107 protein-coding genes and 7 tRNA genes (2 of these 114 cut by a window edge) are annotated in these 115,343 nt (G+C 21.8%); 84 read left to right on the top strand and 30 right to left on the bottom strand.

Annotated elements, in window-relative coordinates; genetic code table 11:
* The 17 genes from rplN to rplQ all read left to right on the top strand — a co-directional run.
* Positions 1 to 93, top strand: the 3' end of a protein-coding gene (gene rplN / locus GJT88_RS01385; protein WP_168895156.1) for a 50S ribosomal protein L14. The gene continues 279 nt to the left of window position 1, outside the view; the window shows 93 of its 372 coding nt (coding positions 280–372); the start codon falls outside the window, past its left edge; the stop codon is at positions 91 to 93.
* Between the two features lie 20 nt (positions 94 to 113).
* Entirely contained in the window at positions 114 to 428 is a 315-nt protein-coding gene (gene rplX / locus GJT88_RS01380) for a 50S ribosomal protein L24 (RefSeq protein WP_168895155.1), read from the top strand.
* A gap of 16 nt (positions 429 to 444) precedes the next feature.
* Entirely contained in the window at positions 445 to 984 is a 540-nt protein-coding gene (rplE, locus tag GJT88_RS01375) for a 50S ribosomal protein L5 (RefSeq protein ID WP_168895154.1), read from the top strand.
* Positions 985 to 998: 14 nt separating this feature from the next.
* Complete coding sequence (gene rpsN / locus GJT88_RS01370; RefSeq protein ID WP_168895153.1) at positions 999 to 1,304, top strand: 30S ribosomal protein S14; 306 nt, start codon at positions 999 to 1,001, stop codon at positions 1,302 to 1,304.
* Positions 1,305 to 1,336: 32 nt separating this feature from the next.
* Positions 1,337 to 1,729 carry a 30S ribosomal protein S8 gene (gene rpsH / locus GJT88_RS01365; RefSeq protein ID WP_168895152.1) on the top strand — a complete coding sequence of 131 codons (393 nt, stop codon included), beginning with the start codon at positions 1,337 to 1,339 and terminating at the stop codon, positions 1,727 to 1,729.
* Between the two features lie 15 nt (positions 1,730 to 1,744).
* Entirely contained in the window at positions 1,745 to 2,278 is a 534-nt protein-coding gene (gene rplF, locus GJT88_RS01360) for a 50S ribosomal protein L6 (RefSeq protein WP_168895151.1), read from the top strand.
* Between the two features lie 22 nt (positions 2,279 to 2,300).
* The gene (rplR, locus tag GJT88_RS01355; protein ID WP_168895150.1) at positions 2,301 to 2,654 is read left to right on the top strand and encodes a 50S ribosomal protein L18; all 354 of its coding nucleotides are present in this window, start codon (positions 2,301 to 2,303) and stop codon (positions 2,652 to 2,654) included.
* Between the two features lie 25 nt (positions 2,655 to 2,679).
* Entirely contained in the window at positions 2,680 to 3,210 is a 531-nt protein-coding gene (rpsE, locus tag GJT88_RS01350) for a 30S ribosomal protein S5 (RefSeq protein ID WP_168895149.1), read from the top strand.
* On the top strand, positions 3,194 to 3,373 hold the full coding sequence (gene rpmD / locus GJT88_RS01345; protein ID WP_168895148.1) for a 50S ribosomal protein L30: 180 nt from the start codon (positions 3,194 to 3,196) through the stop codon (positions 3,371 to 3,373). The genes rpsE and rpmD overlap by 17 nt, the downstream gene beginning before the upstream one ends.
* A 1-nt stretch (position 3,374) precedes the next feature.
* A complete protein-coding gene (rplO, locus tag GJT88_RS01340; protein ID WP_168895147.1) occupies positions 3,375 to 3,803 on the top strand; it encodes a 50S ribosomal protein L15 in 429 nt (142 codons plus the stop codon).
* Positions 3,804 to 3,810: 7 nt separating this feature from the next.
* The gene (gene secY / locus GJT88_RS01335; protein WP_168895146.1) at positions 3,811 to 5,139 is read left to right on the top strand and encodes a preprotein translocase subunit SecY; all 1,329 of its coding nucleotides are present in this window, start codon (positions 3,811 to 3,813) and stop codon (positions 5,137 to 5,139) included.
* A gap of 36 nt (positions 5,140 to 5,175) precedes the next feature.
* On the top strand, positions 5,176 to 5,292 hold the full coding sequence (rpmJ, locus tag GJT88_RS01330; protein ID WP_168895145.1) for a 50S ribosomal protein L36: 117 nt from the start codon (positions 5,176 to 5,178) through the stop codon (positions 5,290 to 5,292).
* 60 nt (positions 5,293 to 5,352) lie between these two features.
* Complete coding sequence (gene rpsM / locus GJT88_RS01325; RefSeq protein ID WP_168895144.1) at positions 5,353 to 5,709, top strand: 30S ribosomal protein S13; 357 nt, start codon at positions 5,353 to 5,355, stop codon at positions 5,707 to 5,709.
* A 23-nt stretch (positions 5,710 to 5,732) separates the two neighbouring features.
* Positions 5,733 to 6,122, top strand: a complete 390-nt coding sequence (rpsK, locus tag GJT88_RS01320; RefSeq protein WP_168895143.1) for a 30S ribosomal protein S11 — start codon at positions 5,733 to 5,735, stop codon at positions 6,120 to 6,122.
* A 65-nt stretch (positions 6,123 to 6,187) separates the two neighbouring features.
* Positions 6,188 to 6,808, top strand: coding sequence for a 30S ribosomal protein S4 (gene rpsD, locus GJT88_RS01315; protein WP_168895142.1), 621 nt, complete (start codon positions 6,188 to 6,190; stop codon positions 6,806 to 6,808).
* 22 nt (positions 6,809 to 6,830) lie between these two features.
* Complete coding sequence (locus GJT88_RS01310) at positions 6,831 to 7,841, top strand: DNA-directed RNA polymerase subunit alpha (RefSeq protein WP_168895141.1); 1,011 nt, start codon at positions 6,831 to 6,833, stop codon at positions 7,839 to 7,841.
* Positions 7,842 to 7,893: 52 nt separating this feature from the next.
* Entirely contained in the window at positions 7,894 to 8,277 is a 384-nt protein-coding gene (gene rplQ, locus GJT88_RS01305; RefSeq protein WP_168895140.1) for a 50S ribosomal protein L17, read from the top strand.
* On the opposite strand, the gene fmt is transcribed toward rplQ, so the two are convergent.
* Positions 8,270 to 9,247: a methionyl-tRNA formyltransferase gene (gene fmt, locus GJT88_RS01300; protein WP_168895139.1), complete on the bottom strand. Its 978-nt coding sequence runs from the start codon at positions 9,245 to 9,247 to the stop codon at positions 8,270 to 8,272. The two genes, rplQ and fmt, sit on opposite strands and share 8 nt — an antisense overlap.
* A 1-nt stretch (position 9,248) precedes the next feature.
* Positions 9,249 to 9,779 carry a peptide deformylase gene (gene def, locus GJT88_RS01295; protein WP_168895138.1) on the bottom strand — a complete coding sequence of 177 codons (531 nt, stop codon included), beginning with the start codon at positions 9,777 to 9,779 and terminating at the stop codon, positions 9,249 to 9,251.
* Positions 9,780 to 9,903: 124 nt separating this feature from the next.
* Here def and tsaC point away from each other — a divergent pair, with 124 nt between their 5' ends.
* The 5 genes from tsaC (at position 9,904) to GJT88_RS01270 (ending at position 13,803) form a co-directional block, all read left to right on the top strand.
* Positions 9,904 to 10,464, top strand: coding sequence for an L-threonylcarbamoyladenylate synthase type 1 TsaC (tsaC, locus tag GJT88_RS01290; protein WP_168895137.1), 561 nt, complete (start codon positions 9,904 to 9,906; stop codon positions 10,462 to 10,464).
* A gap of 3 nt (positions 10,465 to 10,467) precedes the next feature.
* On the top strand, positions 10,468 to 11,322 hold the full coding sequence (gene aroE, locus GJT88_RS01285; RefSeq protein ID WP_168895136.1) for a shikimate dehydrogenase: 855 nt from the start codon (positions 10,468 to 10,470) through the stop codon (positions 11,320 to 11,322).
* A gap of 2 nt (positions 11,323 to 11,324) precedes the next feature.
* Complete coding sequence (locus GJT88_RS01280; RefSeq protein WP_168895135.1) at positions 11,325 to 11,939, top strand: Fe-Mn family superoxide dismutase; 615 nt, start codon at positions 11,325 to 11,327, stop codon at positions 11,937 to 11,939.
* A 147-nt stretch (positions 11,940 to 12,086) separates the two neighbouring features.
* Complete coding sequence (locus GJT88_RS01275) at positions 12,087 to 13,010, top strand: ABC transporter ATP-binding protein (protein ID WP_168895134.1); 924 nt, start codon at positions 12,087 to 12,089, stop codon at positions 13,008 to 13,010.
* 22 nt (positions 13,011 to 13,032) lie between these two features.
* Positions 13,033 to 13,803 carry an ABC transporter permease gene (locus GJT88_RS01270; RefSeq protein WP_168895342.1) on the top strand — a complete coding sequence of 257 codons (771 nt, stop codon included), beginning with the start codon at positions 13,033 to 13,035 and terminating at the stop codon, positions 13,801 to 13,803.
* Positions 13,804 to 13,905: 102 nt separating this feature from the next.
* Here the strand turns inward: GJT88_RS01270 and dksA are convergent, their stop codons facing one another.
* Positions 13,906 to 14,358: an RNA polymerase-binding protein DksA gene (gene dksA / locus GJT88_RS01265; RefSeq protein WP_168895133.1), complete on the bottom strand. Its 453-nt coding sequence runs from the start codon at positions 14,356 to 14,358 to the stop codon at positions 13,906 to 13,908.
* Positions 14,359 to 14,411: 53 nt separating this feature from the next.
* The gene (locus GJT88_RS02330) at positions 14,412 to 14,834 is read right to left on the bottom strand and encodes a rhodanese-like domain-containing protein (protein WP_281350639.1); all 423 of its coding nucleotides are present in this window, start codon (positions 14,832 to 14,834) and stop codon (positions 14,412 to 14,414) included.
* Between the two features lie 414 nt (positions 14,835 to 15,248).
* On the opposite strand from GJT88_RS02330, the gene trxA reads away from it, so the two are divergent.
* The 5 genes from trxA (at position 15,249) to GJT88_RS01235 (ending at position 17,492) form a co-directional block, all read left to right on the top strand.
* Complete coding sequence (gene trxA / locus GJT88_RS01255) at positions 15,249 to 15,575, top strand: thioredoxin (protein ID WP_168895131.1); 327 nt, start codon at positions 15,249 to 15,251, stop codon at positions 15,573 to 15,575.
* A gap of 246 nt (positions 15,576 to 15,821) precedes the next feature.
* Positions 15,822 to 17,081, top strand: coding sequence for a transcription termination factor Rho (rho, locus tag GJT88_RS01250; RefSeq protein WP_168895130.1), 1,260 nt, complete (start codon positions 15,822 to 15,824; stop codon positions 17,079 to 17,081).
* 144 nt (positions 17,082 to 17,225) lie between these two features.
* A tRNA-Arg gene (locus GJT88_RS01245) sits at positions 17,226 to 17,299 on the top strand.
* Between the two features lie 33 nt (positions 17,300 to 17,332).
* Positions 17,333 to 17,408: transfer RNA gene (locus GJT88_RS01240), tRNA-His, on the top strand.
* 10 nt (positions 17,409 to 17,418) lie between these two features.
* Positions 17,419 to 17,492: transfer RNA gene (locus GJT88_RS01235), tRNA-Pro, on the top strand.
* Between the two features lie 27 nt (positions 17,493 to 17,519).
* Here GJT88_RS01235 and ribB read toward each other — a convergent pair.
* Entirely contained in the window at positions 17,520 to 18,173 is a 654-nt protein-coding gene (gene ribB / locus GJT88_RS01230; protein ID WP_168895129.1) for a 3,4-dihydroxy-2-butanone-4-phosphate synthase, read from the bottom strand.
* Between the two features lie 261 nt (positions 18,174 to 18,434).
* On the opposite strand from ribB, the gene GJT88_RS01225 reads away from it, so the two are divergent.
* On the top strand, positions 18,435 to 19,658 hold the full coding sequence (locus GJT88_RS01225; protein ID WP_168895128.1) for a multifunctional CCA addition/repair protein: 1,224 nt from the start codon (positions 18,435 to 18,437) through the stop codon (positions 19,656 to 19,658).
* 12 nt (positions 19,659 to 19,670) lie between these two features.
* Here GJT88_RS01225 and GJT88_RS01220 read toward each other — a convergent pair whose 3' ends face one another.
* On the bottom strand, positions 19,671 to 20,504 hold the full coding sequence (locus GJT88_RS01220) for an undecaprenyl-diphosphate phosphatase (RefSeq protein WP_246213256.1): 834 nt from the start codon (positions 20,502 to 20,504) through the stop codon (positions 19,671 to 19,673).
* A gap of 99 nt (positions 20,505 to 20,603) precedes the next feature.
* Positions 20,604 to 21,611 (bottom strand): tRNA (adenosine(37)-N6)-threonylcarbamoyltransferase complex transferase subunit TsaD, encoded by a 1,008-nt coding sequence (gene tsaD, locus GJT88_RS01215; RefSeq protein WP_168895127.1) that lies wholly within the window; start codon positions 21,609 to 21,611, stop codon positions 20,604 to 20,606.
* Positions 21,612 to 21,733: 122 nt separating this feature from the next.
* Here tsaD and rpsU point away from each other — a divergent pair, with 122 nt between their 5' ends.
* The 3 genes from rpsU (at position 21,734) to rpoD (ending at position 25,689) form a co-directional block, all read left to right on the top strand.
* Positions 21,734 to 21,949, top strand: a complete 216-nt coding sequence (gene rpsU, locus GJT88_RS01210) for a 30S ribosomal protein S21 (RefSeq protein ID WP_168895340.1) — start codon at positions 21,734 to 21,736, stop codon at positions 21,947 to 21,949.
* Between the two features lie 64 nt (positions 21,950 to 22,013).
* Positions 22,014 to 23,783, top strand: coding sequence for a DNA primase (gene dnaG, locus GJT88_RS01205; RefSeq protein WP_168895126.1), 1,770 nt, complete (start codon positions 22,014 to 22,016; stop codon positions 23,781 to 23,783).
* A gap of 103 nt (positions 23,784 to 23,886) precedes the next feature.
* The gene (gene rpoD, locus GJT88_RS01200) at positions 23,887 to 25,689 is read left to right on the top strand and encodes an RNA polymerase sigma factor RpoD (protein ID WP_168895125.1); all 1,803 of its coding nucleotides are present in this window, start codon (positions 23,887 to 23,889) and stop codon (positions 25,687 to 25,689) included.
* A gap of 55 nt (positions 25,690 to 25,744) precedes the next feature.
* On the opposite strand, the gene map is transcribed toward rpoD, so the two are convergent.
* Positions 25,745 to 26,533 (bottom strand): type I methionyl aminopeptidase, encoded by a 789-nt coding sequence (map, locus tag GJT88_RS01195; RefSeq protein ID WP_168895124.1) that lies wholly within the window; start codon positions 26,531 to 26,533, stop codon positions 25,745 to 25,747.
* A gap of 180 nt (positions 26,534 to 26,713) precedes the next feature.
* On the opposite strand from map, the gene rpsB reads away from it, so the two are divergent.
* The 11 genes from rpsB to tilS all read left to right on the top strand — a co-directional run bounded on the left by rpsB (position 26,714) and on the right by tilS (position 40,673).
* Positions 26,714 to 27,430 carry a 30S ribosomal protein S2 gene (gene rpsB / locus GJT88_RS01190; protein ID WP_168895123.1) on the top strand — a complete coding sequence of 239 codons (717 nt, stop codon included), beginning with the start codon at positions 26,714 to 26,716 and terminating at the stop codon, positions 27,428 to 27,430.
* Positions 27,431 to 27,432: 2 nt separating this feature from the next.
* Complete coding sequence (tsf, locus tag GJT88_RS01185) at positions 27,433 to 28,233, top strand: translation elongation factor Ts (RefSeq protein ID WP_168895122.1); 801 nt, start codon at positions 27,433 to 27,435, stop codon at positions 28,231 to 28,233.
* Between the two features lie 59 nt (positions 28,234 to 28,292).
* The gene (gene pyrH / locus GJT88_RS01180; RefSeq protein WP_168895121.1) at positions 28,293 to 29,021 is read left to right on the top strand and encodes a UMP kinase; all 729 of its coding nucleotides are present in this window, start codon (positions 28,293 to 28,295) and stop codon (positions 29,019 to 29,021) included.
* Positions 29,022 to 29,088: 67 nt separating this feature from the next.
* Positions 29,089 to 29,604 carry a ribosome recycling factor gene (locus tag GJT88_RS01175; RefSeq protein ID WP_168895120.1) on the top strand — a complete coding sequence of 172 codons (516 nt, stop codon included), beginning with the start codon at positions 29,089 to 29,091 and terminating at the stop codon, positions 29,602 to 29,604.
* A gap of 163 nt (positions 29,605 to 29,767) precedes the next feature.
* Positions 29,768 to 30,520 (top strand): polyprenyl diphosphate synthase, encoded by a 753-nt coding sequence (gene uppS, locus GJT88_RS01170; RefSeq protein WP_168895119.1) that lies wholly within the window; start codon positions 29,768 to 29,770, stop codon positions 30,518 to 30,520.
* Between the two features lie 212 nt (positions 30,521 to 30,732).
* Positions 30,733 to 32,115 carry an RIP metalloprotease RseP gene (rseP, locus tag GJT88_RS01165; RefSeq protein ID WP_168895118.1) on the top strand — a complete coding sequence of 461 codons (1,383 nt, stop codon included), beginning with the start codon at positions 30,733 to 30,735 and terminating at the stop codon, positions 32,113 to 32,115.
* On the top strand, positions 32,096 to 34,609 hold the full coding sequence (gene bamA, locus GJT88_RS01160) for an outer membrane protein assembly factor BamA (RefSeq protein ID WP_168895117.1): 2,514 nt from the start codon (positions 32,096 to 32,098) through the stop codon (positions 34,607 to 34,609). Before rseP ends, bamA begins: the two co-directional genes overlap by 20 nt.
* A 37-nt stretch (positions 34,610 to 34,646) precedes the next feature.
* Positions 34,647 to 35,150 carry an OmpH/Skp family outer membrane protein gene (locus GJT88_RS01155; protein WP_168895116.1) on the top strand — a complete coding sequence of 168 codons (504 nt, stop codon included), beginning with the start codon at positions 34,647 to 34,649 and terminating at the stop codon, positions 35,148 to 35,150.
* A gap of 97 nt (positions 35,151 to 35,247) precedes the next feature.
* A complete protein-coding gene (gene fabZ / locus GJT88_RS01150; protein WP_168895115.1) occupies positions 35,248 to 35,691 on the top strand; it encodes a 3-hydroxyacyl-ACP dehydratase FabZ in 444 nt (147 codons plus the stop codon).
* 98 nt (positions 35,692 to 35,789) lie between these two features.
* Positions 35,790 to 39,308, top strand: a complete 3,519-nt coding sequence (gene dnaE / locus GJT88_RS01145; RefSeq protein WP_168895114.1) for a DNA polymerase III subunit alpha — start codon at positions 35,790 to 35,792, stop codon at positions 39,306 to 39,308.
* A 36-nt stretch (positions 39,309 to 39,344) separates the two neighbouring features.
* Positions 39,345 to 40,673, top strand: coding sequence for a tRNA lysidine(34) synthetase TilS (gene tilS, locus GJT88_RS01140; protein WP_168895113.1), 1,329 nt, complete (start codon positions 39,345 to 39,347; stop codon positions 40,671 to 40,673).
* Here tilS and GJT88_RS01135 read toward each other — a convergent pair.
* The 3 genes from GJT88_RS01135 to GJT88_RS01125 form a co-directional block, all read right to left on the bottom strand.
* The gene (locus GJT88_RS01135) at positions 40,648 to 42,402 is read right to left on the bottom strand and encodes a proline--tRNA ligase (protein ID WP_168895112.1); all 1,755 of its coding nucleotides are present in this window, start codon (positions 42,400 to 42,402) and stop codon (positions 40,648 to 40,650) included. The two genes, tilS and GJT88_RS01135, sit on opposite strands and share 26 nt — an antisense overlap.
* A gap of 22 nt (positions 42,403 to 42,424) precedes the next feature.
* Positions 42,425 to 43,345 carry a homoserine O-succinyltransferase gene (locus GJT88_RS01130; RefSeq protein WP_168895111.1) on the bottom strand — a complete coding sequence of 307 codons (921 nt, stop codon included), beginning with the start codon at positions 43,343 to 43,345 and terminating at the stop codon, positions 42,425 to 42,427.
* 129 nt (positions 43,346 to 43,474) lie between these two features.
* Positions 43,475 to 44,035, bottom strand: a complete 561-nt coding sequence (locus GJT88_RS01125; protein WP_168895110.1) for a NifU family protein — start codon at positions 44,033 to 44,035, stop codon at positions 43,475 to 43,477.
* A gap of 181 nt (positions 44,036 to 44,216) precedes the next feature.
* Here GJT88_RS01125 and GJT88_RS01120 point away from each other — a divergent pair, with 181 nt between their 5' ends.
* The 6 genes from GJT88_RS01120 to dapE all read left to right on the top strand — a co-directional run bounded on the left by GJT88_RS01120 (position 44,217) and on the right by dapE (position 51,188).
* Positions 44,217 to 44,993: an inositol monophosphatase family protein gene (locus tag GJT88_RS01120; protein ID WP_168895109.1), complete on the top strand. Its 777-nt coding sequence runs from the start codon at positions 44,217 to 44,219 to the stop codon at positions 44,991 to 44,993.
* Positions 44,994 to 45,135: 142 nt separating this feature from the next.
* The gene (locus GJT88_RS02350) at positions 45,136 to 45,420 is read left to right on the top strand and encodes a BolA family protein (RefSeq protein WP_425482951.1); all 285 of its coding nucleotides are present in this window, start codon (positions 45,136 to 45,138) and stop codon (positions 45,418 to 45,420) included.
* 152 nt (positions 45,421 to 45,572) lie between these two features.
* Positions 45,573 to 46,199, top strand: coding sequence for an ATP-dependent Clp endopeptidase proteolytic subunit ClpP (clpP, locus tag GJT88_RS01110; RefSeq protein ID WP_168895107.1), 627 nt, complete (start codon positions 45,573 to 45,575; stop codon positions 46,197 to 46,199).
* 69 nt (positions 46,200 to 46,268) lie between these two features.
* Positions 46,269 to 47,522: an ATP-dependent Clp protease ATP-binding subunit ClpX gene (gene clpX, locus GJT88_RS01105; protein ID WP_168895106.1), complete on the top strand. Its 1,254-nt coding sequence runs from the start codon at positions 46,269 to 46,271 to the stop codon at positions 47,520 to 47,522.
* 98 nt (positions 47,523 to 47,620) lie between these two features.
* Positions 47,621 to 49,954: an endopeptidase La gene (gene lon / locus GJT88_RS01100; protein WP_168895105.1), complete on the top strand. Its 2,334-nt coding sequence runs from the start codon at positions 47,621 to 47,623 to the stop codon at positions 49,952 to 49,954.
* Positions 49,955 to 50,024: 70 nt separating this feature from the next.
* Positions 50,025 to 51,188 carry a succinyl-diaminopimelate desuccinylase gene (gene dapE / locus GJT88_RS01095; protein ID WP_168895104.1) on the top strand — a complete coding sequence of 388 codons (1,164 nt, stop codon included), beginning with the start codon at positions 50,025 to 50,027 and terminating at the stop codon, positions 51,186 to 51,188.
* Positions 51,189 to 51,501: 313 nt separating this feature from the next.
* Here dapE and lpdA read toward each other — a convergent pair whose 3' ends face one another.
* The 13 genes from lpdA to rpiA form a co-directional block, all read right to left on the bottom strand.
* Positions 51,502 to 52,926 carry a dihydrolipoyl dehydrogenase gene (lpdA, locus tag GJT88_RS01090; protein ID WP_168895103.1) on the bottom strand — a complete coding sequence of 475 codons (1,425 nt, stop codon included), beginning with the start codon at positions 52,924 to 52,926 and terminating at the stop codon, positions 51,502 to 51,504.
* Positions 52,927 to 53,003: 77 nt separating this feature from the next.
* Entirely contained in the window at positions 53,004 to 54,536 is a 1,533-nt protein-coding gene (locus tag GJT88_RS01085) for a 2-oxo acid dehydrogenase subunit E2 (protein ID WP_168895102.1), read from the bottom strand.
* A 10-nt stretch (positions 54,537 to 54,546) separates the two neighbouring features.
* Complete coding sequence (aceE, locus tag GJT88_RS01080) at positions 54,547 to 57,213, bottom strand: pyruvate dehydrogenase (acetyl-transferring), homodimeric type (RefSeq protein WP_168895101.1); 2,667 nt, start codon at positions 57,211 to 57,213, stop codon at positions 54,547 to 54,549.
* A 220-nt stretch (positions 57,214 to 57,433) separates the two neighbouring features.
* Positions 57,434 to 59,341 (bottom strand): DNA topoisomerase IV subunit B, encoded by a 1,908-nt coding sequence (gene parE / locus GJT88_RS01075; protein WP_168895100.1) that lies wholly within the window; start codon positions 59,339 to 59,341, stop codon positions 57,434 to 57,436.
* Positions 59,342 to 59,500: 159 nt separating this feature from the next.
* Complete coding sequence (gene cydX, locus GJT88_RS01070) at positions 59,501 to 59,593, bottom strand: cytochrome bd-I oxidase subunit CydX (RefSeq protein WP_168895099.1); 93 nt, start codon at positions 59,591 to 59,593, stop codon at positions 59,501 to 59,503.
* A 31-nt stretch (positions 59,594 to 59,624) separates the two neighbouring features.
* Complete coding sequence (cydB, locus tag GJT88_RS01065) at positions 59,625 to 60,770, bottom strand: cytochrome d ubiquinol oxidase subunit II (RefSeq protein WP_168895098.1); 1,146 nt, start codon at positions 60,768 to 60,770, stop codon at positions 59,625 to 59,627.
* 15 nt (positions 60,771 to 60,785) lie between these two features.
* A complete protein-coding gene (locus GJT88_RS01060) occupies positions 60,786 to 62,357 on the bottom strand; it encodes a cytochrome ubiquinol oxidase subunit I (RefSeq protein WP_168895097.1) in 1,572 nt (523 codons plus the stop codon).
* 84 nt (positions 62,358 to 62,441) lie between these two features.
* Complete coding sequence (gene sucB, locus GJT88_RS01055) at positions 62,442 to 63,629, bottom strand: dihydrolipoyllysine-residue succinyltransferase (RefSeq protein ID WP_168895096.1); 1,188 nt, start codon at positions 63,627 to 63,629, stop codon at positions 62,442 to 62,444.
* A gap of 29 nt (positions 63,630 to 63,658) precedes the next feature.
* On the bottom strand, positions 63,659 to 66,358 hold the full coding sequence (locus GJT88_RS01050) for a 2-oxoglutarate dehydrogenase E1 component (RefSeq protein ID WP_168895095.1): 2,700 nt from the start codon (positions 66,356 to 66,358) through the stop codon (positions 63,659 to 63,661).
* A 1,040-nt stretch (positions 66,359 to 67,398) separates the two neighbouring features.
* Positions 67,399 to 68,349 carry a magnesium/cobalt transporter CorA gene (gene corA, locus GJT88_RS01045; RefSeq protein WP_168895094.1) on the bottom strand — a complete coding sequence of 317 codons (951 nt, stop codon included), beginning with the start codon at positions 68,347 to 68,349 and terminating at the stop codon, positions 67,399 to 67,401.
* A 102-nt stretch (positions 68,350 to 68,451) separates the two neighbouring features.
* Positions 68,452 to 70,638 (bottom strand): UvrD-helicase domain-containing protein, encoded by a 2,187-nt coding sequence (locus GJT88_RS01040; RefSeq protein ID WP_168895093.1) that lies wholly within the window; start codon positions 70,636 to 70,638, stop codon positions 68,452 to 68,454.
* A 69-nt stretch (positions 70,639 to 70,707) separates the two neighbouring features.
* Positions 70,708 to 71,532 carry a diaminopimelate epimerase gene (dapF, locus tag GJT88_RS01035; RefSeq protein ID WP_168895339.1) on the bottom strand — a complete coding sequence of 275 codons (825 nt, stop codon included), beginning with the start codon at positions 71,530 to 71,532 and terminating at the stop codon, positions 70,708 to 70,710.
* Between the two features lie 46 nt (positions 71,533 to 71,578).
* Entirely contained in the window at positions 71,579 to 72,298 is a 720-nt protein-coding gene (gene rpiA / locus GJT88_RS01030; RefSeq protein WP_168895092.1) for a ribose-5-phosphate isomerase RpiA, read from the bottom strand.
* Between the two features lie 199 nt (positions 72,299 to 72,497).
* Between rpiA and GJT88_RS01025 the strand changes: the two genes are divergently transcribed.
* From GJT88_RS01025 to lysS, 4 genes are all read left to right on the top strand, one after another.
* Positions 72,498 to 73,961 carry a Do family serine endopeptidase gene (locus GJT88_RS01025; protein WP_168895091.1) on the top strand — a complete coding sequence of 488 codons (1,464 nt, stop codon included), beginning with the start codon at positions 72,498 to 72,500 and terminating at the stop codon, positions 73,959 to 73,961.
* A 76-nt stretch (positions 73,962 to 74,037) separates the two neighbouring features.
* Positions 74,038 to 74,110, top strand: a tRNA-Ile gene (locus GJT88_RS01020).
* 144 nt (positions 74,111 to 74,254) lie between these two features.
* Positions 74,255 to 75,353, top strand: a protein-coding gene (gene prfB / locus GJT88_RS01015) for a peptide chain release factor 2 (RefSeq protein WP_211080585.1) whose coding sequence is annotated in 2 segments (ribosomal slippage) — positions 74,255 to 74,329 and positions 74,331 to 75,353 — 1,098 coding nt in all. Because the reading frame shifts where the segments join, the coding sequence is not laid out codon by codon here.
* 14 nt (positions 75,354 to 75,367) lie between these two features.
* Positions 75,368 to 76,885, top strand: a complete 1,518-nt coding sequence (lysS, locus tag GJT88_RS01010; protein WP_246213266.1) for a lysine--tRNA ligase — start codon at positions 75,368 to 75,370, stop codon at positions 76,883 to 76,885.
* Here lysS and tpiA read toward each other — a convergent pair.
* Complete coding sequence (gene tpiA, locus GJT88_RS01005; RefSeq protein WP_168895089.1) at positions 76,871 to 77,653, bottom strand: triose-phosphate isomerase; 783 nt, start codon at positions 77,651 to 77,653, stop codon at positions 76,871 to 76,873. The two genes, lysS and tpiA, sit on opposite strands and share 15 nt — an antisense overlap.
* Before the next feature lie 5 nt (positions 77,654 to 77,658).
* On the bottom strand, positions 77,659 to 78,408 hold the full coding sequence (locus GJT88_RS01000) for an FAD-binding oxidoreductase (RefSeq protein WP_168895088.1): 750 nt from the start codon (positions 78,406 to 78,408) through the stop codon (positions 77,659 to 77,661).
* Positions 78,409 to 78,868: 460 nt separating this feature from the next.
* Here GJT88_RS01000 and GJT88_RS00995 point away from each other — a divergent pair.
* The 10 genes from GJT88_RS00995 to GJT88_RS00950 all read left to right on the top strand — a co-directional run bounded on the left by GJT88_RS00995 (position 78,869) and on the right by GJT88_RS00950 (position 92,942).
* Positions 78,869 to 78,941: transfer RNA gene (locus GJT88_RS00995), tRNA-Trp, on the top strand.
* A 255-nt stretch (positions 78,942 to 79,196) separates the two neighbouring features.
* Positions 79,197 to 80,870, top strand: coding sequence for an acetolactate synthase 2 catalytic subunit (ilvG, locus tag GJT88_RS00990; protein WP_168895087.1), 1,674 nt, complete (start codon positions 79,197 to 79,199; stop codon positions 80,868 to 80,870).
* The gene (gene ilvM / locus GJT88_RS00985) at positions 80,871 to 81,113 is read left to right on the top strand and encodes an acetolactate synthase 2 small subunit (protein ID WP_168895086.1); all 243 of its coding nucleotides are present in this window, start codon (positions 80,871 to 80,873) and stop codon (positions 81,111 to 81,113) included.
* A 44-nt stretch (positions 81,114 to 81,157) separates the two neighbouring features.
* The gene (locus GJT88_RS00980) at positions 81,158 to 82,087 is read left to right on the top strand and encodes a branched-chain amino acid transaminase (protein WP_168895085.1); all 930 of its coding nucleotides are present in this window, start codon (positions 81,158 to 81,160) and stop codon (positions 82,085 to 82,087) included.
* Between the two features lie 33 nt (positions 82,088 to 82,120).
* Positions 82,121 to 83,986: a dihydroxy-acid dehydratase gene (gene ilvD / locus GJT88_RS00975; protein ID WP_168895084.1), complete on the top strand. Its 1,866-nt coding sequence runs from the start codon at positions 82,121 to 82,123 to the stop codon at positions 83,984 to 83,986.
* A 305-nt stretch (positions 83,987 to 84,291) separates the two neighbouring features.
* Positions 84,292 to 85,776 (top strand): ketol-acid reductoisomerase, encoded by a 1,485-nt coding sequence (gene ilvC / locus GJT88_RS00970; RefSeq protein ID WP_168895083.1) that lies wholly within the window; start codon positions 84,292 to 84,294, stop codon positions 85,774 to 85,776.
* Positions 85,777 to 86,164: 388 nt separating this feature from the next.
* Complete coding sequence (carA, locus tag GJT88_RS00965; protein ID WP_168895337.1) at positions 86,165 to 87,328, top strand: glutamine-hydrolyzing carbamoyl-phosphate synthase small subunit; 1,164 nt, start codon at positions 86,165 to 86,167, stop codon at positions 87,326 to 87,328.
* Positions 87,312 to 90,539, top strand: a complete 3,228-nt coding sequence (gene carB / locus GJT88_RS00960) for a carbamoyl-phosphate synthase large subunit (RefSeq protein WP_168895082.1) — start codon at positions 87,312 to 87,314, stop codon at positions 90,537 to 90,539. The genes carA and carB overlap by 17 nt, the downstream gene beginning before the upstream one ends.
* Before the next feature lie 95 nt (positions 90,540 to 90,634).
* Positions 90,635 to 91,612, top strand: a complete 978-nt coding sequence (ygfZ, locus tag GJT88_RS00955; protein ID WP_168895081.1) for a CAF17-like 4Fe-4S cluster assembly/insertion protein YgfZ — start codon at positions 90,635 to 90,637, stop codon at positions 91,610 to 91,612.
* Between the two features lie 139 nt (positions 91,613 to 91,751).
* Positions 91,752 to 92,942: an OmpA family protein gene (locus tag GJT88_RS00950; RefSeq protein WP_168895080.1), complete on the top strand. Its 1,191-nt coding sequence runs from the start codon at positions 91,752 to 91,754 to the stop codon at positions 92,940 to 92,942.
* A gap of 54 nt (positions 92,943 to 92,996) precedes the next feature.
* Here the strand turns inward: GJT88_RS00950 and GJT88_RS00945 are convergent.
* Positions 92,997 to 93,069 (bottom strand) — tRNA-Phe (locus GJT88_RS00945).
* A 376-nt stretch (positions 93,070 to 93,445) separates the two neighbouring features.
* Between GJT88_RS00945 and GJT88_RS00940 the strand changes: the two genes are divergently transcribed.
* Positions 93,446 to 93,739 carry a co-chaperone GroES gene (locus tag GJT88_RS00940; protein WP_168895079.1) on the top strand — a complete coding sequence of 98 codons (294 nt, stop codon included), beginning with the start codon at positions 93,446 to 93,448 and terminating at the stop codon, positions 93,737 to 93,739.
* Positions 93,740 to 93,816: 77 nt separating this feature from the next.
* Positions 93,817 to 95,463: a chaperonin GroEL gene (groL, locus tag GJT88_RS00935; RefSeq protein WP_168895078.1), complete on the top strand. Its 1,647-nt coding sequence runs from the start codon at positions 93,817 to 93,819 to the stop codon at positions 95,461 to 95,463.
* A gap of 143 nt (positions 95,464 to 95,606) precedes the next feature.
* On the opposite strand, the gene GJT88_RS00930 is transcribed toward groL, so the two are convergent.
* A complete protein-coding gene (locus GJT88_RS00930) occupies positions 95,607 to 95,864 on the bottom strand; it encodes a hypothetical protein (protein WP_168895077.1) in 258 nt (85 codons plus the stop codon).
* Between the two features lie 788 nt (positions 95,865 to 96,652).
* On the opposite strand from GJT88_RS00930, the gene efp reads away from it, so the two are divergent.
* The 4 genes from efp to GJT88_RS02340 all read left to right on the top strand — a co-directional run bounded on the left by efp (position 96,653) and on the right by GJT88_RS02340 (position 98,203).
* Positions 96,653 to 97,228 carry an elongation factor P gene (gene efp, locus GJT88_RS00925; RefSeq protein WP_246213265.1) on the top strand — a complete coding sequence of 192 codons (576 nt, stop codon included), beginning with the start codon at positions 96,653 to 96,655 and terminating at the stop codon, positions 97,226 to 97,228.
* A gap of 8 nt (positions 97,229 to 97,236) precedes the next feature.
* Positions 97,237 to 97,365, top strand: coding sequence for an amino acid--tRNA ligase-related protein (locus GJT88_RS02345; protein ID WP_168895335.1), 129 nt, complete (start codon positions 97,237 to 97,239; stop codon positions 97,363 to 97,365).
* 268 nt (positions 97,366 to 97,633) lie between these two features.
* Positions 97,634 to 97,879 (top strand): hypothetical protein, encoded by a 246-nt coding sequence (locus GJT88_RS00915; protein WP_168895076.1) that lies wholly within the window; start codon positions 97,634 to 97,636, stop codon positions 97,877 to 97,879.
* Positions 97,880 to 98,056: 177 nt separating this feature from the next.
* Complete coding sequence (locus GJT88_RS02340) at positions 98,057 to 98,203, top strand: amino acid--tRNA ligase-related protein (protein ID WP_168895334.1); 147 nt, start codon at positions 98,057 to 98,059, stop codon at positions 98,201 to 98,203.
* Positions 98,204 to 98,211: 8 nt separating this feature from the next.
* On the opposite strand, the gene asd is transcribed toward GJT88_RS02340, so the two are convergent.
* Positions 98,212 to 99,114 carry an archaetidylserine decarboxylase gene (asd, locus tag GJT88_RS00905; protein ID WP_168895075.1) on the bottom strand — a complete coding sequence of 301 codons (903 nt, stop codon included), beginning with the start codon at positions 99,112 to 99,114 and terminating at the stop codon, positions 98,212 to 98,214.
* Between the two features lie 100 nt (positions 99,115 to 99,214).
* On the opposite strand from asd, the gene orn reads away from it, so the two are divergent.
* The 11 genes from orn (at position 99,215) to acpS (ending at position 110,454) form a co-directional block, all read left to right on the top strand.
* Positions 99,215 to 99,766 (top strand): oligoribonuclease, encoded by a 552-nt coding sequence (gene orn / locus GJT88_RS00900; RefSeq protein WP_168895074.1) that lies wholly within the window; start codon positions 99,215 to 99,217, stop codon positions 99,764 to 99,766.
* Positions 99,767 to 99,846: 80 nt separating this feature from the next.
* A tRNA-Gly gene (locus tag GJT88_RS00895) sits at positions 99,847 to 99,920 on the top strand.
* Positions 99,921 to 99,975: 55 nt separating this feature from the next.
* Positions 99,976 to 101,706: a DNA mismatch repair endonuclease MutL gene (gene mutL / locus GJT88_RS00890; protein WP_168895073.1), complete on the top strand. Its 1,731-nt coding sequence runs from the start codon at positions 99,976 to 99,978 to the stop codon at positions 101,704 to 101,706.
* Positions 101,687 to 102,637, top strand: coding sequence for a tRNA (adenosine(37)-N6)-dimethylallyltransferase MiaA (gene miaA, locus GJT88_RS00885; protein WP_211080584.1), 951 nt, complete (start codon positions 101,687 to 101,689; stop codon positions 102,635 to 102,637). The genes mutL and miaA overlap by 20 nt, the downstream gene beginning before the upstream one ends.
* A gap of 90 nt (positions 102,638 to 102,727) precedes the next feature.
* Positions 102,728 to 103,483 (top strand): 23S rRNA (guanosine(2251)-2'-O)-methyltransferase RlmB, encoded by a 756-nt coding sequence (gene rlmB / locus GJT88_RS00880; protein WP_168895072.1) that lies wholly within the window; start codon positions 102,728 to 102,730, stop codon positions 103,481 to 103,483.
* A gap of 76 nt (positions 103,484 to 103,559) precedes the next feature.
* Positions 103,560 to 105,602: a M3 family metallopeptidase gene (locus tag GJT88_RS00875; RefSeq protein WP_168895071.1), complete on the top strand. Its 2,043-nt coding sequence runs from the start codon at positions 103,560 to 103,562 to the stop codon at positions 105,600 to 105,602.
* Positions 105,603 to 105,677: 75 nt separating this feature from the next.
* Complete coding sequence (lepA, locus tag GJT88_RS00870; RefSeq protein WP_168895070.1) at positions 105,678 to 107,468, top strand: translation elongation factor 4; 1,791 nt, start codon at positions 105,678 to 105,680, stop codon at positions 107,466 to 107,468.
* A gap of 16 nt (positions 107,469 to 107,484) precedes the next feature.
* Positions 107,485 to 108,429: a signal peptidase I gene (gene lepB, locus GJT88_RS00865; RefSeq protein ID WP_168895069.1), complete on the top strand. Its 945-nt coding sequence runs from the start codon at positions 107,485 to 107,487 to the stop codon at positions 108,427 to 108,429.
* A gap of 59 nt (positions 108,430 to 108,488) precedes the next feature.
* Entirely contained in the window at positions 108,489 to 109,172 is a 684-nt protein-coding gene (gene rnc, locus GJT88_RS00860; RefSeq protein WP_168895068.1) for a ribonuclease III, read from the top strand.
* Between the two features lie 31 nt (positions 109,173 to 109,203).
* The gene (gene era, locus GJT88_RS00855; RefSeq protein WP_168895067.1) at positions 109,204 to 110,034 is read left to right on the top strand and encodes a GTPase Era; all 831 of its coding nucleotides are present in this window, start codon (positions 109,204 to 109,206) and stop codon (positions 110,032 to 110,034) included.
* A gap of 33 nt (positions 110,035 to 110,067) precedes the next feature.
* Entirely contained in the window at positions 110,068 to 110,454 is a 387-nt protein-coding gene (acpS, locus tag GJT88_RS00850; protein WP_168895066.1) for a holo-ACP synthase, read from the top strand.
* A 38-nt stretch (positions 110,455 to 110,492) separates the two neighbouring features.
* Here acpS and djlA read toward each other — a convergent pair whose 3' ends face one another.
* Entirely contained in the window at positions 110,493 to 111,365 is an 873-nt protein-coding gene (gene djlA, locus GJT88_RS00845) for a co-chaperone DjlA (protein WP_168895065.1), read from the bottom strand.
* A 209-nt stretch (positions 111,366 to 111,574) separates the two neighbouring features.
* Here djlA and GJT88_RS00840 point away from each other — a divergent pair, with 209 nt between their 5' ends.
* From GJT88_RS00840 to rsmC, 5 genes are all read left to right on the top strand, one after another.
* A complete protein-coding gene (locus GJT88_RS00840; RefSeq protein ID WP_168895064.1) occupies positions 111,575 to 112,888 on the top strand; it encodes a peptidylprolyl isomerase in 1,314 nt (437 codons plus the stop codon).
* A gap of 68 nt (positions 112,889 to 112,956) precedes the next feature.
* The gene (gene rsmA, locus GJT88_RS00835) at positions 112,957 to 113,757 is read left to right on the top strand and encodes a 16S rRNA (adenine(1518)-N(6)/adenine(1519)-N(6))-dimethyltransferase RsmA (protein WP_168895063.1); all 801 of its coding nucleotides are present in this window, start codon (positions 112,957 to 112,959) and stop codon (positions 113,755 to 113,757) included.
* A gap of 6 nt (positions 113,758 to 113,763) precedes the next feature.
* Entirely contained in the window at positions 113,764 to 114,141 is a 378-nt protein-coding gene (apaG, locus tag GJT88_RS00830; protein ID WP_168895062.1) for a Co2+/Mg2+ efflux protein ApaG, read from the top strand.
* A gap of 12 nt (positions 114,142 to 114,153) precedes the next feature.
* Positions 114,154 to 115,005 (top strand): symmetrical bis(5'-nucleosyl)-tetraphosphatase, encoded by an 852-nt coding sequence (locus GJT88_RS00825; protein ID WP_168895061.1) that lies wholly within the window; start codon positions 114,154 to 114,156, stop codon positions 115,003 to 115,005.
* On the top strand, positions 114,998 to 115,343 hold the 5' portion of the coding sequence (gene rsmC, locus GJT88_RS00820; protein WP_168895060.1) for a 16S rRNA (guanine(1207)-N(2))-methyltransferase RsmC. 686 nt of this gene lie beyond the right edge of the window; 346 of the gene's 1,032 nt are visible here — the first part of the coding sequence; its start codon is at positions 114,998 to 115,000; the stop codon falls past the right edge of the window. Before GJT88_RS00825 ends, rsmC begins: the two co-directional genes overlap by 8 nt.

The following is a 115,343-nucleotide window of genomic DNA, read 5'->3' as shown; positions in this document are numbered from 1 at the left end:
CTAATTGGGACAAGAATTTTTGGTCCTATCACAAGAGAGTTAAGAAATGAAAAATTCATGAAAATCATTTCATTAGCTTCAGAAGTCATTTAAATAAAAAGAGATATAAATATATGTCATGTAAATTACGTTGTAATGATGAAGTTATTCTTTTAACGGGTAAAGATAAAGGGAAAAAAGGTAAAATTAAGTATTTTATAAAAAAACAATTTGTAATAATTGAAGGAATTAATTTTATAAAAAAACATAGTAAGCCTAATCCTAATATTTCTCAAGCAGGAGGAATTATAAAAAAAGAAGCTGCTATTCATATTTCTAATGTTGCTATTTTTAATACAAAGACAAATAAATCAGATCGAATTGGTATTCGATTTTATAAGGGTAAAAAAAAACGTTTTTTAAAATCAAATAATGAAGATATTTTATAAATTAGGATAATATTATATGTCAAAACTCTATAATTATTATAAAAATAAAATAGTAAAAAAATTAATGTTAGATTTGAAATATTATTCTATTATGCAGGTACCTTGTATTAAAAAAATTACTTTAAACATGGGTGTAGGAAAAGTTATTACTAACAAAAAATTTTTAGACAATGCTATAAATGATTTAACTTTAATTAGTGGACAAAAACCTATAATTACAAAATCCCGAAAATCAATAGCTAGTTTTAAAATAAGACAAGGTCATCCTATTGGATGTAAGGTAACTTTAAGAAAAAAAAGAATGTGGAATTTTTTTGAACGTTTATTATGGATTGTTATTCCTAGGATTAGAGATTTTAGGGGTTTATCTAAGAAATCTTTTGATAAACAAGGTAATTATAGTATAGGTATAAAGGAACAAATAATTTTTCCTGAAATTAATTTTGATAAAATAGATCGTATCCGTGGTTTAGATATTACAATATCTACAAATGCAATATCAAATAAAGAAGGATATGCTTTATTGAAGGAATTTTATTTTCCATTTAAAACATAAAAAGGTTTATTTTAATGACTAAAGAATCTATTAAATCACGTGAAAAAAAACGTATAAAATTAGGAAAAAAATTTTTTTTAAAAAGACAAAAATTAAAAAAAATTATTTCTAATAGAAGTACAACAGATGAGATTCGTTGGGATGCAATATTTAAGTTACAATCTTTACCTAGAGATTCTAGTTTGTCAAGACAAAGAAATAGATGTAAATTAACTGGCAGACCACATGCTTTTTTAAAAAAATTTGGATTAAGTAGAATAAAATTACGAGAAGCAGCAATGAAAGGTGATATTCCAGGATTAAAAAAAGCTAGTTGGTAGTTTATTAAAAAAATAATAAGGATAATATAAATATGAGTATACAAGATCCTATTGCTGATATGATAACACGTATTCGTAATGGTCAATTATCACATAAATCTACAGTAATTATGCAATATTCAAAAATAAAAAAAGCAATTGCTCAAATTTTAAAAGAAGAAGGATATATAAAGAACTTTAATTTAATACAAAATAAAAATATTAAATTAGAAATAAATTTAAAATATTTTAGGGGAAAAGGTGTTATAGAAAAAATACATTGTGTTAGTAGACCTGGTTTAAGAATTTATAAGAAAAAAAAATTATTACCTAAAGTTATGGCTGGATTAGGTATTGCTATTATTTCTACTTCTAAAGGAATAATAACTGATTATACTGCTCGTCAATATGGCATAGGTGGTGAAATTATATGTTATGTAGCCTAAAGGATATATAGAATAATGTCTAGAATAGCTAAAAAACCAATCTTTATTCCTAATAATATTGAGTTGATTATAAACAAACAAAATATAATTATAAAAGGGAAAAATGGTATATTAAAAAATAATTTTAATAAAAAAGTAAAAGTTATACTTGAAAAAAATAAATTATTATTTATACCTAAATTAAATTATAAAAAAGGATGGGCCCATGCTGGTACTACGCGTGCCATTATAAATTCTATGATTATTGGTGTAACTATAGGATTTACAAAAAAATTATTATTGTTTGGGGTAGGATATAAAGTTTCTATTAAGGAAAATATAATAAATTTATTATTAGGATTTTCTCATCCTATATTTTATAAGTTACCCTTAGGTATAAAAGGGACATGTACAAATTCAAATGAAATTATTTTAAATGGATTTGATAAACAATTACTAGGACAAGTGGCTGCAAATATAAGATCATATCGTCCTCCAGAAGCATATAAAGGAAAAGGAATTCGTTATAGTGATGAAAAAATTCGTACAAAAGAAATTAAAAAAAAATAAGGTTATAAAAAAATTATATATTATGAATATAAAAAAAACTTCCCGTATACGTAGAGCAACTAAATTACGTAAACATCTTCAAAAATTTAAGAAAACTAGGTTAGTAATCCATCGTACTTCTCGTCATATGTATGCACAAATAATTTCTGCTGAAAATAAAGTATTAATTACAGCATCAACATTAGAATCAACTATTAAAAAAAAATTATCATATACTGGAAATATAAAAGCCGCAGTTTTATTAGGGCATAAAATAGCAAATAGATCAATAAAAAAAGGTATTTTTAATATATCATTTGATCGTTCAGGATTTAAATATCATGGACGTGTCAAAGCATTAGCTAATGCTGCTCGTAATGCAGGTCTAAACTTTTAACTACCTAATTTTAGAAGAAAAAATTATGAATATTTATGATAGTAAACATCCAAATAATGAATTAAAAGAAAAATTAATTTCTGTTAATAGAGTTTCTAAAACTGTAAAAGGAGGCCGTGTTTTTTCTTTTACAGCACTAACAGTAGTAGGTAATGGGAAGGGGAAGATTGGATTCGGGTATGGTAAAGCTAGAGAAGTGCCTAGTGCAATACAAAAGGCAATGGAAAAAGCCCGTAAAAGTATGGTAAGTATTATTATAAATAATAATACAGTACAATACCCTGTAAAAGGACATCACACTGGATCTTCTGTTTTTATGCAACCAGCTTATGAAGGGACAGGAATTATAGCGGGAGGAGCTATGAGAGCTGTATTAGAAGTTGCTGGAATTTATAATGTTTTAGCTAAAGCATATGGTTCTACAAATCCTATAAATATAGTCAGAGCAACAATTAAAGGTTTATTAAGTTTAAATTCATTAAAAATGATTGCATTTAAAAGAAATAAATCTGTAGAAGAAATAAAAAGGAATATGAAAAGTGTTCAAAAATATTAAAATAAAACAAATTAAGAGTTCTATAGGAAGATTACCTAAACATAAAGCAACTCTATTTAGTTTAGGATTAAAACATATTGGTCACATTGTAGTAAAAAAAAATAATCCAAGTATTTTGGGAAAAATTAAAAAAATATCATATATGATTAAAGTGAGTTATTAAAATGTATTTAAATACTTTAAATCCTATTTATAAAAATAAAAAAAAAAGACTAGGACGTGGTGTCGGTTCTGGCAAAGGAAAAACTAGTGGCAGAGGGCATAAAGGACAAAAATCTCGTTCTGGATATAATATTAATAAATCTTTTGAGGGTGGACAAACGCCTTTACATAGAAGGCTACCTAAATTTGGATTCAAATCACGTAAAAATATTTTTTTTAAAGAAATTAGACTAAATGATCTATCGAAAATAGATGGTGATTATGTTGATTTTAATACTTTAAAATCTTCTAAGATAATTAACAAAAAAATTAAATATGTAAAAATTATTAATACTGGTAATCTTACTAAACCAAAAAAAATTGTGAAATTAAATTGTACAAAAAGTGTTAAAATGATGATTCAAAAATTAGATATGAAAATCGAGGAATAAATAATAAATGATCAAAACATTTAAAGAATTAGATTTTCAAAGTACTAAAAAAGGATTTTACGAATTAAAAAAAAGATTTATTTTTTTGATGAGTTCTTTACTTATATTTAGAATAGGATCATTCATAGCAATACCAGGAATTAATATTAGTGTTTTACATGATTTAATTATAAAACAACATAGTACAATTATTGACATGTTTAATATGTTTTCTGGTGGAGCATTAAGTAGAGCATCAATTTTTACCTTAGGAATTATGCCATATATTTCGGCATCGATTATAATACAATTACTAACTTTTATGCATCCTTTTTTTATAAATTTAAAAAAAGAAGGAGAATCTGGTAAAAGAAAAATTAATAAATATACCAAATATACTACATTATTTTTATCAATCATTCAATCTATAGGAATAATTACTAGATTATTCCATTTGCCAAAAATAGAAAGTTTTATATTAAATCCTGATATTTATTTTTTTCTAACTTCCGTACTAAGTTTAATTACTGGTACTATATTTTTAATGTGGTTAGGCAATCAAATTACAAATAGAGGTATTGGTAATGGTATATCTATTATTATTGTAATAGGTATTATTACTGGATTACCTCCAGCTTTAGGACAAATAATAGAACAAATAAAACAAGGAGATTTACATTTTTTTTTAATTTTAACTTTATTATTTTTAATATTTTTTATAATTTTTTTTATTGTTTTTGTAGAAAAAGGCCAAAGAAAAATAATTGTTCAATATGCTAGGAGACATTATGGAAAAAATATATATAATACACAACAAAATACACATTTACCTTTAAAAATAAATATGGCTGGAGTAATACCAGCAATATTTTCTTCTAGTATTATTCTATTTTTTTCTACTATATTGTCATGGTTAAATAATATTACTGGATGGATTTGGTTACATAATGTTTTGTTATTTTTACAACCTAGACAGCCTATATATGTAATTTTATATGTCTCAGCAATTATATTTTTTTGTTTTTTTTATACAATGTTAGTTTTTAATCCTAAAGAAACAGCTGATAATCTAAAAAAATCAGGCGCTTATATCCCAGGTATTCGTCCTGGTGAACAAACAGCAAAATATATTACAAAAATTATTATGCGTTTAACTCTTACTGGAAGTCTATATATTAGTTTTATTTGTCTTGTGCCTGAATTTTTACATATTATAATGAATATTTCTTTTTATTTTAGTGGTACATCATTACTAATATTAGTAGTTGTAATTATAGATTTTATTTCTCAAATTCAAACATTAATTATGTCTACTCAGTACGAGTCTATACTTAAAAAAATTAATCTAAAAGGATAATCATTATAAAAACTATTTAAAAGGAAATCTCACGAAATGAAAGTTCGTACTTCAGTAAAAAAATTATGTCGAAATTGTAAAATTATTCGCAGAAATAGAGTAATACGTGTTATTTGTAATATTGACCCTAAACATAAACAGCGTCAAGGATAAAATATGGGAGTTTTCTTTATATAAACTTGATATTTTTAATAAAATAAAAAAGGATGAGATATGATTCGTATAGCTGGAATTAATATTCCTGATAATAAACGTGTAGTAATAGCATTAAAATATATTTATGGGATAGGGAAGTCTCATGCTATTGAGATTTGTCATCAAACTAAAATTTCGCAAAATATTAAAATAAGCGAACTTACAGAAGCAAAAATAGATTTATTAAGAAACGCTGTATCTAAATTTATAATAGAAGGAGATTTAAGAAGAAACATTAATTTAAATATTAAAAGATTAGTAGATTTAGGTTGTTATCGTGGGTTACGTCATCGGAAATGTATGCCTGTTAGAGGTCAAAGAACGAAAACTAATGCGCACACTAGAAAAAAATTATGTAAATTCTTTAAAAAATAACCCTCACTAGAGTAAATGATACTATGAAAAAACAGTTTTTAAAATCAAAAAAAAATATAAAAAAACAAATTACAGATGGCATTGCACATATACACGCATCTTTTAACAATACAATTGTTACGATTACAGATCGTCAAGGTAATGCTTTGGGGTGTGCTACAGCAGGAGGATCAGGATTTAGAGGTTCTAGAAAATCAACTCCTTTTGCAGCTCAAGTAGCTGCAGAAAGATGTGCTGAAGTTGTTAAAAATTATGGAATCAAAAACTTAGAAATTATGGTAAAAGGTCCAGGACCAGGAAGAGAATCTACTATTAGAGCATTAAATAATGCTGGATTTAAAATTACTAATATTACTGATATTACTCCTATCCCACATAATGGATGTAGACCCCCGAAAAAAAGACGAGTATAAATAAATATTAGAAATTATAGAATATTCTATTTTTAAAAAATTTAAATATTTAAAAGAGAATTATTATGGCAAAATATCTAGGTCCAAAATTAAAATTAAGTAGACGAGAAGGAACTGACTTATTTCTTAAATCTAACGTACGTACTCTTGATTCTAAATGCAAATTAGAACAAGCTCCAGGACAACATGGTTTAAGAAAACCAAGAATATCAGATTATGGCATTCAATTAAGAGAAAAACAAAAATTACGTAGATTATACGGCGTATTAGAACGTCAATTTCGTAATTATTATAAAAAAGCATCACGTATTAAAGGCAATACTGGATTTAATTTACTATGTTTATTAGAAAAACGCTTAGATAATACTGTTTATAGAATGGGATTTAGTGTTACTAGAGCAGAAGCAAGACAATTAATTTCTCATAAAACTATAAAAGTTAATAATAATATTGTTAATATAGCTTCTTATCAATTATCTTTAAATGATAAAATCTCTGTATGTAGTAATTCTAAAAAACAATTAAGAATTATTGCAGCTATGGATTTAGCTTCGCAAAGAGAAAAACCTAGTTGGTTAGAAATAAATAATAAAAATATGGAAGGAATATTTAAAAAATTACCAGAACGTTCTGACTTATCTGCAGATATTAATGAACATTTAATTATCGAATTTTATTCAAAATAGTGTAAAATAAGAGAGTATATAAATGCATTATAATTCTATAACAGAATTTTTAAAACCTCGATTAGTAGATATAAAACAAATTAATAATTTTACAATAAGGGTTACTTTAGAACCTTTAGAGAGAGGTTTTGGACATACATTAGGAAATGCATTAAGACGTATTTTATTATCTTCAATGCCTGGATATGCTGTAACAGAAGTTGAAATAGAAGGAGTATTACATGAATATAGTACTAAAGAAGGAATAAAAGAAGATATTATTGAAATATTATTAAATTTAAAAAAATTAGCAATAAAAGTAGAAGATAATAAAAAGGAAATAATACTAACTTTAAATAAATCAGGTATTGGTCCTGTAAGAGCTTCAGATATTGATTATGGTAATAATATAGAAATTATAAATCCAAATCATATTATTTGTCATATTACTAATATTAATACATCATTTAATATGAAAATTAAAGTTGAATTAGGTAGAGGGTATGTAGCAGCTTATACAAAAATAAATAATGAAGAATTTAATTCTAATCATAAAATAGGGCGATTACTTTTGGATGCGTCTTATAGTCCGATTGAAAGGATCACATATAATGTAGAATCAGCCAGAGTTAAACAAAGAACTGATTTAGATAAATTAATAATAGAAATGGAAACCAATGGAACATTAGATCCGGAACAAGCTATAAGAAAAGCAGCTACTATCCTTTCTGAGCAATTAGAATCATTTGTAAATTTACGTGATATTCAACAAGAAGAATTAGTGAAAGAAGAAAAACCTGAATTTGATCCTATTCTCTTGCGGTCAGTTGATGATTTAGAATTAACTGTCAGATCTGCTAATTGTTTAAAAACAGAATCAGTACAATTAATAGGAGATTTAGTACAACGAACAGAAGTTGAATTATTAAAAACACCCAATCTTGGCAAAAAATCTTTAACAGAAATAAAAGATGTATTAGCATCCCGGGGATTATCTTTAGGTATGCGTTTAGAAAATTGGCCACCAAAGATTATTACTAATGAAAAAACATAAAATATATATATAATAAAAAATAATAAATAAAGAAATTATAAAGGATAACAAAATGCGCCATCGTAAGGCAGGTCGTTATTTTAACAGAAATAGCAGTCATTGTCGTTTAATGCTAAATAATTTAGCTAATTCATTAATTTCTAATGAAATAGTAAAAACTACTTTAATAAAAGCCAAAGAATTAAGAACAATAATAGAACCTATAATTACTCGTGCTAAAAAAAATAATATTGCTAATAAAAGATTGATTCGTTCTCAATTAAATAATAAAATTAATATTTATAAATTATTTAATACTATAGGTCCACAATTTAAAGATAGACCAGGGGGATATACACGCATTATCAAATGTGGGTATCGTAATGGTGATAAGGCTCCTATGGCTTATATAGAATTAATTGGAAGAAAAATAATAACAAATAAAAAAATTAAGTGATAATTTTATTTTTTACAAAAATATTTTGATATTGTTGATATTTTAAAAAATTTTGAATATTCATTTGTTTTTTACCACTAGGTTGGATAATTGTAATATTTAAAATACCATTAATAGTGTTTATTTGTATGCCATATTTATTTATTGATAATATAGTACCCGGAGGCTTATTTTTATTACTACTAAAAGTAGAATTAGTAATTATTTCTGCTTGCCATACTTTAAACCTTTGATTTTTTGTTATAAAATATGTCCCGGGACAAGGATTAAAAGCCCGTACCATACATTCTAACTTTTTAGCGGGAAAAAACCAATTTAATTTTGATTCTATTTTAGATATTTTATGAGCATATGTAGGTTTTGTCATATATATATTTTGAGATGTAAAATCAATTTTTTCTCCTTTTGATATTTTATTTAAAATAAATAAAAGTCCTTGTAAACCTAAAATAGTTAATCTCTTAGAGAGAGAAGCAAATGTGTCGTATAATAAAATTGTACATTCTATTTGATATATAATATCTCCTTGATCTAAAAAATTATTCATTTTTATTATACTAATACCTGTTTTTAAATCGTTTTCTAAAAGTGCTCGTTGTATTGGGGCCGACCCTCTCCATCTAGGTAATAATGAAGGATGAACATTAATACAAAATAATTTAGGAATATTTAGTATATGTTCTGGGATTAATAAACCATAATCTATAACAATAATAATATCACATTTATAACTTTTAATATTATTAATTAATTTTTGTGAATTAAAAGATTTTGGTTGTAAAATATTAATATTATTTTTTAATGCTAATTTTTTAATAGCACTAACAGTTAGTTTATAACCCCTATTTGCATAAGTATCTGGTTTTGTTATAACACAAGATATTATATATTTACTTATCAATCCTTGTAAATGATAAGCTGCAAAATTAGAAGTGCCAATAAAAATAATTTTAATTTTTTTTCTATTCATTTTATATAATTTTATTTTTTGAATGCGATAATTTTTTATTAAATTTTTTAATTTTACTTAAAATTCTTTGATATTTTAAATTTGATAAATAATCAATAAATAAAATCCCATTTAAATGATCAATTTCATGTTGTATACAAAAAGATAATAAGTTATTAGCTTCTAATTCGATATTTTGTTGATCTAATAAATTAAAAGCTTCTATTTTAATTTTTTGATGACGTAAAATATAATATTGCTCTTCAGGTATCGATAAACATCCTTCTTTACTTTCAATTTTTGATTTACTAAATTTTATTATTTTCGGATTTACAAAAATAAATGGATTATTTCTTTTGTTTGAAATATCTATTACTATTATTCTTTTATTTATTCCAACTTGTGTAGCAGCTAATCCAATACCTCCATAGTAATACATTGTATTCAGCATATTTATACCTAATAATTTAATATCATCGTTTATATTTTTAATAGATTTAGCAGCAATCCGTAAAGCATTATTTGGAAAATATAATAATTTCATTATTAACATAATAATAATTTTTTTTAAATTATAAAAAATATCTTTTTTAAATTAAAATTTTTAATTTAAACAAAATGAATATAACACTAATATATAATTCATTTGAAACTTTATCAATTTTTTTTATAAAATTATGAATATAAATATATTTATTAATGCATTAAAAATGGGGAAAATTATTGCTTATCCAACTGAATCCGTTTTTGGATTAGGTTGTGATCCTGATAATAAAGAAGCAGTATATACTTTATTATCAATAAAAAAACGAGATATAAATAAAGGACTAATTTTAGTTGCATCAAAATATCAGCAATTATTAAATTATATAAATGAAAAAAAAATTACTAAAAATCAAAAAAAAAAGATATTAGCAACTTGGCCTGGAATGATTACATGGATTATTCCTACTTCATCAAATACTCCTAATTGGTTAATAGGTAATTTTACTTCAATAGCAGTGCGTGTTAGTAAACATCCTCTTATACAAAATTTGTGTAATGGTTTTGGTAAACCAATTGTATCTACAAGTGCAAATATTTCAGGAATGTCACCATGTTCCACTTCAAAAGAAGTATTAAAACATTTTAAGAAAGTCAAAAAAGATATTTTAATTTTAAATGGAAAAACAGGAAATTATAATAAACCATCAGAAATTAGAGATGGAATAACAAATTTTGTTATTCGTAAAGGATAAAGTATGAAATTATTTGCAGTGTTTGGGAATCCTATTAAACATAGTAAATCTCCAATAATACATCAATTATTTGCAAAACAGACAGGAATAAAACAAAATTATAAAAGAATTAGTGTTCCAATTTATAATTTCAAAAATGAAATTTTTTATTTTTTTAAAAATGGAGGAGTAGGTGCTAATATTACAAGTCCATTTAAAATAGATGCGTATAAAATATGTCATATACTAACAAGTAGAGCTAAAAAATCTGGTGCAGTAAATACAATTAAGATGACTAAATCAGGAAAAATATTAGGTGATAATACAGATGGTATTGGTTTATTAAAAGATTTACAAAATATAAAATTTATACAACCTAAGAGTAAAATACTAATAGTAGGAGCAGGAGGAGCCACTAAAGGTATTATTTATCCATTAATAAAATTTGGGTGTATAATTACGATTGTAAATCGTACCTATCAAAATGCTAAAAATATTGTAGAATTTTTTCAGACTAAATATCTTAATTGTCTAAGGTTAGAGGATCTTTTTAATAATTTAATTAATAATAAAAAATATAATTTAATTATTAATGCCACATCTAGTGGGATTCAAGGAAATATTCCTAATATACCTAGTTCTATTATTAAATCAAATATTTTTTATTATGATCTTTATTATAGAGATAGTTTAACACCATTTTTAAAATGGTGTTATGATTTAGGGGGGGAAAAAATATCTGATGGTATTGGTATGTTAGTAGAACAGGCTGCTTATTCTTTTTGTTTTTGGCATGGTATTATGCCTGACACCAAGATAGTAATTAAAAAGATTAAAAATTTGATTAATTTTAATAAAATTTCATTAAAAAAGGATTAACTATGGTTTATACATTACCTAAATTATCATATTCGTATTCTGATCTGGAACCATTTTTTGATAAAAAAACAATGGAAATACATCATACAAAACATCATCAAAATTATATTAATAATACAAATTTAATACTTAATAAAATTAATATAAAAAATATAAAAATAGAAAATTTATTATCTAATTTAGATAATTTATCAATTTCTGTTTCAGAAAGAAAATTTTTAAAAAACAATGCAGGAGGACATGCCAATCATTGTTTTTTTTGGAAAATTTTAAAAAAAAACACAAAACCTAATAGTATTATAAAAAATGTTTTTACAAAAATTTTTGGTAGTATAGATCAATTCAAAAAAAAATTTGAACAACAAGCTTTAGCTTTTTTTGGTTCAGGATGGATTTGGGTAGTTAAAAAAAATAATTCGTTAGAAATTGTTACAACAAAAAATCAAGATAGTTTATTTATAAATAAAGAAAATTGTTCATTTTTAGGATATCCTATAATAGGATTGGATTTATGGGAACATGCATATTATTTAAAATATCAAAATCAAAAAGCTTTATACATAGAAGCTTTTTGGAATATTTTAAATTGGGATAAAGTATTAGAATTATTTGAGTAATAAAAAATTTAAATATTATGATATGCTTTATTTATCATAGATAAAGTATATCATCATTATTATTTTTTTTTATATAATTTGTTTAGTATAAATTAAATATTATTACTTAATAATAATATTAAATAACTCAAGAGTAATGAAATTATTATGTTTTATGCATTAGAAATTAAAAATTTGTCTAAAATTTATTCAAATAATTATAAAGCTTTAAATAATTTTAATTTAAAAATTAAGAAAGGAGATTTTTATGCTTTATTAGGTCCTAATGGTGCAGGAAAAACTACTATTATAGGAATAATTACTTCTTTAATTAATAAATCCGAAGGAAAAATAAAAATATTTGATTTAGATATGCAAACAAATATATTTCAAATTAAAAAAAAAATAGGTTTAGTCCCACAGGAATTTAATTTTAATCCATTTGAAACTGTATTACAAATATTAATAAATCAAGCAGGTTATTATGGTCTAAAAAAAGAAGATATTTTTTTTAAAATAAAAAAATATTTAATGGTATTAGAATTATGGCAAGAAAGGTATAAAAAAGCAAAAAATTTATCAGGAGGCATGAAACGTCGTTTAATGATAATTAGGGCACTTGTTCATGATCCTCAATTATTAATTTTAGATGAACCTACAGCTGGTATTGATATTGAATTACGTCATCAGATGTGGGCTTTTTTTAAAAAATTAAATATCCAAAAAAAAATTACAATTATTTTAACAACTCATTATCTCGAAGAAGCTGAATTTTTATGTCGACATATCGGTATAATTAATCATGGAAAATTAATTGAAAATTGTTCCATAAATAAATTATTAAATAAGTTAAAATATGAAATATTTATTTTCGATTATATAAATTTATATAATAATATTTTTCCTAAAATAAATGGATATAAATATAAAATTATTAATAACACACAATTCGAAATTAAAGTGATGAAAAATCAAAATTTAAATATGATTTTTGAACAACTTACTCAACAAAAAATTAAAGTTGTTAGCATAAAGAATAAACATAGCAGATTAGAAAAATTATTCATAGAATATTTTAATAATTTTAATTAAATATAAAAGGATATTTTAAATGGTGACTAATTTGTATTTAATTGCATTAAATACTATTTGGAAAAAAGAAATACATCGTTTCAGTCGTATTTGGATACAAACTTTAGTTCCTCCTATTATGACAATATCTTTATATTTTATAATTTTTGGAAATTTAATGGGTTTACATGTAAATAAAATATTAGGATTTAGTTATATACAATTTATAATACCAGGATTAATTATGATGAGCGTTATTAATAATGCTTATTCCAACGTTGCGTCATCTTTTTTCGGTGCGAAATTTCAACATTATATAGAGGAAATACTAATAGCTCCTGTACCTACACATATTATTATTATAGGATATATCGGGGGGGGGTTAGTACGTAGCGTTACTATTTGTATATTATTAACACTTATTTCTACATTTTTTATTTCTTTAAGAATACATTCTTGGCCATTTTTTATTATTATTATTTTATTAACAGCTATTTTATTTTCATTAGCAGGTTTATTAAATGCTGTATTTGCTAAAAACTTTGACGATATTAGTTTTATTCCTACATTCATATTAACTCCTTTAACATATTTAGGTGGTGTTTTTTATGCTCCTACTATAATTCCTCCTTTATGGCAAAAAATATTAAAAATTAATCCTATTTACTATATTATTTCTGGTTTTCGTTATAGTTTTTTAGGAATATATATTATTTCTCCATGGATTACTGTAAGTATTCTAATTTTTTGTATTATTTTTTTATATTTATTGCTTTTTATTTTAATTAATAAAGGAACTGGTTTGCGTGACTAATAAAAAATTTTAAAAATTACTTTATAAAGAATTTTATATTTTAGATTAGAAAAAAATTTTTACTTTATATTTTTCTTAAATATATAAAACTATTATAAGTAATTATTCTGCTATTTGTTTTGCACGAATCTCTGCTAGAGTCTTACAATCAATACATAAACTTGCTGTAGGATGTGCTTCTAATCTTTTTATACCTATTTCTATCCCACAACAATCACAATATCCAAAATTATTTGTAGTAAATTTTTTTAAAGTTTTTTCTATTTTCTTAATTAATTTTCTTTCTCTATCTTTACTACGTAATTCTAAATTAAATTCTTCTTCTTGTGAAGCTCTATCTATAGGATCAGGAAAATTTGAGGTTTCATCTTTTATATAAGATATTTTATCATTTGTTCTATTTTTTATTTTATCAAGCCAAGCTTGTAATATTTTTTTAAAATGTAATAATTGTTTTTTATTCATATATATTTCATTATGTTTTTCTTTATAAGGAGATACTCCCGCAATAGACAAAATATTTAAAGATGATAAAATACTATTATTTTTTTTCATTTTTACTCCGTAAACTAATTTAGTTTAATAAAATTAATTAAAAAACCTTAAAATTAACTATTATTTACAATAGGTAATTTTTCATGATACCAACTCATCATTCCATTTTTTAAAATATAAATTTCATTAAAGTTCATATTACTTAATTTATTGGCTACTTTTATACCTAAAGAATTATTTTCTATTACTAGAATAATGGGATATTTTTTATGTTTACATAAATTACTTATATTATCATTTAGAATATTTATAGCATTTATATAAATAGCATTAATGATATGCCCATTATCATAATCACTTTTTTTCCTAAGATCAAAAACCATTCCTTTGTGTTTATTTATTAAATAAATAGCTTTGTGATTATTTATTAATTTATATTTTATAAAAATATTTTTAAAAAAAGAATATATGATTAATCCGAGTAAAAAAAACCAGATTATTAATAATATAATATTTTTAATTATAAATTGTCTCATAAATTATGTACATGCAATAAATGTTGTTTATTTAAATTAATTTTAAAAATATATTTTTGATAAGTTTTCATTATATATCAATTTATATAAAATTAAAGTCTTTAAATATTTTTATATTAAAAAATATTTTTAATAAAATTAAAATTTCTAATTACAATTTATATTATTGTATAAATAAACTTGTAATATAATTTTTATTATAATATAATCACTAAAGATTTTACGACACAATTAATATATTAATTATTGTATATACAATATATATATTATTAAGTAACTTTTTTAATTTTAATAAAAATTATTAATAATAATGCATAAAAATTTTAATTTATTATTATTTTTTAATATAAAAAATTAAAATTTTTAATAATATTAATATTTTTATATTAAATAAAATTTAAAGGTTAAAATTGTATGAATCAAGATATTATATTTAATTTAACTGATCAAAATTTTCAATCTAAAATAGACATGAATGATATAGTTTTAGTTGATTTTTGGGCAGACTGGTGCAATCCATGTAAGATTTTTTCCTCAATATTTGAAGAAGTATCAAATAATTATAAAAACATTATTTTTGCTAAATTAAATATTGAAAAATATAAATTTATTGCACAAAAATATGATATTCGAAGTATACCAACAGTATGTTTATTTAAAAAAGGAAAAATAGTTGATAAAATAGTAGGATCTATTAATAAAATTCAATTAGAAAAATTTTTAAATAAAAATGTAAAATAGTTTTGTTATATGTTTTAATATGAGTAGGTAAAAGTGTTTAATTTTAAAAAAAAGGTTCTAATTATGAAAATTTATTATAAATGATTTTTTACCAAAATAGTAAGTTATTTTTACGTGGAGGTTTTTATATATAATTATGTTTTTTATTATTATTACATAATATGATATATTAATTAGATATGGAAACGTTATTTTTCTTTTTTATAAAAAAATTCAAGAATTATTCAAGTTTAAGACCTCACCATTATGAATCTTACCGAATTAAAAAACAAACCAATATCTGAATTAATAGATTTGGGTGAAAATATTTATTTAGAAAATTTAGCGAGAATGCGCAAACAAGATATTATTTTTACTATATTAAAACAACATTCCAAAAGTGGTGAAGATATTTTTGGTGATGGAGTATTAGAAATATTACAAGATGGATTTGGATTTTTACGTTCTGCTGATAGTTCGTATTTAGCTGGACCAGATGATATATATGTATCGCCAAGTCAAATTAGACGTTTTAATCTACGTACAGGAGATACCATTTCTGGGAAAATACGCCCTCCAAAAGAAGGAGAAAGATATTTTGCATTGTTAAAAATAAATCAAGTTAATTTTGATAAACCTGAAAATGCTAGAAATAAAATTTTATTTGAAAATTTAACACCTTTACATGCAAATTCTAGATTAAGTATGGAAAGAGGTAATGGTACAACAGAAGATTTAACAGCTCGTGTATTAGATTTAGCTTCTCCAATTGGACGTGGTCAAAGAGGATTAATAGTAGCCCCTCCTAAAGCGGGAAAAACAATATTATTACAGAATATTGCTCAAAGTATAGCATATAATCATCCTGATTGTGTATTAATAGTATTATTAATTGATGAACGTCCAGAAGAAGTAACAGAAATGCGTAAATTAGTAAAGGGAGAAGTAATTGCTTCTACTTTTGACGAACCATCATCAAGACATGTTCAAGTATCGGAAATGGTAATTGAAAAAGCTAAAAGATTAGTAGAACATAAAAAAGATGTTATTATTTTATTAGATTCTATGACGCGATTAGCAAGAGCTTATAATACTATAGCACCTGCTTCTGGAAAAGTATTAACGGGAGGAGTAGATGCAAACGCTTTACATCGACCTAAACGTTTTTTTGGAGCTGCTAGAAATGTTGAAGAAGGTGGTAGTTTAACAATTATTGCTACAGCATTAATTGATACTGGCTCTAAAATGGATGATGTTATTTATGAAGAATTTAAAGGAACAGGAAATATGGAATTACATCTATCACGTAAAATAGCTGAAAAAAGAGTATTCCCCGCTATCGATTATAATAGATCAGGTACAAGAAAAGAAGAATTATTAAGTTCTCCAGAAGAATTACAAAGAATGTGGATTTTAAGAAAAATAATACACCCGATGAGTGAAATAGACGCTATGGAATTTTTAATAAATAAATTATCAATGACAAAAACTAATGACGATTTTTTTGATATGATGAAAAGATCTTAGTTTTTTGAATTTATACTTTTCATAAATATATTTAACTAAATTTTACGTATATTATATCGCTTTTTTTATCATTAAAAACTAGCTAAAAAATATTTAAAAAAAAACTAGACATTGAGATAATCAATTTGTAATATTGATACTGAAGCACCCGTAGCTCAGTAGGATAGAGTACTGCTTTCCGAAAGCAGAGGTCTCAGGTTCAATTCCTGTCGGGTGTAGTTTTTAATTTAAATTTATAATTTTTTTATATGGTGGTTATAGCTCAGATGGTAGAGCACTGGATTGTGGTTCCGGTTGTCATGGGTTCGATTCCCATTAATCACCCCATTATATTTTTCGGTGAGTAGCGCAGTTTGGTAGCGCAACTGGTTTGGGACCAGTGGGTCGGAGGTTCAAATCCTCTCTCGCCGATGAAATTGTTTGTATTTTTTTTAGTTTTTAAATTAAAATTTTATTATCAATAATATATGTTTTTATATCATTTATAGTTAGAACTATCATTTTCTTTTTTTTTGCAAATAATACTGTTTCAGGCATACGTGCCATGGAACCATCTTTATTTGTTAATTCACATAACACCCCTGTGGGTTTCATTTTAGCTATTTTTAGTAAATCGATTGTAGCTTCTGTATGTCCCATTCTTTTAAAAATTCCTCCATTAACAGCTCTTAATGGAAAAACATGTCCTGGTTTATTTAAATCATTAGGTCTTACATTATCAGCAATTGCTGTTTTAATTGTAGTAAATCTATCTTTTGCGGATACTCCAGTAGAAATACCATTAGCTGCTTCAATTGTAACTGTAAATCCTGTTTTATAGACACTAGTATTGTTTTTTACCATCATAGGTAAATTTAATTTTTTACGCCAATGCTCAGTAATACATAAACAAATAATTCCACTACCATACTTAATTAAAAAAGCTAACTGAGCTACAGAAATATTTTCTGCAGCAAAAACTATATCACCTTCATTTTCGCGATTTTTATCATCTAAAATTAAAATTCCTCTTCCTTGTTGTAAAAAGGAAATAGCATTTTCTACACGTGTTTTTATATTACCAAATTCTAAATCAAGTATTTTATAAGTCATAAAAAATATTATATTTATAATAAATTAGTAATATTATATATTAATAGAAAATTATATTTTAATTTTTTATTTATATATCTTTATTATTTTTTTCTTAATTCTATAAAAAATTTTTGATTTATATTATATAGAATTTTTTTAATTTTTTTATTGTAAAAGTAATTTACTAATATTGTTTATATATTTTGTTAATAAATAAAAATTATTATTTTTTATTTTCAATAAAAAATATATAATAATTTTTAAAAAGGAGTCCTTAAATTGAAAATTTACTTAGTAGGTGGAGCGATTAGAGATATTCTTCTAAATTTAAAAGTTACGGATAAAGATTGGTTAGTAGTTGAAGGTAATATAAAATTAATGATTAAATTAGGTTTTAAACTAGTTGGTAAAGATTTTCCTGTTTTTTTACATCCTATAACACATGAGGAATATGCATTAGCTAGAACAGAACAGAAAGTTGGTCATGGATATAAAGGATTCGTCTATTATTCTTCTTCTAAAATAACTCTTGAAGAAGATTTATTACGTAGAGATCTTACAATTAATGCTATTGCTCAAGATAAATTAGGAAATTTTTATGATCCATATAATGGGATACAAGATATTAAAAATAGAATATTAAGACATGTATCTAATGCTTTTCAGGAAGACCCCTTAAGGGTATTACGTGTTGCCAGATTTACTGCTAAATTAGCAAGTTTAAATTTTCGTATTCATAAAAAAACATTAGAACTAATGAAAATTATGAGTAATTCTGGAGAATTATCTTATTTAAAACCAGAAAGAATTTGGAAAGAAACTTATAATGCTTTACAAACTTCTCATCCACATATATATTTTCAAGTTTTAAGAAAATGTGAAGCTTTATCTATAATTTTTCCAGAAATAAATAAATTATATGGAATCCCAGCTCCGCTAAGATGGCATCCTGAAATAGATACAGGAATTCATACTATGCTTACTTTAAAAATTGCAGCTAAATTAACTACTAATGTTGCTGTTAGATTCGCTGCATTATGTCATGATATAGGAAAAGGATTAACACCTAAAAAATTATGGCCTAGACATCCTGGACATGGTTTAGCTGGTGTTCCTTTGATTAAAAAATTATGTAAAAAATTAAAAATTCCTAATAATATTAAAAATTTATCTGTTTTAGCGGCTCAAGTACATGATTTTATACATGATATATATAATCAAAAACCAAAAAATATATTAAATATATATAATATGATTGATGCTTGGAGAAAACCTTATAGGGTAAAACAAATAGCTTTAATTAGCGAAGCTGATGCGAGAGGTAGAGCTACACTGGAATCCATCCCATATCATCAAGGTGAATATTTTATAAATATGTACAAATATATTTTAAATATCAATATTAAAAATATTATTAATAATAACAAGCTAAAAGGAATAGATATAAGTGAAAAAATTCAAGAAGAGAGATTAAAATTACTTAAATTATATTTAAAATCTTAAAATTCAAATTTTTTATTTTAAGAAGAAATGCAATAATATTACTAAAAATAGACGATATAAAGAAAACCATTTTAAAGAAACATTTTTTATAATACATAAAAATCTTTTAATTACTATTAGACTAATAATAAAAGATATTATAAAACCAATAATAAATATTTTTATATTAGTAATATTGATCAAAAAATAGTGTTTACATAATTCTAATATATTAGCTCCCAAAACAATAGGAATAGATATAATGAAACAAAATTCTATTGCAATAGGACGATTAATTCCTATTAATTTACTAATTGATAGTATTGATCCTGATCGTGAAACTCCTGGAAATAATGAAAAACATTGGGAAATTCCAATTAATAAAGCTATTTTATATGTTAAATAATTAATATTATTTATTTTAGGTTTTTTAGGACAAAATTGTTCAGAAAAATATAGTAAAAAACTTCCAAAACATAGTCCATATATAATATAATGAATATTATTTATTATTTTAATTTTATGATAAAAAATTAATCCCATCAATATTGTTGGTATTGTAGATATTATTATATGTGATATAGTTAATTTTTTTTTATAAAAAAAACCATATTTTATGGTATTAGTTATAATTTTTTTTATTTTTTTAAAAAAAAATAAAAATATTGCTAATGTGGAACCTAATTGTATTATTATCTCAAATATTTTGAAATTATTTTCATCAATTATATTTAATATTTTAGCAAAAATTATTATATGTGCACTTGATGATATAGGTAAAAATTCGGTTAAACCCTGAATTATACTTATTAATATAGTAGAAAAGTAATTTAATAACATAATTATTTTTTGATTTAATAAAAACATTTGAATAATTTTGTTAGATTAATACTATATTTTTTAATTGTAAAAGTATTTTATTCCTTTTCTATATTTAAAAAATTATTAAATAAATTAAATATAATTTTACAATGATAATTTAGAGTTTATTTTAATTTGAGATAATCTATATTTTTTTTTTTCTTTGTAAGAAATTTTTTTTGATCCAACATAAGCAATCATTGCAGCATTATCAGTACATAATTTAGTTTTACTAAAAAATAATTTGATGTTTTTTTTTTTAAAATTTTTATAAAAAAATATTCTTAATTTTTTATTTGAACTCACTCCTCCTGAAATTACTAATTGTTGAATATTATATTTTTTAAGAACGCGTAAACTTTTTAAATAGAGAGTTTCAATAACAGCATCTTCGAAAGCACATGCAATATCAGCTTTTGTTTGTAAATCAGTTAAATTTTTTTTTATAATAAAATTTTTAACAAATGTTTTTAATCCAGAAAAGCTAAAATTAAAATTATTTTTTTTAGAAATCATGGGACGTGGAAAAACAAAACGTTTGGGAGTGCCATATTTAGCTAATTTAGACAAATTTTTACCTCCAGGATATTCTAAACCTAATAATTTTGAAGTTTTATCAAAAGCTTCACCAACAGCATCATCAATATTGTAACCTAATATTTTATATTTTCTAAATTTATACGTATATACTAATTGAGTATGTCCTCCTGAGATTAGTAATCCAATAAAGGGAAAGTTAGGAATATTCTTTTGTAACATAATTGAAAAAAGATGTCCTTCCATATGATTAACTGGTATAATAGGGATATTTAAAGCAAAAGCAAGAGAATGAGCAACGGTAGCTCCTATAATTAAAGAATTTATTTGACCAGGGCCTTCAGTATATGCAATGCAATCAAGATCATTTAAATTTTTCTTTATTTTTAGTAATGATTTTTTTATTAATGGGATAATTTTTTCTAAATGTTTTCTTGCTGCTAATTCTGGAACTATCCCTCCATATTTTGCGTGAATTTTTTGTGTATAAATATTATTACATAATATTCCTATATTTTTATCATAAATAGCGATTGCTGTATCATCACATGATGTTTCTATACCCATTATAAGCATAATTAATTTCCGTAATATTATTTTTATATACAAATTTTAAAAAATTATTTTATATAATTACTATTATGCATTACAATAACATATATAATAAATAAAATTTAAAATGGAAGGATATGTTGCAAATGCCTATTATTAAAGTACGTGAAAATGAACCATTCGATTTAGCTTTACGTCGTTTTAAACGTTCATGTGAAAAAGCGGGAATTTTAGCAGAAGTAAGACGTAGAGAATTTTATGAAAAACCAACAACAGGAAGGAAACGAGCTAAAGCATCAGCAATAAAAAGACATATGAAAAAAATATCCAGAGAAAATGCAAAGAAAATGAGATTTTACTAAAATTAATTTTGTTTTTATAGAGATTTAAATTTTTAATTTATAATTAAAAGATATTTTATATTAAATGGCAAAATATTTTACTCGTGCGTTTATTAATCATGTATTAGATAGAAGTGATATTATTTATTTAATTCAAAATAAAATTAAATTAAGAAAGATAGGTGAAAATTTTTTTGCTATATGTCCTTTTCATTTAGAAAGAAATCCATCTTTTGTTGTAAATAAAACTAAACAATTATATCATTGTTTTGGTTGTGGTGTTCATGGAAATATCATAGATTTTATGATGAATTATGAAAATCTATCTTTTATAGAAAGTATTGAAACGCTAGCTGATTTATTTGGAATACCTCTTGTTTATGAGAAAAAAAATTTATATATAACAAAATTAATATCTAAAAATAAAATTTTATATCAATATATGTTAAATATTTGTAATTTTTACCAAAATTCTTTATATTCTACATCTGGTCAAGAAACATATAAATATTTATTAAAGAGAGGTTTTAATAAAGAAACAATTAAATATTTTTCTTTAGGTTTTTCTCCAAAAAATTGGATTGATAAAATACTAAATAAAACAAAAAATATAACAATACTACATAAACATTTAGGCCTTATAAAATATAATAAAAGTCATAATAATTATTATGATATATTTTATGAACGTGTCATTTTTCCAATTAGAAATACAAAAGGTTTTATAATAGGTTTTGGTGGTAGAACATTAAAAAAAAATAAAATTCCTAAGTATTTAAATTCTGCAGAAAATAGTATTTTTCATAAAAAAAATGAATTGTATGGACTTTATGAAATAAAAAAAGAAAAAAAAAATTTAATTGTAGAGAAAATATTAGTAGTAGAAGGTTATACAGATGTTATTAGTTTATTTCAATTTAATATAAAATACGCAGTAGCAATATTAGGTACTACTATTAGTAGTATTCATATTAATAAATTATTCAATTTAACAAATAAAATTATTTATTGTTATGATGGAGATGATGCAGGAATAGAGGCGCATTGGAAAGCTTTAAAAAAAAGTTTATCATATCTTGTTAATGGGAAACAAGTAGAATTTATGTTTTTGCCTAAAGGAGAAGATCCTGATAGTTTAATTAAAAAAAAAGGTAAATTAATTTTTGAAAAATATATTAATAATGCTTTATCATTTTCAAATTTTTTTTTTAAAAAATTAATGTCTAAAAATAAATTTTTTTCTTCTGAGGAAAAAACAAAATTTAGCCATAGAGCATTATCTTTAATTAAATTAATTCCTGATTATATTTTCCAAATAACTTTAATTAAACAATTAGGTGAAAAAATAGGAATTATCAATTTTTTAGATATATATACTTTATTACAGCATCCAATAAATAACAATTCAGTAAATTATATAAACAAAAGTTTAAAAAAAACAACAATTCGTATAATATTAAGTTTATTAATACAAAATCCTAAATTAATAAAAATTCTTCCGAAATTTAAATTTTTTAAAACTTCTAACATTAATGGTTTTTTATTTTTTATGAAATTTATAAAAATTTGTCATATTAAGAATATAACAACAGCTAAAATTTTAGAAAAATATAGAAATACAAAATTAAAAGAACCGCTTGAAATGTTAGCTACGTGGAATCATATCATTCCTGATAATGAAATAGAGAAATTTTTTATTAAATGTATAAAAAAATTGGAAATAAATATTTTAGAAAATAGACAAGAATATTTAATATCTTTAGATAGAAAAAAAGGATTAAATATTGAAAAAAAAAAAGAATTGTGGTCTTTAAATAAAGAATTGATTAACAAAAAAAATGATTTAAAAAATTAATTTTGAATAATGTTTATTATTTCTTACTAAGAAAAAATATAATCAGAAATTTTAATTTATTTACATTTTTTTAATATTAATGAATAAAACCATGGAACTATTTATGGATCATAACTCAAAATCACAGTTTGAACTTCTCGTAACACGTGGGAAAGAACAAGGTTATTTAACCTATTCAGAAGTTAATGATCATTTACCTGATAATATTATTAGTTCTAACCAAATTAAAAATATTATCAAAATGATAAATGATATGGGTATTCAAGTAATGGAGAAAGCCCCAGGTGACGGAGATCTAATATTAAATAATAATACAAATAATGAAGCAGAACCAGAAGATGCAGTACAAGTACTATCTACTGTTGAATCAGAAATGGGGAGGACTACAGATCCAGTAAGGATATATATGCGTGAAATGGGAACGGTAGAATTATTAACAAGAGAAGGAGAAATTAATATTGCTAAGCGTATAGAAAACGGTATAAATCAAATACAATGTTCAATTGCCGAATATCCTGGATCAATCGATTACTTTTTAAAACAATATGATAAGGTTAAATCTGGAAATATGCGTTTACTAGATTTAATTAATGGATTTATTAACTTAAATATTGAAGAAGAAATTGTACCTACAGATATAAATCAGGAATTAATTAATGATCAAACAGAAAATAATGAAAATTTAATAGATCCTAACTTAGCAAAAATAAAATTTGAAGAATTACATAATCAATATAGAATAACATCTATTTTTATAAAAAAAAATGGAAGAAATCATTATAAATCAATACATGAAATTAAAATTCTTTCAGAAATTTTTAAACAATTTAAATTATCTACAAAAGAATTTAATTATTTAGTTGAAAAAATTCGTTCTATTATGTCACGTATCCGTATTTATGAACGAAATATTATGAATATCTGTATTCAAAATTATAATATTTCTAAAAAAAAATTTATTTTTATATTTAAAGATAATGAAACTAATATTCATGTTTTTTTAAAAAAGTTAAAAAATAATATATCTAATGATAGATCACTATATAATAGTCAAAATACATTTTTTGATAAATTAAAAAATAATTTTAATAAATTAATTAATATTGAGAAAGAAACTAATATAACGATTAAACAAATTAAAGACATTAATAAAAAAATATCTGTTGGAGAAGCAAAAGCTAAAAGAGCTAAAAAAGAAATGATTGAAGCTAATTTAAGATTAGTTATTTCTATTGCAAAAAAGTATACAAATAGAGGTTTACAATTTCTTGATTTAATTCAAGAAGGAAATATAGGCTTAATGAAAGCAGTTGATAAATTTGAATATAGAAGAGGTTACAAATTTTCTACATATGCGACATGGTGGATTAGACAGGCTATTACACGTTCAATTGCAGATCAAGCAAGAACTATTAGAATTCCTGTACACATGATTGAAACTATTAATAAACTTAATAGAATTTCAAGAAAAATATTACAAGAATTAGGACGTGAGCCTACACCGGAAGAACTTTCAGAACGAATGATGATACCAGAAGACAAAATTAGGAAAGTGCTAAAAATAGCAAAAGAACCTATTTCTATGGAAACGCCTATTGGTGATGATGAAGAATCACATTTAGGAGATTTTATTGAAGATAATACTTTAGAATTACCATTAGATTCTGCTACATCGGAAAGTTTACGTTTAGCAACATATAATATTTTATCCAGCTTAACTCCTAGAGAAGCTAAAGTATTAAGAATGAGATTTGGTATAGATATGAATTCTGATCATACTTTAGAAGAAGTCGGTAAACAATTTGATGTGACTCGTGAACGAATTAGGCAGATAGAAGCAAAAGCTTTAAGAAAACTACGACACCCTAGTCGATCAGAGATTTTGAAAAGTTTTTTAGATAATTAAAATTTATTGATATAATCAAGTAGTTAATTTTTTAACTACTTGATTATATCAAATTTTATAAATTTTTTATTTTAAAATTTTTTTCTTCTTCCCTTATCGTCAAAATTTGACTGCTTGATTCATTAATTAATACAGTATGCTCATACTGAGCAGAATTAGTTTTATCTGTTGTTTTTACAGTCCATTTATCATTCGTTAAATAAACATCATGATTTCCAATATTTATCATAGGTTCTATTGTAAAAATCATCCCTGGTTTTAAAATAATTTCATAATCATATGCAAGATAATGTAAAATTTGAGGATCTTCATGAAAATTTTTACCAATACCGTGACCACAATAATTTCTTACAACAGAAAATTTTTTTGATTCTACATATTTTTGTATAGTTTGACCTATTTTATATAATCTAACTCCTGGTTTTAAAATATTAATAGCTTTATATAAACTTTTTTGTGCAGTTAAACATAATAATTGAGATTTTACAGAAACATCACCTACTAAGAACATTTTGGATGTATCACCATAATAACCATCATATAAAATAGTTACATCTATATTAACAATATCTCCATTATTTAATAATTCATTTTTATTTGATATACCATGACATACAATATCGTTTTTTGAAATACATACAGATTTTGGAAAACCTTTATAACCTAATGCAGCTGGTATTGCTTTTTGAATATTTACTATATAATTATGACATATATTGTTTATTTCTTCAGTACTAATTCCTGGTTTTATAAAAGATTCAATCATTTCTAAAACTTCAGCTGCTAATTGACAAGATTTATGAATTTTTTTTATTTCTTTAGATTTTTTAATTAATATTTTCATTACTATTCTAGTATAATTATTAATTGTATAATAATTAATATTACATTATAAATAAATGATTAAATATTAATTTTCAAATAAGATTTATATAAAAAATTGTTAAAAAATTTTAATAATTACTTTTTTATATATAAAATAATTATATAATAATCGTTCATAAATAAAAAAAAGGATAAGGAAATGATTGTTTCTTTAAAAGAAATGTTTAAAGTAGGTGCCCATTTTGGACATCAAACTAGGTTTTGGAATCCTAAAATGAAAAAATTTATTTTTAATCATAAAAATAAAATACATATTATAAATCTTGATAAAACTGTATCTATGTTTAATAATGCTTTAATAGAATTAAAAAAAATTAGTTCTAAAAAGGGGAAAATTTTATTTGTTGGAACTAAAAAAGCAGCTTCTCTTCCTATTAAAGAAACAGCTAATAATTGTAAACAATTTTTTGTAAATTATCGTTGGTTAGGCGGCATGTTAACCAATTGGAAAACAGTAAAAAAATCAATAAAAAGATTAAAAGAATTAGAATTACAAAGTAAAGATGGCACCTTTAAACAATTAACAAAAAAAGAAGCATTAACAAGAAAACGAGAATTATTAAAATTAGAAAAAAGTCTAGGTGGTATAAAAAATATGGGAGGATTACCAGATGCAATATTTGTAATTGATGCAGAACATGAAAAAATTGCAATTAAAGAAGCAAAAAAACTAAATATTCCTATATTTGCTATAGTAGACACTAATTCTAATCCAGATGGTATTAATTTTGTAATACCAGGAAATGATGACGCCATTAGAGCTATAAAATTATATTTATGTTATGTATCTGAAATTGTGCTAAATAATTCTTCATTTATTGCTAATAATATAAAAACTAATCAGTTAGGAGATTAATATTGAAAATTAATATTAACAAAATTAAAGAATTACGAAATATTACAGGTGTTGGAATTTTAGAATGTAAAAAAGCACTAGTTGCTACAAAAGGAAATATTAACTTAGCTATAAATTATATACGTAAATATTCTCAAATAGAATCTATAAAAAAATCCAATAACTTAACAAAAGAGGGAATAATTATAAGTTTTGTAAAAAAAAATATTGGAATATTATTAGAAATAAATTGTCAAACAGATTTTGTAGCAAAATCAATACATATTACAAATTTTGCACAAAATATAATTGAATATATTTTTAATTATAAAATTACAGATATTATAAAAATAAAAAATGTTTTTGAAGAAGAAAAAATAAAATTAATTGGAATATTAAAAGAAAATATTTCTATTAACCGTTTTAGTGTTATTGAAGGAAAATTTATTGGGCAATATATTCATCATAGTAAACGTATTGGTGTATTATTACAATCTAATTTAGATAATCAATTATTAATGAAAAAAATTGCTATGCATATAGCTATGTTAAAACCAAGATATATCCAAGAAAAAAATATCCCAAATAATGTTCTTCATGAAGAATATCAATTACAAAAGGATATAGCTAAAAATAACAAAAAATCAAAAATAATTATAAATAAAATAACCAAGGGCCGTGTACAGAAATTTATAAACAATATAACATTATATAACCAAAAATTTTTATTTGATAATAATCAAACAGTATCACATTTTTTAAAAGAAAATGATATGGAAATTTTCCAATTTATAAATTTTGAATTAGGGTCAAAGTATAATTAAGAATTAAAATTTTTTTTTATATATTTAAATTTTATAAAAAAGATATAATAAGTGTTCTCATGAATATCAAAAAAAAAATGATCTATAATCGTATTATATTAAAAATAAGTGGTGAATTTTTACAAGGTAATAATGCATCAGGCATTGATAACAAATTATTAAATTATATTATACAAGAAATTAATACTATTTTTTCTTTAGGAGTTGAAATAGGTATTGTAATTGGTGGAGGAAATTTATTTAGGGGAAGATATTTTAATTCAAACGAAAATTTAAAACGTATTTTAGGTGATCAAATTGGAATGTTATCCACTATAATAAATGGTTTAGTATTACATCATTCATTAAATTTTTTATTAGTAAAAACATACTTAATGTCTGCTTTTTCAATTAAAGGAATTTGTAATGAATATAATATATTTAAAGCTATTAATTTAATTAAGAAAAATATAATTATATTTTCAGGAGGAATTGGTAATCCTTTATTTACTACAGATACTGCTGCATGTTTAAGAGGAATTGAATTAGGAGCAAATGCTATATTAAAAGCAACAAAAGTTAATGGAGTATATTCAAAAGATCCTATAAATCATTTAAATGCTAAATTTTATGACATATTAGATTATGATCAAGTTATAAGTAAAAAATTAAAAATTATGGATAATACTGCTTTTGTACTGGCACGTGATCATAATATTCCTATTCATATATTTAATATAAATAAACCTGGATCTCTTTATAGAATATTAACAGGAGAAAATGAAGGAACAATAATAAAAAATAGTTAAATAAATTTAATTTATTAATATAGGTAAAAAAATGTATAATGATATTCTGAGAGATAACGAAGTTAGTATGAAAAAAATTTTGGATCTTTTTATAAAAAAAGTCAATATTACATTAAATAATAGAATTTCTCCTCATTTATTAAATAATTTAACTGTAAAATTATATAATAAATTAATTCCGATTAATCAATTATCTTCTATTGTTGTAGATAATTATTCTACTCTGAAAATTACTCCATTTGATATTTCTATTATAAAAAATATAGAAAAAAGTATTATTTTTGCTAATTTGGATTTAACTACAAAAATAGTTAATAAGGATATTTTTGTAATGATACCTCCTATGACTGAATCTAGAAAAATCAAAATAACAAAAAATCTTAAAGGAGAATTAGAATTAAATCGTATTGCTATACGTAATATACGTAAAAAAAAAAAGAATAAACTAAAAATTCTTTTAAAGAATAAAAATATTAGTGAAAATCAAGAAAAAGAATTACAAAAACAAATTCAAAAAAAAACATCATTTTACATAAATAAGATTACAAATTTTTTTAAAAAAAAGATAGAATTATTTAATTAAAATATATTGTTTTTATTTAAAAATAAAACATGTTTACGTATATCATTTTAAAATATATGTTGATATTTATTTAAATTATTTTTTAAATTATTAAAGTAGTATGTTTTTTATGATATTTTTTTGACGTTTAATTATTAAAATAATTTTAAGTACTAAAACAGAAATGATAATAGAAAACAAAAATGTAAAGATTAAAAATATTTCCTATCCAAAACATGTTGCTATTATTATGGATGGTAATAGAAGATGGGCTAAAAAAAACGGAAAATTAAAATTTTTGGGACATCAAGAAGGAGTTAAAACAGTAAAAAAAATAGTGAGTTTTTCCATTAAAAAAAACATAAAGATATTGACATTATATGCTTTTAGCAGTGAAAATTGGAATAGAGAACGTAGTGAAATTAAATTTTTAATGAAGTTATTTGAAGAAGTTTTAAAAAAAGAAACTGTTAATTTAAAAAAAAAAAATATACGTTTAAAAATTATTGGTAATAAAAAAGAATTAAATATTAATTTACAAAACGAAATTAATAAAACGGAACATGAAACAAAAAATAATAATGGATTATTATTAAATATAGCTGTGAATTATGGTGGTCGTTGGGATATTATTACTGGAGTTAAAAAAATTGCTGCAAAAGTATATAAGGGATTGCTAAATCCTAAAGAAATTAATGAAAATACTTTAAGTAAGTATATATGTTTAAGTGATAATTTACCTATAGATTTAGTGATTAGAACAGGTGGAGAGTATCGCATAAGTAATTTTTTAACTTGGCAGATTGTATATTCAGAATTATATTTTACTAAAATATTATGGCCTGATTTTAATGAAAAAAATTTTACAAAAGCATTAACTATTTTTTCTAATCGCGAACGTCGTTTTGGAGGTAATTGTATTAAATTTAAAAATTAATTATATATAAAATAAATTAAAAGATTTTTATCAAGATAGAATTTTTTGGATGTTTTTTTAGAAATATTTTTTTTAAAATATATTTTATAAAAATTACAGATCCATATTATTAATTACATATTAATGTAGTTCTGTATTTAATAAATTTTTGATATTATAAAAAATTAAAATTTAGTTTATTAATATTTACATCTAAAAATACAGGAGTTTTAATGTTGTTAAATATTTTATTTGATATAATAATATTTATTATAACAGTAAGTTCTCTAATAATAGTACATGAATGCGGTCATTTTTATATGGCACGACTTTTTCGTACATATATAAAGTGTTTTTCAATAGGTTTTGGAAAAAAAATTTTAAATTATCATGATAAATATGGGACTAATTATGTAGTTAGAGTAATCCCTTTGGGAGGTTATGTAAAAATATCAAGTAATGTTGACAACAACAATACAAAATATGTAAAAAAATTTAATTTATTATTATATGATCAATTAAGTTTTTTTAAAAAAATATTAATTATTATTGGAGGTCCAATAGCAAATATTATATTTGCAATAATAATTTATTGGATAATTTTTTTTATAGGGATAAGGGTGCCAATTAAATATCCTATAATTAATGAGATTAATTATTTATCTGTTGCTGATTTAGCTGGTTTGGCACCTAATATGGAAATTAAAAAAATTAATGGTGTAAATACTCCTGATTGGAATACTGTAAATTCAGAATTAATAAAAAATATTGATATTAATCAAAATAATAAAATTAAAATAGAAGTTAGTTCTATAAATTCAAATATTAGAACAAATAAGATTTTAAAAATTCCTAAAAATTCTATTAAATATTTAAAAAAACAAAATTTAATATTAAAGTTAGGTATAATACCTAAAGGATTAAAGATTAATCCTATTATTGCATATGTAATACATGAATCACCCGCTGCAAAATCTAAATTACACATTGGAGATAAAATAATTAATGTCCAGGGGAGTAATTTTTCAAATTGGTATGATTTACAAAAATTTATTTTCTCAAATACTGATAAAGTAATTAATTTAAATATTAAAAGAAATAATAAATATATTGATATAAAAATTATCCCTTCAATTATAAGTGTTGTATCCAAAAAAACTAGTTTTATTGGATTAATTCCTAAAATTACAAATATAAAAGATACTTCAATAATTATACATAAATATAATTTCGTTCAAGCATTATATCAATCTATTAAAAAAATTTTTAAATTGATACAATCAACATTAAGTTCATTATATGGTTTTTTTAAAAAAAAACAAAATATGTATAATTTAAATGGTCCGATTTCTATTGGACAAATAGCTGGAATTTTAATTCGTAGTAATTTTGTATACTACTTTATGTTTTTAGCTCTGGTAAATATTAATCTAAGTATAATAAATTTATTACCTATACCTATTTTAGATGGTGGGCAATTAGTTCTTTTATGTTGTGAAAAAATAATAGGTAGAAAAATATCTAATAAAATTAAGTATTTAACATATAAGTTAAGTTTAATTATTTTAATTTTAATAATGGGGATTGCATTAATAAATGATTTTTTACGATTATAATAAAAATTTTTTTTACAAAATATATAAATATAGTAAATATTTCTTATTTATATTTTTGTTAATTTTTATTAAAGATGTTAATTGTCAAAATATTATTTTAAAGAAACAAAAAAGTACAATTTGTGTTCAAAAAATAATATTTTTTGGTCTTAATAAACTAAAATTAAATGATGTTTTAGCAAAAACACCTATAAAAATAGGAGAGTGCATATCTGACACAGATTTAACAAAAATTATACATATATTATTTATTACTGGTTTTTTTGAAGATATAAATATTTTTAAACATAAAAATACGATTATTATCAAAGTAGTAGAAAAACCAATGATTTCTAATATCTCTATTAAAAATAATACAACAATAAAAACAAGTATTATAAAAGAATTTTTGAAAAATATAGGGATTAAAAATAAAGCTATATTAGATCGTCAATTATTATTTACCTTTAAAAATAATATTGAACGTATTTTTTATGAAAATGGGATGTTTTATTCTAATATAAAAATCAAAATTGTTATTAACAAAAATCGAACCGTAAATATAACAATATTTTTTAATGAAAAAAATGCTACTAAAGTTAAACAAATAAATATATTAGGAAATCATTTCTATAGTACTGATTTTTTAATAAAATATTTAAACATAAATAACAACTTTTTATTTTTCTTTCCAAAAAGAGATAAATATAATTTTACTTATCTTAATGAGAAGATTAGTAAATTACAAGAATTATATTTAGATCATGGGTTTCCTAAATTTAAAATTCAACATATTACTCAAAATTTATCATATGATAAAAAAAATATGTTTTTAACAATTAAAATTAAGGAGAATCAGCAATTTAGAATTGCTAAAATTATTTTAAATATTAATAAAAATAAATATTTAAAACATATAAAAAATATGGTTAATATTTCTCCAGGAGAACTTTATCAAGAAAAAAAAATAGTACAATTAAAAGATGATATAATCAGTTATTTAGGAAATTATGGTTTTTTAAATCCAAATATCAAAATATTTAAAGATTTTAATATAAAAAATCATATATTAACTCTGATTTTACAAATAGATGTAAATAAAAAATATTATGTAAGAAAAATAGAATTTTCGGGAAATATTTCTACAAAAAATAGCATTTTAAGACGTGTAACTTATCAAAAAGAAGGTGCTTGGTTTAATAGTAAATTAATTGAAAAAACAAGAAGAAAATTACTTTCATTAGGATACTTTACTAAAGTAGAAGTTTTATTACATAAAAATCATGATATTTTTCATACATTAGACGTAATATTTCAAGTTCAAGAAGAAGATACAGGTGATTTTAGTTTTAACGGAGGAGTAGGAGGTTGGGTTGAAACTGTATCATTACAAAATGTAATTAAACAAGAAAATTTCTTAGGAACTGATAATGATATATTTATAAATTCTAATATTAATAATTTTCACTCTTATGTTGAATTTTTATTTAATAAAAATAATGTTTATTTTAAAGATTTAAGTATAGGAATCAAAATATCTCTAGATAACACTAGAGATAATACTAATAATAGTAATTATTATAATAATTTTATGAATCACAATAAAGGATTTGGGGCTGTTATTAAGTATCCTATTACTGAAAACATTCTTTTAGAAAGTAATGTGGGATTTTCGAAAAATTATATTACTAATATTAATAATGAATTAACTTTACTTCATTTTTTAAAAAAAATAGGATATAAAGTATATTCTTATCCTAAGAAGAATTTTATATTAAATGAATTAAGCATAAGTTATTCATTATTATATAATAATTTGGATAATCAAAAATTTCCGATATTTGGACAAGTTGGGTTTCTAGAGGCGTATTTTTCTTTTCCTTGGTATGACAGAACTAGTAATTATAAAATTAACTTTGATTATACTCACTATATTCCTTTATCTTTTAAACGTAAAAAAGAAGATTTAAAAAATAATGATGTTTTCATTTATTTATTTAAAGCTAATATTGGATATGGTCATGGTTTTTTAGGCGGAACATTTCCTGTTTATAATAATTTTTATCTTGGGGGAATAAATTCGATTAGAGGGTATAAACCTAATAGTATTGGGCCTAAAGCAATGTATTTGAATACAAAATACAATAATTGTGATAATAATAGATCTATTTGTATGTCAAATAATGCAATAGGAGGTAATTTTGTTATCAATATAAATCAAGAATTAATTATACCCATGAATTTTTTAAGTGAAAAATATAAAGAAAAAATTAGGTCTTCTATTTTCTTTGATATTGGAAATTTATTCAATACTCTAGTAGAAGATAATTATTTATATAAATTATATAAAATACCTGGTTTAAAGATTTTATCAGATATAAGAAGTTCACTAGGTATTTCTGTTAAATGGAAATCTTCTATAGGAAAATTTGAAATTTCTTATGCGCATCCATTTAAAAAATATGAAACAGATCAAGTGGAACAATTACAATTTCATATTGGCAAAACTTGGTAAATAAAATTCATAAATTTATTAAAAAAGGTATATTAAAATGAAATTTTCTTTACGAGCAATTATTTTATCTGTATTAATTTTAACTTTTCCTGTTGATAAAGCTTTTTGTTTTACTCAGTTCGCAATTGTAGATATTACGAAAGTTGTTCAAAAAATACCTCAAACACAAAAAACTATTAAAAAATTGGAAAAAGAATTTCAACCTAAAATTGATAAAATAAAAAAAATACAAGATTCAATACAACTTAAAACAGAAAAATTAAAAAATAATAGACTATCAATATTTTCAAATGAAAAAAATACATTAGAAAAAGAAATTATAAATGAAAAAAACATTTTAGCAATTCAAATTAAGAATTTTGAAACAGAACTTACAAAAAGACAAGAAGAAGAACGTGCAAAATTATTACATGTAATTAAAAAAGTTATTAATATTGTAGCTAAAAAAAATAACTATAATATAGTCTTTGATTCTAGTGCTCTTTTTTACATAAACAATATTGATAATTTAACAGATAGTGTGATAGAACAAATGAAATAAATAAGTTAAAGTTATAAAATAGATCAGTTAAAAATATATCTCTGATATGGAGATATATTTTTGAAATTTTAATAAAAATATTATTTATAAAAATTATATGTTAAATATTAATGAGATTTTATACATTTTACCTCATCGATATCCGTTTATTTTAGTAGATAAAATTATTTCGTTTAAAAAATTTATATTTTTAAATGCTATAAAGAATATTTCTTTAAATGAACCATGTTTTCAAGGACATTTTCCTGAAAATCCTATTTATCCTGGTGTTTTATTATTAGAATCAATGATACAAACTACAGGTATTTTATTATATAAAAGTGTTAAAAAACAAATATTAAAAAATAAAGATATGTACTATATTACTGGGATGAATGATGTCCGTTTTAAACATTTTGTATTTCCTGGAGATCAAATATTAATAAAAAGTATTTTGGAAAAACAAAGAAAAAAATTTTTTTTTTTTAAAAGTATAGTAAAAGTTAAAAAAAAAATTGTTTGTAAAGCAAAAATTATGTGCGTACGTATTATTAAAAAATAAAATAATATTTTTATATTAAAGTTTTAATTTTTATATACACTAGAGATTAGTATTTTATTAGAATTTTTTACAAATTTAGAATAATTTTTATATAAAAAATGAATTATCCATATTTTATTCATCTACATGTTCATAGTGATTATTCAATGCAAAATGGACTTTCAAAAATTGAAAAAATTATAGAAAAAACTGCATTATTAAATATGCCTGCAATAGCTATAACTGATATTTCTAATATATTTGGTTTAGTGAAATTCTATAAAATTGCACATCATTATGGAATAAAAGCTATTATCGGCGCTGATTTTAAAATTGAAAATTTAAATAATGGTTTTTCAAAATTAACTATACTAGCATCTAATAATATTGGATATCAAAATCTTAAATTACTAATAGCTGATATTTATAAAAATGGATATAACAATATTATTGGGCCTACAGTTACTTATCAATTACTGAAAAAATATTGTCAAGGATTGATTATTTTATCAGGGGGTGTTAAAGGTGATATAGGAAAAAATATTTTACAAAAAAATACTTATTTAATAAAAATATTAATTAATTTTTATAAAAAATATTTTCCTAATCGATTTTATTTAGAGCTCATACGTACAAATCGTGCAAATGAAGAAAATTACATAAATATGGCGTTAGAGATATCACATTATTTTTCTATCCCTTTAGTTGCTACTAATGAAGTCTATTTTTTAAATAAAAAAGATTTTGATACACATAATATTAGAGTAGCCATTAATAGAGGTTATACTCTAAATGAGAGTAAGGAAAAATTAGACTATAGTCCAGAACAATTTTTAAAAAATACACAAGAAATGTGTATTTTATTTAAAGATATTCCTGAAGCATTATCTAATAGCGTAGAAATAGCTAAAAAATGTAATGTCTTTTTAAAATTAAATCAATATTTTTTACCTAAATTTAAAGTAAAAAACGTTTCTTCTCCACAAAATTATCTTATTAAAAAATCTTATATAGGATTACAAAAAAGATTAAAAAATATATATCAAAATATTAATATATTTAATTCTAAAAAAATGAAATATGAAAAGAGATTATTTTACGAATTAAATATTATTAATAAAATGGGGTTCCCTAGTTATTTTTTAATAGTTATGGAATTTGTACAATGGGCTAAGAAAAATAGTATACCTGTTGGTCCAGCTAGAGGTTCTGGTGCTGGTTCATTAGTTGCATATGCTCTAAATATTACTAATTTAGACCCAATAAAATTTGATTTAATTTTTGAGAGGTTTTTAAATATAGAAAGAATATCACTTCCTGATTTTGATATTGATTTTTGTATGGATAAACGTGATTTAGTTATTGAACATGTTAAAAATGTTTATGGTCATAATTCAGTATCACAAATTATTACGTTCGGAACAATGACGGCAAAAGCAGTAATTAGGGATGTTGGTAGAGTATTAGGTTTTCCATACGATTTTCTTAATCAAATTTCCAAGCTAATTCCTTTAGATATAGGAATTAGTTTAAAGAAAGCTTTTGTACGTAATAAAAAATTATCAGATTTATATAAATCTGATATTAATGTGAAAGAATTAGTAAATACTGCATTAAAATTAGAAGGAACAATAAGAAATGTTGGCAAACATGCAGGAGGAGTTGTTATATCTCCTTATGATATAACTAAATATACAACTATATATTGTGATTATAATGGGAAAAATGTAGTTACCCAATTCGATAAAAATGATATAGAAGATATTGGTTTAGTGAAATTCGATTTTTTAGGACTAAAAACTTTAACTGTTATTCAATATACACTAAAAATGATTAATGAAAAACGTGTAAAAAATAATCAAAGATTAATAAATGTTGATAACATTATTTTAAATGATAAAAAAATATTTGATTTTTTAAAAACTGCTCAAACTACAGGAATATTTCAATTAGAATCGAAAGGAATAAAAGAATTAATTAAACAATTACAGCCAGATAATTTTGAAGACATAATAGCTTTATTAGCTTTATTTCGGCCAGGACCATTACAATCTGGTATGGTAGAAAATTTTATTAATAGGAAACATGGTAGAGAAACTATTTCATATCCAAATAAAAATTGGCAACATGAAAAATTAAAACCAATATTACAATCTACATACGGGATTATTTTATATCAAGAACAAGTAATGAAAATAGCTCAAGTATTAGCAAATTATAGTTTAGGAGAAGCGGACATATTACGTCGAGTAATTAGTAAAAAACAACATAAGGAAATGTCATTACAAAGAAAACGTTTTTTAGAAGGATCTAGATTATTAAAAATTAATGATATCTTATCTATGAAAATTTTTGATTATTTAGAAAAATTTTCTTCATATGGATTTAATAAATCTCATTCTGCTGGATATGCTTTGATAGCATATCAAACCTTATGGTTAAAAGTATATTATCCAGCTGAGTTTATAGCTGCTGTATTAACATCTGAAATGGATAATAAAAATAGAATTATTGATTTAGTACATGAATGTAAAAATTTAAATATAAATATATTACCTCCCAATATCAATAGAAGTTTATACAAATTTCATGTTGATAAAAATGGAAATATTATATATGGGCTAGGTGCCATTAAAGGTATTGGGAAAAATCAGGCAGATAATATCTTAAATGTAAGGGAAAAATATGGTAAATTTAAATCAATATTTGATTTTTTTATAAAATTAAATATAAAAAAAATAAATAAACGTGTTATAGAAGCATTAATAATGTCTGGTACTTTAGATTGTTTTAATCTAAATAGAGGTGTATTAAAAAATAATTTGGGCAATATAATAAATATAACAAATCAATATTTACAAGGAGAAGCAACTGGTCAAATAGATATGTTTAATAAAAATAATTTTTCTATTAAACAAAATTATATAGATAATAATATAAAATTATTTTGGTCTAAAAAAAAAATTTTCTTAAAGGAAAAGAAAATTTTAGGTTTCTATTTAACTGGACATCCAATAAATGATTATTTGACCGAAATAATTCATTATACTAATAATAATAGCATTAATAAAATTTGTTTAAATTATAATAAAAAAAAAATCTTATATACTAAAATTGTAGGTATAATAAGCAATGTTCGTAATGTTTTTAATAAACAAATGCAAAAAATTTTATTTCTTGATTTAGATGATAATACAGCTAAAATCGAAGTTCATGTTACTTTAAATTTGTTAAATAAATATAATAATATTTTAAAAATAAATAATATAATAATTGTAGAAGGTTTAGTTTATTTTAATAATTTTTTAAATTTATTTATACTAAACTCACAAAATATTATGAGTTTAGAGGATGCAAGAATAAAATATTTATATAATGCAAGTATTATTTTAATGAATGAACAAATTTTTAATAAAAATATTTTTTTAGATAATCTTCAAAAAATATTATTTACTGAAGCTTCGTCTAATAAAAAAAAAATACCCTTGTATTTTTTTCAAAATTATTTTTCTTTTAAAAATAAAAAACATTATGATAAAAAATTCTTTATTCCTATTGATGAAAACATTTTTGATAAATTAAAATGTTTAATTAACATTAATAATATTAAATTAGTTTTTAATAAAAATATTTATTAAATATGTTTTTTATAAAAAATTTAAATATAAACAATTATGTTAATAGATAAGCATACACAATTAATTTTATGTAAATTTAAAAAGATATTAATAGCATACAGTGGTGGTTTAGATTCTACTGTATTATTATATAATTTAGTAAAATTAAGAAATAAACATCCTTTATTATTAAGAGTTATTCATATAAATCATAATTTATGTAATTTATCAAATAAATGGGTAGAAATATGTTCGTCACAATGTAAAACATTTAAAGTATTTTTTTTACATCAAAATATAAATATACAAAAAAATAGTAATATAGAAAAGAATGCTCGTATAGAAAGATATAAAGCTATTGCCCAAATTATAAAACATGATGAAGTTTTAGTTACAGCTCATCATCTTGATGATCAATGTGAGACGTTTTTTTTGTTTTTAAAAAGAGGTAGTGGACCAAAAGGATTATCAGGAATACACCAAAAAAATATTATAAATAATATAAAATTATATCGTCCATTATTAAATGTAACACGCAAACAAATATTGCAATATGCTATAAAAAATAAATTAAAATGGATAGAAGATTCAAGTAATTTTGATATAAAATATGATCGTAATTTTTTAAGAAATATTATTTTACCAAAAATTATGAATAGATGGCCTTTTTTTAATAAAACTGTTTCTAGATCAGCTGCACTTTGTAATGAACAGGAACAATTATTAAATGAATTAATAAATCCTTTATTTTATAAGTTAGTACAAAAAAATAATAGTTTATTTATTACTCCTTTGTACTTTTATAGTGAAATTAAAAGAAATTTCATAATTAGAAAATGGATATCATATAATGAATGTTATTATATGCCTTCTAAAAAAATGTTATCCATTATATGGAATGAAATTATTAATTGTAATAATAATGCAAATCCTAAAATTTTAATTAAAAAACATGTAATTTGTAAATATAAATCTTTTTTACACTGTATTAAATATGTAAATTCTTTAAAAAAAATTGTTTTAATTTGGAAAAATTTTAATAAACCACTTTTATTACCTAATAAATTAGGTAAATTAATCTATTATTCTAATATTAATTCTGACTCTAAGAAAAATATTATAAATATAAGAAATCCTGAAAATAATGAAATTTTATATATAAAATTTGGTTTTATAGGTAAATACTATTTTGATAATATAAAAAAAAAAAAAAACATAGATGATATATGGGAAGATTTATCCATCCCAAAATGGGAAAGAGAACAAATACCATTACTGTTTTATAATAAAATATTTATTGCAGACTTAAAAAATAAAATAATTACTAAAAATGGAATGTCAAAAAATAAAAATAATTTTTTTATTTTTTGGGATAAAAAATGTTAAAACAATTATTTAATTGTATTTTTTTTAAAATATAATTAAATATTAATTTAACAGGAATAATATTTTTTAAGCCTGTTTTTCTACACTTATATTCTACATTATTATTCATAATATTATTATTATTAATAATAATATTATAAGGAATCCCAATTAAATCCATATCAGCAAACATCACTCCAGGAGAGATACGTCGATCATCTAATAAGATTTTAATTCCTAATGTTTTGAAACGTTCATAAAGTAAATAAGAATATTTTTTTACTAAAGAATATTTGTACATATTTATTGGAATAATAGCAATTAAAAATGGTGCTAAAAATGAATTGGGCCAGCATATCCCTTTAGAATCATAATTTTGTTCTATAATAGCAGCAATTAATCTTGAAATTCCAATACCATAACATCCCATATGTAAGGGTTTTCTTATTTTATCTTTATTATATATGTAATTATTCATTAATTTAGAATATTTAGTGCCAAGTTGAAAAATATGAGCTACTTCTATACTATTTTTAATAGAAATTTTTTCTTTTTTATCTCTAGTTATATCATTTTTCGTTACATAACGAATATCTTGAATATTTTCAGGTATAGGTAAATCTTTATCCCAATTAGTATTTATATAATATTTATCTTTTATATTTGCACCTATAGTAAAATTATACATATTTATTATAGAAAAATCACCTATAATAGGTATTTTTTGATTAAAAGGACCTAATGATAAAATATTTATATTAAATAAATTTTCTATATTTTTTTTAGATAAAATTCTGGTTATATTTTTATTTATTTTTTTAATTTTATTTATATTAAATTCATAATCTGCTCTCAATAAAAGAATAATAAAAGGATATTTCTCATCTATGGTTTCAACAATAGCTGTTTTTACTATATTTTTTATTGAAATATTAAATTTTTCAGATAAAATTTTATATTCAGAACAATTTTTAAATTTTACTAATTTTTTTTTAAAAAAAAAGTTTTTGTTTATATGTTCCTTTTTAGGCAAACTATATTTTGTTAATTCTATATTTGTTATGTATTTTTTATCTTCAGATAATGCAATCGAATTTTCTCCATTTTTGGATAAAATATGAAATTCATGGGAAATATCTCCTCCAATAACATTATTGTTTGCTTTAACTATTAAATAATCAATATTAATTAAATTAAATATTTTTTTATAAGTATTAAAAACAACATTATATGTTTCTTCTAAAGATTCTTTTGTAATATGAAAAGAATAACTGTCTTTCATAATAAATTCTTTAGAACGTATAACACCTAAACGGGGTCTAATTTCATCTCTAAATTTTGTTTGTATTTGATATAAATGTATAGGCAAAGATTTATATGATTTAATTTCATTATTCATTAAATGAGTTATTACTTCTTCATGAGTAGGACCTAATATAAAATTATTTTTTCTTCTATCTAAAATCTTTAATAATTCTGCTCCATAATCATTTACACGACCACTTTTTGTCCAAATATGTATTGGTTGTAATATTGGCATTAATAATTCTATTGCATCTATATTATTCATTTCATGACGGATTATTTTTTTAAAATTATTAATTATTTTTAATCCAGTAGGTAACCAAGTATATATTCCAGAAGATAACCTTTTTATTATTCCAGATTTGATCATTAAAGAATAACTGTTAATATTTTTTTGATATATTTTATTTTTAGATGTAAAAAATAAATATTTAGTAGTTAACACTAATAAGCCTTTTTATTAAAAATTAAGTAATACAATTAGATTTTATATTATTTTTTTTATAAATGAAATATTTTAACCAATTCAAAAATAATAGATTACCATGACTACGCCAAATATTATAAGGAGTTAGTTTAGGATTATTAAATGGATAATAATTATAAGGAATATTTATTTTTATATTTTTTTTTAAATCATTTATATATTCTTCATTAATTGTGAATGTATCATATTCTGGATGTCCAGTTACAAATATATATTTATTATTTTTACTAGTAAAAATATAAGCTCCAGCTTTCTTAGAATAAGAAATAAGATTTAAATCAGTATAATTTTTGATAATATTAACTGAAAAATTAGAATATCTAGAATGAGGAACAAAAAAATAATCATCAAATCCTTTAATCAAAAAATTATCTTTTAATAAAATTTTATGTTTAAAAATACCTAATAATTTTTCTTTATTAATTTTTTTTGGAATGTTAAATAAAATATTTAATATTGCCTGTACAGACCAACATATAGAAAATATTGAAGTAACATGATCTTGTGCCCAATGTATAATTTTAACAAATTTTTTCCAATATCTAACATCAGAAAAATTAATTAATCCTAATGGAGCTCCAGTAATAATTAAACCATCATAATACTTATTAAAAATTTGTTCTAAAGTAAAATAAAATTTTTTAATATGATTCTTAGAAAGAATATTATGAGATTTATTATCATTTATACTTAATAAAGATAAATCTACCAATATTGGTGAATTTGCTAATAATCTTATTATTTGATTTTCTGTTTCAATTTTTTTAAACATTAAATTTAAAAGAAGTATTCTTACTTTATAAGTATCAATTTTATTCTTTTGAGATTTTGCTAATAAAATTATATTTTCTTTTTTTAAAAAATTAATAGCAGGTAAATAGTCAGGAACTATAACTGGCATATATATCTATTCCTTATTTTAATACATAATCACTTTATTTTAAAAAAAACATAAATATATACTATCATAGTAAAAATTATTTTCTAATAACAAATTTTTATCAAAATTTTTAAAAATAAAATTAGTATATTAATTAATTTTTTTATGTAAAGTTACGTCATGAACTCCATTTAAAATTGGAAAATGTTGTAATAATTTTTTTTCAATATAATTTTTAAGTGTATAATTACTCATTGAACAACCTTGACATCCACCATTAAATTCTATTAATACAATATAATTAGGAGTAATATTTTTTAATAAAACAAAACCATTATGATTTAATAATTGAGGATTAATAATTTTAGTTAAAAAATCATTAACATCTTTTTTTAAAGATTTTATATTTTGAGATATTTTTGAATTTTTTTGTAAAAAAATAAATTTTTCTTTTAAAGACGAATTATCTTTTATTACATCTATTTTTATATTTTCCAATAATTCAAGATTATTTTTATCAATAAATATATTGAATTTTTTAAATTCTAATTTAAAATCAGTTTTTTTTATTTTTTGTATATCACAAAATGCAATATTACCTTTAAAAACATTTTTTTTTTTTAAAATTGAAATTTTAATTTGTGTATTATTACTTCTCATACGAAGTAAATTTAAGAAATATTTTTGTGCTTTATTTGTAATTTGTAACATAATTTAAAATATAAATCTTCAATATTAATTATTATTGATAATAAATATTTAAAAAAAAAATACAATATTTTTTTACATTTTTACATAAAAAAATATATTAAAAAATATTTTTTTATTATAAAATGAATAATTACTTGATGAATAATCATTATTATAATAATTGTGTAATGAGAAATAAAATATGAGCCCCATGCTTAATATTGCTACACGTATAATACGTCAAATTGGTGATATTATCATCAAAAATTATGAAACTACCAAAATTAATTATAATAATAATTATAAAGATAATATTAATATTTTTATAAAAAAAATTAATAAAAATTTAAATAAAATTATTATAAAATTATTTTATGACATATATTCAGAAAATATTATTATATTAAATAAAAAAGAAATATTTGTTTTAAAATATAAAAAAACAGTATGGATTATAAATCCTTTAGATGGAATAGTAAATTTTATTAAAAAATTACCTCATTTTTCAATTTCTATTGCAATTTGCATAAAAAATAAAACAGAAATTGCTTTAATCTATGATCCATTAAGAAATGATTTATTTACTGCAATAAGAGGGCAAAATGCTCAATTAAATAATTACAAGTTACGTTGTAATACATATAATGAGAAAAACTTATTATTTTCTTTAAATACAAATTTTTTATTTTTTCAAAAAAAAAATTTATTAGATTTTTTTATTAAAAATAAAATTTTTCCTAGAATTAGTGGTTCTATATCTTTAGATTTAGCATATTTAGCTTCAAATAAAATTGATTGTTATATAAATAATAATGTTGAAAATTTTTATTATTTACTTGCTGGAGAATTAATTATAAAAGAATCTGGGGGATTAATGACTGACTTTTATGGAAATTGTTATTATAAAAAATCTTCAAATATATTAGCTGGTAATCCTAATATACTAAAATTAGTGATATCTAAAATAAAAAATTTATAAAAATAAGAGTTAATTTTAATAAAAAACATTTTTTTATTTAAAATAATAAAAAGTCATTATATATAATTATTTTAACTATTAAAAAATTTTATTTAATTATTTTTATACATTAATTTATAATTTAATTATCGAATTAAAATTTATGGAATATATATTCATGATAATTAATAAAATAAAAAATCAACTAATATCTCAATTACAGCCTATATATTTAAAAATCAATAATAATAGTCATAACCATAGCTCATTAGTTAAATCAATTACTCATTTAGAAATTATTGTTGTTAGTCATATATTCGAAAAGTTAAAATTAATTAACCGTCACAGATTAATATATAATATTTTAGAAAAGGATTTAAAAAATATACATTCGCTGTCATTATTTACATATTCAAAAAATGAATGGATGAAAAATAAAAATAAATAGAGATATATATACAAAAAGATATTTTTAATATTATATTCTTTATTAAGAAATATTGATATAAAAAATAAAATAATAAAGTATTTTTTATAAAAATATACTTGCAAAAATTTTAAAAATTAGTTTTTTAATATATATTAAAATAAAGGTTTATAATGTTAAATAAAAAGAGTACGGAGTTTTATCAAAGAAATAAATTACAAACAATTCCTATTGTTGTAGAACAAACCCTGAAAGGTGATAGATCTTATGATATTTTTTCTAGACTTTTAAAAGAACGTATTATTTTTTTAACTGGTAATATTGAAGATAATATGGCAAATTTAATAATTGCACAAATATTATTTTTAGAATCCGAAAATGAGAAAAAAGATATTTTTATTTATATAAATAGTCCTGGAGGAATTATTACATCTGGAATGTCTATTTATGACACAATGCAATTTGTTAAACCTGATATTAGCACTTTATGTATAGGACAAGCATGTTCAATGGCTGCTTTTTTATTAGCAGCTGGAAGTAAACATAAAAGATTTTGTTTGCCTAATGCAAGAATTATGATACATCAACCTATAGGAAGTTTTCAAGGACAAGTAACTGATATAGAAATTCATACTCAAGAAATATTAAGAATAAAAAAATATATTAATCAACTTATGTCATACCATACTGGTAAATCTATTAAAATTATTGAAAAAGATACAGATAGAGATCGATTTTTATCAGCTCAAGAAGCAATTGAATATGGTTTAATAGATAAAATTTTATACAGTAGAAAATAAAATTTTTTTGTTTTAGTCTTAACAATTAATTATAAAATTTATTATTTCTTTATTAAAAAGAGGTTTTGAATGATAAAAAAAAAGGAGAATTTAAATACAATATTATATTGTTCTTTTTGTAACAAAAAACAAGATGAAGTTAACAAATTAATATCTGGTAATGATACAGTTTATATTTGTGATAAATGTATTAAATTATGTAATAATCTTCTTCAAGAAGAAGATAAAGATAAAATTAATAATATTTATAATAATTATAATCAAATACCTACACCTCATGAAATTTTTAACTATTTAGATAATTTTATTGTAAGTCAAAAACAAGCAAAAAAAATATTATCAGTGGCAGTATATAATCATTATAAAAAATTAAATAATTATAAAAAAAGTAATGTAATTATGGATAAAAGTAATATTTTGTTATTAGGACCCACTGGTAGTGGAAAAACATTATTAGCCGAAACATTAGCTCGTTTTCTTAACGTACCTTTTGCTATTACGGATGCAACTACTTTAACAGAAGCTGGGTACGTTGGGGAAGATGTAGAAAATATAATTCAAAAATTATTACAAAATGCTAATTATAATGTAGAAAAAACACAAAAAGGTATTATATATATAGATGAAATTGATAAAATTTCTCGTAAATCAGATAATCCTTCAATAACTAGAGATGTTTCTGGTGAAGGGGTGCAACAAGCATTATTAAAATTAATTGAAGGTACAATAGCTTCTGTACCTCCTCTAGGTGGACGTAAACATCCACAACAAGAATGTATTCAAGTAAATACTAAAGATATATTATTTATTTGTGCTGGGTCTTTTTATGGTCTAGATAAAATTATTTCTAATAGATTAAATAATTCTAACGAAATTGGTTTCCATTCAAAAGGAGAAAATATTTATAAAACAAATAAGAATCAATTTTTAAAACAAATACATCCTAGTGATTTAATCAAGTTTGGTTTAATTCCTGAATTTATTGGTCGTTTACCAATTATGGTTTCATTAAATGCTTTAGATATAAAAAAGTTAATAAAAATTTTATTAAAGCCTAAAAATGCACTTATAAAACAATATCAAACTTTATTTCAGTATGAAAACATTAAATTAGAATTTGAATATAATGCTATTGAAGCAATAGCAAAACAAGCAATTTTATTAAATACTGGGGCACGAGGATTACGATCTATTTTAGAGAAATCATTATTGAATATAATGTATGATACTCCATCAAATAAAAATATTAGTAAAATTAAAATTAATAGTAAGGTTATTAATAATTTATCTGAACCTTTTATAGAATATAAAAATAATAATTAAAATTTTTATAATAATTCTTATAAACTAAATTATTTAGTTTAAAATTATATATATAAAATTTTTTCTAAAATGTAGTTTAACAATAAAGAGAGAACTCTATGAATTCTGAGAATTCAGAACGTATTGTAATACCTGTATTGCCATTACGTGATGTAGTAGTATACCCTCATATGGTAATTCCTTTATTTGTTGGTAGAGAGAAATCTATCCGTTGTTTAGAAGCAGCAATGGATAATGATAAAAAAGTTATGTTAGTTGCTCAAAAAGAAGCATCTAAAGATGATCCCAATATTAATGATTTATTTACTGTTGGAACAATTACTTCTATTTTACAAATGTTAAAATTACCTGATGGTACTGTAAAAATATTAGTAGAAGGATTACGTAGAGCTAATATAACCACTCTTTCTGATAATGGTAATTTTTTTACGGCTCAAATTGAATATTTATCTTCTCCTATTTTAGATAATAAAGAACAAGAAGTTTTAGTAAGAACAGCTATTCATCAATTTGAAGGATATATTAAATTAAATAAAAAAATACCTCCAGAAGTTTTAAATTCTTTAAATAATATTAATGATGCAGCTAAATTAGCAGATACAATAGCAGCACATATGCCTTTAAAATTATCTAATAAACAATTAATATTAGAAATGTTTAATATTAATGAAAGATTAGAATATCTTATGGCAATAATGGAATCAGAAATTGATTTATTACAAGTTGAGAAAAAAATTCGCAACAGAGTAAAAAAACAAATGGAAAAAAGTCAAAGGGAATATTACTTAAATGAACAAATGAAAGCTATTCAAAAAGAATTAGGTGAAATGGATAATAATTTGGATGAAATTGAAATTTTTAAAAGAAAAATAAAACAAGCAAAAATGCCTAAAGAAGCTAAAGAAAAAACACAATCAGAGCTAAAAAAATTAAAAATGATGTCTCCTATGTCTGCAGAAGCTACTGTTGTTAGAGGATATATTGAATGGATGATACAAATTCCTTGGAATAATAAAAGTAGATTAAAAAAAGATTTATGTAAAGCAAAAAAAATATTAGATCAAGATCATTTTGGATTAGAATATGTAAAAGAACGTATTTTAGAATATTTAGCTGTGCAAAATAGATCTAATAAAATTAGAGGACCTATTTTATGTCTAGTTGGACCTCCTGGAGTAGGAAAAACTTCCTTAGGTAAATCTATTGCAAGAGCAACAGGACGCAAATTTATTAGAATGGCTTTAGGAGGGATAAGAGATGAAGGAGAGATAAGGGGACATCGTCGTACATATATTGGTTCTATGCCTGGTAAAATAATTCAAAAAATAACAAGAATAGGTGTAAAAAATCCTTTATTATTATTAGATGAAATAGATAAAATATCTTGTGATATGAGAGGAGATCCAGCAGCAGCTTTATTAGAAGTATTAGATCCTGAACAAAATATTTCTTTTAATGATCATTACATTGAAGTAGATTTTGATTTATCAAATGTTATGTTTATGGCAACTTCAAATTCTTTAGTAAATATTCCATCACCTCTTCTTGATAGAATGGAAGTAATTAAAATATCTGGTTATACTGAAGATGAAAAATTAAATATAGCGCAAAAATATTTACTACCTAAACAAATCCAAAGAAATGCTTTAAAAGATCAAGAATTATTTGTACATGATAATGCAATTATAGATATAGTAAGATATTACACTCGAGAATTAGGAGTAAGAAACTTAGAAAGGGAATTATCTACATTATGTAGAAAAACTGTTAAAGCTATTTTAATAGATAAAAATATAAAATGCATTAAGGTAAATAGTTTAAATTTAAAAAAATATTTAGGTGTAAAAAAATTTGATTATGGTAAAGCAGAAAATGAAAATCGTATAGGACAAGTTACTGGCCTAGCTTGGACTGAAGTAGGTGGAGAATTACTAACAATAGAAACTGTATGTATTCCCGGAAAGGGTAAATTAACTTATACAGGATCTTTAGGTGAAGTAATGCAAGAATCAATACAAGCAGCTTTAACAGTAGTAAGAGCACGTGCTAAAAAATTAAATATTAGTCATAATTTTTATAAGAAAATAGATATTCATGTACATGTGCCAGAAGGTGCTACACCCAAAGATGGTCCTAGTGCTGGTATATCTATGTGTACTGCACTTGTATCAAGTTTAACTAATAATCCTGTAAAAGCAAATGTTGCAATGACAGGTGAAATTACATTAAGAGGGCAAATCCTACCTATAGGTGGATTAAAAGAAAAGCTTTTAGCTGCACATAGGGGAGGTATTAATATTATTTTAATACCAGCACAAAATAAAAGAAATTTAGAAGATATACCAAAAAATATTATTAAAGAATTAAAAATATTTCCTGTGAAAAATATTGAAGAGGTATTATTTCTTGCTTTACAAAATAAACCATATTAATTTTTTCTAAATAGGATATTTTTAAATTTATTACACGATTTTTAATAATTTATTTAAACGTAAAATCTATATGTTAGAACAAATAATTAAATTGACTAAAAAACTCATAAGATGTCCATCTATTAGTCCTAACGATGAAGGATGTCAAGATATATTAATAAATTTTTTAAAAAAATTAGATTTTAAAATTGATACTTTTAATATAAAAGATACCAAAAATTTTTGGGCATATCATTTTAATAATAAAAATAATTTTAATAAAACTTTGGTTTTTGCAGGACATACAGATGTAGTTCCTCCTGGAGGGATAGATAAATGGAAATTTAATCCATTTGAAGCCATTATTAAAAATAATATATTATATGGTAGAGGGTCTTGTGATATGAAAGGAGCTCTAGCCGCAATGTTATTTGCGGCTAAAAAATTTATTACAAAATATAATAATTATAGTGGGAGACTAGCTTTTTTAATAACTTCAGACGAAGAAGGTGATGGTAAAAATGGTATGGTTCAAGTTATTCAAAAATTAATAAATAAGAAAGAGCAATTTAATTTTTGCATATTAGGTGAACCTACTAGTAACAAATTTATAGGAGATAATATAAAAAATGGTAGAAGAGGGTCATTAAATATTAAATTAAAAATTATTGGAATACAAGGCCATGTTGCATATCATGAATTAGCTACAAACCCTATACATATCATAGTCCCTTTTCTTAATGAATTATTATCAATAAAATGGGATCATAAAACTCATTTTTTACCTCAAACTAGTATGCAAATAACAAATATTAATACATCTATGAAAAATAGTAATATTATACCAGGAGAAATTACGTTACTTATAAATTTTCGTTTTAATGAAAATAATTGTTATAAAAACATATTAAAAATTTTTAATAATATTATTAAAAAATATATTAAAAATTATGAAATAACATGGCAGTTATCTGGATTACCATTTTTAAGTATAAAAAATAGTTTTTCAAAAGAAAAAAATTTACTAGATGTAGTAAAAAATAGTATTAATGTAATTAATCGTATAAATCCTACTGTAGTTAATAATGGTGGAACTTCTGATGGACGTTTTATTATTAAAACTGGAGCACAAATAATTGAATTAGGATTATTAAATTCTACTATTCATAAAGTTAATGAATGTGTTAATGTTCATGATTTATATAAAATATATAATATTTATTACCAAATAATTAAACAAATATTAATTTATTAAATTTATTTCATAAAGAAGAATATTTTAAATAAAAATTTGTCAAATATGAAATATTTTTTAAAATACTTTTTTGTATAAAAAAACTATTTCATATAATTATATTTTTCTAATACATAAACTACTTTTAAAGTAATTAAATATAATAATATATATTTAATATATTTCTTTTATTAAAAAATCAAAATACTTACTTTCTTTATTTAATACAAAATAAAATTTTAAAATTATTAAATTTTATACATATAAAAAATATTTACATTATTATTTTATTTATATTTTAGTTAAAAATCTTTTTCAAATAAAACTTTTAATATTAATTACGATTATTATTGATAATATCAGTTACTGATCCTATGCATATTTCAGCAGCAATCCCTATAGACTCATAAAATGTAGGATGAGCATGTATTGTTAGTGCTATATCTTCAGCATCACACCCCATTTCAATAGCTAAACTTATTTCTCCTAATAATTCTCCAGAATTATATCCAATTACTCCACCTCCTATAATCCTATTAGAATTTTTTTCAATAATTAATTTAGTTAAACCTTTTTGTTCATTTGTTGCTATAGCTCTACCTAATGCATTCCAAAAAAATGAAGATACTTTATATTTTATATCATTTTTGATTGCATTTTTTTCTGTTATACCCACCCAACTAATTTCAGGATTAGTATAAGCTATTGAAGGAATTACTTTCGGTACAAAATAATGGTTTTTACCTGCAATTACTTCTGCTGCTAAATGACCTTCATGTATACCTTTATGCGCTAACATAGGATAACCAGTAACATCTCCTATTGCATATATATTAGAAATATTAGTTCTCATTTGATTATTAACAATGATAAAATTATTATTATCAATTGATATTTGTGGTAATTTTTGACTAATATAACTAGAATTAGGTTTTCTTCCTATAGCGACAATAATTATATTATAATATTTAGAATAAACAGAATTATTATTATCGTTAGTCATATGTACTTGTAATAAATCTTGACTATTATCAATAGATAATACTTTTGTTCCTAACAACAAATTAAATTTATTTTTTACACATTTTTTATAAAAATTTACAATATCTTCATCTATTTCAGGTAAAATTTGTTGAGTGATATCTACTATATCAACTTGTGAACCAAAAGATTGGTAAATAGTTGCCATTTCTAAACCAATAACTCCACTACCTAAAATTAACATCTTTTTAGGAATATTTTTTAATAATAAAGCATCGGTAGAATCCCAAATTCTATCATCATTATATGGTATAAACGGTAATTTAATATTTGTTGAACCGGTAGCTATAATCGCGTTATCAAATAATATTTTATAATTATCATTATTATTTTTTTGAACAATTAAAGAATTTTCTGTTTCAAACAAACCTTTTCCATTTATAATATCTATTTTCCTTGTATGCGCAAGAAAATTTAACCCATTTACTAATTTATTAATTACATTTTGTTTCCATAAAATAATTTTTTCAATATTTATTTCAATATCTTTATTAAATACTCCTTTTTTAAAAAAATTTTTATTTTCTTCCATTATTTTTGCTATATGTAATAATGTTTTTGATGGAATACATCCTACATTTAAACAAACTCCACCTAAATTTGAATAATTTTCTACAATTATAGTTTTCATTCCTAAATCACTACAACGAAAAGCAGCAGAATATCCTGCAGGACCTCCGCCAATTACAACAACTTGAGTTTTAATTGTATTATTCATAATGATTTCTATTACCTATTCATAAAATTAATAATGATTTAAATTTTTACATGTATAAAAGTATTTTTGATAAATAATTATATTATTATATTTCTAATATCAAAAATTAGATCACAGATATAATTTAAAAAATTAATACCTTCAACACCATTTATAACACGATGATCATAAGATAATGATAAAGGTAACATAAGTCGCGGGATAAATTTATCACCATTCCATATAGGTTTAATATTTGCTTGTGAGATTCCTAAAATGGCTATTTCAGGAGCATTAATTATAGGTGTAAAAAAATTACCACGAAATTTTCCTAAATTAGATATAGTAAAGCATCCTCCTTGCATATCATTGGGATATAATTTATTATTTTTTGCTTTATACGCCAAATTAAATAATATTTTAGATATTTCAATAATACTTTTATCTAAAACATTAAACATTACTGGTACAAATAAACCATAGGATGTATTAATAGCTACACCTATATTAAAATATTTTTTTAAAATTAATGTATTTTTACTTGATAAAGATGAGTTAAAATTAGGATATTTTTTTAATGCATATCCACATATTTTAATAATAAAACTTAATAATGTTAATTTTACATCATTTTTTTTTTGACTAAATTCATTATTTTTTTTTATTCTAAATTTTTCTAATTCTGTAATATCAGTTTCTATATGTTGTGTAACATGTGGTATATTAATCCAATTATTTAATAAATTTTTACCAGTAATTTTTTGAATGTTATTTAAATCCACTTCTTTACATTTTCCATATTTCTCAAAATATGATAAAAATATATTTTTAGTATTATTTGTTATATTTTGACTTATTAATACCTTTTTATTTCTTTCAAATTTTAATATGTCTTCTTTTGTAATTCTGTTTTTTTTACCACTTGCTATTATATTATTTAAATCTATTTTTAATTTTCTAGCTATTTTTCTAATAAGAGGAGAAGCATGTATATATTTTTTTTTCTCTTTAATAATTGTTAAAGCATTTCTAACATTATTATGTACTTTAATAAAAGTACCTTTCCCAAAATTGTCCTTTTCTATTAAAGGTATATCCACATGCATTAATACATAATTAGTATGTACTTCATCATTTATTTTAACATTAATTTGTTTAATAACTCCATTACATAAGGAAAATATTTCAAAAATATTTTTTTGATCTATTATCACTAATAATAGTTGATTTTTATGAATTAGTTCATTTTCTTTAACTAAAATATTAGTAATTTTCATTGTTTTAGTTCCGATATCTGGAACAACTAATTCTTTTAGTACTTTTTGTATATTATTTAATAAAATCTTTTTTTGTCCATGATTAAAATAATTTTCTTCCCTTGTAGAATTATTTACATTATCATTGTTTGATATTTTTATAATAATATCATCTTTATGAACAATATCACCTATAGCAATTAAAATTTTTTCTATAATACCATTTTTATCACTCGGAATTTCCATAGATGTTTTATCACTTTCTACTACAACAATAGGTTGTTCTTTTTGTATTTTATCTCCTTCTTTTACTAAAATATCAGTAACCTTCATCTCTTCTATTCCTGTATCAGGAAATATTATTTTTTTATTCATATTTTTCCTTTCATGAGATTCTAGGGTTATTTTTATTTATATTAATTTCATATTTTTTAATAAAATGTGAAATTAGTTTAAAATTAATTAAATTTAAATCTAATAATATATTTAATACAGCAAGAACGACATATAATTCATTCACCTCAAAATAATAACGTAAATTTTTACGACTATCAGAACGGCCAAAACCATCAGTACCTAAAACAAAATAATTATTAGACGGTATATATTTACGAATTTGTTCAGCAAAAAGTTTGATATAATCCGTAGCAGCTACAGTTGGATAATTTTTCATTATATTTGTAATATATGGAATACGACGTTTGTCGAAAGGATGTAATAAATTCCAATGATCACAATCTTGCCCATCTCTAGCAATTTCCGTAAAAGAAGTCACACTAAAAATATCTGAATTTATATTGTAATCTTGATATAAGATTTTTCCGGCTTTTAATATATTATTTAATATTGCTCCCGAACCAAGAAGTTGTACAGTAATTTTACTTTTTTCTTGAATAGAAAATATTTTGTATATTCCTTTACAAATCCCATCTTCTGATTTTAATGGCATTGCTGGCATATTATAATTTTCATTCATAGTTGTTATATAGTAATATATATTTTTTTGTTTTTCTCCATACATTTTTTTTAAACCATTATGAATAATAACAGCTAATTCATATCCATATGTAGGGTCATATGATATACAATTAGGAATAGTTAAAGAATGAATATGGCTGTGCCCATCTTCATGCTGAAGTCCTTCTCCATTTAACGTAGTACGTCCAGAAGTAGCTCCGATTAAAAACCCTCTGGCTTGTTGATCACCCGCAGCCCAACAAAAATCACCAATCCTTTGAAAACCAAAAATAGAATAATAAATATAAAATGGTATCATAGGAAAATTATTTGTAGAATAAGAAGTTGATGCTGCTAACCATGAAGCAAATGCTCCTGCTTCACTTATTCCTTCTTGTAAAATTTGTCCTTTTATATCTTCTTTATAATAAGCAAATAATGATCTATCTTGTGGAGTATATTGTAAACCATTTGAATTATATATACCTATTTGTCTAAATAAACCTTCCATACCAAATGTACGAGCTTCATCAGCAATAATAGGGACTATTCTATCTTTAATATCTTTATTTCTAAGCATTATATTTAATATACGTACAAATGCAATAGTTGTAGAAATATTATATTGTTTTTTAAAAAGTGTGTTAAAATCTGATAAATTAGGTAAAGTTAATTTTTCAGAAAAATTAATTCTTCTCTGAGGAATATATCCTCCTAATTTTTGACGTTGATTATGTAAATATTTATATTCTTCTGAATTTCTTTCAAAAGAAATATATGGTAAATTACATAGATCCTTATCATTTATAGGTATATTTAAACGATCGCGTATATATTTTATTGTATTCTTATCAATCTTTTTAATTTGATGAGCTATATTTTTTCCTTCAGCAATTTGACCTAAACCATAACCTTTAATTGTATGTATCAATATTACTATAGGTTTATTTTTTATTTTATATGCTTCTTTAAAAGCAGCATAAATTTTTTTGGAGTCATGTCCTCCATAATTTAATTTTTCTATTTCTTCATTCGTTAAATCTTTAACAAGTTCAGATGTTTCTTCATATTTTCCAAAAAAATTTTTTCTTATATATTCCCCATTTTTAGAATTTAAATCTTGAAAACTACCATCTAATGTCTCGTTCATTAATTGTATTAATTTACCAGTTTTATCCTTAGACAAAAGTTGTTCCCAACGATCTCCCCAAATAACTTTAATAACTTCCCATCCTGATCCTTTAAAAATGTTTTCTAATTCATTAATAATTTTGCCATTACCATAGACTGGACCGTCTAATCTTTGTAAATTACAATTTATAACAAAAATTAAATTATCTAATTTTTCTCGTGCAGCTATATTAATAGCTCCTTTAGATTCTGGTTCATCCATTTCTCCATCCCCTAAAAAAGCAAAAATTTTTTTCTGCGATGTTTTTAATAACTCTCTATTTTCTAAATATTTTATAAATTTAGCTTGATATATAGCTGATATAGGACCTAAACCCATAGAAACAGTAGGAAATTGCCAAAAATTAGGCATAAGTTTAGGATGAGGATAAGATGATAAACCTCTCCCAAAAACTTCTTGACGAAAATTATCTAAATAACTTACTCCCAAACGACCCTCTAAAAAAGATCTGGCATATATGCCAGGAGAAATATGTCCTTGAAAATAAATTATATCTCCTCCATTTAGGTTATCATCTGATTTAAAAAAATGATTGAAACAAACTTCATAAATATGAGAAGCTGATTGATATGAAGATATATGCCCACCTAAATCTAAATTTTTTTTAGAAGCTCTTAATACAATCATTATAGCATTCCATCGAATAAAAGATCTTATTTTTCTTTCAATAAAAAGATTTCCTGGATATTTTGGTTCCTTAATTAAAGGAATAGAATTAACATAATTATTATTATCAAAATTTAATTTAATACCATTATTACTTAAATGTAATACAGTTGTTTTTAACAAAAATTTTGCTCTTTCAATACCTGCTTCTCTTATAACAGAATCTATGGATTGTATCCAATCATCAGTTTCTATTGGATCCACGTCATTATATATATTAATATTATCGTCTGACATGGTGTATTATTCCTTATTTTAATAAAAAAATTATATGATAAAAAAAATATTTTATTTATGCTAATGAACTTATTTATTTTAATAAAAAAAATCATATTTATAGTTAAAATATTTATTATAATAAATTTTATATAATAAAAATTTTTATTTTTAAAAAAATATTTATATATAAAAATTATATCTTCTTATAAAAATAAATATTTTTTAATATTATAAGTTTTTAAATATTTATTGTAATATCTCCTTTTTGTTGTAACCATTTTCTACGATCTTCAGCTCTTTTTTTAGCAAGTAACATATCCATAATAGACATTGTTTTACTTATTTCTGTTTCATTATTATTCATTACTAATTTTATTAAACGACGACTGTTAGGACTAAAAGTAGTTTCTCTTAATTGTTTTGGATTCATTTCTCCTAAGCCTTTAAATCTTTGTACATTTATTTTATTATTGTTAATATAATTTTTATTCAAAATATTTTTTTTTTCTTTTTCATCTAATGCATAAAAAACTTTTTTCCCTAAATCAATACGATATAAAGGAGGCATTGCAACATAAATGTGTCCTTGCTTTACTAAAGATACAAAATGTTTAATGAATAAAGCACATAATAGAGTAGCTATGTGTAATCCATCTGAATCTGCATCAGCTAAAATACAAATTTTATTATATCTTAATTTTTTTAAATTTTCATTATTAGGATAAACGCCTATTGCTAAAGAAATATCATATATTTCTTGTGAAAATAAAATTTCTTCAGAATTAATTTCCCATGTATTTAAAATTTTTCCTTTTAGGGGCATGACTGCTTGATAATTTTTATCTCTTGCTTGTTTAGCAGATCCTCCTGCAGAATCACCTTCTACTAAAAACAATTCTGTTTGTTGAGAATTATGAATGATACAATCAGCTAATTTTCCTGGTAAAATGGAACTAATATTATGATTTTTTTTTTTCACAGATTTTTTAGAAGTTTTAATTCTTTTTTGTGCATTAGTAATAACCATATCTGCTATAGTCATTCCTATTTTAATATTTTGATTTAACCATAAAATAAAAGCATCTTTTACAATATTTGAAACAAATACTGCACATTGTCTTGAAGACAAACGTTCTTTTGTTTGTCCTGTAAATTGAGGATCTTGGATTTTTATAGATAAAACATAAGAACAACGATCCCAAATATCTTCTCCTGATAATTTAATATTTCTGGGCAAAAGATTATGAAAATGACAAAAAATACGCATTGCATCAATTAATCCTAAACGTAATCCATTTACATGGGTGCCACCATCTATTGTAGGAATCAAATTTACATAACTTTCAGTAATAAAATGATTATTATTTTCAAGTATCCAAAATAAAGCCCAATGTATATGTTTTACATCATCTAAATGTTTTCCTGTAAAAGGAATTTTTGGTATTGTTATTAAATTTTTAACTGAATTAATTAGATAATCTGGTAAACCATTTTTATAATTCCAAGTATAATAATCTTTTGTGTTTTTATCTTTAAAAGATACTTGTAATCCAGAACATAAAATAGCTTTTGCTTTTAATAAATTTATTAAATTAGATACTAAAAAAGAAGAATTCTCAAAAAAATATTCATTTGGCCAAAATCTAATTTTTGTTCCTGTATTATTTATATTAATTTTTTTAACTATTTTAAGATCTTCAACTTTATATCCATTTTCAAAAATTATAGTATATATTTTTCCATTTCGAAATATGCTAACTTCCATTCTTTTAGATAAAGCATTAACAACAGAAATTCCTACTCCATGTAAACCTCCAGAAAAACTATAATTTTTATTAGAAAATTTTCCTCCTGCATGTAACCGACATAATATAAGTTCAACTGCAGATATTCCTTCTTTAGAATGAATATCTATAGGCATTCCTCTTCCATTATCAATTACTTCTAATGACTGGTCTTTATATAAAGTAACTGTAATATTTGTGGCATAACCTGCTAATGCTTCATCTACACTATTATCTATAATTTCTTGCCCTAGGTGATTAGGTCTAGTAAGATCAGTATACATACCTGGTCTACGCTTAACCGGGTCTAATCCTTCTAAAATTTCTATAGAATCAGCATTGTATTGATTTGAATGATTCATTATTTATTAGTAAAGTTAAAGTAATGGTCACATATTTTAAATATAAAAAAAATATATTTTTAGTCAATCACTATTTATTATTTCCAATATGGAATAATTTTTTTTTAAAATTAATAAAATCTTATGTTTAATTTTTAACAAAAAATTTTTACTAATAATTTATTTATTATTTTTATATTCTTTTTTTAAAGTTATTAAAATACTAAAAATACATGTAAATATTACACCTAATAACCAAATAAAATACCACATTTTATGTAATCCTTTTTATTGTATAAAATTTTTAATAATAAGAATCAGGGTTTTTTTTTATTATTTTTTTACTAAAAGGAAAAAACATTTTTTTATAACACCAAAACGTATAAGTTAAAATGATAGGCATAAAAATAAAAGCTATATATAACATTATATTTAATGTTAATTGACTAGATGTGGAATTCCAAATAGTAAGACTTTGTTGGGGAATAAAACTAGATGGTATAATAAAGGGAAACATTAATATACCTACAGTTGATATCATACTAATAATAGTTAATGTTGAAAAAATAAAAGCTGTTATTAATTTTTTATATATAGACGATAGTATTGTAAATAAAGGAAATATTACAGATAATACAGGTATTATATATAAATATACATGATTTTTAAAGTTAGATATCCATGCTTTATTTTCATAAAGAATCCTATTTCCTTTTAAAGGAAGGAAAGCTATTTTATTATCTAATATTGAATAAAATTTATATCCTTTTATAAAAAAGATAGCATTAATAAATGATAATATAAAAAATAAGATTAATAAAACAGAAGATATTTTAATTAGAATATAGATTCTACAATTAAGATTATAATCTTTAATCCTCATTTGTAAATAAGTTGCTGCTTGATTAATAAAGATTAAAAGAATAGTTATACTAATTAAAATAGCAAATGGGTTGAATAATTTTATAAAGGATCCTTCAGAATGAATTTGTAAATATTTATCTATATAGAAAGGAATTCCTTGTAATATATTACCCATTGCTATTCCTAATATTATAGGAGGTATAATACTTCCTATAGAAATACATAAATCACAAATTTTTTCCCATATCTGATTTTTTATTTTAGAACGATATTCAAAACCTACAGGACGTAAAAATAATGATACTAATAAAATTATCATAGCTATATAAAAACTAGAAAATAAAGTTGCATAAACAATTGGCCAGGCAGCAAATAAAGCACCTGCAGCAGTAACCAACCAAACTTGATTTCCATCCCAATGTGGAGCAATTGTATTTATCATAATTTTTCTTTCAAGATTATTTTTACCTATTATGTATAATAATATACCTACTCCCATATCAAATCCATCAGTAATAACAAATCCTGTTATAAGAATTCCTATTATAAAAGACCAAATTAAACGCAACAAATCATAATTTAACATAGAAGAACCTAATTTTTATTTAAGATTTTTATTTTTAAAAATTTGTTTTTCAAAAAAATATCTTCCAGTGTTTAAAACACTAGGACCAATAGAAGTAATTTTAAATATTAAATATAATTCAATTACTAGTAATATTGTATAAAAAATAATAATAGTAATAATAGAAAATAAAATTTCTATAAGTTTAATTGAAGAACTAGCCATAAATGTCGGTAATATTTCTTCTATAGCCCACGGTTGTCTACCATATTCAGCTATAAACCATCCTGATTCGGATGCTATCCATGGTAAAGGAATTATATATAAACAAAATTTTAGTAAAAAATTTTTTTCTTCAATATTATCTTTAATAACAGTAAAAACAAAAACTAATATTATTGTAAATAATAATATTACACTAGATAATACCATTATACGAAATGAGAAAAATAAAGGAGTAATTAAAGGTATAGAATTTTTAGCTATTTTTTTAATTTGAGTATTGTTAATATTATTAATATTTGAATAATACTGTTTTACTAGAAAACCATATCCTAAATATTTTTTATATTGATTAAAAATTTTTATATTATTTACGTTTAAATTATCATTCTTAATTTGATCTAAAGCTATTAATGCTTTCAAACCATAAAAAATTTTAAATTCATTGTTTTTTATTAAATCTTTGATTCCTATAACAGGAGTATTTATAGATCTTGTTGCAATTAATCCTAAAAAATATGGTATTTTTATAGAATATTTGTTTAATTGTTTTGTTTGATTTGGGAAACTTATTATATTAAATGAAGCTGGAGGTTTTTGTGTTTCCCATTCAGCTTCAATAGCCGCTAATTTAATTTTTTGTGTATGTCCTATTTGATATCCTGACTCATCTCCTAATATTATTAATGAAAAAATAGATGCTAATCCAAAACTAGATGCGATAATTATAGATTTTTTTGCAAATTTAATATCACGTTGTTTTAAAATGTAATATGCACTAATCCCAATAATAAATATTACTCCTGTAATATATCCTGCTGATACTGTATGAACAAATTTAACTTGTGCTATTGGATTAAAAATTAATTTCCAAAAATTATCCATTTCCATTCTCATATTTTCATAATTAAAATGAGAAGCAATAGGATTTTGCATCCATCCATTAGCTATTAAAATCCAAAGAGCTGATAAATTTGATCCTATAGCTACAAGCCATGTAACAATCATGTGTTGTATTTTAGTTAATCTATCCCATCCTAAAAAAAATAAACCTACAAAAGTTGATTCAAGGAAAAAAGCCATTAAACTTTCTATCGCTAAAGGTGCTCCAAAAATATCCCCTACATAATGTGAATAATATGACCAATTTGTTCCAAATTGGAATTCCATTGTTAATCCTGTTACAATGCCTAAAGCAAAATTTACACCAAATAATTTTCCCCAAAATTGGGTCATATCTTTATATATTAATTTTCCTGTTAAAACATATACTGTTTCCATAATAGCTAATAAAAAAGAAAGTCCTAATGTTAGTGGTACAAATAAAAAATGATACATTGCAGTTAATGCAAATTGTAATCTTGATAAATCAATAACATTTAACATTACTAGTCCTTAATTAATTATTTCAATATATTATCTTTATAAATATTTTTTTTTATAATAAAAAATTTTTTAATATAATTAATTTTATGTTGTTAAAAATAAGCGTAATGGATCTTCTAATAGTTTTTTAATTAAAACAAGAAAACTAATTGCTTCTTTACCATCAATTAAACGATGATCATATGATAAAGCTAAATACATCATAGGCATGATACAAATTTTATTCTCAATAACTACAGGTCTATTTTTAATAGCATGAATACCTAGTATAGCACTTTGAGGGGGATTAATAATTGGCGTTGACATAAGAGATCCAAAAATTCCACCATTAGAAATAGTAAAGGTACCACTTATTAAGTCTTCTGGAGATAATTTATTTGTATTACTTTTTATAATTAAATCTTTAATTTTTTTTTCTATATCTATTAACGATAACTGGTTTGTGTTATAGATAATTGGAGCAACCAATCCTCTATTAGAGGCTATAGCTATATTAATATTATAAAAATTATTATAAATAATATATTCTCCATCTATAAAAGCATTAATTTTTTTAAAAGATTGTAAAGCTTGTGAAACCGCTTTTACATGAAAAGATGTAAATCCTAATTTTATTCCATGCATTTTATAAATAAAATCACTATAATTATTTTTTATATTAATAATATTTTTCATGTTAACTTCATTAAAAGTAGTTAACATAACAGTATTTTTTTTAGAATCCATTAGTTTTTTAGCAATATATTGTCTTATTGGATCCATTTTAATTTTTTTAATATTATGATCTATTGACACATTGTTTTTTTGTTTTTCATTATTATTGACTACTTTGAAATCTTTATTTATTTTTTTTGTGGAATTATTATTTTGATTAATTGAAAGATTATTTTTATTTATCATTCTACGTATAGATGGGCTAAAATTATTTATTTTTTCAAATAGTTGTTTTTTATTAATGTCTGAAATATCATTGATATTATTAGTATTATGAAGATTACTATTTTTGGTAACATTTTTTTCTTTTTTATTTTCTATTTTTTTTAATATTCCAATAATTTGTTGTGATTTTACTTTTTCACCTTTTTGCATTAAAATTTTTTCTAAGATTCCATTAATAGTTGAAGGTATTTCTAGAACAATTTTATCTGTTTCTAATTCTAATAGAATATCGTCAACTTTAATTATATCACCAGGTTTTTTATACCATTCAATAATAGTAGCATCATTTACTGATTCTGGTAATTCCGGAACAATTATATTTATATTATCCATAATGACACCTTATAAATTAAAATTTTATATTATTTTGTATTAAATACAGAATTTATGATTTTTTGTTGTTGTTTTTTGTGAACAGAAAAAAATCCTGTAGCGGTTGATGCAGATTCATTTCTTCCTATATAACGAATATTATAACCTAATTTATTTATAAAATAATTATGGATATATATCCAAGACCCTTGATTTATTGGTTCTTCTTGACACCAAAAAAAATTATTTATTTTTATGTATTTATTTATAATATTAAGTAATTCCTTTTCAGGAAAAGGATATAATTGTTCAATTCTAATTAAAACAACACTTTTATTTTTTATAAAATTTCTATATTCGAACAGATCATAATATATTTTCCCTGAACAAAAAATAATACGTTTTATATTTTTTATATTAATATTTAAATTGATTTCATCAATAATTGTTTGAAATGAATTATTAATAAAATTGTTTAAAGAGGAAAATGATAATTTATATCTTAAAAGTGATTTAGGAGTTATTATGATAAGAGGTTTTTTATTATAATTAAATGCTTGCTGACATAGTAAATAATATATTTGAACAGAATTAGATGGAATACAAATAAACATATTATTTTCGGCACATAATTGTAAGTACCTTTCTATTCTTGCTGAAGAATGTTCAGGACCTTGTCCTTCATAACCATGAGGCAACATCATAACTAAACCGCTTTTATACCCCCATTTTTTTTCTCCAGAACTAATAAATTGATCTATAATAACTTGCGCTCCATTAGCAAAATCACCAAATTGTGCTTCCCATATTGTTAAAATATTTAAGTTATTAATAGAATAACCATATTCAAATCCTAAAACAGATTCTTCTGATAAAACAGAATTATAAATATAAAAATTTCCTTGGTTATTTCCAAGATTTTGTAATGAGGTATATGAAGAATTATTAATTTGATCGTATATAACAGAATGTCTATGGGAAAAAGTTCCTCTTTTAACGTCTTCTCCTGATAAGCGACACGAAATTCCTTGAGTAAGGATATTTGCATATGCTAAATTTTCTGCTGTTCCCCAGTCTAAATTCATATTTCCTTTACTCATTTCAATTCTATCTAAATAAATTTTTTTGACTCTAAAATGAGGGTTAAATTCTTCAGGTATTGTACTTATTTTAAATAAAAGATTTTTTAAATTTTTTATTGTAAGTTTTTTTTGTATTATTTTTTTACAATTATTTTCTATAATTTTATTAGTTTCAATAAAAGATTTACCTTGGTTAAATAAATTCTGATATTTTTCATATAAAATTAATTTATTTTGATCATTCACTATATTTTCAGATAATAATTTATTAAAATATAATTCTTGTATTGTTGGTTGTTTTTTTATTAATTTATACATTAGTGGTTGTGTTATATAAGGATCATCCATTTCATTATGTCCATGTCTTCTATATGAAACTAAGTCTATAAAAACATCTTTATTGAATGTATTTCTAAAATCAATAGCTATTTTTATAATAGAAATAACATCTTCTATTTTATTTGCATTTATATGAAAAACAGGACATTGAATCATTTTAGCTATATCAGTACAGTAATAACTTGATCTAATATCTTTAATATTATCTGTAGTAAATCCTATTTGATTATTAATAATAATATGAATTATACCATGAATTCCATATCCTCTAGTTTTAGATAAATTTAAAATTTCTTGTATAATACCTTGCCCACTAAAAGCAACATCTCCATGTATGCAAATAGGTAAAATAAAATTACTTTTTTTATTTTTTAAAATATCATTTTTATATTTAGCAATACCCATAACTACAGAATTAATAATTTCTAAATGTGAAGGATTAAAGGTTAATTGTAATTTAATTTTTTTATTATTTGAATTTATAAAAGAAGAATAATACCCTAAATGATATTTTACATCATCTATATTATTTTTTTCTGTAATATTATTGGAAAATTCATTGATTATTTTTTGAATTTTTTTCCCCATTATATTAGCTAAAAAATTTAATCTACCTCTATGTGCCATTCCAAAAATTATTTCTATATTTTTATTTTCTTTAATATTAATATACCTTATTATTTCTTTTATTAATGGTATTAAAACATCACAACCTTCTAGAGAAAATCTTTTTGCTCCGGGAAACATTTTTCCTATGCATTTTTCAAAAACTTCTGATGCAATTAATTCTTCTAAAAAAATTTTTTTTTCTATATTATTAAAATTATTCTTATTTGATTCAATTTTATATTTGAGCCAATTTTTTTCAACATAAGGTAAATACATATATTCAATTCCAATATAATTTGAATATATATTTTTAAAAAAATTATATATATCAATAATTTTTTTCTCTTTCAAAGTATTATTAAGTATATTTTTTTTTTCAAAATCTTTTTCACTAATGCCATAATCTCTTAAACTTAAGAGATTTTTATATTTTTTTTTATTATAAAATAAAGGATTTATATTTGCGTTATAATGTCCTGATATTCTAAAATCATTTATTAATTTATTTATTTTTTTTTTTAAATATATTTTTTCACAGGAAACATCATATTTTGTATATTTTAATTTACGTTTTTTATTAATTTTTTGATTTTGTTTTTTAAATATATCAATCCATGACTTATCTATAGAATTAGAATTCATTAAAAAATTTTGGTATAAATTTTCTATATAAAAAATGTTATAATCTAAAAAATTTTTTTGTAAAAAATAATTATTCATTTAACCCCTAGTAAAATATATATAATTATAATATTTTTAAAAAATAATTATAGATGGAAAGATTGCTCAAAATAACTAATATTATTTAATTATATAATTAATATTAAATTCACATAATTTATATTATAAAAGAAAAAAATAATTTTAATCAATATTTTACAAAAATATTGATTAAAATCTAAAAAAATATTTTATAATATTTTTTTTTATAAAAAATTATTTTTTTTAATAAAATTATAAAAAGTTAATATTTTATTATAGTATTTCAGATAGTGGGATTATTAAATAAATTTAATCATAATATAAAAATTAATTTTATTAAAATATTAAATTATTTTTTAATAAAAATGCACTATAGATAACTAAATTATAATTTAATTAAAAATTTTTTATATAAAAAAATTAATTATTATTAAATATAAATTATTTTATTATTATATATTTAGTATACTTTCTTATATTTATAAGTTTCATCCAATTATAAAATTTTTTATATTTTATAATATTTACCAAAACATTCATTTTTTTAAAAAAAAATGATTTAGACCATACTAAATATATTACCTATTGTTTAGATTCAAAATATTAAATTTTTAAAATTTTACTCAAAAATATTTATTTAATATAATTTTTATATAATTATTAATTTTACTAAGTAAAGTATAATCCAAAAATAAACAGTAAAATCATGTTTATTTTTTTAATTTTTTTAAAAAAAATTTAAACTAAATTCCAGCTTATTTTTTATCACAAACTTTTTTATAAAATTAAGATTTTTATAAGAAATTTTATATCAAAAAAAGCATAGAATATATTTTATATATTTTTCATTATTACATTTTTAAAATTTTTATATTTAGAAAATTATTATATTAGAAATTTTATTGAAATATGTATTGTTTTATTTTTTATATAAAAAATATTTTTTTAATTAAATTTTTAATACAAATAAAATTTATTTAAAACTCTAATAAAATTATCTTTTTATAAAAAAAAATATAATTGGAAAAATATTAATAATTATATTAATATTTTGAAAACTATAACCATTTTTTTCTTTTAAAATAAATATAAGGTGCTAAAGCAGATGCTACCATTAAAATAATGGCATATATATAACCATATTTCCATTTTAATTCAGGTAAAAAAGTAAAATTCATACCATAATTAGATGCTACTAAAGTAGGTGGTAAAAATATTACAGATACTAATGAAAAAATTTTAATAATTCTATTTTGTTCTATATTGATGAATCCCATTGCTGCTTGCATTAAAAAATTAACTTTTTGAAATAATGATTCGTTATGAGGTAGCAAGGACCTAATATCTCTTGATATCTCTCTTGCTTGTTTCATTTGACTTTCGGGTAATCTTGTTTTTCTCATTAAAAAATTCAATGCTCTTTGAGTATCCATTAAACATAATCGTACTTTCCAACCAATATCTTCTAATTCTGCTAAAGTAGAAAAAGCGTTATCAAATTCATTATTTTTATGACTTTTCATAATAATACGACTTAAACATTCTAGATCATTATATATATTTTCGATTTCATCCGCTAATTGTTCAATTTTAGTTTCAAATAAATCTAATAAAATTTCATATGGATTACCATATATCAAAGTTTGATTTCGAGTACGCATTCTATATAAACGAAAAACAGGCAATTCTCTTTCCCTTAAAGTATATAATATTCCATCTTTTATGGTAAAAGCTACGGTTGTAATATTTACATGATCATCAATATTTTCATAAAAAAACAATGAATGAATATGTAATCCATTTTCATTTTCAAAAAATCTTGCTGATGCTTCTATATCTTCTAATTCAGGACGAGTTGCTAAATTTTGTCCTAATAAATGATATATTTTTTGTCGTTCAGTATCTTCTGGTTTAATTAAATCGATCCAAATTATATCTAAAAGATCATTATTATTATTTAATTCTAAATTCATTAAATGGTGATTAAATATTTTAAAAGCATGTAACATATAATTACTCCCACCAATTTAAGGATATTTATTAAAAAAATATATAAAATAAATTTATTTATATATTATTTCTTATTTTTTAAAATTTTTAGTTAAATTATTTTATATTAAAATTTGTATATAGTTAGACATTATCCATTTTATTACTGTATCATTAAATTTAATTTGTAATTTTTTATTATTTTTAATTTTTTCTATCTTTAGAATTATTCCTTTGCCAAAAACTTGATGTAGAACGGTTTGTCCAATAAAATATTTTTTATTACTAATCAAATTATTATTATTATTTAATAATATATTTTTATTAGTTAAATAACTAATTTTTTTTATACAATTTTTAGGTAATTCATTAAGAAATCTTGATGGAATCGATTTTTTTTCTTTACCATATATATAACGTTTTTTAGTATAAGTTAATATCAATTTTTCTTTAGCTCTAGTAATTCCTACATAAGCTAAACGTCTTTCTTCATAAAGATCTGTATTATTAATTAATGATACTTTATTAGGAAAAATACCTTCCTCCATCCCAATTATAAAAACTTGAGAAAACTCTAATCCTTTAGAAGAATGTATAGTCATCATTTGTATGCAATCTTCAAAATTTGTCGTACTTTCCTTATTAAGGTTATCATTTTCTAATAAAGTTTGAGAAAGAAAATTTATTAAAATATTATTTTTTTTAATTTTTAATTCATTTTTTTCGTATAATGAATTATACATAAAATAATCAGCTGCATTAATTAATTCTTTTAAATTATTTATCTTAGTAGAATTTTTTTCAGATAAATTATTCTGTTTATACATATCCCATAATCCAGAATTTTTTATAGTCTTTTCAATCATAACTGATAATGATTGCTTATTAATATCTCTTCTTAATAATTTAATTAAATCAATAAAATTTTTTAAAGCATTTAAAGACAAAATACTTAAACATTTTTTATTTTTTATTAAATAAATACTAGATTCCCATAATGTTAAAGAAAATTTTTTTGATATATCTTTTATAATTTTAACTGTTTTGCTCCCAATACCTCTTTTTGGTACATTTAAAATTCTTTCAAAAGCACTATCATCATTAAAATTTGAAATTAATCTTAAATATGATAATGTATTTTTTATTTCTTGACGTTCAAAAAAACGTATACCACCATAAATTTGATATGGAATATTAAATTTTAATAAAATTTCTTCTAAAACACGAGATTGAATATTATTTCTATATAAAATTGCGCAATTATTTAATTTAATATTATTTTTAATAAATTTTTTTTTTATATATTTTGCTATATATTCTGCTTCATCAAATTCATTTAATGCAAAATATATTGATATTAATTTACCATTATTTGCATTCGTCCACAATTTTTTTTTTAATCTAGAATTATTATTAGAAATAAGTTCATTGGCTGCATGTAAAATATTATGAGTAGAACGATAATTTTGTTCCAATAAAATTATTTTTACTTTATCAAAATCTTTTAAAAAATGATTTATATTTTCAATTTGTGCACCTCGCCAACCATAAATAGATTGGTCATCATCTCCTACAAGAACAATTTTTGTGTCATAATGTTTATTGTATAATAATGAAATAAATTTATATTGTATATCATTGGTATCTTGAAATTCATCAACCAAAATATTTTTAAATCTTTTTTGATATTTCTTTAAAATAGAATTATTATTTAAGAATAATTTATATAAACACAATATTAATTCATTAAAATCAATCACTTCTGTTATCTTACAAAGATTTTGATATTCCTCATATATTTTAGATAAATTTATATTAAAAATATCATTATTCATAGTATTTTTTTTTACAAAAAAAATACTATTTTTAAAACTATTTATATATTTTAATATATTATCAATTGTATAAATTTTACTTTTTAAACCCATTTTAACTATAATACGTTTAATTAATCTTTTTTGATCATCATTATCTATTATTTGAAAATTTTTAGATAATCCCGCTTCTAAATAATGTATTCTTAATAAATAATAAGCAAAACTATGAAAAGTTCCTACCCAAATATTATTTTTTGGATTATCATTAATTAATGATTTAACTCTTATTTTTAATTCAGACGCAGCTTTATTTGTAAAAGTTACAGCTAAAATAGATTTAGGAGGACAATTTAATTTTTTAATTAACCATGCTATCCGTCGAACTAATACAAGTGTTTTACCACTTCCTGCGCCAGCTAGTATTAATAAATTTTTTCTAATTTCAGATACAACTTCACTTTGTTTATTATTTAAATTTTTTAGTAAATCCATATTTATCTTATATTGAAGATTATAAATAATGTTTGATTCTAAAATATTAGAATTTATTTTAAAATATTTTTATAATTTTATTTTTCCATCATAGATATAATTAGCATTGCCTATCATAAATAAATGTGTATTTCCTCCCTTCCATTTTACATCTAAAATACCTCCTGTTAAATTTACTTCTACTTTAGAAGATAATATATTTTTATATATCCCAACTGAAACAGCTGCGCAAGCACCTGTGCCACAGGCATTAGTCTCCCCAACTCCTCTTTCAAATACTCTTAATTTGATATTATTTGGATTAACGTATTCCATAAACCCTACATTAATTTTTTCTGGAAAAGAATTGTGTTTTTCAATAAAAGATCCAATAAAAGATACAGGTGTTTTAGATATATCTTTTACTTGAATAACACAATGAGGATTTCCTAATGAAACAACATTAAAATTAATAAACTTATTATTAAAAAAAATTTTATAATTTTTTTTAATCTTATTCGTTATAAAGGGTATATCTTTAGGATGAAACAAAGGTACACCCATATCTACACATATTCTATTGTCTTTTAAAATTTCTATATAGAGTAATCTATTGTTTGTGCTTACACATATATTTTTTTTAAAAATTAATTTTTTTATTTTTAAATATTGTGCTAAACAACGTATTCCATTACCACAATTATTAACTTCATTACCATCAGAATTAAAAATTCTATAATGAAAATCAACATTATTTAGAGTAGGGGATTCTACAATTAGTAATTGGTCAAACCCTATTCCTAAATATCTATGAGATAATTTTTTAATTATATTTTTATTTAAAAAAAATTTTTTTTTAAAATTGTTTACAATAATAAAATCATTACCTAGTGCATGCATTTTTACAAATTTTATTTTCATATAACTGTATAAGTATTCATAATATTTTAAAAAATTTATGTTATTGAGTATAAATGTTTTGTTTATCTTTTTTTTTATAAAAATTTTTATATTTTTTATTTTCAGTAATGGACACTTTATAATTATGCTTTCCTACTATAACTACATCAGCACATCTTTTTGCAAATAAACCAACTGTAACAACACCAGGAATATTGTTTATATATCTCTCTGTTTGAATAGGATCATGAATGTTTAAATTATATACATCTAATATTATATTTCCATGTTCTGTAACAGTATTTTTCCGTAATTTTATTTTTACACCTAAACTTAACAATTTTTTGACTATATAAGCTTCTGCAGTTGGTATAATTTCTATAGGAACGGGATGTAATTTACCTAAATCTTTTACGCATTTTGATTGATCTATAATACATACAAACAAATCAGCAAAATTAGATATAATTTTTTCGTTAGTTAAAGCAGCTCCTCCTCCTTTAATCATTTGCATATGATTATTTATTTCATCAGCACTATCAAAATATATTTCAATTTTGTTTATTTTATTGGTTTTATATATATTGAAATTATATTTTTTTAATTTATTTGTAGAATCTTGAGAAGTCGAAACTACTCCTCTAATTTTTTTTTTTATAGTTGATAAAATATCAATAAAGTGAGTTATTGTTGTCCCTGACCCAATACCGATAATATTATTATTATTTCTAATATATTTTAAAGCAGCTTTAGCTGCAAGATTTTTTAAATTATTAATCATATTACTAATACTTTATATTAAATAAAATTTATATTATATTAAGTATAGTAATTTGTAAAAAATATAAATATAGTAATTTCTTTCTAAAAAAGAAGTTTTATGTTTTTTAAACATAAAGTTTTTTTTAAAAATGCATTATTATTATTAATATATATTAATAATATAAAAAATACTAATAATTTTATTAAGAGATAATATAATGAAAAAATTAAAGATAATTTTTTATTTATTTTTTTTTACTAGTATAATAACAAATACATCTTTTAAAAATATTAATGCTAAAATTATACCAAGCGTTTTTAATACAAGAAAGGGAATACAAACTCCCAGTTTGGCTCCTATTTTAAAAAAAGTAACTTCAGCAGTTGTAAACATTAGTGCTGATAGTAGCGTTTTCATCCCAAATTTTAAAATACCTAATTCACAATCAAAAAAAAAACATCCAGATGAAAAATGTCATTTGTGTAAAAAAAATTTTTTTTGTGAAAACATTCCCTGTGAAGAAAGCAATAATACTCTTGAAAAAAAATTTAATGTAATTGGTTCTGGAGTAATTATTGATGCAAAAAAAGGTTTAATTGTTACAAATAATCATGTTATAGAAAATGCTAATAATATTACAGTAGAATTACATAATGGTGATATTTATAATGCTAAACTAATAGGACAAGATATTAAAACAGACATAGCTTTAATTAAAATTGAAGGAAATATTAAATATCTAAAAGCTATAAAAATAGCTAACTCTGATAATTTACAAGTAGGAGATTATACTATAGCTATAGGTAATCCATATGGATTAGGCGAAACCGTTACATCTGGAATAATATCTGCATTAGGACGTACTAATCCTAATATTGAAAATTTTAGAAATTTTATTCAGACAGATGCTTCTATTAATAAAGGAAATTCAGGAGGAGCTTTAATTAATTTACATGGAGATTTAATTGGTATTAATACTGCTATTTTTGCTCCTAGTGAAGGAAATATTGGAATCGGATTTGCTATTCCTAGTAATACTGTTATTAGTATAGTTAAACAAATTCTTAAATTTGGGAAAATAAAAAGAGGTTCTTTAGGATTTATTGGTATGGATATTAATCCGGAGTTAGCCCGAATTTTTAAATTTAATCCTTCAAAAAAGGGAATTTTTATTAATGAAGTATTATCATCACCTTATGATAGTGGTTTAGAAGCTGGTGATATAATCATATCTTTAAATGGTAGAATGATTGAAAATTTAACATTATTAGAGGAAAAAATTAATTCTTTACCTATTGGTACTACAGTTAAAATAGGGGTTATTAGAAAAGGTATTTTCAAAAGAATATTTGCAAAAATAAAAGATTATGACAATAAAGAAATTTCTGATGAAGCTATGTATTCTGGGATTCAAGGAGCATATTTAGGTAACATATATTTATTTAGAAATAGAAAAATTTATAATTATAAACAAATACAAGGAATTAAAATTACTAAAATAGAAAAAAATACTCCTGCAGAAAAAATGGCATTAAAAAAAGATGATATTATATTTGAAATTAACCAAAATAAAATTAATAATATAAAAGATGTTAGAAATATTTTGAATCAAAATCCTATATTTCTTGTTTTTCATATTTTACGAGAAAAACATGATTTTTATTTATTAGTTAGTTTCTAAATTTTTTTTAAAAAAATTATAAATTTTATTGAAAAATTTTTAAAAATATTTAATACTAACTTCAGGTAGTAATGTTGGCCCTTTAGCTCAGTGGTTAGAGCAAACGACTCATAATCGTTAGGTCGTTGGTTCAAATCCAACAAGGGCCAGTTTTTTTATTTGTATAATAATCAATTTCTTATTATCTATTTTTTATAAAAATAAATATCTATAAAACCTTACTAGCAAAAGATTAATAATTTAACATTATTAATAGTATTTTATATTTTTTTTATAAAAAAAAGGAAGTAAATATGTTAGAAATCCATTTAATACAAAATAAACTAAAAGAAATAAAAAAAAAAAATATTTTTATTAGGGGGTTCCTTTAATTATAAAAAATACAAAAAAAAATTACTAATGATATATAATAAATTGAAAAATCCTATTATTTGGAAAGATATTAATCTTATTAATTTTTTAAATAAAAAAAAAATAAAAATAGAAAATTTATTATTTGCATTAGATGAAATTAATCAAGAAATTTTAGATATAAATGAATTAATTTATTTAGCAATAAATACAAATGATCAAAAAATATTAAAAGAATCTATTCAAATATTATTTGAGTTAAAAAATAAAATAAATAAGTTAGAATTACAGAAAATTTTTATTAAAAAAAATGATAAAAAGAATTGTTTTATAGATATACAGCCCGGATCAGGAGGTATAGAATCCCAAGATTGGGCAAAAATAATAATGAAAATGTATTTAAAATGGGCAGAAAAAAAGAATTTTAAAACTATCATAATAAATGAATCACCTGGAGAGATAGTAGGAATAAAATCCGCAACTATACATATGATTGGAAATTATGCTTTTGGATGGCTACGTACAGAAAATGGAGTACATCGTTTAGTGAGAAAAAGTCCCTTTAATTCTTCAGGAAGAAGACATACTTCTTTTGTTTCAACTTTTATATATCCAGATATTAAAGAAAATAATAATATTATATTAAATACAGAAGATTTGCGTATTGATGTTTATAGAGCTTCTGGTGCTGGGGGCCAACACGTTAATAGAACAGAATCAGCAGTGCGTATTACACATATTCCTACAGGAATAGTTACACAATGCCAAAATAATAGATCACAACATAAAAATAAAAATCAAGCAATGAAACAAATAAAAGATAAATTATATAAATTAAAAAATCACATAAAAGAAAAGAAACAAAATAAAATTGAAAAAAATAAAATTGATATTAGTTGGGGGCATCATATACGTTCTTACATATTAGATGATTCTCGCATCAAGGATATAAGAACCGGGTTAGAAATTAATGATATACAATCAGTCCTTAATGGTAATTTAGATATATTCATACAAGCTAGTTTAAAATTAGGTTTATAAGGATAAATTCTATTATGCCTACAAATACAAAACATTTTAGTAAACATGACATTAAAAATATGTGTAATAACGAAATAAAGTTTCGTCGTGAAAAATTAATAATATTAAAAAAAAATAGTGTTGCCTTTCCCAATAATTTTAAAGTAAATATAACAATAAATATTTTATATGAAAAATATAATAATATAAAAATGTTTGATAAAAATTTTTTATTTAATATTGCAGGTCGTATTGTAAATTTAAGAATTATGGGAAAAGCTTCGTTTATAAATATTCAAGATCATACAGGAAAAATACAAATTTATTTATCTCAAGATAGTTTATCTATCAAAATGTATAAAAAATTTTTAGAAAAATATGATTTAGGAGATATAATCGGGGTTATTGGTTATGTTTTTAAGACAAAAACAAAAATATTATCTATTTATTGTAAAGAAATTTTTTTATTGACAAAAACTATTCGTCCATTACCAAATGAATACTATGGATTAAAAAATCAAGAAATTAAATATAGAAAAAGATATTTAGATTTAATAATAAATAAAAAAACATTAGAGACATTTAAAATTAGATCCAAAATTATATTAAATATACGCAGTACGATGAATAAAATGGATTTTATTGAAGTAGAAACACCAATGATGCATTCTATACCAGGGGGAGCATTAGCAAAACCTTTCATTACTTATCATAATAAATATAATATGAATATGTATTTACGTATTGCTCCTGAATTATATTTAAAACGACTTATTATTGGGGGGTTTAATAAAATTTTTGAAATTAATAGAAATTTCAGAAATGAAGGTATTTCTACACAACATAATCCTGAATTTACTATGATGGAATTATATATAGCATATGCTGATTATAAAGATTTAATGCTTTTATTTGAAAATTTATTCAAAAATATATATAAAAAAGTATTTAATAAAACAATACTAAATTATAATGGTCATGTTTTTAATTTAGAAGACAATTTTCATAAATTCACAATGAAAGAATCTATTACATATTTTTATCCAAAAATTAATTTAAATAGTTTAGAAAATTCAGATGAATTATTTAAAATTGCTAATACTTTAGAAGTTAAAGTAAAAAATAATTGGAGTAATGAAAAAATTATTGTTTCAATCTTTGAGGAAAAAATTTCTAACAAAATAATAATGCCTACATTTATTACAGAATATCCTATTGAAATATCTCCTTTAGCACGTAGAAATAATTTAAATCCATTACTAGCTGATAGATTTGAATTTTTTATTTGTGGTATGGAAATAGCAAATGGTTTTTCTGAACTCAATGACCCAATAGATCAAAAAGAAAGACTTAAAAAACAAAATAAAGCAAAAAAATCTAATAAAAATAAAAATTATGAAAATTTATATGATAAAGACTATATAGAAGCACTAGAATATGGACTCCCTCCTACTGCGGGATTAGGAATCGGAATAGATAGATTAATTATGCTATTTACTAATTCTAAATCAATCAGAGATGTAATTCTATTTCCTACATTAAAACCGATTTAATAAACTCATTTTTTTTTCAGCTTTTTTAACAAGAGATATAAAATTCTCTGTTGTTAAAGAAGCTTTACCTATTAAAAAACCATTAATATCTTTTTTATCAAGAAAATTATTTATATTATTATTATTAACAGAACCTCCATATTGTAAAATTATATTTGTAGCAACTTTTTGATTTATACTGGCAATATATTTTCTAATAAAACTATGAACTTTTTGTACTTCATTTGCATCTGCTACTTTTCCTGAACCAATGGCCCATATGGGTTCATAGGCAATTATAGCATTATTTAATATTTCAACTCCTTGAGTTTTTAATATATAATTAATTTGATTAACACATATTTTTTCTGTTTTATTCTGTTTTTTTTCTTCTTCTGTTTCTCCTATACATAAAATAGGAATTAAATTAAAATTTTTAATTAAAACAAATTTTGTAGAAATATTATCATAATTTTCATTATGAAATAATTTTCGTTCTGAATGCCCAATTATTACATATTTAACTCCCACATCTTTTAACATACTTACTGATATTTCTCCAGTAAAAGCACCTTGAGTATGTATATCTACATTTTGTGCCGCTAAATGTATTGATGTATTTTTTATATAATTATACATAGTATGTAGATATACATAAGGAGGAGCTATTGCTAAATCACAAAATTTTAATGAAAAATTAAATTCTTTTTTAATTATATTTATGTTTTTTTTTAAAAAAACTAAATCACCATTTAGTTTCCAATTACTTATAATAAAACATTTTTTCATATTTTTTACCAATATTGTTCTGATGTGATATTTCCATTTTTATCTTTTAAATTTTTAGATAAATTTTTATCTATTTCTAATATACTTATTGTTTCTCTAATCATATTAGGATTACCGCATAACATGATATGACTATCATTATTAATTTTTATCCCAATTTTTTTTTCTATAATACCACGTTTAATTAAATCAGGAATATAACCCTTTAATGTTACATTATTTTTAAAGCTATCTCTAGTTACAATAGTTCGAAAAATGAATTTATTACTATATTTTTGTTTAATATTATTAACTAAATACAAATAACTATGATCATTTATATATCTTACAGAATGTATTAAAATAATTTTTTTAAACATATTAAAACAATTACCATCTTGTAAAATTGATAAATATGGACCTATACCAGTACCAGTTGATAACATCCATAAATTTTCACAAGATTTTATATTATTTAATGTAAAAACTCCTGTTGCATTTTTAGAGATCATTATATAATCATCTTCTTTTAAAGAATATAAAAAAGGACTTAATTTGCCATTAGTAATAGTAGAAATATAAAATTCATGATTTTTATTTTGTGGACAATTAATGTAAGAATAAGCTCGGCATATTTTTTTCCCGTTAATTTTTAAAGCTAATTTTGTAAATTGTCCCGGAATAAAAGTGTTTGTTTTCGCATTCAAAATAATACTAAATAATGTTTTTGTCCAATATTTGATTTTTTTTATTGTACCAATAGTCCATTCTGTCATATAAGATCCTTATCTATCAATAATAATTAATATCACACAATAATTCTACGGATATAATTACCTTTTTAAAAAAAAATTTCAATTTAAAAATTATTATATTAATAAAAACAACAAATTCATTATTTTTTTTAAAAAAATATTACTATATTTAAGTAAAAATTTATTTTTACAACTAAATTAAATATATAATATAAAAAAATTTACCATATATAAGAAATTTTACTGATTTTAATAAATTATTATATAATATACAATAATTAAGTTATTTTTTTTATATATAATTTATAAAGATTATTTATATTATATTATTTATATATAAAGTTTATTTGTAATATTTAAATATTTAAAATATATGAATTAAAATTTTTTAATATATTATTTATATTTGCAAATATTTTATATTGAATCAATATAGTTAATAATATATGATACCATACCGAAGGATGTGTGGATAATTTTAAGGGGTGTAGTTTAATTGGTAGAATATTGGTCTCCAAAACCAATGGTTGGGGGTTCAAATCCCTCCACCCCTGGTATAAGATGTTATGTTTTTTTTAAAAAAAATTTTTTATATAAAAAATATGGTTTTTTTTAAAAAAATTATAATTTTATAAAAAATAAGTTTTTTTACATAAAAATTATAAATAATATTTAAAAAAAATTTTAAATAATATTTAACATTAAAATATAAATTTTACCTCTGATTTTTTAGAATTTTATACAAACTTAAATTTTAATAAAATTGAATTATGCATATTTATCACTTAAACAAAGAGGTTGAAATAAACATGAATGGTGCCGAATGTATAATTCAAGCCTTGCAAAGAGAAAATGTAAAAATAGTATTTGGTTATCCTGGAGGAGCTATTATGCCTTTATATGATGCATTATATAAGGGGGAAATAGAACATATATTATGTAGACATGAACAGGGAGCTGCAATTGCTGCAATAGGATATGCTCGTTCTACTGGGAACATAGGGGTATGCATAGCTACATCAGGTCCAGGAGCTACTAATTTAATAACGGGAATTGCTGATGCTATGGTAGATTCTGTTCCAATTATCGCTATTACAGGACAGGTATCTTCACCATTAATTGGTACTGATGCTTTTCAAGAAATAGATATTATTGGAATGTCTTTATCATGTACTAAACATAGTTTTTTAATAACTTCGCCTCTAGAATTATCTTCTATTATAGCAAAAGCATTTTTTATCGCATCTTCTGGTCGCCCTGGGCCTGTCTTAATAGACATACCTAAAGATATACAATTGTGTAATAATATACCAAAAATATCAAAATTAAGTAAAAAAAATTTTTTTATAAAAAAAAATAATGATTTTTCTACTAAAAAAATTACACAAGCTAATAACTTATTAAAAAATTCTACCATGCCTATACTATATATAGGAGGTGGAGTAGATATGGGTAACGCAGTTAATATATTAAGAACGTTTATTAAAAAATCTGGAATACCCACTGTAGTTACTTTAAAAGGATTAGGAACAATAAAACCAACATACGCTTATTATTTAGGGATGTTAGGCATGCATGGTAATAAAGCTGCTAATTATATCGTACAAAAATGTGATTTACTAATAGCAATAGGAGCTAGATTTGATGATAGAGTAACAGGTAATAAAGAAAAATTTGCTCCCAAAGCAAAGATTATACATATAGATATAGATCCTTCGGAAATAAATAAAATTTGTAAGATAAATGTTGAACTGCTAGGTAATTTAAATCAATTAATTCCATTATTAGAAAAACCCAATAATATTTCTAAATGGCAAAATTATATTAAAAAAATAAAAAATAAATATTCTTATTTATCTTTTAATAAACAAGATTGTATAAATAAAGATAAAATTTATGCACCTTTTTTATTAAAAAAATTATCCAAGATTAAAGATGAAAAAACTATAATTACAACAGATGTTGGACAACATCAAATGTGGGTCGCACAATACATAACTTTTTCCACTCCTAAAAATTTTATTACATCTAGTGGTTTAGGAACAATGGGATTTGGATTACCAGCAGCAATTGGAGCACAAATAGCTCATCCTAATAATACTGTTATATGTATTACTGGTGATGGATCATTTATGATGAATATCCAAGAATTAAGTACAATCAAAAGAAAAAATCTTCCTATTAAGATAATATTACTAGACAATAAAAGATTAGGGATGGTACGGCAATGGCAAGAAATTTTTTTTAAAAGAAGATATAGTGAAACTACATTATGGGATAATCCTAATTTTATTAAATTAGCTAATTCTTTTGGAATATCAGGACATAGTATTAAAAAAATTAATGAAATAGATAAAAGTTTAGAAAAAATTTTTTTTATAAAAAAACCTTATATATTACATGTTGCTATAAATGAATACGATAATGTTTGGCCTTTAGTACCGCCAGGAAATAGTAATGATAATATGATAGAGAATAATTAAATGAATAAATATCAATTATTAATTAAAACAAATATTAGTCCTGAAATTAGCGAACGTATAATTAGAATTATACGTCATAGAGGTTTTGTTATTAAAACAATGAAAATGGAAGTAATAAGTAGATTAAAAAATATAACTTTTAACTTAACAATTAAAAGTTATAAATCTATAAATTTATTAATAAAACAAATAGAAAAATTAATAGATGTAATACATATAGCAATACTAGAACAAATACCATAATAATACTGCTATTATTATTTTTTTTTAAATAAGGAAATATCATAATGTCCGCTAAAAAAGCAGATTTTATTTGGTTAAATGGCGATATTATAAAATGGGAAGATGCCAAAATCAGTGTAATGACTCATGCATTACATTATGGAACTTCTGTATTTGAAGGAATTAGATGTTATAAATCATATAAAAAATCTTCTATTTTTCGCCATAAAGATCATATTGAACGTTTATATAATTCTGCTAAAATTTATCGTTTCCCATTAAAATTTACTGTAAAAGAATTAATGAATGCAGTATATATAATTATTAATGTTAATAAGCTTAAAGAAGCTTATATTAGAATTTTAGCATTTATTGGAGATGTGGGACTAGGATTAAATCCACCTAAAAATTATTATTCTGATATAATGATTAGTGCATTTTCATGGAAAAATTATTTAGGCCCAAATGCTATGGAACATGGTATTGATATAATGGTGTCTTCATGGAATAAAATTAAACCAAATACTATTCCTAGTATTGCTAAAGCCGGGGGTAATTATTTATCTTCTTTATTAATAGGTAGTGAAGCACGTAGAAATGGATATCATGAAGGAATAGCGTTAGATAGTTTAGGATTTATATCAGAAGGAGCTGGAGAAAATATTTTTATAGTAAAAAATAATGTTTTATTTACTCCTCCCTTAACATCATCTATCCTTCCTGGAATAACCAGAGATTCTGTTTTAAAAATAGCACAGGAATTAAAAATAACAACAAAAGAATGCTTAATATTAAGAGAATTTTTATATTTAGCTGATGAAGTTTTTTTAACAGGAACTGCAGCAGAAATTACTCCAGTTCGTAGTGTAGATCGTATATTAATTGGCCAAGGTAAGATAGGAAAAATTACAAAAAATATTCAAAAAAATTTTTTATATTTATTTAGTGGAAAAACAAAAGATAAATGGAATTGGTTGGATCATATCAATTTATAGTATTTATTTTAACATTTTAAAAAAGAGAAAAATATGCCTAATTATCGTTCATTTATTACTACACAAGGTCGTAATATGGCAGGAGCACGTGCTCTTTGGAGAGCAACTGGCATGGATGATTCTGATTTTTCAAAACCTATTATTGCTATAGTAAATTCTTTCTCTCAATTTGTTCCAGGTCATATTCATTTACAACAATTAGGTAAAATTATTTCAAACGTAATAAAAAAAAAAGGAGGAGTTCCGAAAGAATTTAATACAATAGCTATTGATGATGGCATAGCAATGGGACATGATGGAATGTTATATTCTCTTCCTTCTAGAGATCTTATTGCTGATTCTGTAGAATATGTTATAAATGCCCACTGTGTTGATGCAATGATTTGTGTATCTAATTGTGATAAAATTACTCCGGGAATGTTAATGGCATGCTTGCGTTTAAATATTCCTACTGTATTTATTTCTGGTGGGCCCATGGAAGCAGGACAAATTAATATAGAAAATTATGATCAAAAAAGAATTGATTTAGTTGATGCAATGGTTCAAGCTGCAAATATAAATCAAACTAATAATAATGTAAAAAAAATAGAAATAAATGCATGTCCAACATGTGGATCCTGTTCCGGTATGTTTACTGCAAATTCTATGAATTGTTTAGTAGAAGCTTTAGGATTAGCATTACCAGGAAATGGATCCTTATTATCTACACATATAAATCGAAAAAAATTATGTATACAAGCATCTAAAATCATAGTTGATATTACACAAAAGTATTATCATAATAATGATGTTAATGTTTTACCAAGAAATATTGTAAATAAAAAATCACTTGAAAATGCAATGATGTTAGATATAGCAATGGGAGGTTCTACTAATACAATTTTACATATTTTAGCTTTAGCACAAGAAGCACATATATCATTCACTTTAACAGATATAGATAAATTATCAAGGAAAATACCATGGTTATGTAAATTATCTCCTAGTACAAAAGATTTTTATATGGAAGATTTTCATAGAGCAGGAGGAGTAATTGGTATTTTAAGTGAATTAAATAAAAAAAAATTAATACATACTAATGTTAAAAATATTTTAGGTTTAACAGTAAAAGAAACTATAAAAAAATATGACATAATAGATACGGAAGATGAAGAAATAAAATTTTTTTTTAAGTCAGCTCCTGGTAATATTAAAACAACTAATCCTTTTTCACAAAAAAAAATGTGGACTAAATTAGATAATAATCGTAAAACAGGATGTATACGTTCTTCTAAATATGCTTTTAGTAAAGATGGAGGATTAGCAATTTTATATGGTAATATTGCAAAAAATGGATGTGTAATAAAAACAGCTAGTGTTGATAAAACCTTAATGATTTTTAAAGGAAAAGCTAAAGTATACGAAAGTCAAGAATCTGCAGTACATGCAATTTTAAATAAAAAAATTTCACATGGAGATGTTATTGTTATCAGATATGAAGGCCCTAAAGGTGGTCCTGGGATGCAAGAAATGTTATATCCTACATCATATTTAAAATCTATGAAATTAGAAAAAAGTTGTGCTTTAATTACTGATGGACGTTTTTCTGGAGGAACTTCAGGTTTATCTATAGGACATATTTCTCCTGAAGCTGCAAGTAAGGGTACAATTGCGTTAGTACAAAATAATGATATTATTGAAATTAATATACCAAATAGATCTATACATCTAGATGTTCCAAATTCTATTCTAGAAAAAAGAAAAGAACAAGAAGAAAAAAGAGAAAATAGAGCATATACTCCTAAATTAAAACGACAAAGAAAAATTTCTTTTTCTTTAAAAGCATATGCTGCTTTAGTAACTAGTGCTGATAAAGGAGCTGTTCGAGATAAAAATAAATTAAATTATTATGAAAAATAATGAAATAACATTATATTTTTTAATTAAGGATTTATTTAATTAAATTCTATTTTGATTAAAAAAGTAAGTTGTTTAAAAGACATCTCAAATTGATAAAAATAAATTATATATTATTAATATAAATTTTTTAATTTTTTTATAAAAAATTTTATTTATTGTTTTTTTTTAAAGTATAAAATATTTGTAATATATTTTATGTAAATATTAATATATATTTATTCTATAATATTTCATAAATATTTTTTATAAGTGTATTTGTTATATAAATATATAATAAATAACATTTTTTATATAGGGTAATTTAAATGGGAAATTATTTTAATAATTTAAATTTTCGTAAAAAATTAAAAAATCTCCGTAAATGTAGATTAATGAAATTTGAAGAATTTTCACAAAATGTTAATTTTTTAAAAAAAAAAAAAATTGTTATTATAGGATGCGGAGCACAAGGTTTAAATCAAGGATTAAATATGAGAGATTCTGGTTTAAATATATCATATGCCTTAAAAAAAGAATCTATTGAAAAAAAAAACTTATCTTGGCAACGAGCTCATAAAAATAATTTTGTAGTAGGAACTTATAATAAATTAATACCTACTGCTGATTTAATAATTAATTTAACACCTGATAAAAATCATCATATAGTATTAAAAGATATTAAACATTTAATAAAAAAGGGAGCTACATTAGGATATTCTCATGGTTTTAATATTATAGAAGAAGGAGAAAATATTCCCAAAGATATTACAGTAGTTATGGTTGCACCAAAAAGTCCAGGAACCGAAGTTAGAGAAGAATTTAAAAAAGGTTTCGGAGTTCCTACTTTAATTGCTGTCCATCAACATGCTGATAATACAAAAAATGGATTAGAAATAGCTAAAGCTTGGGCAGTATCTATCGGGAGTCATAAAGCTGGTATTTTAGAGTCATCTTTTACTGCTGAAGTGAAATCTGATTTGATGGGAGAACAAACCGTTTTATGTGGTATGCTGCAAACAGCATCTATTTTATTATTTGATAATTTATTAAAATTTGGTATAAATTCATCTTATGCTGCTCAATTTATCCAGTTTGGATGGGAGTATATCACGGAAGCTTTAAAACAAGGCGGTATTAGTTTAATGATGGATAGATTAGAAAATAATGCTAAAATACGTTCTTATCAACTATCTATAATTTTAAAAAAAATTTTAAAACCTTTATTTCAAAAACATATTGATGATATAATTTCAGGTGAATTTTCTAAAGAAATTATAAAAGACTGGAATAATAACAATAAAAATTTAATAAAATGGCGTGAAAAATATCAAAATAGTAATTTTGAACAAATTTCTAATAATAGAAAAAATAATTTTATAGAAGAACAAGATTATTTTGATAAAGGTATTGTTATGATAGCTTTTATAAAAAGTAGTATAGAACTATCATTTGAATTAATGGTGGAAACAGGAATATCTCCAGAATCAGCATATTATGAATCATTACACGAATTACCTTTAATAGCTAATACTATTGCAAGGAAAAAATTATATGAAATGAATAAAATAATATCTGACACAGCCGAATATGGTAATTATTTATTTTCAAATCAAGCTATCCCTTTATTAAAAAATTTTATGAATAAAATAACAAAAGAAGATTTGAATATAATACAAAAAAAAAATACATCAATAAATAATGCTTATTTGCGTGATATAAATTATCAAATAAGAAATCATCCTATTGAAAAAATTGGATATATATTAAGAGAATATATGTTTCATATGCAATCTTTAGTTAAAATAAAATAAAAAATACTACTCTCTTTATATAAGAGAGTAGTATTTTTTTTATAAAAAAAATTAATTTTATATTTTAATTTTTTAACAAATACAATATAGAACACATTTTTAATTAAATTTTTATATTTTAATAAAGCAAAAATTATATTTCATTAATTTTATTAAATATAATTTCGTATTTTCGATATATTTTGATATACTAATCTGTTTTTTTTATAAACATATAAAAAATTTTTTATCATCTTTTGTAATATTGTGTTTTTAATTGTTTCAACATTTTTAAATTTTTTTAAAAAAATTTAAAAAAATAGTATAATTATTAAATTATATATATATATAATAAAATTTTTATTTCAAAAAATTTTATTATAAATAATTTTTTTTGGAGGATTATTTGATTAATAAAAAAGCAATATTAATAACGGAAGATGGAACAAAATTTATAGGAAAATCTATAGGCATAAATGGAATAACATTTGGAGAAATAGTATTTAATACTGCTATTACTGGCTATCAAGAAATAATTACTGACCCCTCTTATTACAAACAAATTGTTTTGTTAACATATCCTCATATTGGTAATGTTGGGACAAATCCAGATGATAATGAATCTGGCAAAATTTATTTAAAAGGCCTTATTATTAATAATTTATCAAAATTACCAAGTAGTTATCGTAATAAGGAATCCTTAGATCTTTTTCTTAAAAGACATAATATTATTGCTATACAAGGAATAGATACTCGTTATTTAACTAGATTAATTCGTAAAAAAAAAATTAATAAATGTTGTATAATTACTACAGAAAAAAAAATTAATTTTAACAAAATTATAAATAAAATTTGTAAATTTAGTGGATTACAAGGATTAGATTTAATTAAGAAAATTACAACAAAAGTAAATTATTCTTGGATAGGAAATAATAAAAATAATAAGTTAATAAAAAAACATAATTTTCCTATGCATATTATGGCATTTGATTTGGGAATTAAAAAAAGTATATTAACTATGTTAGTTAATAAAGGATGTAAAGTAACAGTTATTTCTGCTTTTACTAATTTCAAAGAAATAGTGTCATTAAATCCCGATGGGATTTTTTTATCTAATGGACCTGGAGATCCCGAACCTTGTTTTTATATTATAGATACTGTAAAAAAATTATTAAAAACAAATATACCAATATTTGGCATTTGTTTAGGACACCAAATATTAGCAATCGCAAGTGGTGCTAAAACTAAAAAAATGACTATTGGCCATCATGGGAGTAATCACCCAGTTAAAAATATTCTAAATAATAAAATATTTATAACAACTCAAAACCATGGTTTTACTGTTGATAAAAAAAGCCTTCCTGCAAATTTAAAAATAACACATATATCCCTATTTGATAATACAATACAAGGTATCCATCGTATAGACAAACCAGCTTTTGGTTTTCAAGGACACCCAGAAGCTAGTCCAGGGCCACATGATGCATCTATTTTATTTGATTATTTTGTAAAATTAATTCAAGAATATTGTTTTAAAAAATATAAGAGATTGCAAAATGCCAAAACGTACTGATATACAAAATATTATGATTTTAGGAGCTGGCCCAATTATTATCGGACAAGCTTGTGAGTTTGATTATTCAGGTACTCAAGCATGTAAAGCTTTAAAAGAAGAAGGTTATAATTTAATTTTAGTTAATTCAAATCCTGCAACAATTATGACAGATCCTGATATAGCTAATATAACTTATATAGAACCTATGAATTGGGAAGTTATTACTAAAATTATAGCAAAAGAAAAACCTGATGCCATTTTACCAACAATGGGAGGGCAAACTGCTTTAAATTGTATATTAAATTTACATAAAAATAATATTTTAACTAAGTTTAATGTAGAAACTATTGGAGTAACAATAGATACTATAAATAAAGCTGAAAATCGTAATGATTTTTTAAATATAATAAAAAATTTAGGTCTGAATACTGCATCTTCTTGTATTGTACATAATATGGATGAAGCGATAGATTGTATTCAAAAAATTGGTTTTCCCTGTGTTATTAGACCATCATTTACAATGGGTGGAAGTGGAGGAGGTATTGCATATAATTTAACAGAATTTAAAAAAATTTGTGAAAATGGTATAAATTTATCTCTTAATAATGAATTAATAATTGACGAATATTTAATAGGATGGAAAGAATATGAGATGGAAGTAATTAGAGATAGAAATGGTAATTGTATTATTGTATGTTCAATTGAAAATATTGACCCTATGGGTATACATACTGGAGACTCTATCACTGTTGCTCCAGCTCAGACTTTATCAGATAAAGAATATCAAAAAATGCGAAATGCTTCTATATCTATTATGGAAGCCATGGGTATAGAATCAGGAGGATCTAATGTACAGTTTGCTGTTAATCCCCAAACAGGTAAATTAATAGTTATTGAAATGAATCCTAGAGTTTCACGTTCATCAGCTTTAGCATCTAAAGCTACAGGATTTCCTATTGCTAAAATATCTGCAAAACTTTCTATTGGGTATACTTTAGATGAATTAACCAATGATATAACTAAAAATCATATTTCTAGTTCTTTTGAACCTGCTATTGATTATGTTGTTACTAAAATACCTAGATTTAATTTTGAAAAATTTCCTGGTGTAAATAATAAACTTACAACACAGATGAAATCTGTAGGCGAAATAATGTCAATAGGGAGATCATTTCAAGAATCAATACAAAAAGCATTACGTAGTTTAGAAACAGGTCTTAATGGGTTTGAACCTAAAATTAATTTAATAAAAAATCAAAAAAATTATAATATAATTAAAAAAGAATTAAAGAACCCGGGCCCTGATAGAATCTGCTTTGTAGCAGATGCTTTTAGATTGGGAATTTCTATTTTTGAAATATATAATCTATCTAAAATAGATATGTGGTTTTTATCACAAATACAAGATCTAATGCAAACAGAAAAAAAAGTTCAAAATTTGGGTATTAAATGTTTATTTAATAAAAAATATTTTTTTAATTTAAAAAAAAAAGGATTTTCTGATGCCAGATTGGCTAATTTAGTTAATACTTCTGAACAAAAAATTAGAATGCTACGGTATGAATATAATATTCATCCTGTATATAAAAGAGTAGATACTTGTGCAGCAGAATTCGACACTGATACAGCATACATATATTCAACATATGAAACAGAATGTGAATCTAACCCTACCAAAAATAAAGAAAAAATTATTATCTTAGGAAGTGGGCCTAATAGAATTGGACAGGGTATTGAATTTGATTACTGTTGTGTTCATGCATCAATAATCTTACGCCAAAATAATTTTGAAACAATTATGATTAATTGTAATCCTGAAACTGTTTCAACTGATTATGATATTTCAGATCGTTTATATTTTGAACCCATTACTTTAGAAGATGTATTAGAAATTATTAGAATTGAAAAACCAAAAGGAATTATTGTCCAATATGGAGGGCAAACTCCATTAAATTTATCTAAAGATTTAGCAAAAGAAGGAATAAATATAATAGGAACTAGTCCTACTTCTATTGATATTGCTGAAAATAGAAAAAAATTTCAATATATAGTAAATTCTTTAAAATTAAAACAACCTCCGAATTATATAGTAAATGATTTAGAAGAAGCATTACAAAAATCTAAAATAATTGGATATCCTATAGTTGTACGTCCTTCTTACGTATTAGGAGGTACATCTATGGAAATAGTATATAATAAAAAAGATTTGAAAAATTATTATTTTTGTAATGTTAAGCACAAGGTTCCTATCTTATTAGATAAATTTTTAGATAATGCTATAGAAGTAGATGTAGATGCTATTTGTGATGGAAAAGATGTTTTTATTGGAGGTATAATGGAACATATTGAACAAGCAGGTATACATTCTGGTGATTCAGCTTGTTCTTTACCTATATATTCTCTTAATGAGAAAATTATAAATAATATTAAAATACAAGTTAAACAATTGTCTTTAAAAATTAAAGTACGTGGTTTAGTTAATATTCAATTTGCTATAAAGAAAAATGAAATATATTTAATTGAAGTTAATCCTAGAGCTGCTAGAACTATTCCTTTTGTATCTAAAGCCATAAATGTTCCATTAGCAAAAATAGGAGCATTAGTAATGATAGGAAAATCTTTATTAAATTTAAATATTACAGAAGAAATTGTACCATCTTATTTTTCTATAAAAGAAGTTGTATTGCCGTTTGATAAATTTTATGGAATAGATCCTATTTTAGGGCCGGAAATGAGATCAACAGGTGAAGTCATGGGTATTGGAGATAATTTCGCTGCATCTTTTGCTAAAGCTATGTTAAGTGCTCAAATTAATATAAGTAAAAAAGGTATTGCATTAATTTCTGTGAGAGATTACGATAAAAAATTAGTTGTCCCTTTAGTTAAAAAGTTAATGAGTTACGGATTTAAAATTGAGGCAACATCTGGTACTGCCTTATTTTTAAAACAAAAAAATTTATTAGTTCAAAAAGTAAGGAAAGTAACTGAAAAATTTCCAAACATAATTAGTTTCATTAAAAAAAAGAAGTACAATTATATTATTAATACTACAACAGATAAAAAATCTATTAAGTTATCCAAATTAATGCGTATTTTAGCTTTACAAAATAATATTCATTATAATACTACAATTAATGGAGCTATAGCTACAATTAAAGCTATGTCTCAAAATCCTAAAGAAAAAGTATTTTCTTTACAAGAAAGACATAGAACATTACTAAAAAAATAATTTTTTATATTTTTATTCTTTGTTTTTTTAAAAAATATAATATTTACAATATTAATATAAAATATAGGTAAGGTTAAGGTATATATAAATCTACTATGATAGGGATAAATGATCATAATAATTTATTAAAATTAATTAAATTAAATGATTGGAAAATCATTACTATAAAAGGACCTGATGCTAAGGTTTTTTTACAAAATCAATTAACACTAAATATTAATAAATTAGACGATAATATAAATTTTTTTAACGCTGTTCATTGTGATGTAAAAGGTAACATTTTAACAAATATGCATATTTTTAAAAAAAAAAATAATAATTATAGTTACCTTATTAGAACTAATATAGTTAAAGATTATTTAAAAAATATAAAAAAATATATTATTTTATATAAAATTAGCATTTTTTTAGAAACAAAAAAAATTTTTGGTATATTAGGTGAAGAATCTGATAATTTTATATTTAATATTATTAAAAATAAAGATCTTGTTTTTAAAAAAACGTCATTATTCTTCTTTAAAAAAATTATTTTTCTTAAATTTTATAAACCAATAACACGATATTTAATTATTTTATCAAAAAATAAAATGAATTTTTTTTTAAAAAATTGTTTTACCCATAAAAAAGTATTTATGAAAAATAATGATTATTGGTTAAAATTAAATATGGAAATAGGTTACCCCATAATAGATAAAATCAATAATCATTTTTTACCACAACAAGCTAATATGGAAGCTTTTAATTCTATTGATTTTAATAAAGGATGTTATTTAGGACAAGAAATAATTAATAATTTTCAATTTAGAAAAAAAAAAAATAAAACATTATTCTTGTTAGAGGGTAAAATAAAATTTTTACCTGCATTTAATGATATACTAGAATTTAAAGATGATATAAAAAATAGGTGGAATCTTATAAGAGGTAGTATCATTTTAAAATCTTTAAAACTATCTAATAATAAAATTTGGGTTCAAGTAATATTACAAAATAATATTAAACTTAATACCTATATTAGATTTAAAAAAGATAAAAATAATATTTTTTTTATTATTAAAAAATTTAATGTTAATTAAATTTTGTTATTTTTTATATTTAGGAGGTAAATATACTTATATTTTAATTTTAAACACATATTAAATATTTTAAGTTACAAATATTTAGATATAATAAAAATATTTATAGAATTTTGCTTCTAAAAGAAATTACATAAAAATGAAAAAAAAAACTTTTATAATCATAATCATAATTATGATAATAGGTGTAAACAATAGTTTTGCTAATGCTTATTTCAATAAGAATAATAGTTATTGGTATTTAGGTTCCAAATTAGGTTTGTCTAAATATAATAATCTTAATTTATTTGGGAATGATATTGATAATGAAAATTATAATGAAATTAATAAATTAGGTTCTGGATTTTTTTTAGGATTTCAAGAAAATCGTTTTTTAAGTTTTGAAATTGAATATGATTGGTTTGGAAAATTAATAAAAAATATTAATGAGTCAAATATAATTAATATTTTTCAGTCTGAAGGTATACAATTAACTACTAAAATAACTTATCCGATAATTGAAAATTTGGATATATATACTAGGTTTGGAAATATCATTACAAGAACGAAAAATATACAAAAGAATAAAGAACAAAAAATAAATAGTATTTTTTTTAATGCAAGTCCAATATTAGCAATTGGTAGTGAATATAAAACTAATAATAATTGGTTTTATCGGTTTGAATATCAATGGATACACAAAATTGGGGATAATAAAAATTTAGGACAAGAAACAAGTAATTCTATGTTTGTTTTAGGACTAAAATATTCTTTTCATAATCAAGATTATTATTCCTCAAAAAGAATACCACATCATTTTAAAAAATATAAAAACAATAATCATAATAATATTAATTTAAAATCTAGAGTATATTTTAAATTTGATGATTTTCGTTTGCAAATTAAAGGAAAAAAAATATTAAATAAATTAATAATTCAAGCAAATAAAAATAAAAGAAAACAAAAAATCTATAATAGAAAAATATTAATATTAGGACATTATGATTTTTTTGGCAACAAAAAATATAATTTTTTATTAGCACAAAAAAGAATCAATTCAATAATAAATTATTTATATCATAAAAATATTCATTTAAAAAAAAAAAATATATCTATTAAAATTTTGGGTAATAAAAAAATTAACAAAAACTGTAATAGGATAAGAAATTTTAATTTATTAAAAAAATGTTTATACTTAGATCGTTATGTTGAAATTAGTATTTTTTACACAAAAATAAATAAAAATAATTTTTTTGTAAAAAAACTTTATAAAAGAGAGAAAAAATTAAAAAATCCCACTTTTAATAATTGTTTTAGACGGTACTTTATATGCCTAAGAAGACATTATTAATCTTATAAAAATTATAATATTGCAGTATTTCTTTATATTATTAATAATTATGTATGCCCGAAGGTGGAATTGAACCACCGACACGGGGATTTTCAGTCCACTGCTCTACCAACTGAGCTATCCGGGCAACGTATTACTACTTTCACGCATTGTAACAATAAATATAAGAAAAAATCAATATTTTTTAAAAGAAAAATAATTTAAAAAATTAAATAAAATGATTATAATAAAAAATTATATTTTTTTATTATTATATAATATATATTATATGTATAATTTTGTTTGTAAGGTTTAAATTAAAGGATTAATCTGTATAATATATAACGATTAGGCTTTTTATAAATATAAGTTATTTTTTTTATAAGAATGTTAAAAATAAAATTTTTTGAGCTAGGGCTTGAAACAGATAAGATTAGTCCTTATCTTTCAGGACACATTCGTTAAAATAAATTATTATTAACTTATAATATATTGACCAAACTTCTTAAAAGGAGAATTACTAAATGAATATTCGTCCATTACACGATCGAGTTATTGTGAAACGTAAAGAAGTTGAATCTAAAACTGCAGGAGGAATTGTTTTAACAGGTTCTGCAGCAGGAAAATCTACACGAGGAGAAGTACTAGCAGTAGGAAAAGGACGTATATTAGATAACGGAGTGATAAAACCTTTAGATGTGAAAAAAGGTGACATAATCATATTTAATGATGGTTATAGTGTTAAAACAGAAAAAATTGATAATGAAGAAATTTTAATAATGTCTGAAAGTGATATTTTAGCTATTGTTAAAGAATAAAAAATTTTTATTAAATAAATAAAATTTAATTTTTATAAAAGTATATTTAATCTAAATGAATTTATAGGACATTTAAAATGGCAGCTAAAGACGTAAAATTTGGTAATGATGCACGTGTAAAAATGTTACGAGGTGTAAACGTACTAGCGGATGCAGTAAAAATTACCCTTGGTCCTAAAGGAAGAAATGTTGTACTAGATAAATCATTTGGTGCTCCAGCAATAACTAAAGATGGAGTAACAGTTGCTAGAGAAATAGAATTAGAAGATAAATTTGAAAATATGGGAGCACAAATGGTCAAGGAAGTAGCTTCTAAAGCTAATGATGTAGCAGGAGATGGTACAACAACAGCTAGCGTATTAGCACAATCTATTGTAAGTGAAGGATTAAAAGCTGTTGCTGCTGGCATGAATCCTATGGATTTAAAACGTGGTATAGATAAAGCTGTGATCGCTGCAGTGGAAGAATTAAAAACTATTTCTGTACCTTGTTCAGATTCCAAATCTATTGCACAAGTAGGGACAATTTCTGCTAATGCTGATGAAACAGTAGGTGCCTTAATTGCTCAAGCAATGGAAAGAGTTGGAAAAGAAGGAGTTATTACTGTTGAAGAAGGGACTGGATTACAAGATGAATTAGATGTTGTTGAAGGTATGCAATTTGATAGAGGGTATTTATCTCCATACTTCATTAATAAATCAGAATCAGGTACTGTAGAACTTGATAATCCTTATTTGCTTTTAGTAGATAAAAAACTTTCTAATATTCGTGAAATGTTACCTGTGTTAGAAATGGTAGCAAAAGCAAGTAAATCATTACTAATTATTGCAGAAGATGTGGATGGAGAAGCTTTAGCAACTTTAGTAGTAAATACAATGCGTGGTGTAGTCAAAGTAGCAGCAGTTAAAGCTCCTGGATTTGGAGATCGTCGTAAAGCTATGTTACAAGATATTGCTATACTTACAGGTGGCAATGTAATTTCTGAAGAAATTGGCTTAGAATTAGAAAAAACAACATTGGATGATCTTGGACAAGCAAAACGTATTGTTATAAATAAAGATACAACAACAATTATAGATGGCATGGGTAAACAAAATGCTATTTCAGGACGTGTAAATCAAATTAGACAAGAACTAGATGAAGCTACTTCAGATTATGATCGTGAAAAACTTCAAGAAAGAGTAGCTAAATTAGCTGGTGGGGTTGCTGTATTAAAAGTTGGTGCTGCAACTGAAGTCGAAATGAAGGAAAAAAAAGCTAGAGTAGAAGATGCATTACATGCAACTAGAGCTGCTGTAGAAGAAGGTGTTGTTGCTGGTGGTGGTGTAGCTTTAGTACGTGTAGCAGCTAAATTAATGAATTTAATTGGTCAAAATGAAGATCAAAATATGGGAATAAAAGTTGCTTTAAGAGCAATGGAAGCACCCTTACGTCAAATAGTATCTAATGCAGGTGAAGAACCATCTGTTGTTGCAAATAATGTTAAAGATGGACATGGTAATTATGGTTATAATGCTGCTAATGAAGAATATGGTGATATGATTAAATTTGGAATTTTAGACCCAACTAAAGTTACTAGATCAGCATTACAATATTCAGCTTCGGTTGCGGGTCTTATGATTACTACAGAATGTATGGTTACAGATTTACCGAAAGATGAAAAATCAGAAATATCTAATACACCTCCAGGTGGTATGAGTGGTGGTATGGGTGGTATGATGTAATTTAGGTAGGTTATTTTATTTATTTTTAATTATATTTAATTATTTATTAAGTGTTTTTTATTAGTATTAAATTATTAATATATTAATATAAAGCTGTACTGTAAAGTACAGCTTAATATTGTTGTAAAACTAAATTTTATTTACTAAATAATAAATTTTTGATGTTTTTTCCCATGAATATCTTTTACTAATTTTAGCACTAAAAATCCTGATAATTTTAATATAATAACTTGCATAATTTTTTTAGCTTTTTTTTGAGATATAAAAATATTGCCACCTTCTATTTTATCTAACAAATGAATATTATATGGAATAATTCCAATATTAAATAAATTATTATTTAATTCTATTAAAATTTTCTTATTATTATTAATGGTTTTTAATAAAACTATTTGATTCAATAGTTATTCCCATTTTTTTTGAGAATAAAAATTTTATTAAATAGTTTTTTACTAATTTCATTTGGATGATTTATATGAGTAACAATTAATATATGTAATTTACACTGATTAAAAATTTGGATTAAATTTTTAGTAATTCTTTCAAAAATAACGGATATTATTCTTGTATGTATTCTTAATATTTTTATATGTGGTGGTGGTATATTTTTAATATCTTGAATAAGAACTTTCAGTTTATTATCATTAATTATTAATGAGTAATCACCAAAAAATATAATTTCGTTTATTTCAGTATGTTTGTTTATATAGTTAATTATTTTATTCTAAAAAAATTTATTAATTGGATTAATTTCTTTTGTTTTTTTTTATGAAAACAATATCTGCAATGTACTGCACAAATTCCTATTATTCAAATTAATACTCTATTATAATGCTTATGAATCATTCCTGATATAATAGATTTTTCGTTTAAAGGATTACTATTATATTTTTTATAATATACTAATTCATTTTTATTTAATAAAAATTGTAATAAAATTGGATCTAAAATATTTTCTTTTTCTGTTTTTGTAATAAAAATTTTGGGTATTTTTACGTTAAAAAAGATTTCTGTTTTTTATATAAAAATCTTTATATTTTTTTCTTTGTACATTAAAATTTAATAATTTTAAAAGATCATAATTATTATCAATATTATTTATTAGTTATTGTAACTATAATTCTTTCATAAGAATATTTATTTATTTAAATAAATTATTATAAATTAAATTTTTTTTAAAAAAGGTAAAATGACAATGGTAAGTTATTTTAGTAATCATTTTAAAGTAGGGATGAAATTTATATTTTTAAATCAACCATATATTATAGAATATAGTAATTTTATAAAACCTGGTAAAGGGCAAGCTTTTGTAAGAGTAAAAATGCGTAATTTAATTACAGAAAAATTAATTGATAAAACTTTTAAATCTACTGAAAATTTAGATACTGCAGAAATTTTTGAAAAAAAACTAATTTACTTATATCATGAAAATAATATTTTTTATTACTTTATGTATAAAAATAATTTTGAACAAATTATAGTTAATAACAAAATTCTTAAACAGAAAAGTAAGTGGCTAATACCTAATTATAAATATAATATAACTTTTTGGAACCAAAAACCTATATTTTTAACTTTACCTAATTTTATTAAATTAAAGGTACTTGATACAAATTTAAAATTAAAAAGTGAGACTATAAATAGTAATAATAAACATGCTATTGTAAGTAATGGAGAAAAAATAAAAGTTCCTTCTTTTATTCAAATTGGTGATATAGTGAAAATAGATGTGAGAAAGAAAAAATATGTTTCTCGTGAAAAATAATTATATGAATAAAAAAAAATGGGTACCTAAATGAAAACATTTCTGATTTAATAAAACGTTTTTTTATAATAAAAAAAATTAGGAAATTTTTTGATAAAAAATACTTTATTGAAGTAGAAACTCCAATATTAACTTAATTTGTGAATATTAGTATTTATTTAAGATAATTTTATACAAAATTTATTAGTAATAAAAATCAACAAAAATTATGTCTTATTTATTAGTCCTGAATATCATATGAAAAGAGTATTATCATCCAAAATAAAAAAACTAATTTACTAAATATGTCATAGTTTTCGTAATAAAGAGTTTGGTAAATATCATAATCCTGAATTTATTATTTTAGAATATTAAAATCAAAATTATAATTTAAATAAACTAATATATGAAGTAAATAATTTTTTCATGGTATTTGGATTTAAAAAATTAGAGAAAGTTTCGTATAAAAATATTTTTTTAAAATATTTAAAAATCAATCCTTTTAATATAAATAAGAAAAAATTGTCTTCTGTAGTCAGCAAATTATATTTTATAAATATTAAAAAGAAAAATAATTTTGATGATTATATACAAATACTATTTGATTTATATATTTTTCCTAAAATAAGTTTTAAAAAACCTATTTTAATATACGATTTTCCTGAATCATAAAAAACTACAGAAACTATTAATAAAAAATACAAATATATAGCTAATAGATTTGAAGTATTTTTTAAAGGTGTGGAATTAGGTAATGATTTTCATGAATTAAAAAATAGTAATGAACAAAAAAATAAATTTGAAAAAGATAATAAAAAAAGAAAATTAATTGGTTTATAAGAATAAAAAATAGATATTTTTTTATCAAATACAATAAAACATGGGGAAATACCTAATTATTCTGGGATAGCTATTGGATTAAATAGATTTATTATGTTTTTATTAAATAAAAAGTCTATTTATGATATAATTAGTTTTTCAACTGATAAATTTTAAACAAAATATCATTTTTTTTTAGATATAATAGTAGTAGCTAATAATTCTCCTATTTTTGTTTTAATTCCTTTTTTTAAATCTTTATTAAAAATAATTGTTTTTGGAGGAAATAAAGTAATCACAGTTGAACCAATATTAAAATAACCCATTTCTTCTCCTTTTTTTAAAAAAATAGAATCTTTTTGAGAATAATTCTCTATATAAGGCCAATTCCAACATTTCATCATTTTTTTTCTAAATGGAATTATATTCCCAGACCATGATGTATTAATACTTCCTACTATTTGTGCTCCAATTAAAATTTGCGCCATAAATCCAAATGATGTTTTAAATAAAAAAATAACTCTTTCATTTAGTACAAATAAATTACATAAATTTTGAGATATTATTTCATTAACGGGGAATAATTTTCCTGGTATGTATATTATTTTTAATAAAAAACCATCGTAAGACATATGAACACGATGATATTCTTTTGGTGATAAATAAATATTAATAAAATTACCATTTTTAAAAATTTTACTTATATTTAAAAAATTTCCAACTAAAGCATCAAGTGAATATTTACAACCTTTGAATTGAAAAATTTTATTTTTTTTAATAAAACCAATTTGGTTAATAATACCATCGGTATTTTGTATAATATGATAATCCTTTTTGTAAAAAAAACGACTATTCATATTTATTTTTCTAGTAAAAAAATGATTAAAAGTTTTATAATAAAAAATATTAGAATGTTTGGCATCCTTTATGTTTATTTTATAAATTTTAATAAATATATATATTAATATAGTAGTTACTATCTTAAGTTTTTTCTTGGCTATATAACCAAAAAATTTTGTAATTAATAATTTTGGTAAAAAATATTGTGTATATAAGTATATTTTTCTTTTTATTTTATAAATATTCATTTCACAATAAATTTTTTATATTTATATTTTAATATAAAAGCATATCATTTTTTTTAAAATATAAAAATTATTTTGAAATTTTTTTATAGAGAAAATTTTTATGATAAAAAATAATAATTTAATATGGCTTGACTTAGAAATGACAGGATTAGATCCTAATTCTGACCGTATACTTGAAATTGCAATTATTATAACAAATTTAAATCTTAAAATTATAGCTACATGTCCAGTTATACAAATACATCAATCTAAAAAAATTTTAAATTCTATGAATTCATGGAATAAAAAAATTCATAAAGACAATGGTTTAATTAACAAAGTTATTAATAGTCAATTTAATGAAAAAAAAGCAGAAACATATATTTTAAAATTTTTAAAATTATGGGTTCAATTTAAACATTCTCCTATGTGTGGTAATAGTATTTATAAAGATAGAATTTTTTTATATAATTATATGCCTAATTTAGAAAAATATTTTCACTACCGGAATATAGATGTAAGTTCTATCAAAGAATTAGTGAAAATTTGGAATCCAGATATTTTTGCGAAATTAAAAAAAAAAAATAATCATAGTGCTATTAAAGATATATATGAATCGTTATCAGAATTAAAATTTTATAAAAATACTTTATTCAAAAAAAATATTTTTTAAAAAAATATTGACAAATAAAATTTATATTATATATTATTAAGTTTGTTATTTTTTATGGTTTTATAGTCTTAAGATTTTTTGCGGGAATAGCTCAGTTTGGTAGAGTACAACCTTGCCATGGTTGGGGTCGCGAGTTCGAGTCTCGTTTCCCGCTTAAATTATTAATAATATTAAATAAATTATGTTCTAAAAAATAATAATATAAATAAATGTCTATTAAAATATTACCTAAAAACGTTATAAAAAGAATAGCAGCTGGGGAAGTAATAGATAGACCTGCATCTATTATTAAAGAATTAATTGAAAATAGTATTGATGCAAAAGCATCTAAAATTACAATACACATAAAAAAAGGAGGTTTAAAATATATTAATATAAATGATAATGGTATCGGAATGAACAAAAAAAGTTTAGTTTTATGTATAAAAAAACATGCTACTAGCAAAATTACTAATTTAGATGATTTAGATTCATTCAAAAGTTTTGGGTTTCGTGGAGAAGCATTAACAAGTATTAAATCAATTTCTAGAATGACTATAATATCTAAAACACTTAAACAAACTATTGCTTGGCAGATGTATACGGAAGGATTAGAGGAAAAAATAATCTATTTAAAACCCACAGCACACCCTACTGGCACTACTATCATTTTAACTGATCTTTTTTATACTTTCCCTGCTAGAAGAAAATATATTTCTAATGAAAATATAGAATTTATTTATATTAAAAAAATTATTAAATTAATTATTTTAATGAAATTTAATATAAGTATTAAATTTCAGTATAACAATAAAATTATTTATAATTTTGAACAAGTTACAGATAATTTTTCTTATCTAAATAGAATAAAATCTATTTGTGGGACGAATTTTATAAAAAATGCATTAAAGATAAATTCAACATATAAAAAATTAAAATTACGTGGATGGATATTAATATCTGAATATCAGTTAAAGAATTCGTTTAAATATTTTTATGTTAATAATCGTATTATAAATAATAATTTTATTAATCGTATTCTTAAAGAAATATTACAAAATAAATTTTGTCATGAATTTAAATATTCTTTTTTAATATTTTTAGAAATAGAGCAAAAGCAAATTGATATAAATATACATCCGAGGAAAAAAGATATTTTTTTTTACCAAGCAAAAATATTATATGATTTTATCCATCAAAGTATAGTGAAAATATTACATTATCCTATATCTAATTTAAATAGCAATAAAGAAAAACATCCAACTAAATTAAATAATAATTTTTTAAGTTTAAATAAAATAAACTCTCTTTTTATTAAAAATAATTTTTCTCAAGAAACAGAACTATTATTTAATAATATACAAAAAAAAAAATTAGTGTATTTGCACAAAATGCCAATTTTCCATTTTAAACATTTTGGAAAATTTTTAATAGTTTTAAAAAATTCTCATATTATTGTTGAAAAAAAAGAAAAATTATATTTTCTCTCAATAAAAGAAATAGTATTTTTTTTATTAAAAAAAAAATTTGAATTATATTTTGAAAAAAAATATGACCTGCAACAAATTAAACTAAATTTAAAATTAAAAATAACAAAAGAGGAATATTTTAATTTTTGCAAAATTAAAAGAATTTTACTAAAGTTAGGTTTTGATTTTATATTATCTAAAAAAAAAATTATACATATAAAACTAATACCTTTGTTTTTATCATTTTATGATATAAAAATATTCTTTTTAAATTTACTAAAATACAATTTTAATATACATAAAAATTCTGTAAAAAATATTTTTATATTGATTATTGATTATATGAGTAAAATGTCTAGAATATGGAACTATAATAATATAGTTGATTTATTAATGGAATTAGAGTTATTTAAATTAGAACATAAAACTTTTTGTTTTAAAAAATTATTTTTTTTAATAAATATAGAGAAAAATGGAAAAAATAAACAATAAATTACCAATAGCAATTTTTTTAATGGGTACAACAGCATCTAAAAAAACTTATTTAGCTATTCGATTGGAAAAAATTTTACCCATAGAATTAATTAGTGTTGATTCTTCTTTAATATATAAAAAAATGGATATAGGAACAGATAAACCTCAAAAAACTGATTTATTTTATGCAAAACATTGGTTAATTGATATTAAAGAACCGCACCAATATTATTCCGTTTTTGAATTTTATAATGATGTTTTAAAAATTATGGATGATATTACTAAACGAGGAAAAATACCATTTTTAGTTGGAGGTAGTATGTTTTATTATCATCAATTAATAAACACTATGTCTCCATTACCATCAAAAAGTATTAAAATACGTAATATGATTAAAGAAAAAATAAATAAAAAAATATACAAGTCATATTATGATATGCTGAAAAATGTTGATGTTTTTTCTTCGAAAAGAATACATTATAATGATAATCAAAGAATCTTAAGAGCTTTAGAAGTATTCTTCTTAACTGGGAAAACTTTAAGTGAATTAATAAAAATTCCAGGTAAAAAAATTCCTTATAAAATATATCAATTTGGATTAACATATTATGATCGAGAAAAATTATATAGAACTATTAAAAAAAGAATTTTTAAAATGTTAGAATTGGGTTTTGAAAATGAAGTAAGAAATCTTATTAATCAAAAATATTTACAAAAACATTTTCCTTCTATGCGTTGTATCGGTTATAAACAAATGTTTTCATATATTTCGAATGAAATTAATTATCATGAAATGATTAATCAAACTATAATTGCTACTCGTCATTTAGCAAAAAAACAATTAACTTGGCTTCGTAATTGGAAGGATATATATTGGTTAAATAGTGATAATATCAATAAAGCATATAGTAAATTAATAAGAAAAATAATTGATTTTATTCAAACATAAACAAATTTACATTAATATTCTATATATTCAAATACTATATCATATTTTATGATATATTTATTTTTATTAAAAATAATTTATTTATATAATATGAAAGACGTTATTTTTGGTATACATACTATACTGAATATTTTAAAAACTAATCCATTATTAGTAAAAAAAATTTTTATATTAAATAGCAAAAAAATATCTAATAAAATTAAAGAGTTATTTTTTTATATAAAAAAGTATAATGTTCTTTTATATAAAGTTGATAAAAAATGGTTAGATAAAAAAACTAATAATAGTATACATCAAGGAATAATGGGCATTATAGATATAATAAAACCTTTTAATGAAAAAGATATAAATCATTTAATTAAAAAGTTTAAAAAACCATTGATTCTTATTTTGGATCATATAACTGATCCACATAATCTTGGAGCTTGTATAAGAAGTGCTGTAGCCGCTAAAGTAAATATGATTATTTTACCAAAAAATCGTTCAGCTAAAATAAATGCAACAGTAAAAAAAATATCTTGTGGCACATCAGAAAATATACCTATAATTTTTGTAAAAAATTTAATAAAAGTTATTAATTTATTAAAAATTTATAAAATATATGTTATTGGTGGTGATAATAAAAAAAAAAATATAATTTTTAATTATAAATTAGATTATCCAATATGTTTAATTATGGGTTCAGAAGATAAGGGAATAAGTCCAATTATTAAAAAAAATTGCGATGAATTATTTGCTATTCCAATGTTTAATAATGTAAATTCTTTAAATATTTCTGTAGCAACAGGAATCTTTTTATTTGAAATAATGAGACAAAATTATTTTATACATAAAAAATTAAAATAATTTTGTTAATTGTATAAATAAAAAAAATAAAATATTTTATATACATTATTTTTTACATATAAATCGAGACTATATTATGAATAATCCTTTATTATCCAATTTTAAATTACCCCCCTTTAATAAAATAACTAATGATTGTATGATTTCTGCAATAGAAATCACAATAAAAAATTGTAAGAAACAAATTAGTTATATTTTAAAAGAGAATAAAAATAATTATAATTGGAAAAATTTTTGTCAACCAATATTAGAATTAGATGAAAATTTATATCGTATTTTTTCTCCAATAAGTCATTTAAATTATGTTTGTAACGATAAGAAATTAAGAAAAATTTATGAAATAATTATTAAATTAATAACTAATTATAATTTATGGATTAAACAAAATCAAAATATTTATGATGCCTATATTCAAATAAAAAAAAATCAAAATTTATTATGTATTGATAAATTACAATTAAAATCAATTAATGATATAATACATGATTTTAAATTATCAGGTATTTTATTAACTAAAAGGAAACAAAAAATATATTCTAATATAATTGATCGTTTGTTAAAATTAGAAACCATATTTAATAATAATATATTAGATAGTACTTTAAATTGGACACTTAATATTACAGATAAAAAAGAATTAGATGGGATTCCTGAATATATTATAAATATAATGGCTAAAACTGCGTCTATAAAAAATAAAAAAGGATATTTAATATCTTTAGACTTGCCAATCTATTTATCTATAATAACGTATTGTAATAATATCCATTTAAGAAAAAAAATATATTATGCTTATGCTACAAGAGCAACAGATTTAAATAAAAATAAAAAATGGAATAATTATCCTATTTTATTAGAAGAATTATCATTACGTTTAAAATTATCACATTTATTAGGATATAATTCGTATACTGAACAATCTTTAGATACAAAATCAGCAAAAAAAATAGATAATGTTTTATGTTTTTTAAAAAAATTAATGCAAATTGCTAAAAAACAAGCTCAAAAAGAAGCAAATAGTTTAAAAAAATTCGTTAAAAAAAAATATAATATAATAGATATTAATCCTTGGGATGTTTCATTTTTTGCAGAAAAATATAAATATTATTTATATGGAATAAATGATAATTTAATTCGTTCTTATTTCCCAATGTCCATTGTTATGAATGGTATGTTTCAAATTGTCAAAAAAATATATGGGTTAAAATTTCAAAAACAAAAAGTCCAAGTATGGAATGACAATGTTCTTTTCTTTGATGTTTTTGATAAAAATAATAATTTATACGGAAGTATTTATTTTGACTTATATATACGTTCTGAAAAAAGAAATGGTGCTTGGATGGATATATGTCAAACAAGAATGATAAAATCTAATAATAAATTACAATATCCTGTAGCTTATGTTAATTGTAATTTCACTCCTTCAAGCAATAATACTTCTTTACTTAATCATAATGAAGTATTAACTTTATTTCATGAATTTGGACACGCTTTACATCATATTGTTTCTACAATAAACATACCTAATATATCTGGTATTAATGGTATCCCTTTAGATATGATAGAATATCCAAGTCAATTCATGGAATATTGGTGTTGGGAACCCAAAGTATTACATTTAATTTCTAAACATTATAAATATAATAACCATATTCCTGAAAAATTAGTAAAAAATTTAGTTGCATCAAAAAAATATAATGCTGCTTTATCTATAATGCGACAAATTGAATTAAGTTTATTTGATATAAGAATTCATTATGAATTTAATTTACAAAAAAAAGATATTCAAATATTTGATTTAATAAACGAAATTAGAAAAGATATCATAACCGTAGTACCGACGCCTACTTGGAATAAATATATAAATATTTTTAATCATATTTTTGGAGGAGGATATGCAGCAGGGTATTATAGTTATTTATGGTCGGAACAATTAGCCGCAGATTCTTTTTATTTTTTTAAACAAAATGGATTATTTAATAGAAAAATAGGTCAAAAATTTTTTAACAATCTTTTATCTTTAGGAAATTCTCAAGATATTTTAACTTTATTTAAAAAATTCAGAGGTAGAGAATTAGATAGTAATTCTTTACTCATACAAAGAGGTATTAGTCCATAAATAATAGATTAAATATAAAATATTTACGGGAATTATTATATTTATAAATAAAAATTTGATAAAAAATATTATTTTATGAAAAATATTAGAAATTTTTCGATTATTGCTCATATTGATCACGGTAAATCAACTTTTGCTGATAGATTAATAGAATTATGTAATGGTTTGTCACAAAGAGAAATGACATCACAAGTTTTAGATAGTATGGATTTAGAAAAAGAAAGAGGAATTACAATCAAAGCACAAAGTGTTACTCTATATTATAGATCAAATAAAAATAATTTTTATAAATTAAATTTTATTGACACACCAGGACACGTAGATTTTTCTTATGAAGTTTCTAGATCATTATATGCTTGTGAAGGAGCATTACTATTAATAGACGCATGTCAAGGTATAGAAGCTCAAACTCTATCCAACTGTCATACTGCAATTTCTATGGGATTAAAAGTATTACCAGTTATAAATAAAATTGATTTATTAACCGCTAATGTTAATAAAGTAGAACAAGAAATAAAAGAAATTATAGGGCTGCAATCTACAAAATGTTTAAAATGTTCTGCAAAAACAGGTGAAGGAATTAAAGAAATAATTGAATATTTAGTACAAAATATTCCTTTTCCTTCAGGAGATATTAACAATCCTTTACAAGCTCTAATTATAGATTCATGGTTTGATAAATACTTAGGAGTAATAGCTTTAATTTGTATAAAAAATGGTAAAATTTATAAAGGGATGAAAATTATTATTATGAATACAAAAAAAAGTTATTTTGTAGAAAAAATTGGTATTTTTACACCCAAAAAAGTAGATGTAGATATTTTACAGTGTGGTGATGTAGGTTGGATAGTATTAAGAATAAAAAATATTAACGAAATTCCAATAGGAGTGACAATCACATCATATATTAATCCTTCCAAAATAACTTTACCTGGGTTTAAAAAAAGTACCCCAAAAGTTTTTGCTGGTTTATTTCCTACAACATCAGATCAATATAAAAATTTTGATAATGCATTAAAAAAATTAAGTTTAAATGATTCTTCATTAGTTTTTGAACCTGAAAATTCTAATATATTAGGTTTTGGATTTAGATGTGGTTTTCTAGGTTTATTACATATGGAGATTGTACAACAACGTTTATTAACCGAATATAGTATTAATGTTATCACAACTATGCCTACAGTTAAATATAAAATAAAAACAATTAATAAAAATATTTTATATGAAGATAATCCTTCTAAATTTCCACCCCTACATCTTATTAAAGAGTTTAAAGAACCCATAGTAAAATGTAAAATTTTATCTCCTATAAAATATATAGGTAAAATAATTAAACTATGTTCAGAAAAAAATGGTACACAAATAAACATGATATATCATAGTAATCAAGTTATATTAATTTATGAAATACCTATGATTGAAGTAATTATTGATTTTTTTGATAAGTTAAAATCTTTAACTAAAGGATATGCGTCTTTAGATTATAACTTTCTTAAATTTAAAAAATCTAATTTAACTTGCATTAATATTGTAATTAATAAAAAGTGTATAGATGCATTAACATCAGTTACTTATAAAAATAAAATTTATTCTTATAGTCGCATTTTGGTAGAAAAAATTAAAAATCTTATTCCTAGACAACAATTTGATATTATTATACAAGCAACAAATGGGAAAAAAATTATTGCTAGTGCAAATATAAAGCAACTACGTAAAAATGTTATTGCTAAATGTTATGGTGGAGATGTTAGTAGGAAAAAAAAATTAATTGAAAAACAAAAAGAAGGCAAAAAACGGATGAAAAAAATTGGTAATATCTTATTACCATCTTCTGTTTTTGTAGCAATGTTAAAAATAAAAAAATAAATTTTTAAAACAAAATATGAATAATATATATACAAAAATATTAATTTTATGTATTTTTATAACAGGGTGTTTATGGTTTTTTTATAAAATCCGAATATTAAATAATTTTATTTTGAATAAAAAAATAAATAATTTATATTACAAAAACTTTTCTATAAAAGAAAAAAATTCTTGGAAAGAAGAAATAAGTTCTTTATTTCCTTTTATATTATTAATTTTTTTAGTTCGGTCATTTTTATATGAACCATTTTATATACCATCTGGGTCGATGATGCCTACTTTATTAATTGGAGATTTTATATTAGTAAACAAATTTATTTATGGAATTAAAAATCCTATAAATAATAAAATTATTATTGATAATAAATTACCTAAAAGAGGTGATGTAGTAGTATTTCAATATCCTAAGAATATAAAAGTTAATTTTATTAAAAGAATTATTGGATTGCCAGGAGATAAAATTATTTATAATATAAAAAACAAGCAAATTATATTAATTGTTAAAAAAAATAATAAGAAAAATATAAATAAAACAAGTATTAAATATAGCAAATTAAAAAAAAGTTCTTTTATTCAAACTTTTCAAATATTAAATAAAATATCAGGAAATAATTTCTACCAAAAATCCATAAAAAGTTCTTTTTTTGGTGGGTTAAGGTTTTTTGAATATATAGAAAAAATAGATCAATTATCTCATAAAATTATTTTCTTACCAGAAATTATTAACGAATCATTAAAAATATATCGACAAAAAAATCAGTCCATATATACTTGGATTGTACCGAAAGAATCTTATTTTGTTATGGGAGATAATCGTGATGATAGTTATGATAGTAGATATTGGGGATTTGTTGATAAAAAATATTTGTTAGGTAAGGCTGTATTTATTTGGTTGAGCATTGATAAAAAAATAAATCATTTACCAAAAATTAGATTTAATAGAATACATTGGATTAATTAATTAATTAAATAAATATTATATATTTTATATAAAAAGTTAAAAATTTAAAATACAATTATATGAATTTTATTATGATTAATAGATTACAACAAAGATTAGGTTATGTTTTTAATCATCAGAATTTATTATATCAGGCTTTAACACATCGTAGTGCTAGTAGTAACCATAATGAAAGATTAGAATTTTTAGGAGATTCAATACTGAGTTATATAATAGCTAAAGCATTATATAATAAATTTCCTGGTGTTAATGAAGGTAATATGAGTCGTATGCGTGCTACTTTAGTTAGAGGTAATACTTTGGCTAGTATAGCAAGAGAATTTAAATTAGGAAAATATTTATTTTTAGGACCCGGAGAATTTAAAAATGGAGGATATAATAGAGAATCTATACTGGCAGATACAATGGAAGCGCTAATTGGAAGCATATGTTTAGATAGTAATATAAAAATAGTAGAAAAAATAATATTAATTTGGTATCAATTTAGATTAGGTAAAATATTACCAGGTAATAATCAGAAAGATCCCAAAACTAGATTACAGGAATATTTACAAAGATTTCATCTTCCATTACCATATTATTTTATTCTACAAATTAATGGAGAAGTACACAATCAAAAATTTACAATACAATGTAAAATTAGTGGTATGTCTGAAATTATTACTGGGATTGGGTCTAGTCGACGTAAAGCAGAACAATCTGCTGCAGAACAAGCATTAAAAAAATTAGGTATCCAAATCTAATTATTTTTTATGTAAAAAGAGAGGAATATATTTGGAAAGAAAAAATTCTTATTATGGCTGTGTATTAATCTTAGGTAGATCTAATGTTGGTAAATCTACTTTATTAAATACATTAATAGGAGAAAAAATATCTATTACTTCCCATAAAATTAATACTACTTATTGTAATATAACAGGAATATATAATTATAAATCTTATCAAATAAAGTATATTGATACTCCAGGTATTATATACAACCAAAGTCACATTCACAACGTGTTATATCATAATAAATTAAATTATGTTTTATTTATTTTAGATCGAAATAAATGGGGATATGCAGAAAAAAAAATCATTAAAATTTTAAATAATATTAATATTCCAATAATTATTATAATTAATAAAATTGATAAAATTTCTGATAAAAAAATATTACTACCACATATTGATTTTCTTCAAAAAAAAATTAAATTTGTTTACTTATTTATTATTTCAGCAAAATATAAATTACATACTAATATTATCAATAATTTCATATGTAATAATTTATTAAAAAGTAAACACCATTATCCAGATAATATTATTACTGATCAAACAAAAGAGTTTTTTGTGAAAGAAATTATAAGAGAAAATATAATGAAGTATATACATAAAGAAATTCCTTATTTAATAAAAATTACAGTAGATTCTTTTATTATAGAAGAAATAAATAAACAAAAAGAAATAAAAATTTTTCTTTTTGTAAAAACTCTTAATCAAAAAAAAATTTTAATAGGCAAAAATGCTAAAATAATTAAATTAATTACACATAAATCAAAAAAAAATATAGAAGAAATATTAAAAAAAATAGTTAATTTAAAATTATGGGTTAAAGTACAATAATAAATAAAGTTTTTTGATATTAGAGATTTTTTTATGAGTATTGTGGGTATTGGAATTGATATTATAGAGATAAAAAGAATAAAAAAAGTGTTTATACATTTTGGAGATCTTTTTGCATATAAAATTCTAACTAAGAATGAATTAGTAATATATCAAACAAATTCAAACAATAAAATCAATTTTTTAGCAAAATATTTTGTAGTAAAAGAAGCTGCAGTGAAAGCTTTAAATACTGGTTTTACTTGTGGAATATTTTTTAATCAAATAGAATTATTACATAATAAAAAAGGAAAACCTAAATTAAGATTTTATAATCAAGCATTTAAAATTTTAAAAAAAAAAAATAATTGTAAAATACATGTTTCTTTATCAGACGAAAAAAAATATACTTGCGCAATAGTTATAATTGAAAAAGCGTAAATTATGATGTATAAAATTACATAATACGTGTGTTTTAACTATATAGTTTTTTGTCTCTCTTTTTTTATCAAATGATATGCCTTATGTATTTCTTGTGTTTTAATTTTCGCAATTTCTAACTGCTTGGGTGAATAACCTTTTGATATTAGTTTATCCGGGTGATATTTACTAATTAATTTATGATATGCTCTTTTAATTGTGACTAAATTATCACTATGTTTTACATTTAATAATTCATATGCTTTATCTATATCAGATTTATAATGATTTCTATTTTCATATGTATGATTATCATAACTATTATAGTTTTTTTGTTTTGTGTTTTTTTCGTAGAAATTTTGTGTAAATAAATCTCTAATATTAATATTTACGTTATTTAGATTATTTACAATCATGATAATATTATGCATAGATAAATTTAATTCTTGAAATATAATATGTAATATTTTTTTAGTTTTATTATCTAAATAATTATTAGCATAAGATAACTGTATTTGGATACTTACAAATTGATTTATTAAATTATTTTGATTATAAATTAAATAATATAAATTATTTAATTTGTAAACTAAAGGATAATTATATTTTTTACCATTATTAAATGCATTTTGAACAAAAATTGTGTCTTTCTTATTTAAATTCATTTCTCTTATTAATTTTGTTACCATATTAATATCATTTTGAGTAACAAAACCCTTAGATTTACTTATATAACCCATAACTTCAAAAGTAGTTTTAATAAAAGTTTTTTTTATATGACATTGATAATGTTTGTAATTTTTATTAGTATAAAATGTATTTATTTTATTAATTAGATAAATAATAAATATTATAAATAATGTATTGATAATATTATTATTACTTAATAAGTTAATTAATAATCCAAATAAGTTTACCCAGTAAAAAAACATATATTCCTCAAGTAAATATATTCAAAACATACTTTATTAATCTATGCATTATATATTATAATTAAATAATAAATTAATCTTTAAGTATTTTTATAAAAACAACTAACTAATAAAAAATAAAATTAAATATTTTAATTAAATTCGAAAAAAATTAAAATATTAAATATATTTTAATATTATAAATTAAATTTATTTAATATGGAATTATAATGACAATAAAAAAAATAGTATTTTTAATAGTTATGTCCTTTTCTATATGGAATTATGTTTTTGCATCAGTAAAAAATATTGATAATATTGCAATTATTATTGATCATGATATGATTTCTAAAAACGATATTTGTAATCTCTTTAATGCATTTAATATGAATAGTGACAAAGACAAATATTTTCAACAGCAAACTATAAATAATCATATAATCCAGGACTTCATAAAAAATAACATTTTTTTACAAATTAGTAAAAATAATAATATTTTTGTTTCAGAAAAAAATTTAGATGATTTTATACTAAATGTACACAAAGAAAATAATATTTCTTTACAAGATCTAAAAGATAATCTTATAAAAAATAATATTAATTATGATCAATATCGTCAAATAATGCGACAAAATTTAATGATATATATTTTGAAAAGTTTAATAAATAAACAAAAATTAAGTGTTCTTAGTGAAGAAGTAAATTCATTAGCTAAACAATTATATTTAAAGTATAAAAAATTAATAAAATATGACATTTCTATATTCTATATTCCAATAAATAAATTTTCTTTAGATAATGATTTTAACTATAAATTAAATTTATTAAAAAAATTAAGCAATATTTTAACAAATAAAAATATTAGTAGTAATTTAAGAAAAAAACAAGAAAATTTATGGATTTATGAGAAAAAAATTATAAAAGTAAATTTAAGATGGAATGATCGATTTCCGCAAATACTTATTAATTACTTAAATTCATCTAAAAAAGATGATGTTATAGGTCCTATATATTTAAATTCAAAATTATATCTTTTAAAAATAAATGATACTTTCATAAAAGAAAATGTTAAAAACAAAAAAATTTTAATAAGATTTATTTTTATTAAAAAAAATTCTTTAAATAAAAAAATTCCTTTGAAAAAAATAAAAAATATTTATTTTAATATTTTAAAAAAAAGAATGTCTTTTTATAAAGCAATGAATTTTTTCTCAGAAGATAATGATGTAATTAAATTTAAAAATAACATTAGATGGACTCCTTTAGAGTATTTTAATCCAAAATTTCAAAAAATTATAAAAAAATTAAAAATAAATCAAATTAGCCTTCCTATTGAAGGTCCAGATGGTTTTTATATAATACAATTATTAGGGAAAAAAGATAATTTTCCCAAGATGTCTTTCTTTAAAAAGAAAGCTTATAATTTAATTCTTCAAGCAAATTTTAATAAAGGAGCAGATAATTTTATATCTGAATATATGAATAGAATATATATAAAAAATTTTTTGTCTTCACAAACAAATATTTATTGTAATAATAGATAATATTTAATATGTAACAATTACATTAATTTATATAAAAAATAAAGATTTAGACAACAATATATCATTTTATGAAAATTTTTTTTAAAAAAAAATATGGGCAACATTTATTAAAAAATTTACACATTATTAATAACATTATATTTTTAATAAATCCAAAGCATCATCATCATTTTATAGAAATAGGTCCTGGATTAGGAGCTTTAACTGTTCCAATGACTAAGTATAGCAAAAATATTTCTGTTATCGAAATTGATAAAAATTTTGTGAATATTTTAAAAAATAATAAAATTTTGTTACATTCTAATGTAGATATTATTTTAAATAATGCTTTAAGTTTTAATTATCTTATTTTGATGAAAAAATTAAAAAAAAGAATACGTATATTTGGTAGTTTACCGTATAATATATCTACTGCAGTAATATTTAATTTATTTAATTTTTTAAATAATATTAAAGATATGAATTTTATACTACAAAAAGAAGTTGCAAATCGTTTAATTGCTAATCCTGGGGGAAAAAATTATGGATGTTTAAGTATAATGACGCAATTATTTTGTAGAATTAAATTATTAATGGAAATTAGTCCTAATTCTTTTTTCCCTATACCTAAAATAATTTCTAATATGGTCTGTTTAAGACCCCATATTAATAATTCTTATACATTAAAGAATATTTATTTTTTAAGTAAAATAGTTAAACAAGCTTTTAGTATGAGAAGAAAAATTTTACGTAATAGTTTAAGTAATTTATTTTCTATAGAAGAATTGGATTATTTAGGTATTGATTACAAAATTCGCGCTGAAAATGTTTCTATATTAGAATATTGTCAATTAGCTAAATGGTTAGAATTAAATAGAAAAAGGATATAAACTTCTATGCAAATATTATCTCAGATTCATATAAAAGTACGTAGTGTTTATATAGAATCACAATCTATACCTGAAGCTAATCGTTATGTTTTTGCTTATACTATTACAATCAATAATATAGGTGAAAAATTACTACAATTAATTAGTCGTTATTGGATAATAACAAATGGTAATGGTAAAACAACTCAAATACATGGCGAAGGTGTAGTAGGTAAAAAACCATATATTAAACCAGGAAATAATTTCCACTATACTAGTGGAGCTGTTTTAGAAACTCCTATTGGAACAATGCAGGGACATTATATTATGATAGATGAAAATAATAATGTTTATCATGTAGATATTCCAGTTTTTCGTTTAGCAATTAAAACTTATATTCATTAATATTATAAAAATATGACTACTTATATGATTGGAGATATTCATGGTTATTATAATGAATTTATTTCCTTATTAAAAAAAATTAATTTTAATCACAAAAAAGATCAGTTATGGATAACAGGAGATTTAATAGCACGAGGTCCAGATTCTATCAATGTTTTATATTATTTATATTCTATAAAAGAATCAATAAAATTAGTATTAGGGAATCATGATTTATATTTATTATCGTTAGTATTAGGATTTAATGATCCTAAAAATGTTCACGATGATAAAATTTTACAATTATTAAAGGATGCAAAAATTATAAAAATAATACATTCTTGGTTAAAATACCAACCTTTAGTCCAATTTGATGAAAAAAAAAAAATTTTAATGTCTCATGCAGGTATCCCACCTCAATGGAATAATATTAATTTAATTTTATCAGTATCAAATGAAGTAAGAAATATTATTTCTGGTAAAAATAGTGAAATATTTTTCAAATATATAAGTAACCAAATTAGTCAACAAAATGATTGGAAAAATAATACATTAATAGGACTAAAACGATTAAGTTTTATTGTTAATGCATTAACAAAAATGAGATACTGTTATCCAGATGGTACATTAGAAATGTTAACTAAAAAAGCTCCTAATGATATTTCTTCTAAAAAATTACAACCATGGTTTTGGATGCCTAATATTATATATAAAAAATATACAATATTTTTTGGTCATTGGTCTGATTTACAAGGAGGACAATATACCCCAAAAAATATTATAGGATTAGATACAGGTTGTTGTTGGGGTAATCAATTAACTATATTTTCTTGGGAAAATAAAAAATTTTATAGTGAGGATTGTAAAATTTTTAAAAATGTATAAATTATTACCAATAAATAAATATTTTTTGTGTAAATTTAAGAATAAATTTATAAATCGCAAAGTCATTTTTGCTGGAAATATTAATGATAAAATACCAATATATTTAAATACCTTAACAAGTTTTGTTAATACTCATAAGTATGATTATTATTTATGGTTAAAAAAAATAATTGGAGAAAAAATATATTATGGTTTATTAAATAGTAATTTTAAAAATTATAACTTTAATGTTCTTATCTTTTTTTGGTTAAAAAACAAACGTGAATCTGTTTTTCTCTTAAAAAATATATTATCTATTTTAACATTAAATAGTGATATATTTATTATAGGTGAGAATA

Origin of the sequence: Enterobacteriaceae endosymbiont of Donacia tomentosa, from assembly GCF_012571135.1 — a bacterium.
Taxonomy (GTDB): domain Bacteria; phylum Pseudomonadota; class Gammaproteobacteria; order Enterobacterales; family Enterobacteriaceae.
The sequence above is the reverse complement of the archived record's forward strand: the minus strand, read 5'-3'. Positions and strand labels throughout refer to the sequence as shown.

Bases quoted from the DNA above. Each gene is read 5' to 3' on its own strand.
- rpiA (WP_168895092.1), bottom strand. From the start codon at position 72,298: ATGATTAATAATTTAAAAAATCTTGCAGCTAAAGCTGCTTTAAAATAT.
- GJT88_RS01000 (WP_168895088.1), bottom strand. From the start codon at position 78,408: ATGACAGAATGGACTATTGGTACAATAAAAAAAATCAAATATTGGACA.
- GJT88_RS00940 (WP_168895079.1), top strand. From the start codon at position 93,446: ATGAATATTCGTCCATTACACGATCGAGTTATTGTGAAACGTAAAGAA.
- def (WP_168895138.1), bottom strand. From the start codon at position 9,779: ATGTTAATAATGAAATTATTATATTTTCCAAATAATGCTTTACGGATT.
- fmt (WP_168895139.1), bottom strand. From the start codon at position 9,247: ATGAATAGAAAAAAAATTAAAATTATTTTTATTGGCACTTCTAATTTT.
- rpsB (WP_168895123.1), top strand. From the start codon at position 26,714: ATGATTGTTTCTTTAAAAGAAATGTTTAAAGTAGGTGCCCATTTTGGA.
- GJT88_RS01130 (WP_168895111.1), bottom strand. From the start codon at position 43,345: ATGCCAGTTATAGTTCCTGACTATTTACCTGCTATTAATTTTTTAAAA.
- GJT88_RS01120 (WP_168895109.1), top strand. From the start codon at position 44,217: ATGAGCCCCATGCTTAATATTGCTACACGTATAATACGTCAAATTGGT.
- rlmB (WP_168895072.1), top strand. From the start codon at position 102,728: ATGAAAGACGTTATTTTTGGTATACATACTATACTGAATATTTTAAAA.
- trxA (WP_168895131.1), top strand. From the start codon at position 15,249: ATGAATCAAGATATTATATTTAATTTAACTGATCAAAATTTTCAATCT.
- rpsH (WP_168895152.1), top strand. From the start codon at position 1,337: ATGAGTATACAAGATCCTATTGCTGATATGATAACACGTATTCGTAAT.
- lepB (WP_168895069.1), top strand. From the start codon at position 107,485: ATGAATAATATATATACAAAAATATTAATTTTATGTATTTTTATAACA.
- uppS (WP_168895119.1), top strand. From the start codon at position 29,768: ATGATAATAGAAAACAAAAATGTAAAGATTAAAAATATTTCCTATCCA.
- rpsD (WP_168895142.1), top strand. From the start codon at position 6,188: ATGGCAAAATATCTAGGTCCAAAATTAAAATTAAGTAGACGAGAAGGA.
- GJT88_RS00915 (WP_168895076.1), top strand. From the start codon at position 97,634: ATGGTATTTGGATTTAAAAAATTAGAGAAAGTTTCGTATAAAAATATT.
- GJT88_RS00825 (WP_168895061.1), top strand. From the start codon at position 114,154: ATGACTACTTATATGATTGGAGATATTCATGGTTATTATAATGAATTT.
- aceE (WP_168895101.1), bottom strand. From the start codon at position 57,213: ATGTCAGACGATAATATTAATATATATAATGACGTGGATCCAATAGAA.
- dnaG (WP_168895126.1), top strand. From the start codon at position 22,014: ATGGCAAAATATTTTACTCGTGCGTTTATTAATCATGTATTAGATAGA.
- rpsM (WP_168895144.1), top strand. From the start codon at position 5,353: ATGATTCGTATAGCTGGAATTAATATTCCTGATAATAAACGTGTAGTA.
- tsaD (WP_168895127.1), bottom strand. From the start codon at position 21,611: ATGCTTATAATGGGTATAGAAACATCATGTGATGATACAGCAATCGCT.
- tpiA (WP_168895089.1), bottom strand. From the start codon at position 77,653: ATGAAAAAATGTTTTATTATAAGTAATTGGAAACTAAATGGTGATTTA.
- lon (WP_168895105.1), top strand. From the start codon at position 47,621: ATGAATTCTGAGAATTCAGAACGTATTGTAATACCTGTATTGCCATTA.
- ygfZ (WP_168895081.1), top strand. From the start codon at position 90,635: ATGATAGGGATAAATGATCATAATAATTTATTAAAATTAATTAAATTA.
- ilvG (WP_168895087.1), top strand. From the start codon at position 79,197: ATGAATGGTGCCGAATGTATAATTCAAGCCTTGCAAAGAGAAAATGTA.
- map (WP_168895124.1), bottom strand. From the start codon at position 26,533: ATGAAAATATTAATTAAAAAATCTAAAGAAATAAAAAAAATTCATAAA.
- cydB (WP_168895098.1), bottom strand. From the start codon at position 60,770: ATGTTAAATTATGATTTGTTGCGTTTAATTTGGTCTTTTATAATAGGA.
- ilvD (WP_168895084.1), top strand. From the start codon at position 82,121: ATGCCTAATTATCGTTCATTTATTACTACACAAGGTCGTAATATGGCA.
- rnc (WP_168895068.1), top strand. From the start codon at position 108,489: ATGAATTTTATTATGATTAATAGATTACAACAAAGATTAGGTTATGTT.
- clpX (WP_168895106.1), top strand. From the start codon at position 46,269: ATGATAAAAAAAAAGGAGAATTTAAATACAATATTATATTGTTCTTTT.
- rseP (WP_168895118.1), top strand. From the start codon at position 30,733: ATGTTGTTAAATATTTTATTTGATATAATAATATTTATTATAACAGTA.
- orn (WP_168895074.1), top strand. From the start codon at position 99,215: ATGATAAAAAATAATAATTTAATATGGCTTGACTTAGAAATGACAGGA.
- GJT88_RS01085 (WP_168895102.1), bottom strand. From the start codon at position 54,536: ATGAATAAAAAAATAATATTTCCTGATACAGGAATAGAAGAGATGAAG.
- GJT88_RS01125 (WP_168895110.1), bottom strand. From the start codon at position 44,035: ATGTTACAAATTACAAATAAAGCACAAAAATATTTCTTAAATTTACTT.
- lpdA (WP_168895103.1), bottom strand. From the start codon at position 52,926: ATGAATAATACAATTAAAACTCAAGTTGTTGTAATTGGCGGAGGTCCT.
- GJT88_RS00950 (WP_168895080.1), top strand. From the start codon at position 91,752: ATGAAAAAAAAAACTTTTATAATCATAATCATAATTATGATAATAGGT.
- GJT88_RS01310 (WP_168895141.1), top strand. From the start codon at position 6,831: ATGCATTATAATTCTATAACAGAATTTTTAAAACCTCGATTAGTAGAT.
- GJT88_RS02330 (WP_281350639.1), bottom strand. From the start codon at position 14,834: ATGAGACAATTTATAATTAAAAATATTATATTATTAATAATCTGGTTT.
- rplR (WP_168895150.1), top strand. From the start codon at position 2,301: ATGAATATAAAAAAAACTTCCCGTATACGTAGAGCAACTAAATTACGT.
- clpP (WP_168895107.1), top strand. From the start codon at position 45,573: ATGTTAAATAAAAAGAGTACGGAGTTTTATCAAAGAAATAAATTACAA.
- GJT88_RS01155 (WP_168895116.1), top strand. From the start codon at position 34,647: ATGAAATTTTCTTTACGAGCAATTATTTTATCTGTATTAATTTTAACT.
- GJT88_RS01050 (WP_168895095.1), bottom strand. From the start codon at position 66,358: ATGAATAATTATTTTTTACAAAAAAATTTTTTAGATTATAACATTTTT.
- ribB (WP_168895129.1), bottom strand. From the start codon at position 18,173: ATGACTTATAAAATACTTGATTTAGAATTTGGTAATATAAAAACACGT.
- GJT88_RS01220 (WP_246213256.1), bottom strand. From the start codon at position 20,504: ATGTTTTTATTAAATCAAAAAATAATTATGTTATTAAATTACTTTTCT.
- GJT88_RS00840 (WP_168895064.1), top strand. From the start codon at position 111,575: ATGACAATAAAAAAAATAGTATTTTTAATAGTTATGTCCTTTTCTATA.
- dnaE (WP_168895114.1), top strand. From the start codon at position 35,790: ATGAATTATCCATATTTTATTCATCTACATGTTCATAGTGATTATTCA.
- rpsN (WP_168895153.1), top strand. From the start codon at position 999: ATGACTAAAGAATCTATTAAATCACGTGAAAAAAAACGTATAAAATTA.
- cydX (WP_168895099.1), bottom strand. From the start codon at position 59,593: ATGTGGTATTTTATTTGGTTATTAGGTGTAATATTTACATGTATTTTT.
- GJT88_RS01060 (WP_168895097.1), bottom strand. From the start codon at position 62,357: ATGTTAAATGTTATTGATTTATCAAGATTACAATTTGCATTAACTGCA.
- miaA (WP_211080584.1), top strand. From the start codon at position 101,687: ATGGAAAAAATAAACAATAAATTACCAATAGCAATTTTTTTAATGGGT.
- asd (WP_168895075.1), bottom strand. From the start codon at position 99,114: ATGAATATTTATAAAATAAAAAGAAAAATATACTTATATACACAATAT.
- GJT88_RS00980 (WP_168895085.1), top strand. From the start codon at position 81,158: ATGTCCGCTAAAAAAGCAGATTTTATTTGGTTAAATGGCGATATTATA.
- rplF (WP_168895151.1), top strand. From the start codon at position 1,745: ATGTCTAGAATAGCTAAAAAACCAATCTTTATTCCTAATAATATTGAG.
- rpsE (WP_168895149.1), top strand. From the start codon at position 2,680: ATGAATATTTATGATAGTAAACATCCAAATAATGAATTAAAAGAAAAA.
- pyrH (WP_168895121.1), top strand. From the start codon at position 28,293: ATGAATATCAAAAAAAAAATGATCTATAATCGTATTATATTAAAAATA.
- mutL (WP_168895073.1), top strand. From the start codon at position 99,976: ATGTCTATTAAAATATTACCTAAAAACGTTATAAAAAGAATAGCAGCT.
- tilS (WP_168895113.1), top strand. From the start codon at position 39,345: ATGTTAATAGATAAGCATACACAATTAATTTTATGTAAATTTAAAAAG.
- rpoD (WP_168895125.1), top strand. From the start codon at position 23,887: ATGGATCATAACTCAAAATCACAGTTTGAACTTCTCGTAACACGTGGG.
- GJT88_RS01040 (WP_168895093.1), bottom strand. From the start codon at position 70,638: ATGGATTTACTAAAAAATTTAAATAATAAACAAAGTGAAGTTGTATCT.
- rplQ (WP_168895140.1), top strand. From the start codon at position 7,894: ATGCGCCATCGTAAGGCAGGTCGTTATTTTAACAGAAATAGCAGTCAT.
- aroE (WP_168895136.1), top strand. From the start codon at position 10,468: ATGAAATTATTTGCAGTGTTTGGGAATCCTATTAAACATAGTAAATCT.
- GJT88_RS01280 (WP_168895135.1), top strand. From the start codon at position 11,325: ATGGTTTATACATTACCTAAATTATCATATTCGTATTCTGATCTGGAA.
- rpsK (WP_168895143.1), top strand. From the start codon at position 5,733: ATGAAAAAACAGTTTTTAAAATCAAAAAAAAATATAAAAAAACAAATT.
- GJT88_RS00875 (WP_168895071.1), top strand. From the start codon at position 103,560: ATGAATAATCCTTTATTATCCAATTTTAAATTACCCCCCTTTAATAAA.
- rsmA (WP_168895063.1), top strand. From the start codon at position 112,957: ATGAAAATTTTTTTTAAAAAAAAATATGGGCAACATTTATTAAAAAAT.
- sucB (WP_168895096.1), bottom strand. From the start codon at position 63,629: ATGGATAATATAAATATAATTGTTCCGGAATTACCAGAATCAGTAAAT.
- ilvM (WP_168895086.1), top strand. From the start codon at position 80,871: ATGAATAAATATCAATTATTAATTAAAACAAATATTAGTCCTGAAATT.
- acpS (WP_168895066.1), top strand. From the start codon at position 110,068: ATGAGTATTGTGGGTATTGGAATTGATATTATAGAGATAAAAAGAATA.
- GJT88_RS02350 (WP_425482951.1), top strand. From the start codon at position 45,136: ATGGAATATATATTCATGATAATTAATAAAATAAAAAATCAACTAATA.
- rho (WP_168895130.1), top strand. From the start codon at position 15,822: ATGAATCTTACCGAATTAAAAAACAAACCAATATCTGAATTAATAGAT.
- dapE (WP_168895104.1), top strand. From the start codon at position 50,025: ATGTTAGAACAAATAATTAAATTGACTAAAAAACTCATAAGATGTCCA.
- secY (WP_168895146.1), top strand. From the start codon at position 3,811: ATGATCAAAACATTTAAAGAATTAGATTTTCAAAGTACTAAAAAAGGA.
- carB (WP_168895082.1), top strand. From the start codon at position 87,312: ATGCCAAAACGTACTGATATACAAAATATTATGATTTTAGGAGCTGGC.
- apaG (WP_168895062.1), top strand. From the start codon at position 113,764: ATGCAAATATTATCTCAGATTCATATAAAAGTACGTAGTGTTTATATA.
- rplO (WP_168895147.1), top strand. From the start codon at position 3,375: ATGTATTTAAATACTTTAAATCCTATTTATAAAAATAAAAAAAAAAGA.
- djlA (WP_168895065.1), bottom strand. From the start codon at position 111,365: ATGTTTTTTTACTGGGTAAACTTATTTGGATTATTAATTAACTTATTA.
- rpmJ (WP_168895145.1), top strand. From the start codon at position 5,176: ATGAAAGTTCGTACTTCAGTAAAAAAATTATGTCGAAATTGTAAAATT.
- rplX (WP_168895155.1), top strand. From the start codon at position 114: ATGTCATGTAAATTACGTTGTAATGATGAAGTTATTCTTTTAACGGGT.
- lepA (WP_168895070.1), top strand. From the start codon at position 105,678: ATGAAAAATATTAGAAATTTTTCGATTATTGCTCATATTGATCACGGT.
- GJT88_RS01275 (WP_168895134.1), top strand. From the start codon at position 12,087: ATGTTTTATGCATTAGAAATTAAAAATTTGTCTAAAATTTATTCAAAT.
- dksA (WP_168895133.1), bottom strand. From the start codon at position 14,358: ATGAAAAAAAATAATAGTATTTTATCATCTTTAAATATTTTGTCTATT.
- tsaC (WP_168895137.1), top strand. From the start codon at position 9,904: ATGAATATAAATATATTTATTAATGCATTAAAAATGGGGAAAATTATT.
- parE (WP_168895100.1), bottom strand. From the start codon at position 59,341: ATGAATCATTCAAATCAATACAATGCTGATTCTATAGAAATTTTAGAA.
- corA (WP_168895094.1), bottom strand. From the start codon at position 68,349: ATGTTACATGCTTTTAAAATATTTAATCACCATTTAATGAATTTAGAA.
- fabZ (WP_168895115.1), top strand. From the start codon at position 35,248: ATGTTAAATATTAATGAGATTTTATACATTTTACCTCATCGATATCCG.
- lysS (WP_246213266.1), top strand. From the start codon at position 75,368: ATGCCTACAAATACAAAACATTTTAGTAAACATGACATTAAAAATATG.
- groL (WP_168895078.1), top strand. From the start codon at position 93,817: ATGGCAGCTAAAGACGTAAAATTTGGTAATGATGCACGTGTAAAAATG.
- rplE (WP_168895154.1), top strand. From the start codon at position 445: ATGTCAAAACTCTATAATTATTATAAAAATAAAATAGTAAAAAAATTA.
- efp (WP_246213265.1), top strand. From the start codon at position 96,653: ATGACAATGGTAAGTTATTTTAGTAATCATTTTAAAGTAGGGATGAAA.
- ilvC (WP_168895083.1), top strand. From the start codon at position 84,292: ATGGGAAATTATTTTAATAATTTAAATTTTCGTAAAAAATTAAAAAAT.
- bamA (WP_168895117.1), top strand. From the start codon at position 32,096: ATGATTTTTTACGATTATAATAAAAATTTTTTTTACAAAATATATAAA.
- GJT88_RS01175 (WP_168895120.1), top strand. From the start codon at position 29,089: ATGAAAAAAATTTTGGATCTTTTTATAAAAAAAGTCAATATTACATTA.
- rpsU (WP_168895340.1), top strand. From the start codon at position 21,734: ATGCCTATTATTAAAGTACGTGAAAATGAACCATTCGATTTAGCTTTA.
- GJT88_RS01025 (WP_168895091.1), top strand. From the start codon at position 72,498: ATGAAAAAATTAAAGATAATTTTTTATTTATTTTTTTTTACTAGTATA.